Source organism: Georgenia halophila (genome assembly GCF_039541595.1).
On sequence record NZ_BAABGN010000002.1, the window covers coordinates 459,412 to 573,050 of the forward strand.

A 113,639-nucleotide genomic window follows, 5' to 3' on the forward strand; every position below is an offset into this window, starting at 1 on the left:
ACACCGAGCGGCTGCCCGAGGTGCTCGTAGAGCTCCTGGTGGCGCTGGCGGGCACCCGGCCGATCGTCGTCGTGCTCGAGGACCTGCACTGGTCGTGCGACGTCACCCGCACCACGGTGGCGCGGCTGGCGCGGGCCGCGACGGCGGCGCCTCTGCTCGCCGTCCTGACCTACCGCAGCGACGACGTCGGGCGCCGGCACCCGCTGCGCACCACGCTCGCGGAGCTCGAGCGCTCGCGCCTGGCGGTCCGGATCGACCTCGGGCGCCTCGGTCCCGACGAGGTCGTGCAGCTCGCCGGCGAGCTGCACGGGTCGGTCGAGCCGGGCGCCGCGGTCGACGGCCTCGAGGACCTCGTCGAGCGCAGCGGGGGCGTCCCCTTCTACGTCGAGGAGCTCGCCTCCTACGTCGGCGGCGAGATACCGGACTCGCTGCGTGACGTCCTGCTGCTGCGGTACTCGCAGCTGAGCCCCGCCGCCCAGGAGTTCTGTCGGGCCGTCGCCGCGGCGGGTCAGCACGCCTCGCACGACCTTCTGACGGCAGCGCTGGGCGAGGACCGGCTGGTCGTGGCCGAGTCGGCCGCGCGCGAGGCGGTCGAGGCTCTGGTGCTCATCCCTGACCCGGACGGCTACCGCTTCCGGCACGCGCTGATGCAGGAGGCCGTGGTCGCCGAGCTCCTTCCGGGTGAGCGCCGGCGCCTCCACGCGGCGTACGCGACCGCCCTCGAGGCCCGTCCACCGAGCGTGGCCCGCCTCGCCGAGATCGCCGACCACTGGTGGCGCGCCCGCGTCCCGGAGCGAGCGCTCGCCGCGGCCGTGGCCGGCCAGACCGCGGCCGAGTCCGACGCCGGCACGTCGACCGCGCTCGCCCTCGGTGAGCGCGCGATGGACCTGTGGGACCTCGTTCCCGACGCAGAGCGGGTCGCGGGCATCACGCACGCCGAGCTGCTCCGGCGGGTCGCGGCTGCGCTGCACAGCTCGACCCGGGTGGACCGGGCGCTCGCGCTCGCCAGGCAGTCACTCGAGGAGTGGCCGCCCGGCGACCCCTCCGGCCGAGCCCGGATGCTCGGCCAGGTCAGCTACTACATGCTGCGCGCCGGGGACGTCTCCGGACTGGCCCGCCTCGAGGAGGCCCTCGAGGTCGTGCCCGACGACGATCTCTCCGCCCGCGCATCGCTCCTGCTGATCAAGGCCCGCAACGCGATGCTCGCCGGCCGGCACGGGGAGGCGGTCGAGGCCTCCGACGCCGGCTACGAGACCGCCATGGCGACCGGCGACACCGCGACCGCCTCGGTGCTGGTCAACGTGGGCGCGCTGAGCCGGATCAACAGCGGAGACCTGACCGCGCGCGCCGACCTGGACCGCGCCCGCGAGCTCGCCGGCACCGACTGGTACGCGCTCAGCCGCTACTACACCAACGCCTCGGACACCCACCTCAAGCTCGGCGAGTACGAGCAGGCCCTCGACCTGGCGTCCGAGGGCGCCGCCCGGGCGCGCGAGCTCGGTGCCGGGTGGGGGCCGCGGGCCATGCTGGAGGGCAACGCCGCCGAGGCGCTGCTGGGCCTCGGCCGCTGGGACGAGGCCGACGCATGGTACGAGCGGTCCATGCCCCTCGTCGCACCGAGCACGTTCGCGGTCTACCTGCACGAGCGCTGGACCTGGTTGACCTTCTGGCGCGGGGAGGTGGATCGGGCGCAGGCGATGGCGCGGTCCCGAGGGGAGCGGTGGCTGCAGCACAGCCGCAACGAGATGCAGATCCGGTCACGGGCGTCGACCACCCTCGCCGAGCTCGCGCTGGCCCGCGGTGACGTCGACGACGCGCTCCGGACCGTGGCGGCGGCCACCGACCCGGCCGCCCTCTACGGCTACTACCGCCTGCCGGTCCTCGGCGTGGCCGGCAAGGCGCTCGGTCGGGCCCGCGAGGCCGGACGAGCAGTCGACGAGGGGCCGTACCGCGCCGCACTGGCGGCGTGCGCGTCCTGGCCGACCTACCCGGTGTGGGCGGCGCTCTTCGCCGCCGAGCTCGGTGAGGGCCCCTGGTCCGCCGTGACGGAGGCCGACGGGCCGGCGCACCTGCTTCCCTACGCCCTGTACCGCGACGGCGCTGCCCTGCTGGCGGCCGGCGACCGGGCTGGGGCCAGGGACCGGCTCACCGATGCCGTGGAGGCGGCCACCGCCATCGCCTCCGGCCTGGTCGCGAACGAGGCAGCGGCGCTCCTGGTGAGCGGAGCCCTGGGCCGGCCCGCCCGCGGCGGCACCGTTGCCGGCCGGGACGACGAGCGCCTCACCGACCGTGAGAGCCAGGTGCTCGAGCTCGTCGCCGAGGGACTGACCAACGGGCAGATCGCCGAGCGGCTGTTCATCAGCCGCAAGACGGCGTCGGTCCACGTCTCGGCGATCCTGCGCAAGCTGGGCGTGTCCAGCCGCACCGCGGCGGCCATGCTGGCGGGCTCCGAGCGGACGGCCTCCTGACGGGTCCACACAGCGGACGACGGCGGCCCGGCACCTCCTCGCGGAATTGCCGGGCCGCCGTCTTGCGGCTCTGTCGCCCTCAGGTCCGGCGGGACCTTGCCGAGGACCTCGCCGTCAGGACGCGGCCTCGGTGGTGAGGTTGCGAGTCTTGGTGGCGTCCAGCGGGATGCCGGGGCCCATCGTCGTGGTCAGCGTCGCCTTGGAGATGTAGCGACCCTTCGAGCTCGACGGCTTGAGGCGGAGGATCTCCTCCTGCGCCGCGGCGTAGTTCTCGACGAGCTTGTCGTCGTCGAAGCTGGCCTTGCCGATGACGAAGTGGAGGTTCGCGTGCTTGTCGACGCGGAACTCGATCCGGCCGCCCTTGATGTCGCTCACGGCCTTGGCCACGTCCATCGTCACGGTGCCGGTCTTCGGGTTCGGCATGAGGCCGCGGGGGCCGAGGACCCGGCCGAGGCGGCCGACCTTGCCCATGAGGTCCGGCGTGGCGACGGCGGAGTCGAAGTCCGTGTAACCGCCCGCGACCTTCTCGATGAGCTCGTCGCCGCCGACCTCGTCGGCGCCGGCCTCGATGGCCTGGGCCGCCCGGTCACCGACGGCGAACACGATCACGCGTGCCGTCTTGCCCGTGCCGTGCGGCAGGTTGACGGTGCCGCGGACCATCTGGTCCGCCTTGCGCGGGTCGACGCCGAGGCGGAACGCCACCTCGATGGTGGGGTCGAACTTGGTGCTGGCGCCCTCCTTGGCGAGGCGGACCGCCTCGAGGGGGCTGTACAGCTCGTCGGGCCGGATCTTCTCGGCCGCCTTGCGGTAGTTCTTGCTGCGCGTGCTCATCTGCTTCTCTTCTCTGCAGTCGTGGTGATGCGGGTCCGCGCGGACCCTGCCACTGGCGCGCCCTGGGGCGCATGTTCAACGGAGTCAGCCCGCTGTGTCAGTCGATGGTGATGCCCATGGAGCGGGCGGTGCCGGAGATGATCTTCTCCGCGGTGTCGATGTCGTTCGCGTTGAGGTCTTCCATCTTGGTGCGGGCGATCTCCTGCACCTGGTCACGGCTGATGGAGGCGACCTTGACGTTGTGCGGGGTGCCGGAGCCCTTGCTGACGCCGGCGGCCTTCTTGATGAGCTCGGCGGCCGGCGGGGTCTTGGTGATGAACGTGAACGAGCGGTCCTCGTACACCGTGATCTCGACCGGGATGACGTTCCCGCGCTGCGCCTCGGTGGCCGCGTTGTAGGCCTTGCAGAACTCCATGATGTTCACGCCGTGCTGACCGAGCGCGGGGCCGATCGGCGGCGCGGGGGTCGCAGCACCGGCCTGGATCTGGAGCTTGATCAGGCCTGAGACCTTCTTCTTGGGAGGCATGGTGCTTCTCTACTTTCTGTGTCGTGGGCCGACGCCGTGGGCGATGACCCGGTTGCAGTGCTGCCGGCTCTCGGGCGGTCCGGAGCTCCTTCTGGAGCTTCGCGGTCCGCCGCTCTTCGGGGACCCCGGGGGATCAGATCTTCGCGACCTGGGAGAACGACAGCTCGACCGGGGTCTCCCGGCCGAAGATGGTGACGAGCACCTTGAGCTTCTGGCTCTCGGGGCTGATCTCGGAGATGGTCGCCGGCAGGGTCTCGAACGGACCGTCGGTGACGGTGACGGACTCGCCGACCTCGAAGTCCACCGTGATCGGTGCGGCCGCAGGGCCGCCGCCGGCGGCCGCGGGCGTCTTGGCACCGGCGGCGGGCTGGGCGGGTGCCTGCAAGCTCGGGGCGAGCATGGAGAACACCTCGTCGTCGCTCAGTGGGACCGGCTGGTGGGTGTGGCCGACGAAGCCGGTGACTCCGGGAGTGTGCCGGACGGTGCCCCAAGACTCGTCGGTCAGGTCCATACGCACGAGCGTGTAGCCGGGGATCCGCACCCGGTTGACGATCTTGCGCTGGGCGTTCTTGATCTCGACGACCTCCTCCATGGGGACCTCTACCTGGTAGATGTAGTCCTCCATGTTGAGGCTCTGGATGCGGTTCTCCAGGTTGGCCTTGACGCGCTTCTCGTAGCCCGCGTAGGTGTGCACCACGTACCACTCCCCCGGCAGCATGCGCAGCTCGCGGCGGAACGCCTCGACGGGGTCCTCCTCCTCGGCGGGCGCCGCCTCGGCCTGCTCCTGCGCGGGAGCCGACTCGGCGGCCTCCTCGGCGGGCTCGGCCGTCTCCTCGTCGGCGGGCGTCGGCTCGGCCGTCTCCTCGGCGGCGTCCGCGGTCGCGTCCTCGGCCGGAGCGGCGTTGGCGGCGTCCTCGGACGCGGCGGCGGCGCCCGGCTGGGGCTCGAGCGACGTCTCGTCGACGTCTCGCGGCTCGAGAGTCTCCTCAGACACTTAGGACCTGCTTTCTCCGTGGTGCGGCTACTGGTTCTGGCTGTGCGGTCGGCGGTCGAGTGGTCAGCTGGCCGGTGCGTCTCAGCCGAAGATCCACAGCACGAGCCGACCGAAGGAGAGGTCGAGAAGCCCCACGAAGGCCATCACCGCGGCGACGAAGACGAGCACCACGACGAAGTAGGTCAGCAGCTCGCTGCGCGTCGGGCGCACGACCTTCTTGAGCTCGCCGATCACCTGACGGACGAACAGGACGATGCGCTCGAAGACGCCGGGCCTCTTCTTGTTCGTGGCCGCTCCGGAGCGCTCCGCGCGCTCGGGCCGCCCCGACGTCGCGCTCGCAGACTCGCTCACGGGAATTCCTTCGTCTCTGGCCGGTTCCGACCCGCCCGTACGGGCGAGTGCAGCTCCCCATGTGGCGGAGCCGACTTCAGGCCCTCAGCCGCTCGGCTGTGGTCCCGGCAGGGCAGGAGGGACTCGAACCCACAACCGCCGGTTTTGGAGACCGGTGCGCTACCAATTGCGCCACTGCCCTTCGACGGACGGACCGCCATGCTGCCCGTCCCACTCATGGGCAGGCCTCAGCATGGTGGAAAGTCCACCGCCGAAGAGTCTACGTGCTGAGAAGGTCAGGGTCGAACCCGCGCCCGAGGGACCCTCGTCACAGCCAGGGCCGCTCTCCCCCGCCGCCATCGGCTCACCGCGCGAGGCACGGCTTCGGTGACACCTGACAAGACAGCCGCCGACGGCGGAAGCTCACGTGACACGATAGGTGCCGTGAGTTCATCAGCGAAGCCCCGAGTCTCCGCCCGCCTGGCCGCCATCGCCGAGTCCGCGACGCTCGCCGTCGACGCCAAGGCCAAGGCCCTCAAGGCCGCCGGCCGCCCCGTCATCGGTTTCGGTGCCGGAGAGCCCGACTTCCCGACGCCCGAGTACGTCGTCGAGGCCGCCGTCGCGGCCGCGAAGGACCCCGCGAGCCACCACTACTCCCCGGCGAAAGGGCTGCCGGTGCTGCGCGAGGCCATCGCCGCGAAGACGCTCCGCGACTCCGGCTACGAGGTCTCTCCCGACAACGTCCTGGTGACCAACGGCGGCAAGCAGGCCGTTTACCAGTCGTTCGCGGCCGTGCTCGACCCCGGTGACGAGGTGCTCCTTCCCGCGCCCTACTGGACCACGTACCCGGAGGCGATCTCCCTGGCCGGGGGCCGCGCCGTCGAGGTCTTCGCCGGCGCCGACCAGGACTACCTCGTCACGGTCGAGCAGCTCGAGGCGGCCCGGACCGACAGGACCAAGGTGCTGCTGTTCAACTCGCCGTCCAACCCGACCGGGTCCGTCTACTCCCCCGAGCAGACCGAGGCCATCGGCCGGTGGGCGCTCGAGCACGGCATCTGGGTCATCACCGATGAGATCTACGAGCATCTCGTCTACGACGGCGCGACGTTCACCGCGATCCAGCGCGCGGTCCCCGAGCTGGCCGACACCACGATCGTCGTCAACGGCGTCGCCAAGACCTACGCGATGACCGGCTGGCGGGTGGGCTGGATGATCGGCCCGACCGACGTGATCAAGGCCGCGACGAACCTGCAGTCGCACCTGACCTCGAACGTCTCCAACGTCTCCCAGCACGCCGCGGTGGCTGCGCTGACCGGTGACCTCAGCGCGGTGGCGACCATGCGAGAGGCGTTCGACCGCCGTCGCCGCACGATGGTCGAGATGCTGGATGCCATCGACGGCATGACGGTCCCGACGCCGCGCGGCGCCTTCTACTGTTATCCGTCCGTCGAGGGTGTCCTGGGGCGCACGATCCGAGGCCGCACGCCGACCACCTCGGTGGAGCTCGCCGAGCTGATCCTGGAGGAGGCGGAAGTCGCCGTCGTTCCCGGCGAGGCGTTCGGCCCGAGCGGCTACCTGCGACTCAGCTATGCGCTGGGCGACGACGACCTCGCCGAGGGAGTCGGACGCATCCGGGAGCTGCTCGCCTGAGCCTGCCCGACCGGCATGGAGCCCTCGACCGCGCGGTCGGGGGCTCCTTGCTGTGGGTCGGCGACTTGCTGCCGGGCGGCGCCCGCCGCTCGCGTGTCAGCGCCGTCCGAGGGCGCCGATCCCGTCGAGCGTGGGCTCGTCCGGCTCGCTGAGCAGGGTCGGATCTTCCCGAAGGTAGGCGCGGGTCTCCCGCGTGACGAGTCCGGCGCAGATGATCAGGCCGATCAGGTTCGGCAGCGCCATCAGCCCGTTCATCACGCCGGAGAAGAGCCACACCACCGACAGCTCGGTGGTCGCACCCGCGAAGATCGCCAGGGTGAACACGACGCGGTACGGGGTCACGCCCTTGACCCCGACCAGGCGCTCGACGCACCGCTCGCCGTAGTAGGACCAGCCGAGCAGCGTCGAGAACGCGAAGAACACCACCGAGATCGTCACGATGTAGTGGCCCCAGTCACCGAGCCCCCGGTTGAAGGCCTCCGACGTCATCTCGACGCCCTCGAGGCCCGACGACCACGCACCCGTGGTGATGATGACGAGGCCCGTCATGGTCACGACGATGATGGTGTCGATGAAGGTTTGGGTCATCGACACCAGACCCTGGCGGACCGGGTGGCGCGTCTCGGCCGCCGCGGCGGCGATGGCCGCCGAGCCGAGGCCGGACTCGTTGGAGAAGATGCCGCGTGCCACGCCGTACTGGATGGCGAGGATGAGGCTGGACCCCGCGAACCCGCCGACCGCGGCCGTGCCGGTGAAGGCGTCGGTGAACACGATCGCCAGCGCGTCGGGGATGGCGCCGACGTTCAGGACGAGGACCACGAGCGCGGCGAGCACGTACAGCACGATCATCAGCGGCACGAAGCCGGCGGTGATCCGCCCGATCGTCCGGATCCCGCCGACGAGCACCAGACCGACGACGACGACCATGACCAGCCCGGTCAGCCAGGTCGGCACGTCGAAGGAGTCCTGCATCGCCAGGGCGACCGTGTTCGCCTGCGTCCCGTTGCCGATACCGAAGCTCGCGACGACGGCGAAGATCGCGAACAGGATGGACAGCACGACGCCGAACGTGTTCGGGATGGCGCGGGTGAGGTAGTACTGCGGGCCGCCCGAGACGTTGCCCTTGGCATCTTTGGTGCGGAACCGCACGCCCAGGAACGCCTCGGAGTACTTCGTCGCCATGCCGAGCAGCGCCGTGACCCACATCCAGAACAGGGCACCGGGGCCACCGAGGTACAAAGCCCCGGCCACGCCGGCGATGTTGCCGACGCCGACGGTCGCGGCTAGCGCCGTGGTGAGGGCCTGGTAGTGCGAGATGTCGCCGTCGGCGTTCGGATCCTTCCGGCGCAGGAGGGCGAGCCGCAGTGCGGGGCCCAGCTTGTGCAGCTGCATGCCGCCGAGCCGGATCGTCAGGTACAGGCCGGTGCCCAGCAGCAGCGGGATCAGCAGCCACGGTCCCCAGACGAAGGTGTCAGCGGCTTCCAACCACGATTCGATCGTCTCCATGGCGGACACCGTAGCGGTGACGCGCGACACACCGCGGAAGGCTGCCGTGCGGGTCGCGCGCCGTCAGTGCGGTTGCGTGCTCGTCAGCGCGGCCCTCGCTTCGCCAACAGCTCACGGCCGACCGCGAGCCAGGCCTCCGCGCGCGCCAGCCGTCCCTCGGCGTCGGCGCGCCAGTGCCCCCCGTCGGTTCGTCGGGCACCGGCGACCAGCGAGAGGACGACGCCGGCGCAGCGGGCGTGGAGGGCGACCGGGTCGACCAACCCGCTGCACGTCCGGGTCCACTCCTCCAGGACCGCCGGCACGTACGGGTAGGTCTGCGGCGCCAGGTGCGGCAGCACCGACACGTGCCCGAGGAGGCACGCCAGGTCGTCGACGCGATGCCCAGGCCCGACGGCGTCGACGTCGAGCAACGTCGAGACGGCGACGACGCCCGGCCGGGTGTCCATGAGGACGTTGGCCTCGTAGAAGTCACCGTGCGTGGGCACCAGCGGGCCTGGATCGGAGGCGGCCATCAGGTCGTTGACGCCGGCCGCGAGCGCCCGCGTCCGAGCGCTGTGCTCGGGCAGGACGGTGGCGGCGGCATGCGCGTAGTGGTCGGCGCGGTCGGACCAGGCGGGACGTGCCGGCAGGTTCAGCACCCGGGCGGGCAGCGCATCCAGCGTGCCGAGCAGGGCGGTCAGCAGGGCACCGCTGCGCTCCCCCGCACCTCGGGCGAGCATATTGGCCAGCGGGGTGCCACGTCCGGTCTCGAGCAGCACGAGGCCGTCCTCGTCCGCCCGCAGCACCACGGGCGCGGGCACGCCGGCCGCGGAGAGCATCCGGTGCCGGTCGACGAACGACGCGGCGACGGACGGACGGACCACCTTGAGGTAAGCCGTACCGCCGTCGGTGGTCCCGCCAGTCCCGCCGGCCGCGTCCGTCCGGGTCACGCGCAGCACCGCACGCCGGGTCGGCCGATAGGCGAGCAGCTCCACGGCGACCGGGGTGCCCAGGCGCTCCGACAGGCGTGCCGCGTCGCACGCCACTGTCAGGCCGGGGAGCTCGGGGTCGGCGGGGTGACGCCACAGGTGGACCGCCGAGCCGTCACCGGGCGGCCCGAGGTTCACCAGCCGGGAGGTGGCGGTGCGGGTGAGCCGCGCCGTCGTCGCGCACAGGTACTCCTCCGTGCGCACGGGCGTGCCGCCGGAGGTCGGGCGCTCCACCGTGGCGGTGTAGCCGACCGTGACCCCGGCGCCGGGACGGTGGTGCACGGTGTGGACCTGCCAGTCCAGGAGGCGCGTGCCGTCGGCCTCGAGGGCACCGGCGAGCATGCCGCCGGCCTCGTTGCCGGTCAGCATCGCGACGTCGGTCGGCTCGCGCTGGGCCGCCGCGGGCACGCTCATGGCTCCAGTCCACCACGCCCGCGGGTCCGTGGTGAGCCAGACACGAGATTTGTCCTCGCGGAACTCCTGGCAGACTGCCAGAGGTGCGAGATCTCGACACCCTCCCGAAGGCCCACCTGCACCTGCACTTCACCGGGTCCATGCGGGTGGCCACGCTGGTGGAGCTGGCCGAGGAGGCCGGGATCCGGGTGCCTGCGGCGCTGACGGACGCCGATCCGCTCCGGGTCCCGGCGTCCCAGCGCGGCTGGTTCCGCTTCCAGCGGGCCTACGACGCCGCGCGTGCGGTGGTTCGTTCGGAGCGTGCCATGCGCCGGATCGTGCGCGAGGCGGCGGAGGACGACGCCGCCGAGGGCTCGCGGCGACTGGAGATCCAGGTGGATCCGACGTCGTACGCGCCGTTCGTCGGAGGTCTCACCCCGGCGTTGGAGATCGTGCTCGACGAAGCTGCCGAGGCATCCGCGCGCACCGCCGTGGAGGTCGGCGTCATCGTGGCGGCCTCACGTACCCGGCACCCGCTCGATGCCCGCACTCTGGCCCGCCTGGCCGCCAAGTACGCCGGCGACGGCCCTGGCGGGGTGATCGGTTTCGGCCTCAGCAACGACGAGCGGCGCGGCACCACCTCCGACTTCGCTGCGGCTTTCCGCATCGCCCGGCGCGCCGGACTTGCGGGCGTGCCCCACGGCGGCGAGCTGGAGGGCCCGGAGCACGTGCGCGAGGTGATCGCTCACCTCAAGCCCACCCGCCTCGGCCACGGGGTCCGGGCGGCGGACGACCCGGATCTGCTCGCCCGCGTCGTCGACGCCGGCATCGTCCTGGAGGTCTGCCCCGCCTCGAACGTCTCCCTCGGCGTCTCCCAGGAGCCGGCTGACGTGCCGCTGCGCACGCTGCTCGACGCCGGCGCGCACGTCGCCCTCGGTGCCGACGACCCACTGCTGTTCCTCTCCCGCCTGACCGACCAGTACCGGATCGCACGCGAGGCGCACGGGCTCGACGACGACGCCCTCGCGGAACTGGCCCGCGCCTCCATCCGGGCCTCGCTGACCTCGGAGACCTCCAAGGCGACCATGCTGGCCGACGTCGACGCGTGGTTGGCGCCCGAGGCGTCATGAACAGCCAGGTACCGGACAGCACCACCGTCAAGCGCGAGGGCGGTAAATGGGTCCGGGTGCACCGGGTCCGGCAGACCGGCCGGCACGCGCGAGCGGAGCGCCCCTCGTTCATCCTCCTGCACGGCATCGGCGTCTCCTCCCGCTACTTCCTGCCTCTGACGACCGTCCTCGCCGAGCACGGCGACGTGCTCCTGCTCGACCTGCCCGGCTTCGCGGGTCTGCCTCGACCAGAACGCCCGTTGGGCATCGAGGACTTCGCGGCCGTGGTGGCGGACGTGCTGGACGCCGCCGGGGTCACTGAGGCGATACTGGTCGGCCAGTCCATGGGCACGCAGGTGGCGACCGAGCTGCTGGCGACCCGCCCGGACCTCGCTCGCGGTGCCGTGCTGGTCGGACCGACGACCGACGCGTCCGCGCGGCGGGTGCGCACGCAGCTCCTGCGGTTCGTCCGGACCGTTGTGCACGAGCCGCGGCGCATGCGCGCCATCGCGATCCGCGCGTATCTCGCGTGCGGCCCGCGCTGGTACCTGCAGGTGCTGCCCGCGATGATGTCCTACCCCACCGAGGACCGGCTCGGCCGGGTGAGCGCCCCCGTGGAGATCCTGCGCGGCGAGCACGATGAGGTCTCCCCCGCCCGCTGGACCCGCCTGCTCGCCTCCCGCGTCCCGGGCGGGCGCACCCGGACCGTGGCCGGGGCCGCGCACTCCGTGGTGCTCGACCACGCCGCGGAGGTGGCCGACGCCGCCCTCGACGTGCTGGCACGGGTACGTCGACGTTCACGCCCGCCGGCCGAGGAGGCGTGAGCATGCCGGACCTGCGCCTGGGGGTCCGGGCGCGCGACTACGTCTACGCGCTGCGCCATGAGGCGCGGGCCCTGCTCGGTCCGCGCACCGATCCGTCACGCCTGCTGCGCGGACGGGACGCACCGGACGCGGAGCCCGCCCGAGGTCCCGTGCTGCTGCTTCCCGGCATCTACGAGACCTGGCGTTTCCTGGAGCCGCTGGGGCACCACGTCGCGGAAGCGGGGCACCCCGTCCACGTCGTCCCCGCTCTCGGGGTCAACCGGCGCCGGGTCGACGACGCCGCACGCCGTGTCGCCCGGTACCTGGAGAATCACGACCTGACAGACGTGGTCCTGGTCGCGCACTCCAAGGGCGGGCTGATCGGCAAGACGGTGATGCTCGGGCCGAGCGGTGGCCGGGTCGCCGGGATGGTCGCCGTTGCCACGCCGTGGGAGGGCTCGGTCTACGCCGGCTACTTCCCACCCGGCTCGGCGGTACGCCACCTCGCTCCGAGTGACCGCCGACTCCGGAGACTCGCCCGCGAGCGCGCCGTGAACGCTCGGATCGTGGCGGTCGCGCCGGCGTGGGACCCCCACATCCCAGGCAGCGGCGCGCTGCCGGGTGCGCGTCGGACCGTACGGCTGGCGGGCTCCGGCCACTTCCGCGTCCTCGACGACGCGGACCTCCTCGAGACGGTTCGATCGTCGGTGCTCGAGCTGGGTGACCTTGGTGAGCCGCGGGACCCGCCGACACCGGCTTGACGACCGGCACGGCTCTCCGCGACGATCCATTGAATCAATGACTCAACACATTGGAGCCTCGTGTGTCGCTGATCCCGATCGTGGCCGCCGTCGTCCTCCTGGCTCCGCTGGCGCTCGTGGCGGCGGCGGTGGCGGCGCTCGCCGCGCACGGGCGCCGACACCGACCGGAGAACACCCCCGGCGCGACCCTGCTGGCGGCGCGGCGGCACGAGGACGTCACCTCGGTCATCGGGTTCCTCGGCGGGTTCGCCGTCTTCGTCGCCGTCGTGGTGCTCGGTCTGGGCCCGCGACTGCCAGGCCCGCCGGGGATCACTCTCGCCGTCGCGCCTGCCGCGTCCGCGCTGGTGCACCTGGCGGTCCATGCGGTGGGCGAGCGGACCTGGCCTCGCCCGGTGGGCGCGGTACGTAGCGCGGCGCTGCGCCGTCGTTCGGTCCGTGACCTGACGGGACGCCGCCTCGTTCTGCTGATCGTGACGGTCGCCGTCCTCGGCGTGGCGCTGCTCGTGTTCTCCCTGACGGCGGACCAGAGCGGCCGCGCCGTCGCGCACCTGATCACCTCGGAGGACGCCCGAGCGGGCTCCGGCGGTGGCGCGTCCGGGCCCTACCCAGGAGCGCCCTACGCCGTGCCGGTCGCCGTCGGCACGCTGATGGTGCTGCTGGCTGGGGCCTGGGTGCTGCACCTGGCGGCGCGGCGCCCGGCGGTGTCCGGCACCCGGGTGGTGGACGACCTGGTCCTGCGCCGCACCAGCGCCCGCCGGATCCTCGGCGGCACCCAGCTGGCCGTCGGGGCCACCGCCACGGGCGTGCTGCTCGTGGCCGGCGGGGCGCTGTCCAACGCGGGCTGGGCGCTGGGTGCCTGGGTCACGGTCGGGCTCGCCGCCGCGTGCGGGCTGGTGTCGATGGGCGCGGCGGCCAGCGCCGTGCCGTCCGCCCCCGCGGCAGAGCCGACCGGGCGATGACCATGCAGATCACGATCGACCTCGCCTCCGGCGTCCCGCCGTACGAGCAGATCCGCGGGCAGGTCACGGCCCTGGTCGCGGCCGGCACGCTCGTGGCCGGCGACCGCCTCCCCACGGTGCGTGACCTGGCGGCAGACCTCGGCGTCGCCGTGGGGACGGTACAACGCGCCTACCGTGAGCTCGAGGCGGCCGGCGTGGTCCTGTCCCGACGCCGTACCGGCACGGTCGTCGCACCCGTCGCCAACGACGGCCGCGCGGACGACGTCGCGGCGGCGCGGCAGGGCGCGCGGGCGTTCGTCCGACGGGCACGCGCCGCCGGCCTGACCGACGAACAGGTCCTCGACCTCGTCCGTGGCGCTCTCATGGCGGAGTGATCGTCTGCCTTCTGTGGTCAGATCTGCTCTGTCTCAGAGCCTCGCACCCACGAGCACCGGTTCCGGCTCGAGGGTGACGCCGAAGGTCTCGCGGACACCGTCGCGGACGGTGCGGGCGAGGGCGAGGAGGTCTTCCGCCGTCGCCCCGCCGCGGTTGGTCAGCGCGAGCACGTGCTTACCGGACAGGCCTGCGGCGCCGGCCACCTGGAAGCCCTTGTCGAACCCGGCACGGGAGATCAGCCACGCCGCGGAGGTCTTGACGAGGCCGTCCACCACGGGCGCAGCCCCGCCGATCTGCCCGATCCGCGTGTGGTCGGTGACCGGGAAGCGCGGCGCGTCCTCGGGCAGCAGCCGGTCCGCCTCCGCCGTCGGGAGGATCGGGTTGGTGAAGAAGGAGCCGGCCGACCAGGTGTCGTGGTCGGTCGCGTCGAGCACCATGCCCTTGCCGCGGCGCAGCTCGAGGACGGCCGCGCGTACCTCGGCCGCGGGTGCCCGGGAGTCCGGAGCGACGTCCAGCTTCCCGGCGAGCTCGGCGTAGCGCACGGGCGCGGAGAGGGTCGCCAGGCGCATCTGGAACGTCACCTCGAGGACGACGTAGCGGCCGCTGGGCTGCCAGGTCCGTCCCCCGCCGTCGGCCGGGTCGGTTCGGGAGCGCTTGAGGATGCTGGTGCGGTAGCCGAGGCCGAGCTCGCCGACGGCGAGCATGCGCGTGCGGCGCTCGAGCCGGTCGTACACCCGGACGGAGGACAGCGTCTCGGCGACCTCCTGGCCGTAGGCACCGACGTTCTGCACGGGTGTGGCGCCGGTGGATCCGGGGATGCCGGAGAGCGCCTCGACGCCCATCCAGCCCTCCTCGACGGCGGTGGCGACGACGTCGTCCCAGTCGTGCCCGGCGGGCACCACGACGTTCGCGCCGGAGCAGCTCGAGTCGGCGGTGGCGTCGATGCCGCGGCGCGCGTCCCGCACGACCACGCCCTCGAAGCCGTCGTCGGAGACGAGCAGGTTGGAGCCCCCGCCGAGGACGAGCAGCGGCTTCCCGGCGTCGTCGGCCGCGCGGACGGTGTCGACCAGCTCGGTCTCCGTCGTCGCCTCGACGAACGCGTCGACCGGGCCGCCGACGCGCAGCGTGGTCAGATCGGCAAGGCGGGTAGTGCCGGCCGGTGCGGCCGGGCCGTCAGCGGCGGCCGGCCGGTCGACGCGTGGCGAGCCGGTCACAAGGTGACGACCGCCTGGGCCTTGGCGAGGACGGTCACGCCGACGCAAGTCACGGTCAGGTCGACGCGCACCGACTCGGCGGCGAGATCGACCGCGCCGACCTTGCCGACCACCTCGATCTCGGCGCCGTCGGGGTCAGGCACCGCGACGGGGCGGGTGAAGCGCACGCCGTACTCGGTCACGGCGCCCGGGTCGCCGGCCCAGTCGACGACGGCGGACCCCGCCAGGCCCATCGTGAGCATGCCGTGCGCGATGACTCCCGGCAGGCCGGTTTCCTCGGCGACGCGGTCGTTGTAGTGGATGGGGTTGAAGTCGCCGCTGGCGCCCGCGTAGCGCACGAGGCGGTCGCGGTCGACGGCGTAGGCGCGGCGGAACAGCTCCTCGCCGGCCTCCAGGTCGGTCAGGACCGGCCGCGGCGCGTTCTCGGTCATCGCCCATCCCCTCGGACGGCGAGCGTCGAGGTGACGGTCGAGACGGGAACCTCGTCCGTGTCGGCGATCTCGGCGCGGGTGGTCACCAGGGTGATCCCGCCGCGCTCGACGATCTTGTCGACGTGCACGGTGGTGCGGAGGCGGTCGCCCGCGACGATCGGCCGGTGATGGTCGAAGCGCTCCTCGGCGTGCACCACGCGAGAGAAGTCGATTCCCGACTCCGGGCCGGCGACGTAGGCCTGCTCCGCGCGTTGGGCGAGGACGACGGCGAAGGTCGGCGGGGCGACGACGTCGGCGTATCCCAGATCGAACGCGGCGTCCGGGTCCGTGTGTGCGGGATGGGCGGCACCCGTGGCCAGTGCCATCTCCGCGATCTTGGCGCGGGAGACCACGTAGGTCTCCGTGGGGGCATAGCTACGCCCCACGAGCGTCTGGTCGACGCCGGTGGGGCGGTCGCGATCCTCGGTCATCAGCCCAGGTTACGGGGCATGACCTCAGCAGCTGGGCAGGTAGCCGTCAGCGGGTCTCGCGGTGCGTCGTCTTGGCGTTGCAGCGCGGGCAGAACTTCGCGAGCTCGAGCCGGTCGGGGTTGTTCCGCCGGTTCTTCTTGGTGATGTAGTTGCGCTCCTTGCACACCTCGCAGGCGAGGGTGATCTTGGGGCGGATGTCAGCGGTCTTGCTGGCCACGGTTCTTCCTCACGTTCGTCTTTTACCTGCGGCCGGTGGCCGCTGTCGCTACGGGTAGCGGGGGCGGGGCTCGAACCCGCGACCTCACGATTATGAGTCGTGCGCTCTTACCGACTGAGCTACCCCGCCGCGTCCTGTCCTCCCGACCATGGTATGACGGCGGGAAAGCAGACCAGAGCCCCGAAAGGGAATCGAACCCTTGACCTTCTCCTTACCATGGAGACGCTCTGCCGACTGAGCTATCGGGGCAGCGCGGACGAGCCTACCCGGCCCGGGGCCACCCGCGAAATCGCAGAGGGCACCGCCCAGGTGAGACCACTCACACCACCTGCCGGACCGGGACCGGGATGGTCCGGACCGACAACGGCGGCCCAGCGGCGGTCGTCACCGATGAGCCGTTCCGTGGCGGGTGCAGGATTCGAACCTGCGAAGCATCACGCGGCTGATTTACAGTCAGCTCCCTTTGGCCGCTCGGGCAACCCGCCGTACGCACGAAGCGCAGATGGAACGATAGCAAGGTGCCGGGCCCCCGTGTCACATCCGTCCGGGCGACGATCGTCACACCGGCCCGCGTGGCCCGACGGTGGTCGCCGAGCCGGCACCACACTGGTCACCACGCAAGAGACGTCCACCCGTAGACCACGAGACTTCACGAGGAGCAACCATGGCCGATTCGTCCTTCGACATCGTCAGCAAGGTGGACCGCCAGGAGGTCGACAACGCCGTCAACCAGGCCGCGAAGGAGATCAACCAGCGTTACGACTTCCGGAACGTCGGCGCCTCGGTGACGTTCAGCGGGGACGTCGTCACGCTGGCGGCGAACTCGGAGGAGCGCGTCCGGGCGGTGCTGGACGTGCTGCAGACGAGGCTGATCCGCCGCGGCGTCTCGCTCAAGGCGATCGACTTCGGCGACGGGGAGCCGAAGGCCTCGGGCAAGGAGTACCGCCTGGCCGGGTCGCTGAAGGAGGGACTGGACCAGGAGAACGCCAAGAAGATCACCAAGCTCATCCGCGACGAGGGGCCGAAGGGCGTCAAGGCCCAGGTCACGGGGGACGAGGTCCGGGTCAGCTCGAAGAAGCGCGACGACCTGCAGACCGTGATCGCGCTGCTCAAAGACGCGAAGGGCATCGATGCGGCGCTGCAATTCGTGAACTACCGGTAAGGGACACAGTCGCACCCCGGCGACGGTGCGCACCGGAGTCGACGTCGGCGGTTCGAGTCACCGAGAACCTGACTCGAACCGCGAAACCTGTCTCGAACCCGAGTAGTGGCCGAAGCGCCCTGACGGCTCGCCACGCCGTGCCACATGGTGCCCGCCCGGCCGGTCTGCTATGCATGAGTTATGCATAACGAGGCGAGGCTGGCCAATCTGCTCGGCGCCGCCGCACTGCACGTGTCGGAGACGATGCTGGCGCAGGTCAGGGCCGCGAGCGGCACGAGCACCAGCGGCGCCGCCGCCCTCGTGGTGCTGGCGCACCTCCGGCAGCTGAGCGTCACCGAGCTGGGCCGAGGCATCGGCCTGTCGCAACCTGCCGCGGCCCGCATGGTCGACTCCCTGGTCGCGTCCGGTCTCGTGCGCCGGCTGGCGGGCAGCGGTCGCACGGTGCCGGTCGAGCTCACGGACGCGGGCCGCGAGGTGGTCCGCGAGGTGCTCGACGTACGCGCCGCCGAGCTCTCCGCACTGATCGCCGATCTCGACGAGCCCGAGCGTCGCACGCTGTCCGCGCTGCTGGAGAAGCTGCTGACCGGCATGTACGACGAGGCCGGCAGCTCGACGTTCCTGTGCCGCCTCTGTGATCGGCACAGCTGCACGGAGTCCGACACCTGCCCCGTCGGTCAGGCCGAGCGCACACGGAGGGCCTGAACCATGGGCGTCGTCCTGGCCCTGCTCTCGGCGCTGAGCTACGGGGTCTCCGACGTCGTCGGTGGTCTTGCGGCCCGCCGGATGCTTCCGGTGCGGGTCGCCCTGGTGGGACAGATCGGCGGGCTGCTGACCGTGACCGTCGTCGTCGTCGGCGTGCCGCACCCACCTCCGGAGGTGGTCGACCTCGCCTGGGGCGCGCTGTCCGGGGTCGGCACCGGCGCCGGCATGGCGTTCCTCTTCCGTGGGATGAGCCGTGGCGCGATGTCGATCGTCGTCCCGCTCAGCGCGGTCGGTGGCGTCGCGCTGCCCGTTCTCGTCAGCGCCACCGTCCTCGGCGAACGACCTCCGGGGCTGACCTGGCTCGGCGTATCGTTGGCGCTGCCCGCCCTGTGGCTGATCACCCGGACGTCGACCGGCACGCCCGCCTCGCGCGCATCCCTGGTCGACGGGCTTGCCGCGGGCGTCGGCATCGCGATCCAGTACCTGTGCCTGGCGCAGGCCGGGGCCGGCTCGGGCCTGTGGCCGGTTCTCAGCGGCCGGGTCGCGGCGATCGTCACCGTGCTCGCGGCTGCCGCAACGATCATGCGGGGATCGGACGGAGCCTTGCGGCAGCGAGGTACGGCGAGCACCGGTGTGCTCGCCGCTGCGGCCGGGGCGGGCGTGCTGGCCGCGGCGGCACTCGCCGCCTACCTGTTCGCGCTCCGCACCGAGTTCGTCACCGCGACGGTCGTCCTGTCCTCGCTCTACCCGGTGGTGCCGGTCGTCGTCGGGCTCGTCCTGCTCCGGGAACGGCTCCGTCGCCGTCAGGTTACCGGCCTCGTCGCAGCCCTGGGCGCGACAGTCCTCATCGCGATCGCCTGAGCCGGCGACGCTGCGCGCCGATCACGAGCGCCTCCTGCCGCACCACCGCGGTGCGCCCGTCGCGGGCGCCGGCAGCTCAGAACCCGGCCAGCCGCTCCAGTCGCGCGATCCGCTCCTCCATCGGCGGGTGCGTGGAGAACAGGCGCGCCGCGCCGCCGCCCCGGAACGGGTTGGCGATCATCATGTGGCTGACGTTCTCCGTGCGCGTCGTCGGCTCCAGCGGCCGGGCGGTGGCACCCGCCTCGATCTTGCGCAGCGCCGACGCCAAGGCGAGCGGGTCACCCGTCAGCTGGGCACCGTCCTCGTCGGCATCGAACTCGCGAGTGCGGGAGATGGCCATGTTGATGAGTCCGGCGGCGATCGGTGCGAGCAGAGCCATCGCCAACAACGCAATGGGGTTGGCGCGGTCGCGGCCACCTCCGAAGAACAGGGCGAACTGGGCCACGGAGGTGATGACGCCGGCGACGGCTGCGGCGACCGCGGAGGTGAGGATGTCCCGGTTGTACACGTGCATGAGCTCGTGGCCGAGGACCGCCCGCAGCTCACGCCGGTCGAGCAGCCGCAGGATGCCCGCGGTGCAGCACACCGCGGCGTTGCGCGGATCCCGACCGGTGGCGAAGGCGTTCGGCTGGGCCGTGGGCGAGATGTACAGCCGCGGCATCGGCTGGCGCGCCGCCGTCGAGAGCTCGCGCACCATGGCGTACAGCCCCGGCGCCTCGGCCTCGCTGACCGGGCGCGCTCGCATCGCCCGGATGGCGATCTTGTCGGAGTTCCAGTAGCTGTAGAACGTCATCCCGACGCCGAACAGCGCGAAGAGCCAGATGAGCGCCGAGCTCCCGGTGCCCTTCGCGATGACCACGCCGACGGCCAGCAGGATGGCCCACATACCTCCGAGGAGCAGTGCGGTCTTCAGACCGTTGTGATGACGGCGGTTCATCGTGGTGCGGCTCCCCCTTCCTCCGGTGCGTCACCGAGGCTGGTCTCTCGGTGTCTGTCCTGGTCAACGCAACCGTCGCCCCGGTCGTTCCCACGAGGTGCGTGCCTCACCTGCTCAACTCGTTCTCTACTCTTGGTCCATGAGCACGGACGGGGGGCCTCGCGAGTCGTCGCAGCCGTATCGCGACCTCCTCGCGGCAGGTCCGCCCGCCACTCGGCCGTCCTCGGCGACGCCGGGCCATGCGGAGCCGGACGGTGAACCGGCACGGCCGGACCAGGAGAACACTCCGGACATCACCGTCGTCGTGCCCGGCGAGCTTTCCACGCGCCCGTACCCGGGCGTGCGACCCGCCACCTCGGTGCCCGGCCCGGCACCACGGCCGTCGGCGCCGCCGACGCCTCGCCCGCGACCGAGGTTCCGGCGCTACTACGGGTTGGCCGCGATGCTGGTGCTGGGAGCCGGGATCGCGGGCGCCGTACTCACTGTCGCGGCGGGCGAGGCCCGGACCGACTGGGACGTCGAGATCTCGATGCAGCAGCAGGTCACCATGGACCTCCCGCCGGCGGAGACCAGATGGATCTGGGCGCCGGAGAGCCACGTGGACGACGTCGCGTGCACAGCCACGGACAGCACCGGCGCCGACCTGCCGATGTCGGCCGCTCCGAGCCAGAGCCACGACGACTACGAGTCGGTGTTCCGCTTCCCCACCGGGAACGGCGCCGTGACGATGACCTGTGACGTGACGGCCGAGGCTGCGAGCGTGTGGCAGCCGGGGTCGACGACGCTGTGGGTCGGTGAGCCTGCTCCGTCCGAGCTCATGCCGTTCCTGCAGGCGGCTGTGCTGCTGCTGTTCGGTGGGCCCGCCGTCGGCGTCCTCGTGCTCGTCGTGACCGTGCTGGCACAGATCGGGCACGCCGTGGTCGGGACCGTGCGCTCGCGCACCGGCGAACGGCAGACGTCCCGCGCGGCACGCGGCGAGCCGGGTCGGCACCGAGAGGGGCGCTGACGGCTCGGGCGGCTCGGGCGGCTCAGTACAGGCGGCCGTCGTGCTCCTCGCCGCGTGAGATCGCCGTCATCGTGTTCCGGTCGACGACCTTGACGCGGTCACGCGGGCCGTCGGCGGCCTGGGCGCCGAGCTCGTGCTCGAACGCGTCGAGCAGCTCCCAGCCCTCCCACGTCGTGTACCGGACGCCGGCGCTCTCGAGCGCGGCGAGCATCGCGTCGTGACCGACCTGGTCGGCGTCATCGGTCCGCGCGCGCAGCAGGTCCGCCTCTGCGTCGGCGACGAGGTGTCCGATGGTCTGGCGGGCGTCAGACTTCGTCGACCCGATCAGCCCCACGGGACCGCGCTTGACCCAGCCGGTCGCGTAGAGGCCGGGCATCCACTCGCCGTCAGCGCCGAGGATCCGGCCCTCGATGTTCGGGATGACCCCGCGGACCTCGTCGAACGGCACGCCGGGGACCGGGGACGAGAAGTAGCCGACGGCGCGGTAGACGGCCTGCACCGGCGTCTCGACGTACTCCCCGGTGCCACGCACGTTGCCGTCTCCGGTCAGCTCGGTGCGCTCGGTGCGCAGGGCCTCGACCTGACCGTCACCGAGGATCTCGACCGGTCGGTGCAGGAAATGCAGGTGGATGCGGCGGGAGGCCGTCAGGTCCTCCTCCTCCTTCAGCGTCCAGTCGATGAGGGTCTTGACGACCTGCTTGGTCTGGTTGGAGGCGCGGATGGCCTCCTCCGAGCCCTCGTCGAAGTCGAAGTCCTCGTCGTAGACGATGACGTCGACGTCGGGCACCTGGCCGAGCTCACGGAGCTCCAGCGGGGTGAACTTCACCTGTGCGGGGCCGCGGCGTCCGAAGACGTGCACGTCGGTGACCTTGTTCGACCGCAGACCCTCGGCGACGTTGTCGGGGATCTCCGTGGGAAGCAGGTCCTCCGGGTGCTTGGTGAGCATCCGTGCCACGTCCAGCGCGACGTTGCCGACCCCGACCACGGCCACCTGCTCGGCGTCCAGGGGCCAGGTCCTTGGGACGTCGGGGTGACCGTCGTACCAGGAGACGAACTCCGAGCCGCCGTAGCTGCCTGGAAGGTCCACGCCGGGGATGTTCAGCGGGGCGTCCCGGTCAGAGCCGGTGGAGATGATGACGGCGTCGTAGTGCTTCTGCATCTCCTCGAGGGAGATGTCCTTGCCCACCTCGACGTTGCCCACGAGCCGGATGTCGCCACGCTGCAAAATCTTGTAGAGAGCGACGATGATCTGCTTGATCCGCGGATGGTCGGGCGCGACTCCGTAGCGGACGAGGCCGAAGGGAGCCGGCATGCGCTCGAAGAGATCGATGCTCACGTCCAGCCCGGACTTCGACAGGATGTCTGCGGCGTAGATACCGGCAGGGCCGGCACCCACGAGTGCCACGCTCAACGGGCGGGAGCTGGTCACAAGTACCTCTCGACGACGGGACCGCCCACCTGTTTCCACGCACCGTCGGGCGCGTCCAGGGGCGGGAACGACCGGCGTCCATTCTATGGGTCAGGCCCCTGGCCGGTCCGGCCCCGCGACACAGATCACACCGGAGGCGAGGGCGCCCGACACCGATGGCAGTGGCGCGGTGCCGATCCCGAGCCCTTGCGCTCGACGCGAACGGCGGGGCACGAACGGAGGGGCGGACGGAGCCGCGCACTGATCGCAGGGCGGACGACGGCGGGGGCGCACGGGCGACCTGTGCGACAGTTCCGGCGTGGTGGCCCGTGATGGTGAAGACAGCCCCTCGAACCGTCCCGGGATGGCCATGGGGCTCGGGGCATACGTCTTGTGGGGCGCCCTGCCCATCTACTTCCGCGCGTTGGAGCCGGCCGGCCCCGTCGAGATCGTGGCACAGCGCGCGGCCTGGTCGCTGGTGTTCTGCCTCGGCATCCTCGCGTTCACGGCGGGCCTGCGCACGCTCCGGCCGGTGCTGCGGGAGCCGCGCACCCTTGGTCTTGTCGCACTGGCCGGGACGTTCATCGTGGCCAACTGGCTCGTCTACATCTACGGCGTCGACACGGGCCGGACCATCGATGCGGCGCTCGGATACTTCATCAACCCCATCGCCACCGTCCTGCTGGCGGTAGTGGTCCTGCGCGAGCGGCTGCGCCCCGCCCAGTGGGTGGCGTGCGGCCTGGGCGTCGTGGCCGTCGCCGTCATCGCCGTCGGCTACGGGGAGCTGCCCTGGATCTCGCTGTGCCTGGCGGGCTGCTTCGGGCTGTACGGGCTGGTGAAGAATCGGATCGGCCGCACGGTCGACGCCCTGCCCGGCCTCGCGGCGGAGACCGCGGTGCTCTTCCCGGCCGCCGTCGGTTACCTGGTCTACCTGGAGGCGATGGGAGCGGGAACGTTCGGCGACGGCGCCCAGCACAGCCTGCTGCTCGTGCTCTCCGGACCGATCACCGCGAGCCCGCTGCTGCTCTTCAGCGCCGCGGCGCGCCGGCTCCCGCTCAGCGTCATCGGGATGCTGCAGTACGCCGCTCCCCTGCTGCAGCTGGCCGTCGGCGTGCTGCTGTTCCACGAACCGATGCCGCCGGAGCGGCTGGCCGGGTTCGTGATCGTGTGGGTGGCGATCGCGGTCCTGACGGTCGACGGGCTCCGCAACCGCCAACGCCTCGCCCGGCGCACCGCCTGATCGCCCATCTGGGGACGACCGCAGCAGCGCGTCGCGGGAGCGCCCTCGCCGGCAGGCTTTCACCGGCGCCCGGGCGGGCACGCGCATGACCAGTCGGCACGCGCATGACCAGTCGGCACGCGCATGACCGGTCGGTGCGCGAGTGACCAGTCGCGGGGGGCGTCGGTGTCCGGGGTCAGGCCAGGCGGTCGACCAGGAGCCGGGCGAAGGCCTCGAGCGCGTCCTTGACCGGCGAGGCCGGCAGCGGGGCGATCTCGGCGACGGCGTCGTGCGCCCACCGCTCAGCCAGCGCGCGGGCCTCGGCGACCACCTCGTGGGCACGTAGGTCGGCGACGACGGCACGCAGCTTCTCGTCGGAGGCGAGCTCCTCGACCCGGAGCCGGTCCAGCAGGTCCGCACCGGTGGCGTCCAGGGAACCGTTCTCGGCCCGCTGTCGCAGCAGCAGGACGGGCATCGTGTCGACGCCCTCACGCAGGTCGGTGCCCGGGGTCTTGCCGGTGGTCGCCGCGTCCGCGGAGAGGTCGATGACGTCGTCGGCGAGCTGGAAGGCCACACCGACCTTCTCGCCGTACCGGGCGAGCAGATCGGCCAGCTCCTGGCCGGCGCCGGAGAACGCCGCCCCATAGCGGGCGGAGGTGGCGATGAGGGAGCCGGTCTTGTCCGCGAGGACACGCAGATGGTGCTCCACCGGGTCCTGACCGTCGGTGGGCCCCATCGTCTCGTGCAGCTGGCCGAGGCACAGGCGCTCGAACGTCTCGGCGTGCACCCGCACCGCATCCGCGCCCAGGGACGCCACCAGCCGCGACGCCCGCGCGAACAGCAGGTCGCCGGTGAGGATCGCCACCGAGTTGCCCCACACCTCGTGCGCCGCCGGGGCTCCCCGGCGCAACGGCGCGGAGTCCATCACGTCGTCGTGGTAGAGCGTCGCCAGATGGGTCAGCTCGACCGCGACGGCCGCGGAGCGCACCCCGTCGTTCTGTCCGTCACCGAGCTCGGCCGTCAGCAGGGTCAGCAGGGGCCGCAGCCGCTTGCCGCCCGCCGACGCGAGGTGCGCGCTCGGCGGGTCCACGAGGGCGTCGGCCCCGACGACGGCCTCGCGCAGCCGTTCCTCGACCTCGTCGAGGTGTGGGTACAGGCGGGCCTCGAGCTCGGCGTCGCCCAGAGGCAGCATCGCTGTCGTCACAGGAGGAACGGTACTCATGGCAGGAAGGTGGCTGCCTGCCCGGCGAGCCCGAGCAAGGGCCCGGGCAGCACGCCGAGCAGAAGGGTGCCCACCGCGCAGACGGCGACCGCGACCGTGGTCAGGCCCTCCGACCGGACGACGGCGACCGTGTCGCCGTCGGGCTCGGTGAAGAACATCAGCACGACGAGCCGCACGTAGAAGAACGCGGTGGCCGCCGACGCCAGCACGGCAAGCACGACCAGGACGGTGTGGCCGCCCTCGATACCGGCGGCGAACACGGCGAACTTGCCGATGAACCCCGCCGTCAGCGGGATGCCCGCGAAGGACAGCAGGAACACCGTCATGGCGACCGCCACCACCGGGCTGCGCCGTCCGAGACCCGCCCACTGCGAGAGATGGTTCGCCTCGCCGGTGACGTTGCCCTCGGGGTCACGCTCACGCACCAGCGTCACCAGCGCGAAGGCGCCGACCGTGGCCAGGCCGTAGGCGAGCAGGTAGAACAGCACGCCCGGGATGGCCGACTGCTCCAGCGCCAGCACACCGATGAGCACGAAGCCGGCGTGCGCGACGGAGGAGTACGCGAGCATGCGTTTGACGTCACTCTGCACGATGCCGACCACGGTGCCGAGCACCATCGTCAGGACGATGACGACCCAGAAGAACGGCGTCAGGTCCCAGCTCATGTCGGGCAGCGCCACGTACACGAACCGCAGCAGGACGGCGAACGCGGCGAGCTTCGTCGCGGCGGCCATGAAACCCGTGACGGGCGTCGGGGCGCCGGTGTACACGTCGGGCGTCCAGGCATGGAACGGCACGGCGCCGATCTTGAACAGCAGGCCGGTGATGACCATCACCGAGCCGGCCAGCAGCAGTCCGTCCATGCCCACGGTGGCGGGCACGGCCTCGGACAGCCCGGCGAAGGTGATCGAGCCGGAGTACCCGTACAGCAGCGCGATGCCGAAGATCATGAACGCGGACGCGAACGCACCCAGCAGGAAGTACTTCAGCGACGCCTCCTGGGAGAGCAGCCGCCGTCGCCGCGCCAGGCCCGAGAGCACGTACAGCGGGAGCGAGAGCACCTCCAGGGCGATGAACACCGTCAGCAGGTCGTTCGCCTGCGCGAAGACGAACATGCCGGTCAGCGCGAACAGGGTCAGGGGGAAGACCTCGGTCTGGGCCATGCCGGCCCGCGTGGAGTCCGCCTCCTCCGCCGATCCGGGCCGGGCCGCCGCCTGCGCGACGAAGGCTCCCTCACCGGACTCGGTACGGTCGGCGATCACGAGCAGACCGACGAAGCCGAAGAGGGCCAGGATCGCCTGGGCTGCCAGCCCCGGCGTGTCTTCGACGACGGCGCTGCCGACGGCATGCTGCGGCCCGCCGGCGACGACCTCGGTCCAGCGCCAGACGACGGCGACGAGCGCGGCGGCGACCGCGGCGAGGCCCAGGATCAGCTGGACGGGCCGACGCGGACCGCGGGGCACGAACGCCTCGACGAGCACTCCGACGACGGCCGCACCGGCGATCAGGAGGGTGGGCAGGAGGGCGGCCCATGCGATGGACGGCGCTTCGAACGTGGTCACTTGGCGCTCCCTCCCTGGTCAGCGGGATCGGCGGTGTCGATCGAGACTGGCTGGTCGACGGCGATCCCGTCGGCCACCGGGGTGACGGCGTCGACCACCGGGCCCGGGTACAGGCCCAGGGCCAGCATCGCGACGACCAGCGGGGCCATCACCCACCGCTCACGCAGCCCGAGGTCGGGCAGGTCGGCCAGCCCGTCACGGGTGGGTCCGGTGAAGATCCGCTGATACGGCAGCAGCAGGTAGACGGCGGCGATGATGACGCCGAGCACGGCGACGACGCCGGCCACCACCGACACCCGGAAGGTGCCGAGGAGCACGAGGTACTCCGGCACGAACCCGCTCAGGCCGGGCAGGGCGATGGAGGCCAGACCGGAGACGAGGAACGTCCCGGCGAGCACCGGCACCGCCTTCTGGAGACCGCCGTAGGCCGGGATCTCCTGGGTGCCGCCGCGGCGGGTCAGGAACCCGGACACGAGGAACAGCGCCGCCGTGGAGACGCCGTGGGCGACCATGTAGACCATGGCGCCGGTCAGCGCGACCTGGTCACGGATGAAGATGCCCAGCACGATGAACCCGAAGTGGCTCACCGAGGTGAAGGCGATCAGCCGCATGATGTCGCGCTGACCGACGGCGAGCAGGCCGCCGTAGATGATCGAGACCAGCGCGAGACCGATGATCACCGGCGCTGCCCACTCCGAGGCCGCCGGGAAGAGCGGCAGGCACAGGGCGATCATCCCGAAGGTGCCCACCTTGTCGAGCACACCGACGAGCAGCACGGACGCCCCGGCCGGAGCCTGCTGGGCGGTGTCCGGCAGCCAGGTGTGCACCGGCCACATGGGCGCCTTGATCGCGAAGGCGATGAAGAACGCCAGGAACAGCAGGCGCTCGCCCATCACCGAGGTCTCCAGCGAACCGACCAGGTTGGAGATCAGGAAGCCCTGCTCACCGCCCGGGCCCACGATGTAGAGGGCGACGACTCCGACGAGCATGATGAGTCCGCCGGCGAGGGAGTACAGCAGGAACTTCAGCGCCGCGGTGCGCCGCCTCGGGCCGCCGTAGCCGCCGACGAGGAAGTACACCGGGACGAGCATCGCCTCGAACAGGACGTAGAAGAGGAAGACGTCGCGTGCGGCGAAGACACCGACCACGACGGCCTCGAGCGCCAGGACGAGGGCGACGAAGCCCATCTGGCGGCGCTCGACCCGCTGACCGTCCGGCACGACCTCCTGCTCGCGCCAGGCGGCGAGCAGCACGATCGGCACCAGGAAGACGGCGAGCAGAACCATCGCCAGGCCGAGGCCGTTGATGCCCAGGGCGTAAGAGACGCCCAGCTGCGGGATCCACGCCGCCATCTCGGTCAGCTGGATCTCGCCGGCCGCAGCCGTGTCGAACTGCGTGGTCATCACCACGGCGAGCGCCAGCTCGACGAGGGACACTGCGATGCCGTACGGCCGGGCCACCCGGTGCAGGGGCGGCACCAGCCACAGCAACGCCGCCGCTGCCAGCGGCACCACGATCAGCACGGTCAGCCAGGGCATGCCGGCCATCGCGTTCACTCCATTCATCGGTTCCTCCGCCTCTCCCTACACCCGTGAGGCGAGGACGACGACGAGGGCAAGCACGACGCCACCGAGCATGAGGGCGGCGTAGGACCGGACGTAACCGGTCTGGACCCGGCGCACCGCGGTGCCCAGGCCGGCCGTGGACCGGGCGATGCCGCGGACCACGCCGTCGACGACGGCGACGTCCGAGAAGACCAGCGCGCGGGTCAGGTACTGCGAGGGCCGCATGAACACGCCCTCGTTGACGGCGTCCTGATACAGGTCGTTGCGGGCCGCGCGGGTCAGCGCCGTGCCCTCCGGGGCATGGGCGGGCACCGGCCGCGCGCCGTAGCGCAGCCAGGCGATGACGGCGCCGAGAATCACGAGGCCGACGACCAAGACCTGGATTACCCGGACCGGCAGCACCGGCTCGTGGTGCTCGGGATGGCCGACGACCGGCTCCAGCCAGTGCACGAACACATCGCCCCAGGCGAGCAGCCCGCCGAGCGCGACGGACCCGATCGCGAGGACGATCATCGGGACGGTCATGAGCGCCGGGGACTCGTGCGGGTGCCGCACGGGGGTGCCCGGGCCGTCACCGGTCCCGGCGCCCTTCTCGGACCAACGGGCCTTGCCGTGGAAGGTCATGAAGAACAGCCGGGACATGTAGAACGCGGTGATGCCGGCGCCCAGGAGTGCCGCGATGCCGAACACCCAGGCCTGCCAGCCCTCGCCGGCGAACGCCGTCTCGATGATGGCGTCCTTGGACCAGAACCCGGAGAACGGGGGCACGCCGAGGATCGCGAGCCAGCCCATCATGAAGGTCAGCCAGGTGACCTTCATGAACTTCGAGAGGGCACCGAAGCCCCGCATGTTCACCGAGTCGTCCATGCCGTGCATGACCGACCCGGCGCCGAGGAACATGCCCGCCTTGAAGAAGCCGTGCGTGACCAGGTGGAAGATCGCGAAGGCGTAACCGACCGGTCCGAGCCCGGCCGCGAGCATCATGTAGCCGATCTGCGACATCGTCGAGGCGGCGAGGACCTTCTTGATGTCGTCCTTCGCGGACCCGACGATCGCACCGAACAGCAGCGTCACCGCACCGACGATCGCGACGACGAGGAGAGCCGTCGGTGATCCCGACAGCAGCGGCCCGGACCGCACCATGAGGTAGACGCCGGCGGTGACCATGGTCGCGGCGTGGATGAGCGCCGAGACCGGCGTCGGACCGGCCATCGCGTCGCCGAGCCATGCCTGCAGCGGAAACTGGGCCGACTTGCCGCAGGCCGCGAGGAGCAGCAGCAGGCCGGTGGCGGTGAGCACGGTCTCGTTCGCGTCGCCGGCGCCGCCGAGGACGGTGGCGAAGTCGACCGCGCCGAACGCCGTGAACATGACGGCCATCGCGAGGATGAGCCCGGCGTCGCCGACACGGTTCATGACGAACGCCTTCTTGGCGGCGACGGCGTAGTCCAGGTGGTGGTTCCAGAACCCGATGAGCAGGTAGGACGCCAGGCCCACGCCTTCCCAGCCCACGAACAGCAGCGCGTAGCTGTCGGCGAGGACGAGCAGCAGCATGGCCGCCACGAAGAGGTTGAGGTACGCGAAGAACCGCCGGCGGCCGGCGTCGTGCTCCATGTACGCGACCGAGTAGATGTGGATGAGGCTGCCGACGAAGGTCACGAGCATGACGAACGTCATCGACAGCGGGTCGACCCGCAGCCCGGCGTCGACGCTGAGGTCGCCCGCGGGGATCCACGTGAACAGGTGCACGTCCATGACCCGCTCCGCGGCGGGCATCGCGAACATCTGGACGAGGATCACGGCACCGACGACGAAGGCAGCCACGCTCGCCAGGACGCCGAGCCAGTGGCCCCAGCGGTCGGAACGGCGCCCGGCGACCAGCAGCAGGGCTGCCGACGCCGCCGGGATGGCGACGAGCAGCCAGGCGAGGTTTGATGTTGCAGAACCCACTCCGGCCCCCGTCAGTTCTTCAGCAGGTTGACGTCGTCGACCGACGCGGACCTGCGGGTTCGGAAGATGGACACGATGATGGCGAGGCCGACGACGACCTCCGCGGCGGCGACGACCATCACGAAGAAGGCGAGCACCTGCCCGGTCAGATCCCCGTGGATGCGGGCGAAGGTGACCAGGGCGAGGTTCGAGGCGTTCAGCATGAGCTCCACCCCGAGCAGCGCGATGATCGCGTTGCGTCGCAGCAGCACGGCGGTGGACCCGATGGCGAACAGGATGCCGGCCAGCACCAGGTAGTTCACGAGGCTCACTTGTCTGCCTCCTCGGTCGTGCCGCTCTCGGTCTCGGCGCTCTCGGTGTCGGGGCGCTGGATCAGCGGGCCCGCGCTCGCGGGGCGCTCGCCGCCCGTCAGCTCCGCGCTTCCGTCGGTGTCCTCACGGCCGGGCCACCACGGCTTCGGCGGGCCGTCACCGGGCATGGACGGCATCCGGGCCGTCGTCAGGGTGCGGGTGCCGTCCGCGCCGTGCGTGCCGGGGCCCTGCCCGGCCTTCGCCCGCGCCAGCGCCTCCGCCGTCTCCGGGCTGATCTCGGCGATGGTTCGCTCCTGCCCGCGGATGCGCAGGATGCGCGGCACCGAGACGTTGAGCGGCTCGCCCTCGGCGGACAGCGCCGGGAGATCCGCCGCGTTGGACCGGGCGTACACGCCCGGGGCGGGCAGCTGGGCGAGCCGGCCCTTGCCGGCCCGGTAGGCCGCCATCTTCGCGTCGGCGACCTCCTCCTGGGAGTACCTTCTGCCGATGCGCTCGCGGTGGGTGAAGGTGACCGCGCCGACGGCGGCGGTGATCAGCAAGGTTCCGGTCAGCTCCATGGCGAAGACGTGGTCGGAGAAGATCAGCCGGGCCACGCCCACCGGGTTGGTGTCGGCGTTCGCCGCCTCCAGACCGGCCGGTGCCGGCATCGTGACGCGCAGCACCACGGCCGCGAGCAGGGCGGCGAGGCCGAGTCCGGCGAGGCCGGCGACCCATCGCTGCCCCTTGATCGTCTCGTGGAGCGAGTCGGACGCGTCGACGCCGACGAGCATGATCACGAACAGGAACAGCATCATGATCGCGCCGGTGTAGACGACCACCTGGGCGACCCCGAGGAACGTGGCGCCCTGCGCGATGTACATGACCGCCAGGGAGATCATCACCAGGACGACGGCCATGGCGGCGTAGACCGAGCGCCTGGAGAACAGCAGTCCGAGGGCGCCGAGCACCATGATGGGGGCGAGCACCCAGAAGAGCACGGTCTCCCCGGTGGAGACCGTGACAGTCTGCGCGACGGCGGCCGGCATCGGGCCGGCGCCGATCAACGCCGTCCCCCGGTGGGCGTGACGTCCTGCGGCTGCGCCGTCTTCAGCGTCGGGTCGTCCGGACGGTGCTTGCGGACCCACTCCACCTGGCCCTCGGTGGGGCCGGTGACGTCACCGCGGTAGTAGTCGTCGTCGTCCGTGCCCTCGACCATGGGGTGCGGCGCGGCCAGCATGCCGTCGAGCATCGGGGCGAGCAGGTCCTGCTTCTCGTAGATGAGGCCCTCGCGCGTCGGACCCGAGAGCTCGAACTCGTTCGTCATCGACAGGGCACGGGTGGGGCACGCCTCGATGCACAGGCCGCAGAAGATGCAGCGCAGGTAGTTGATCTGGTACACGCGGCCGAACCGCTCCCCCGGCGAGTACTGCGCGTCCGCGGTGTTGTCCCCGCCCTCGACGAGGATCGCGTCGGCCGGGCAGGCCCAGGCGCACAGCTCGCAGCCGATGCACTTCTCGAGCCCGTCGGCGTACCGGTTCAGCTGGTGCCGGCCGTGGTAGCGCGGCTGTGTCGGCACCTTCTCGTACGGGTACTCCTCGGTCACGCTCGGCCGGAACATCGAGGAGATGGTCACACCGAACCCGGCGACCGGCGCGAACATGCGCGCCACCGGGCCCTTCTGGGCAGGCCCGAGCTCGGGTGGCAGGGAGCGCCGGCGCGAGACTTCCCGGCCTTCCCCTCCGCGCCGCTTGCTGCGGCCCACACTCCGGTCGTCAGCCATCGTCGCCCTCCTTCGGGGTGGTGCTCCTGGTGCTCGTGACCGCGCCGGCAGCGGCCTTGCGCTCGCGCTCCCGGCGCCGCTGCCGTGGCGACGGCGGCAGCTTCTGGCCCGGCAACGGTGGCACGGGGTAGCCGCCTTCGTACGGGTCGAAGGTCCTCTCGGCCGGGAGGACGTCGCCGGCGTCCTGCTCGCGGCGGGTCCGGGGCGTCGCCGCCGTGTCCCGCCTGTCCGGGCGGCCTCGCTGGCCGGGCTGCGTGGTCTGCTCGGCGTCGCCGTCCTTCTTCTCCGGCCACACGAGCAGGATCACCATGAGGACGGCGAACGTCCCGGCGATCCACATCAGCATCGTCTGCAGCCCGATGTCGGTGAACTGCCGCACGCCCTGGACGCCCGCGACGAGCACGACCCAGGCGAGGGCGCCGGGGATGAGGATCTTCCAGCCGAAGTTCATGAACTGGTCGTAGCGGAACCGCAGCAGGGTGGCGCGCAGCCAGAACATGAAGAACATGCAGGCCCAGACCTTGGCGATGAACCACAGCAGCGGCCACCAGCCCTCGTTCAGGGCGCCGTCGGCGATCGAGGACAGCGGCCACGGGGCGCGCCAGCCGCCGAGGAACAGGGTGGTCGCCACGGCCGAGACGTTGAACATGTTGATGTACTCGGCGAGGAAGAACCACGCGAACTTCATCGACGTGTACTCGACCATGTGCCCGGCGACGAGCTCACCCTCGGCCTCGGGGAGGTCGAAGGGCAGGCGGTTGACCTCGCCCACCATGGAACAGAGGAAGACGAGGAACGCCGGGGCGAGCGCGATCGCCCACCACAGCTCCGTCTGCGCGGAGACGATCTGCGAGGTGGACAGCGACCCGGAGACCAGGAACACGCTGACCAGGGCCAGTCCCATGCTGAGCTCGTAGGAGATGACCTGCGCCGAGGAACGCACGGAGCCGAGGAGCGGGTACGTCGAGTTCGACGCCCAGCCGCCCAGGACGATCCCGTACACGCCCATCGCCGTGATGGCGAGGATGTACAGCACCGCGACGGGCATGTCCGTCAGCTGCAGCGGGGTGACGACACCGAAGATCGACACCTCGGGGCCGAACGGGATGACCGCCATGACCAGCAGGGAGCTGGTGACGGCGATGAGTGGTGCGAGGACGTAGATGAGCTTGTCCGCGCCGCGGATGGAGAAGTCCTCCTTCAGGAGGAGCTTGATCGCGTCCGCCAGCGACTGCAGCAGACCGAACGGGCCGTGCACGTTCGGGCCCGTACGGGTCTGCATGCGGGCCAGGACCTTGCGTTCCGCCCAGATGGCGAGGAGCACGGAGACCAGCAGGAAGACGAGGATGGCGACGGCCTTGATGACCCAGATCCACCAGGTGTCGTTGCTGAAGTCCGCCGTGGGCGCGGCGACGGCGGCCATCACCTGGCCGTCGACCATGCCGCCGACGGCACCGGTCGTCGGGCCGTTCACTGGGCCACCTCCCCTGCGGAGAGCGTCACGACGGCGCCCGCGCCCGCGCCGAGCATCTCCGTGACTCGCGAGCCTGGTGAGTTCGCCGGCAACCACACGACGCGGTCCGGCATGGGCGTGACGGCCAGCGGCAGGCTGATCGAGCCGGCGGGACCGCCGACGGTGACGCGATCGCCGTCGACCACCCCGAGGGCGGCCGCGGTGTCCCGGTTGAGCCGGACGACCGGGCGGTGCGCGGTGCCGGCGAGGTGCGGTTCCCCGTCCTGACCGCGGCCGGCGTCGAGCTGCAGCTTCCACGTCGCGAGCACCGCCTGCCCGTCGCCGGCCGTCGGCGGCGGGGGCGGGGCGACGTCGAGCGCCGCGGCCCGGGCGGTGGCGCCGTTCTCGCCCAGCTCGGCCAGCTCGCGGTGAGCGTCCTGGAGGTCGTCGAGCCCGAGGTCGGTGCCGAGTTCCTCGGCGAGCGCCGCGAGGGCCTGCCGGTCGGACAGCGAGCGGGAGGCGAGCACCTGGCCGAAGGGACGCGGCCGGCCCTCCCAGCTGAGATAAGTGCCGGCCTTCTCCACCGGCGGGGCCACCGGGAGGACGACGTCGGCGTGCTCCGTGACCTCGGACCTGCGCACCTCGAGCTGCAGGACGAAACCCGCGGCGGCGAGCGCCTCTCGCGCCAGCACGACGTCCGGCAGGTCGACGAGCTCGGTGCCGCCGACGACGAGGCCGCCCAGCGCGCCGTCGCGCGCGGCGGTCAGGATGCCGGTGACGTCGCGGCCGGGCTCCGCCGGCAGGGACTCGACGCCCCAGACGGCCCCGGCGTCCACGCGGGCCTCGGCGTCGGTGAGGTCGCGGCCGCCGGGCAGCAGGCCCGGCAGCAGGCCGGCGTCGACGGCGCCGCGGTCACCGGCGCGGCGGGGCACCCAGGCCAACCGTGCACCGGTGCGCTCGGCGAGCGCGGCGACGGCGGTCAGGGTGCCGGGGATCTCGGCGGCCCGCTCACCGACGAGGATGACGGCGCCCGGCTCCGAGAGCCGGTCGGCGAGATCGGCCTGCTCTGCGCCGGTGCGCATGGCGGCGAGGGCGCTCGGCTCGGTGCCGGGAATCGCGTCGACGAGGTCGGCGCGCAGCTTGGCAGTGCCGCGGGTGGCCCAGGGAGCGATCGTCGCGACGGCCACCTTCCCGGCGAGCACGCCCTTGCGCAGCCGCAGGAAGATCGTGCCGCACTCCTCCTCGGGCTCCAGCCCGACCAGCAGGACCTGGCCCGCGTTCTCCAGGTCGCCGTAGGTGACCCCGAGGCCGCGAGCGGCCACATGCCGGGCGAGGAAGCTGGCCTCCTCGTCCGAGTGGAAGCGGGCGCGGTGGTCGATGTCGTTGGTGCCGAGGACCACGCGGGCGAACTTCGACCACGCGTAGGAGTCCTCGAGGGTCAGGTGCCCGCCCGGCAGGAGGCCGAGCCCGCCGGCCCCCTGGGCGCTCCGCAGACCAGTGGCGGCGACGTCGAGCGCGTCCGCCCAGCTGGTCGGCACGAGCTCGTCCGTGGTCTCGTCCCGGACCAGCGGCATGGTCAGGCGGTCCGGTGCCGCCTGCCACGTGAAGGCGAACCGGTCCTTGTCGGTGATCCACTCCTCGTTGACCTCGGCCTCCTCGCCGGAGAGCCGGCGCAGCACGACCCCGCGCCGGTGGTCGACGCGGATGGCGCTGCCGCTCGCGTCGTGCTCCGCGACGGACGGGGTGGAGACGAGGTCGAAGGGGCGCGAGCGGAACCGGTAGGACGCGGAAGTCAGGGCGCCCACGGGGCAGATCTGGATGGTGTTGCCGGAGAAGTAGGACGCGAACGGCCGGCCCGAGGTGTCGGCCTCGGCCACGCCGATCGGACCGACGGCGAGCCCGTCCGTCATGCCGGCCTCCCCCTTCGGTCCCACCATGTCGGTGGCGCGCACCATCGGCTCCGGGTCCCCGGAGGAGGTGAAGTGCAGGACGTGCTCGTCGAACGTGCCGATCTGCGAGCCGTTGACACCGTGGACCTCGTCGCCCGGCGCGCCCCCGCCGCGGCCCTGCAGCGCGATGAACGGGTCGCCGGCGATCTCGTCGGAGAACCGGGTGCACCGCTGGCACAGGATGCAGCGGTCGCGGTCGAGCAGGACCTCCGTGGAGACCTTGATCGGCTTGGGGAAGGTCCGCTTGACGCCGTCGAACCGGCTGATGGCGCGGCCGTTGCTCATCGCCTGGTTCTGCAGCGGGCACTCGCCGCCCTTGTCGCAGACCGGGCAGTCCAGCGGGTGGTTGATCAGGAGGAACTCCATGATCCCCTGCTGGGCCTTCTCGGCCACCTCGGAGGTGTGCTGGGTGGCGACGATCATCCCGGGGGTGGCCTCGAGCGTGCAGGAGGTCTGCGGCTTGGGCATCGGCCGGACGTTGCCCTCCCGGTCCGGGGCCGAGACGTCCACCAAGCACTGGCGACACGCACCGGCCGGCGCGAGCAGCGGGTGGTCGCAGAACCGCGGGATCTGGACCCCGGCCTGCTCGGCGGCCCGGATCACCAGGGTGCCCTTCGGCACCTGGACCTCGACACCGTCGATGGTGACGGTCAGCAGCTCGACCTCGGGCGCACCGGCGTCGGTCTTGTTGGTCGTGGCGGTCATCGGACACCTGCCTCGCTGAAGATGGCGGAGGCCTCGTAGGGGAACAGCTCCCAGGCCGGGGTGCTGGTTCCCGCCTCGAACTCGGAACGGAAGTGCTTGATCCCGCTCTGGATGGGTACGGCGGACGCGTCACCGAGGGCGCAGAACGAGCGCCCGGCGATGTTCCCGGCGACGTCCAGGAGGAGATCGATGTCGCTCTGCATGCCTTCGCCGGCCTCCAGACGGTGGAGCACCTGCTTCATCCAGTAGGTCCCCTCACGGCACGGGGTGCACTTCCCGCACGACTCGTGCGCGTAGAAGTCGGTCCACCGCGAGATGACCCGCACCACCGAGGTGGTGTCGTCGAAGACCATCAGAGCGCGGGTGGCGAGCATGGACCCGGCGGCCCCGACGGACTCGTAGTCGAGCGGGACGTCGAGCTCGGCCTCTGTGAGGATCGGTGTGGAGGAGCCGCCCGGCGTCCAGAACTTCAGCCGGTGACCCTCACGGACGCCGCCGGCCATCTCGATCAGCTCGCGCATGGTGATGCCGAGCGGGGCCTCGAACTGCCCGGGGTTCTGCACGTGCCCGGAGACCGAGAACAGGGCGTGGCCCGCGGACTTCTCGGTGCCCATCGCGGTGAACCAGTCGACGCCGTTGGCGATGATGCCCGGCACCGAGGCGATGGACTCGACGTTGTTCAGGACCGTCGGGCGCGCGTACAGGCCGGCGACGGCCGGGAACGGGGGCTTCAGGCGCGGCTGGCCGCGCAGTCCCTCGAGGGAGTCCAGCAGGGCCGTCTCCTCGCCACAAATGTAGGCGCCTGCGCCGGCGTGCACGGTGATCTCCAGGTCGAAGTCACGGTTCGGGCCCATGCCCTTGCCGACGAGTCCGGCCTCGCGGGCCTCCCGCACGGCGGCCATCAGCCGGCGATAGACGTGCACGGTCTCCCCGCGCAGGTAGATGAAGGCGTGGTGGCCCCCCATGGCGTACGACGTGATGGCGACGCCCTCCACGAGGCTGTGCGGGTTCGCCAGCATCAGGGGGATGTCCTTGCAGGTGCCCGGCTCGGACTCGTCGGCGTTGACCACGAGGTAGCGCGGCCCGCCGTCGGGCGCGGGCAGGAACGACCACTTCAGTCCCGCGGGGAAGCCGGCGCCGCCACGGCCGCGCAGGCCGGAGGCCTTGACCTCGCCGATCACGTCCTCCGGCGCCATGGTCAGGGCGCGCTCCAGGCCGGCGTAGCCGCCGTGGGCCCGGTAGGTGTCGAGCTTCCAGGGACGCTCGGCGTCCCAGATGTCGGAGAGGACCGGCGACAGCCGGTCGACCGTGAACTGACGGCTCATCGCTGGTCCTCCTTCGCGGCAGGGTCTTCGTCGTCGTCGGCGTCGCCGGAGCTCCCGGTGGCGGTGGTGCCGTCCTCGGGGGCGCCCGTCCCGGCCCTGCCCGGCCGCTCGGCCGAGGCCGGCTCGGCGGAGACATCCGCGCCACCGGTCGGGCGACGCTCGGCCGACGAGAGCTCGTCGGCCACCGGCTGCCGACCGGACGCCTCGGCGCCGGCGACGTCGACGCCGGGCTCGGTGGTCTCCTCGCCCGGTCCCTGCGGCGGTGCCTCCTCGGCCGGCCGCGGCGCGCGCCAGTCGTTGTCCCGGGCGATGCGCAGCCCGAGCAGCGTGGCCTCGCCGGCCGCGACGCCCTCGTCCGCGCGGCCGTCCTCGAAGCCGGCGAGCACGTGGGAGATCTCCTTGAACGTGGAGACCGTGTCGGCCCCGCGGGTGGGGTGCACCGGCCGGCCGGCGGTGATGGTGTCGACCAGCTCGACGGCGGAGGTCGGGTTCTGGTTGTCGAAGAACTCCCAGTTGACGACGATCACGGGTGCGTAGTCGCAGGCCGCGTTGCACTCGACCTGCTCGAGCGTGATCTTGCCGTCCGGCGTCGTCTCGTCGTGACCGACGCCGAGGTGCTCGCTGAGCCGGTCCCAGATGATGTCGCCACCCATGACGGCGCACAGCGCGTTGGTGCACACACCGACCGTGTACTCACCGTTGGGATGACGCTTGTACTGGGTGTAGAAGGTCGCGACGGCGCTGACCTCCGCACGCGTCAGGCCGAGGATGTCGGCGCACAGCGCGATGCCCCGAGGAGAGACGAACCCGTCCTCGGCCTGGACGAGGTGCAGCATCGGCAGCAGGGCCGAGCGGGACTGGGGGTAGCGGGAGATGATCTCGGCGGACTCGGTGCGCAGGCGCGCCTCGACCTCGGCGGCGAAGGTCTCGCGTGACGAGCCGGGCTGAGGGGACTGACCGGACGCTGTAGGCAAGGCACTCATCTAGCGGTCCACACCTCCGAGGACAGGGTCGATCGACGCGAGGGTGACCACGACGTCGGCGAGCTGGCCACCTTCGGTCATGATCGCCGTCGACTGCAGGTTCGAGTACGACGGGTCACGGAAGTGCGCCCGGTACGGGCGCGTGCCGCCGTCGGAGACCACGTGGACACCGAGAATGCCACGCGGGTGCTCGATGGCCTCGTGGGCCTGCCCGGCGGGTACGCGGAAGCCCTCGGTGACCAGCTTGAAGTGGTGGATGAGCGACTCCATGGAGGTCGACATGATCTCCCGGATGTGCTCGAGGCTGTTGCCCTGCCCGTCGGCGCCGACCGACAGCTGCGCGGGCCAGGCGATCTTCTTGTCGGCCACCATGACCGGTCCGGGTGTCTTGTCGATCCGTTCCAGAACCTGCAGGACGATCTTGATGGACTCGTAGCACTCGTCGAACCGCACCATGGTGCGGTTGTAGCTGTCTGAGTAGTCGCGGGTGGGCACGTCGAAGTCGTACGTCTCGTACCCGCAGTACGGCTGGCTCTTGCGCAGGTCCAGCGGCAGGCCGGCCGCGCGCACGGACGGGCCGGTCAGGCCGAGCGCCATGGCGGCGGAGAGCGAGACGTAGCCGATCTTCTCCTGGCGCAGCTTGAAGATCGGGTTCTCCTGCGCCAGGTCCTGCAGCTCCTTAACCGACAGCCGGATGTTGGGCAGCAGCTCGCGCACGTAGTCGGTGGTCCCGGGCGGCAGGTCCTGGGCGACGCCACCGGGCCGGACGTACGCGTGGTTCATCCGCAGACCGGTGATGCGCTCGAAGATCCGCAGGATGTCCTCGCGGCCCCGGAAAGCCACCGTCATCATCGTGGTCGCGCCGAGCTCGTTGCCGCCGGTGCCGATGGCGACGAGGTGGGAGGCGATCCGGTTGAGCTCCATCACCAGGACACGGATGAGGGTGGCGCGTTCGGGCACCTCGTCGGTGACGCCGAGCAGCTTCTCGACGGCGAGGCAGTAGGCGACCTCCTGGTAGAAGGGCGCGACGTAGTCCATGCGCGTGCAGAACGTCACGCCCTGGGTCCAGGTCCGGAACTCCATGTTCTTCTCGATGCCGGTGTGCAGATACCCGGTGCCGAGGCGCAGCTCGCGGACGGTCTCGCCGTCGAGCTCGAGGATCACGCGGAGCACCCCGTGGGTGGAGGGGTGCACCGGCCCCATGTTGACGACGATGCGCTCCTCGCCGAGGCGCTCGGCCTCGGCGGCGATCTCGGCCCAGTCGCCGCCGTCGGCGACGAACTCCGGGCCTTCGAAGGTGTCGGAGGCCGGGCCGGCCGCGGTCGGCCCGGTGGAGGCGGAAGTGTCTGTCGGCTGCACCATCAGTGGTACGACCTCCGGCTGTCGGGCGGCGGGACGACGGCACCCTTGTACTCCACGGGGATGCCGCCGAGCGGATAGTCCTTGCGCTGGGGGTGACCGACCCAGTCGTCGGGCATGAGGGAGCGGGCGAGATCCGGGTGGCCCTCGAAGACGATGCCGAACATGTCCCAGGTCTCACGTTCGTGCCAGTCGTTGCCCGGGTAGGTGTCGGAGACGCTGGGGATGCGGGCGTCGTCGTCGGGGCAGGTGACCTCGAGCCGCAGGTTGCGGTTGTGCGTGACGGACATCAGGTGGTAGACGGCGTGCAGCTCGCGACCGGCGTCGTGGGGGAAGTGGACGCCGGAGACGCCGAGGCACAGCTCGAAGCGCAGGTCCTGGTCGTCGCGCAGCGCGAGGCAGACCACCGGGAGGTGCTCGCGGGCGACGAAGATGGTCAGCTCGCGGCGGTCGACGACCACCTTCTCCAGGGCCTCGTCGGGATCGATGCCCTTCTCGCGCAGGATCTCGACGAGGATGTCGACGACCTCGTCGAACCAGCCGCCGTAGGGCCGTTCCGAGGCGGGCGGCATGGCGACGGTGGAGACCAGTCCGCCGAAGCCGGACGTGTCACCGCTGCCCTCGACCCCGAACATTCCCCGGCGGGTCTCGACGACCTCGAGGCGGGTGCGCGCCCCCGCCTCGGCGGGCATGTTCTGCGAGCCGGCCTCGAGCGCGGCCGCGGTGGCCTTCTGGCCGACGTCGGAGTCCGTGGCGCCCGGCTTGACCGTGCGAGCGGCGTCCTGCTCCTCGGCCTTCTTGTCGTCGGCCTTGTTCGCGCCGTCAGTCTCGCTCACGCCAGCAAGCCCTTCATCTGGTGCGTCGGGGTGGCGGCCAGCGCGGCCTCCTCGGCCTTGCGTGCGGCCTCCTCGCGGTTGACCCCGAGCGGTGCGTTCTTGATCTGCTCGTGCAGCTCGACGATCGAGTTGATGAGCATCTCCGGCCGCGGCGGGCAGCCGGGCAGGTAGATGTCCACGGGCACGACGTGGTCGACGCCCTGGACGATCGCGTAGTTGTTGAACATCCCGCCCGAGGATGCGCACACGCCCATCGAGATGACCCACTTCGGCTCGGGCATCTGGTCGTAGATGTTGCGCACGACGGGGGCCATCTTGTGGCTCACCCGGCCAGAGACGATCATCAGATCGGCGTGCCTCGGTGAGGCGCGAAAGACCTCCATGCCGTAGCGCGAGATGTCGAACCGGGGTGTGCCGACGGCCATCATCTCGATGGCGCAACAAGCCAGGCCCATGGTGACCGGCCACACGGAGCCCTTGCGGGCCAGGCCCACGATCTTCTCGACGGTGCCGAGCGCAAACCCGGCCGGCGCCTTCTCTTCGATACCCACTTAGGCTCCTCTCTGCCTGTGGTCGGGATTCCTCGCACTACGTTCGTTCCTCACTCGTGCTCGTTATCCCTGTGCTCGTGGTCGGGATTCCTCGCACTACGTTCGTTCCTCACTCGTGCTCGTTATCCCTCAGTCCCACTCGAGCCCGCCGCGGCGCCACTCGTACACGAACGGCACCGTGATGAGGGCGATGAAGCCGAGCATGGCCACGAGACCGAAGACGGCCAGCTCGGAGAACGCGACCGCCCACGGGTAGAGGAAGACGACCTCGATGTCGAAGATGATGAAGGTCATCGCGACGAGGTAGTACTTCACCGGGAACCGGCCGGCGTTCGGGGCGCGTGGCGTCGGGTCGACACCGCACTCGTAGTTCGCGACCTTGACGCGGTTGTAACGCTTCGGCCCGACGATGACGCTCGTGGCGATGCCGCCGAGCGCCATCACGGCGGCGACGGCCGCCATGATGAGCAGCGGGACGTACGGGTTCGTCATCGTTCCTCCGTCGATTCTGCACCGCGCCGGTCGTCGACAATCGTGACGACCGTCTTGGCGCCAGCGTACGACGTCAGCCGGGCGTGATTTGTCATGAGGCCGGCGCCAGCTTCGTCAGCGCGGTGATCGTGCGGTCCATCCAGTCGCCGTCGCGGCGGTCGAAGCCGTCGGAGAGCAGCTTCATCGTGAACCGCATGAGCGTGGGCCTGGGCAGGCCGTGCCGGACACACAGTCGCATGATCTCGGGCCGCTCGATGATGTGGGCGAACGCCTGCCCGAGCGAGTAGTAGCCGCCGAGCTCCTCGGCAAGGATCTTCGGGTACGTGCGCAGGGTCTTCTCCCGCTCGTAGCCCGAGGAGCGGGCGAGCGACTGGGAGACCACGTCCGCGGCGATGCGACCGGACTGCATCGCGTACGCGATGCCCTCGCCGTTGAACGGCGAGACCATCCCGCCGGAGTCGCCGACCAGCAGCAGCCCCTTGCGGTAGTGCGGCCTGCGGTTGAACGCCATGGGCAGCGCCGCGCTGCGCAGCTCGCCGATCTGGTTCTCGGGGGTGAGCTCCCACTCCTCGGGCGCGTTGCGCATCCAGGTGCGGAACATGGCCTTGTAGTCGAGGCCGGTCGGCTTGGCCGTCGAGGAGAGCGACCCGAGGCCGACGTTGACCGTCCCGTCCCCCAGCGCGAACAGCCAGCCGTATCCAGGCATGAGGTTCGACCTGCCGGGCTCGCCGTCCCAGAGCTCGAGGTGAGACTCCATCATCGGGTCGTCGTGGCGCGGCGACCTGAAGTAGGTGCGTACGGCCACGCCCATGGGCCGGTGGAAGTCCTTCTCGATGCCCATGGCGGTGGCCAGCCGGGCGGAGACCCCGCCGGCGTCGACGACGACCGGGGCCCGGAAGGCGACCTCCTCGCCGGTACGCCGACCTGCGTCGTCGACCGGTTTGGCGACCACGCCGAGGATGCGGCCGGAACGCTCGTGCAGGATCGGCCCGGTGACGGCCATGCCCTCGCGCAGAGTGGCACCTGAGGCGACGGCGTGCCGGGCGAGAGTCTCGTCGAGATTCGTCCGGGAGCGGGCAAGACCGTAGGACGGCATCTCGGCCAGCTCGGGCCAGGGCAGCTCGATGGTGTGGCCGGCGCCGTGGGTGCGCAGTCCCCAGTTGCGGATCCAGCCGTCCGACTCCTCGGTGGGCACGCCCATGCGAATGAGCTCGGCGACGGCGCGGGGGGTCAGGCCGTCTCCACAGACCTTGTCGCGCGGGAAGCGGCCCTTCTCCAGCAGCAGGACCTCGAGCCCGGTCTGGGCCAGGTAGTGCGCGGCGGCGGCCCCTGCGGGACCGGCCCCGACGACGATGACGTCGGCCTCACCCTCGGTGCGCCCGGATGTGCTCGGCGTGAGCGCGACGGGGTCAGGCGGCGTCTCAGCACGCGCAGCTGTACCCAACTTCATCGCTCCAGGGCTGGTGTGGGCCGGTCGGCCCTGACGCTGGAAGTCTACAAACGGCGGGCCCCAGAATCTTGTTAGGTACACCTAACCCGCCAGCGTGCGCGAGGGCCGGGTCAGGAGGCGGCGGGGGGAGGTTCCTGCCCCTGGCAGGCAGCGCCGGCGCCGACCCGCACGGTCTCCTGATCCTCGCCCTGGCGCACGGTGATCTCGACGCACGTCGGCTCGTCGACCCGGAAACCGCCCGCGAAGGCGAGCCAGCCGTTCCCGGGGCAGCCCTCGGTGGTGATCGACGGCCCGGGCTCGGCCGACCCCCAGGCGACGGACGCGGTGGCCGGCTCCTCGAGCTCGAGCGAGACAGCCGCGCCCGCGCGGATCAGCAGGCCGGTCTTGGCGAAGTAGCCGGTACCCGGGCCGTCTTCGCGCCGAGCCGCCTGCAGCGCCGTCGGCGCGCTCTCGGCTGTCGGCAGCGCGACGGCGCCGAGGATGGTCTGGTAGTCGCCGGCCGGCTCGGCGTCCTGATCGATGACGTCGCTGCACGCCAGCTCGCCTTCGCTGTCCTGGGAGGTCGACGGCCCAGCTTTCCCACCGGAGTCCGCTCCCCCACGGGACTCGTCACCGGTGCAGCCGCCCGCGACGAGGGCTCCAGCCAGGGTCAGGGCGACGAGGCCGCGGGACCTCACCTGCTCCGTGCCATCGGCCCGTACTCGTGCCATCAGTCCGGGCGGACCGCACGGTGGATTGCGACGATGCCACCGGAGAGGTTCCGGTAGGCGACGTCGTGCCAGCCCGCGCGACGGATGGTGCGTCCGAGCGCGACCTGGTCCGGCCAGCTGACGATGGACTCGGCCAGGTACGTGTACGCCTCGGTGTTCGACGCCACGAGCGAGGCCAGCGTCGGCAGCGCCGTACCGAGATAGAACTGGTAGGCCGCGCGCAACGGTGTCCAGCTGGGCCGCGAGAACTCGCAGACCACGAGCCGGCCGCCCGGCCGCGTCACGCGCATCATCTCGCGGAGCGCGCGATCGGTCTCCGCGACGTTGCGCAACCCGAACGAGATCGTCACGACGTCGAAGGTCTCGTCGGCGAACGGCAGCTGCATGGCGTCGCCGGCGACGAAGGAGAGGTCGGGCCGACGGCGCTTGCCGACGTCGAGCATGCCGGTGGAGAAGTCGCAGGGGACGACGTCGATCCCGGCGTCCGCGTACTCCTCGGACGAGGTGCCGGTGCCGGCGGCGAGATCGAGGACCTTGTCCCCGGACCGGGCACCACCCGCCTTGCGCGTCGCGACTCTCCAGATGCGGTCCTGGCCGAGGGAGAGGACGTCGTTCGTGACGTCGTACCGGCGCGCGACCCCGTCGAACATGCCCGCGACGTCGCGGGGGTCCTTCTCCAGGCTCGCTCGGTTCATGGTCGGCCTCCTCTGCAGCAGCGCTGCGGCGTCCCTCCGCGGGGGCTACTCGCACTCATGCGGTCATCATCCCAGGTCCGGTGTGTCTGGCCAGGCCCGCGGCAGTACCGTTACGGACGATGCCAGACTCGCCCAGCTCGTCCACCGGCGCCACGCCCCGATCGCGGGCCGCCGGACTGTCCGGCGTCCCGGCGCTCACCCCGGTCCCCACACCGGACACCGCGCCCGACCTGCACGTCCGGACCTTCCCGATCCCGGATCCCGGGGACCTGGTCGCGCTGCTTCCGCACCGAGAGGCGATCCGCACGTTCACCTGGGTCCGGCGCGGCGACGGCCTGGTCGGGTGGGGCGAGGCGCTGCGCATCGAGACGTCCGGGCCGGAACGCATTCGCGAGGCCGACACGGCGTGGGCGCGTGCGCTGGCCGGCATGGCCGTCGACGACGATGTCGACGTGCCGGGGACCGGTCCGGTGGCGTTCGGGTCGTTCGCGTTCTCGCCTGCCTCACCGTCCGGCGGCGTGCTCGTGGTCCCGGAGGTCGTCGTCGGGCGGCGTGACGGGCGGGCGTGGATGACGATCGTCTCCGCCTCGGAGAACACGCCCGACAACGACGCCGCAACCCCGCCGACGCTGCCCGAGCCCGAACCAGTCACGGCGCCCGGCTCGGTGACCTACACCGACGGCGCGCTCGACGCCGAAGACTGGGTGCGAGCGGTCGCGGCCGTGATCGACCGGATCGCGACCGGGGAGGTGTCGAAGGTCGTCATGGCCCGCGACGTCCTGGCCCGGACGGAGCACCAGGTGGACGTGCGTCACCTGCTGCGACGGCTGACCGCCGGCTACGAGTGGTGCTGGACCTTCAGCGTGGACGGCCTCGTCGGGTCGACCCCGGAGCTGCTGGTCCGCCGGGAGAAGGGCCTGGCGGCGAGCCGGGTGCTGGCCGGCACCATCCGGCGCACCGGGGACGACGCCGCCGACCTGCGCCACGCGGCCGAGCTGGCACGGTCGTCGAAGGACCTCGAAGAGCACGAGATCGCCGTCGCGTCCCTCGTGCGGGCGCTGCAGCCGTACTGCGCGTCGATCAACGTGCCGGAGGCGCCCTTCGTGCTTCACCTGCCGAACGTCATGCACCTCGCCACGGACATCACCGGCGTGGTCGACGGCGCCTTCGGTCATCCGAGCACGTTCCCGTCCCACTCCCCCGGCGGACTCGGGCCGTCCAGCCTCGCGCTGGCCGCCGCCCTGCACCCGACGGCCGCCGTGGGCGGGACCCCCACCCCGGCGGCGACGGCGATCCTGGCCGAGGCGGAGACGATGGACCGCGGGCGCTACGCCGGGCCGGTGGGATGGATCGGTGCCGACGGCGACGGCGAGTGGGGCATCGGTCTCCGCTCTGGGGAGGTCAGCCCCAGGGACGAGTCCTCGGTCCGGCTCTTCGCCGGCTGCGGGATCGTCGCCGCCTCGGACCCGAGGGCCGAGCTCGCCGAGGCGGACGCGAAGCTCGAGCCCATGCGGGAGGCACTGGGCGGTTAGCCCTTCTCGTCCTCGCGGGTGGCGAGCTGGGCGGTGACCTCCATCCGCTCACCGTCACGGACGACGTCCAGGGTCACCTCGTCCCCGCTGGAGTACTGGCGGACGAACCCGGTGAGGGACTCCGCGCCGGTGACGGTGTCGCCGTTGATGCCGATGATCACGTCACCCACCTGGAGGCCCGCCTCCTGGGCCGGGGTCCCGGGCTCGACCTGCTGGACCTGTGCACCGGTGCGGCGGGCGTCGTTGACCTCGGTGGCCCCGTCCGAGAGGTAAACCCCGAGGTAGGCGTGCTCGGCCACGCCGTTCGCGATCAGCTGGTCGGCGATCTGGGAGGCCAGGTCGACCGGGATGGCGAAACCGAGACCGATGCTGCCCTGCGAACTCGCGCCCGGCAGGCCGGCGATCGAGCTGGTGATGCCGATGACCCGGCCGGTGGCGTCGAACAGGGGTCCGCCGGAGTTGCCGGGGTTGATGGCGGCATCGACCTGGATGGCGTTGGTGGTCACGGTCGTCCCGTCCTGACCCGGCGCCTGCTGGCTCTGGTTGGTGGTCACGGGCCGGTCGACGGCCGAGACGATGCCGGTGGTGGCGGTGGAGCTGAGGCCGAGCGGGTTGCCGACCGCCATCACGGGGTCACCGACGACGATGTCCTCCGAGGAGCCGAGAGTCGCGGGCTCGAGGTTGTCCGGCGGGTCGCTCAGCGTGATGACGGCGAGGTCGGTCGCCGGGTCGAGGCCGGTGACGTCGGCCTCGTACTGCCGCCGGTCGGAGAGGGTGACGAGGATGTTCTCGGCGCTGCCGACCACGTGGTCGTTGGTCAGGATGTTGCCCTGGTCATCCAGGATCACTCCCGAGCCCTGGCCGCCGCCGTTGCCGGTCTGCACCTGGATGGCGACGACGGAGGGGCGGACGGCGTCCGCGACGTTCGCCCAGTCGGGATCGTCGGTGGTGGAGGTCACGACGGGACCTGCGGTGGAGCCGCTGCCACCCGGGTCGGCGACCTGCGCCTGACCGCCGGTGTCGTCGTCGAAGGCGCCGGTCAGGCCGGCGGTGCCCACGCTGGCGAGCAGCGCCGCCGCGGCCGCCATCGCGACGACCGCGCCCCAGCCGGGACGGCGCTTCCGGTCCTGCGGCCGCTGCTCCGGCGCTGCCGGACCGTATCCGGCCGCCTCGGCCGAGGTGGGCGCGGAGTGGCCGGAGCCGTACGAGTGCGAGCCGTAGCCATGGGGGCCGTACGGTCCCTGGCTGTACTGGTGCGCGGGGTTCGGATCCGGGCCGTAGCGGTTGCCGCCGTACTGGTCGGAGCCGTACTGGTCGGAGCCGTACTGGTCGGAGCCGTACTGGTCGGAGCCGTACTGCTGGGCGTAGTCGCCGCGGTTGGGGTCCTGGGCGCCGTGCTGGCCATGCTCGCTGCCCTGCCAGGACCTCGGAGAGGCAGGCGACGGCCAGGAGGCCGGGTACGGCTGGTTTCCGTCGTTCGGCCTGTTGGCGTCGTTCGGGGTGCTCATCGGAGTCTCCAAGATCGCGTCGTGGCTCACTGAATGACTCCATGAGACACCGGGCACCTGGGGTCCCGCTTGTCGAAACCTGGGAGTTCGCTGGGTCGAGCAGGCCGCCCGAGGGTCCGCTCGACCGAGCGAAGCGCGTCCTCGGCCGAGCACGATGTCGCGGCGCGGGAGACGTCAGCCGAGGACCGGGCGAACGGCGCGGGAGACGGCGGCGGCGAGCTCGCGGCGTCGCGCGCGGATGTTCGAGCGGTCGACCGCGACCTCGACGACGGACCGGCCTCGCAGCGGGGCCTGGAGCGTGGCGCGGAGGTCTCCCGCCGTCGTGACGCGGACGTAGCGCGCCCCGTATGCGGCGGCGAGGGCGGCGAGGTCGACGTCCTGCGGTGTGCCGAAGAGCCGTTCGTACGTGGCCGCCCGCTCCGGCGCGCCGTGCTCGAGGGTGGCGAAGATGCTCCCGCCGCCGTCGTTCGCCACGACGACCTGGAGGTCGACGTCGCACTCGAGGGCACCGCGGGCGAGGGAGCCGGCGTCGTGCAGGAAGGTCAGGTCGCCGACGAGGGCGCGCACCGGCAGGTCCAGGCCGAGCGCGACACCGGTCGCGGTGGCCAGAGTGCCGTCGATGCCGGCCAGCCCGCGGTTCGCGAGGACCGGTGGAGCGCCGTCGGCCGCCGGTGGGGCGATCAGGTCGAGGTCGCGGATCGGGTTGGAGGAACCGACGACGAGCGCTCCGACGCCGCGGGCGGCCCAGGTCTCACCCGCGACCTGGAGGCCGTCCAGACCTGGGCCCTCGGTGCCGGCGTCGAGAGAACGCTCGATCACGGTGGTGGCCGCCTCGGCGGCCCGCTGCCAGCTGGTGAGCCATTCCTGACCGGCCATTCGCCCCGGACCTGGGGCGACGTCCTGAAGATCGACGGCGCCGACCACGCGGCTCGCGGTGCCGGCCACGTCGGTCCACGCACCGTGGGGCGCGACGACGACGACCTCCACGTCCGCGCGCCCGAGAAGGCCACTGACCGGCCGGGAGAGCGTGGGATGGCCCAGGAGCACGACCCGCTCGACGGCACCCCCGAGCGCCGGCTCGGTGAGGAGGAGGCGGTACGGGCCGATCGCCGTCGGCCCGGAACGGGCACCCGAGGTCGGTTCGGCCAGGAGCGGCCAGGCGGCCTGCTCGGCGAGCGCTCGTGCCGCGGGGCCTGCGCCGTCGCCCGCGACGACGACGGTGCGCGGTCCGCGCGGCAGGGTTGCGGCGGCCGGGGCGGACGTCGGCGCGACGACGTCGCGGTGGGTCGGAGGCGCACCCGCGTTCCAGGGCGCCTCCGGTACCAGCGGGTCGCGCAGGCCGATGTTGAGATGCACCGGTCCCGGGTCGTTGGTGCGCAGGCCGCGGGCCGCGGCGAGGGCGCGGGTGACGATCTGCGCGAGGGACCCCGGGGCCGGGGCGGCCGGGAGGTCGACGGCGTGCCGGACGGCGGCGCCGAAGATGCCGACCTGGTCGGTGGTCTGGTTGGCGCCGGTGCCGCGCATCTCGTGGGGACGGTCGGCACTGAGCACGATCAGCGGCACGCCGGAGTGAGCGGCCTCGAGCACGGCGGGGTGGAGGTTGGCGACGGCCGTGCCGGAGGTGGTCACGACCGCGACCGGGCGGCCGCTCCCGCGGGCGATGCCGAGGGCGAGGAACCCGACGCCCCGCTCGTCGAGCCTGACGTGGAGGGTGAGCCAGCCGGCGCGTTCGGCGTCGTGGAGCGCGTAAGCCAGCGGGGCACTCCTGGAGCCGGGTGCGAGGACGACGTGCCGGACGCCGTGGGCCACCAGTGCGATGACCAGGGTGCGGGCGGTGGCGGTCGCGCTCGTGGCCTCGTTCGCGGAACCGGCGATCACCGGATGACCGCCAGGGACGCGGTCACGTCGGTGAGGCGGTCGTCCCAACGTGCCGTGACGCCGTCGTCGGCATTGACGGCGGCGAGGGTCTCGGTGGTGGGTGCCGGGCGGCGGACCTCGATGGCGCCACCGTCGGGAAGAAGCGGATCGGCGACGGCGTCGCGCTCGAGGAGGTGGACGGTGGCGAGCCCGCAGGCGTACGGCAGGTTCGGGAGGGCGGCGGCGAGAGCGAGGCCGGCGGCGATCCCGACCGAGGTCTCGAGGGCCGAGCTGACGACGACGGGCAGCGCGACCTCCTCGGCGAGGCGCAGGCAGGCGCGGACGCCGCCGAGGGGCTGGACCTTGAGGACGACGATGTCGGCCGCCTCGGCGCGACGCACGGCCTGGGGGTCCTCGGCCCGGCGTACGGACTCGTCGGCCGCGATGGGGACATGGGTGCGGCGGCGCAGGGCGGCAAGGTCATCGACGCTCGGGCAGGGCTGCTCGGCGTACTCGAGTCCGCCGGCAGCGCGGTCGAGTTGGGTCAGGCGATCGAGTGCCGTGTCCAGGTCCCAGGCCGCGTTGGCGTCGATACGGATATGTCCGTCTGGGCCGAGGGCGTCGCGGACGGCTTCGAGCCTGGCCTGCTCGTCGGCGAGGCTTTGGCCGGGTTCAGCGACCTTGACCTTCGCGGTGGCGCAGCCTCCGGAGGCGGTGACGATCCGGTGGGCCTGCTCCGGTCCGACGGCGGGGACGGTCACATTCACCGGGATGGAGGTGCGGACGGGGTCGGGCCACCCTTCGTCGGCGGCCTCGAGACCCGCGCGCAGCCAGGCGGCCGACTCTGCCGCGTCGTAGTCCCAGAAGGGTGAGAACTCGCCCCAGCCCGCCTCACCGCGAAGGAGGACGCCCTCGCGGACGGTGATCCCGCGGAAGCGGGTGCGGAGCGGGACCGCGTATGTGGCGCGGACCGCGGGCGGGGCTGCGGGCATGGTGGCCAGGATAGGCGGATGGTGGGGCCGGGCCTGCAGCCGGGTTGTTCGGGACCGGCAGGGAGACTGTTCGGCCGACCCTTCGCGAGGCGGGTCGCCTCCCCCGTCGAGATGTGACCATTCCTCCGTCGAGATGTGGCGAGCACGTCCGCCACGTCACGGGCGGCGAGTAAATCGACAGCCACTTCGTCGACAGTGTGCCACTCCCGTGATACAAAGTGTGTCACTCCATTGATACGGACCGCCCCGGGGGTCGTGAAGTGATGACGATTATGAATCTGTCGCTCTTGGACTCCTTCGGTCCGGCGCTGCTCGGCCTGCTCGCTGCGCTCGCGGTCTGGGCGGTGCGGGCTCGGTTTCGGTCTTCACGCCCGGTGGTTCCCGGCGGCGTCCGAGGGTGGACCCTTGCGGGCGTACTGCTCGGCGTCGGGATCGTGCTGCTGCAGCGGGCGTTGTACCTTCCGGGCGCACCCCTGATGCGCGCGGTGGCCGGACCGGTGGAGCACTGGTTTGTCATCTTCACCACACCGTTGGTCGCCGGGCTCGCCGCCGTCGCGCTACTGGCGCTTCCGGTCGTACGCCGTTCCGGTGCCGGGTCCGCCGACCTAGCGCGCAGAACCCTGACCAGTTTTGGAGCACGGTGGTGGTTCGTCACGCTCGCCGCACTGGTGGCCGTAATGACGCTGGTGACCGTCATGGCAGGGTCGGTGTCGAGCCCCGACGAGCAGGGCCGCTACACGCGGTACCTCGTCGACGTTGGCCCTGCCGGTATCTGGACCAGCATCTACGGCTGGCACTACTCGGTGCCGTGCCTCGTGCTCACGGCTCTTCTTGTGAGCACGGCACTGATCGGTATCCAATTGGCGGCGCGACCGCCGATGACACCCGACCGCGAGAACGACGTTGCGAACCGGCGCTGGCGCACGCGCAACATCATGGCCGTGACGAGCGGCGCCCTCCTGCTGCACCTGGCGGCCGTCCTGCGCTCACTCGCCGGTGCCGCGTTTACGCATGGCGGCGTGTCCACCGAGCAAGGATGGTTCAGGATCGGATCGACCTTCGCCGCACTCGAGCAGCCGCTATGGGTGGCAGAGACCATTGCGGAACTCGTCGGCTGGCTCCTGTGGTTCACCGTGCTACTTGCCGCCGTGACCGCACTTCGCTCGCAGACCGCTTCCCAATCTCGAACCCGCCCTCGGGCTTAGGGCCGATGCCATCATGGCGTTACAGATCGGCCTGACCGACGGCGCTTCACCTGCCGAGCAGATCCGCGACCAGATCCGCGGCCTCGTCGCGACCGATCGGATCGCTGCCGGCGATCGCCTCCCCTCGGTCCGCCAGCTCGCGAAAGACCTTGGCATCGCACCCGGGACCGTCGCCAAGGCCTATCGATCACTCGAGCAGGAAGGGCTGCTGCAAACTCGCGTCGGAGGAGGGACCCGCGTCAGCCCTGAGGCCAGCACCACACCACCGGCCGTCATCGAACGCGCGCATGCCCTCGCACGAGCCAGCACCGCGGCGAGTGTCAGCCTCCAGGACGCGATCCGGGTCCTGCGCGCCGTCTGGCCCGAGTCGGACACGCAGCCGACGACAAACCGCCCCCAGGGGGACGACTCGGCCACGCCACCGTGAGCACGGGCCCCGCTCGACCGGCCGGTTCGTGTACATGGTGGCCAGCTACGGCGGTGAGCTGGTTCTCCACAGTTCTCGGAGGGTCTGGACCCGATGTGGGTGGTCTCGTCTAGCGTTGTACGTATGTTCGAACCGGTGGAGGCGGGGCGTGAGGGTCCTGGGGAGCGGCCCGCGGCGGGTGTGGTCGGTCCGGGTGGGTGGAGTGTGCTGGAGCAGCTGATGTTCCGGGCGGTCAGGATCGTCGCCGCACCGGCCGGTGAGGTCACCGACCCGCACGTCGTTCTTGTTGACTTCACCAGGTCGACCGATGCCCGGCGAGGCGAGGGGTGGCGGGCGGCTTCCCGGCTCGCGCGGCACGTGAGCCGCGAGACCGGATCCGGGTCCGGGCCAGGTGAGAACGCATCTCCCGATGCTGCCGATGTCACCGACGCACCCGATGCCGGCAGTGCCACCGATGCCCCCGATGCCGCCAATGCCACCGATGCCGTCGACGACACCCCCGACGCCGACCGTGCCGACGGTGGCGGTGGTTGCGTTGGTGGGTCGGCTGCGGAGGTGGTCGCGGCTGCGGCGTCGGTCACGGGGGTGGACCTCGCGGTCCTGCTCGAGCGCCTGGATCTGAACACTCTGGATGAGGGGGACGCGGTCGATGCGGTCGTGGCCTGGGGACGGGTCATCTCCTACGCCCAAGCCAAGCAGGGCCAGGCCGCCGCCCGGCTGGAGCAGCGCCTGGGCGACCTGTACGGCCTGCCCGATGCCGACGCGACCCGTACCGGACGCCCCGGCACTGGTGTGCGCCGCTCCACGATGCCGCGGGCCGCGACCGAGGTCGCGATGTGCCTGGGCCTCACCCGCCAGGGCGCCGCCACGCTCGTGCGGACCGCGATGATGCTCAACGGGCCGCTGTTCGCCACCGGTGAGGCCCTGGAGACCGGGCGCATCGATGCCCGCAAGGCCGACCTGATCGCCGGGAACCTCGACGGCCTCCCCGTCGAGGTCACCACGGCCGTCGAGGACGAGGTCCTACCCACCGCCGCCGGTAGGACACCCCCGCAGCTGAGCAAGGACCTCACCGCCGCGATCGTCCGCGCCGACCCCGACGGGGCCGCCGAACGTCACCGGGCCGCGAGGGCCAAACGCCGCGTCAACCACCCCCGCGCCCTGCCCGACCAGATGGCCACCCTCACCGCCGTCCTACCGATCGAGGACGCCCTGTGCCTGGACCTCGCCCTGGACGGGGCCGCCAAGACCGCCCGCGCCGACGGCGACGCCCGCACCACCGACCAGCTCCGCGCCGACATCCTCACCAGCATCGGCGCCAACGCCCTACGCCACAGCTGGATCGGCCCCCTGCCCCCCGACCGGCTTCCCCTCACCGACAGCAGCACCCACAGCAGCAGCGGAGCCAGCAACAACAGCAGCAGCAGCCGTGACAGCGACGCCGGCAACAACGGCGAGGCCGACAACAGCGGAGACCACGACCCCAATGCCGGCGCCAGCACCGACCATACCGGCGAGACGAGCAGCGTCGCTGCTGACGATTCTGCCGGTGAAGCCGGCCGAGCCGGTGGTGGCTATCGGGTCGGCACGATCGGTGGTGCCCCGGTCCAGCTCCGCGTCACCGTCCCGCTATCGACCCTGCTCGGCGGCGACGAACCCGGCGACCTCGACGGCGCCGGACCCATCGACGCCCTCAAAGCCCGTGCCCTGGCCCTGCAAGCACCCACCTGGCAACGCCTGGTCACCGACCCCATGACCGGGACCGTCATCGACATCGGACGCACCCGCTACAAACCACCAGCCGACCTGGCCCGCCTCGTCCGAGAACGCGACCGCACCTGCGTACGACCCGGCTGCAACACCCGCGCCACCGCCTGCGACCTCGACCACACCACCCCCTTCGCCCACGGCGGAATCACCGCACTGATCAACCTCGAAGCCCTATGCATCCCCGATCACCGGCACAAGACCCTCGGCGACTACCGCGTCATCCAACACCCCGGCGGCGTCTTCGACTGGATCTCCAAAACCGGACACACCTACCGCCGAGAAGCCAACGGCACCACCACCCACCACGGACGCGCCACCCCACCACCACCGAAACCCCCAGCACAACACCAGCCCGAGCCGGCCAGCACCGACCCGACCGAACCCGCTGATCCCGCCGAGCCCGCTGATCCCAAGGACGACGAGCCGCCCTTCTGAGAACCGGCGGACCAGGGCCGGCTAGCGGTACAGAGGACTCATCCGTGCCCAACCTGCCGTGTGGACGACGTCCGGCCACGCAGACCCGGCCGGCCCAAGGCAAGCATGGCAGCAGCAGCCAGAGCCGTAAGGTGACCTCCGTGAGCAGGCTGCCCGATCCCGTGTCAGAGATCTTCGAGCCCAGCGCCTGGCGCGACGTGGAGGGGTTCGACTTCACAGACATCACCTACCACCGCGGCGTCGACCGCCGCGGAGATGGCGAGACGGACCGGCCGGTCGTGCGGATCGCATTCGACCGGCCCGAGGTCCGCAACGCTTTCCGGCCGCACACCGTCGACGAGCTCTACACGGCACTGGACCACGCGCGCATGACGCCGGACGTCGCAGCAATCATCCTCACGGGCAACGGCCCGAGCCCGAAGGACGGCGGCTGGGCGTTCTGCTCGGGCGGCGACCAGAGGATCCGCGGTCGCGACGGCTACCGCTACGAGACCGGCCGTCCTGGGGATGGCGATGACGGCGGCGCACCTGACGGATCGGCCGGATCGGCCGGCGCGACCGAGAGCCAGAAGGCACCGCGCGAGCGCATCGACGCAGCCCGTGCCGGCCGCCTGCACATACTCGAGGTGCAGCGCCTCATCCGCACCGTTCCCAAGGTCGTGATCGCCGCCGTCCCCGGATGGGCAGCGGGCGGCGGCCACAGCCTCAACGTCGTGTGCGACCTCTCGATCGCCAGCCGTCAGCACGCCAAATTCATGCAGACCGACGCGAACGTCGGCTCGTTCGACGCCGGCTACGGCTCCGCGCTGCTGGCCCGTCAGGTCGGCGACAAGCGCGCGCGGGAGATCTTCTTCCTCGCCCGCGAGTACGACGCCGAGACGGCGGTGCGCTGGGGAGTCGTCAACGAGGTGGCCGACCACAAAGAACTAGAACGGCTCGCTCTCGACTATGCACGGATTATCGCGACAAAGTCGCCGCAGGCCATCCGCATGCTCAAGTTCGCCTTCAACCTGCCGGACGACGGGCTTGCCGGACAGCAGGTCTTCGCCGGGGAGGCGACCCGTCTGGCGTACATGACGGACGAGGCCGTCGAGGGTCGGGACGCATTCCTTCAGCGGCGTGAGCCCGACTGGTCCCGCTTTCCCTACTACTACTGAACACGCCGCAACCACTGGCGACCCGGGCACCGCACGGGGCGCCGGCGTGCCAGGGACGGATCACACCCGAACCAGCCCGTTGCACAGGACCGCGACCAGGCGATCCGCCTCCGCGCCGGCGTCCACGGCGTCCTGCCCCGACATCCGTGCGAAGAACGCGCGCTGGAGGCATGCGCCGAGCAGCAGGGAGGCCGCAGAGTCCGCGTCGGCGTCCGGCGTCACGCGACCGAGCGACTGCTCTCGCCGCAGGTACTCGGCCACCCAGGTGTTGACCTGCTCGGGCCCCACGCCGAGCTCCGCCAAGCGGGCACGATGCGCATCCAGCAGCGCACGGTCGGAGAACAGCCCGGCCGCCATCGGGAAGGTCGCGAGGTAGAAGTCGAGGCCGCCGCGGACCACGTCGGTCAGGTTCTGCCGCACTGTCGCAGACCCGGCACGGTCGGGCAGGCCGGCCAGCACCTCGCCCAAGCCGGGCGCACGCTCCTGCAGGACGGCGACGAAGAGCTGTGACTTGTCGGCGAAGTTCTTGTAGAGCAGCGCCTCGGAACATCCGGCGACCCGAGCGATCTCCTTGGTCGTCGCGCGCGCAATCCCCTCCGCGCGCATGATCTCGGCCGCGGCGTCGAGGATCCGATCGCGTGCCCGCACGGCCAACCTCCTGCTCGCTTGACGGGTGAGTGTTCACTCACCATCCTAGGTGGTAAGTGAACACTCACCCACCGTCATGGCAGCCGATGCAGCTCCACGCATCGGGGCCCCCACAGACCTCAACACCACATCTCAGACCTACGCATCAAACCCACGCACAGAGAGAAGGCACTATGCGCATCGCACTCTTCGGAGCGAGCGGAGGGACGGGACGCCAGATTGCCGGTCAGGCACTGGAACGGGGCCATGCCGTCACGGCGATGGTTCGAGACGAGTCTTCCTTCGACGCGGCCTTCATCCGCACCAACGACAAGCTCGGGCTGGAGGTTCTCGACGTCATGGACCCGGCCGCAGTCGCCAAGAGCATCGCCGGGCACGATGCCGTCGCATCCGCCCTCGGCCCTCGCGAGAAGGGGCCGACCACGGTGCAGAGCGATGCGACCCGGGCGATCCTCGAGGCCATGACCGCGACGTCGGTCCGGCGACTCGTGGTGGTGAGCGCGGCCGGGTTCCACACCGAGGGCGACGATCCGTTCACCAAGTCGATCGCCAAGCCGATCATCGGACGGATCCTTCGCCACCAGTTCGCCGACATGCGCGCCATGGAGGCTCTCGTGACGGCCTCGCCGACCGACTGGACGATCATGCTCCCGCCCAAGCTGAACGACGGTCGGCTGATGGCCCAGTACCGGTCCGCCCGTGACAAGACGGTGCCCCGCGGTTTCAACATCTCCCGGGCGGACCTGGCCCACGCCGTGCTCGACGTACTCGAGGACCCGACGGCGATCCGGACCACCGTCGCCGTCGCACGCTGAGTCAGTCGACGAAGGCGCTCAATCCGGTGATGGAGCGCCCGACCACCAGCTGGTTCACCTCGTTCGTGCCCTCGAAGGTGTAGATCGACTCGGCATCGGCGAAGAACCGCGCGACGTCCGTGTCGAGCGTGATCCCGTTGCCCCCGCACACCTCGCGGGCGAGCGCCACCGTCTCGCGGGCGCGTCGCGCGATCCACGCCTTGGCCATCGCCGCGTCCGCGTCCGAGAACCCGCCCGAGTCGGCGAGCTGACTCAGGCGCACGGCCATGCCGAGGGACGCGGTGAGGTTACCGAGCATCGTGGCCAGCTTGTCCTGCACCAGCTGGAAACGGGCGACCGGCCGACCGAACTGCTGCCGCTCGCCGGTGTACCGCACCGCCGCGCGGAATGCGCCGGCCTGCGCGCCGGTCGCCATCCAGCTGACGTCGGTACGCATGGAGCGCAGGAGCCGGTTGACGTCCGCGAAGGAGTTGACGCGTTGGAGCCGGCGGCTCTCCGGCACGCGTGCGCCGTCGAACGTGACATGCCCGTTGTCCACGATCCGCAGCGACGCCTTGCGCCGGATCTTCTCGATGCGTACGCCCCCGTCGGCCCTGTCCACGAGGAAGGCCTTGACCTGGCCGTCCGCCTCGTCGCGCGCCATGACGGCGAGCATGTCCGCCTGGGCGGCACCACCGATCCAGCGCTTGGCGCCCGTCAGCACCCACTCGTCGCCCTCGCGCCGTGCCGTCGTCTCCAGACCCCGGGCGACGTCGCTGCCGTGGTCGGGCTCGGTCAGCGCGAACACGCCCGTGAGGGCGAAGGTGCGCATGTCGGCGTCGAGCTCGGCGACCTGCTCCGGCGAACCGCCGAGGAGCACGGTGTTGCGGAACAGCGTGACGTGGCCGCTGTAGACGACGGCGGTCGAGACGTCCGTCCGAGCGATCTCGAAGGTACGGAACCCCCGGAAGAGGGCCCGGGACTCCTCTGGAGGGGACACGCCGTCGACCGGATCTGGCTGGGCGGTGGCCGGCCCCGAGGAGCCGCCGTCGTGCCCGACCGGGTCCATGAGCCGCAGCGCGGCCAGCGGCTCGAGGATCGACGAGGAGTACTCGCCGCGATCCCACAGGTCGTTGACCAGCGGCTTGACGTCGCGATCGAGCACCGCCCGCAAACGGGCGAGCGCGGCACGTTCGGGGTCGGTGAGCAGCAGCTCATAGCAGTACGGGTCGACGTCGCCGTACAGCCGCGTCTCGTCCGGCGCCGTGGTCATGGCGATCTCCTCGTGCCGTTCTCAGCCGTAGAAGCGGAGCAGCGTCGTCGCTGCCACGGCCGGCTTGGTGCCGCCCTCCACCTCGATGACATTGTCCATCGCGATCTGGTACCCGCCGGACACTTCGGTGACCTCGCGGATCGTCGATCCCATCCGGACCCGCGACCCCACCGGCACGGGCGCCGGGAAGCGCACCTTGTCCAGTCCGTAGTTCACCTTCACCTGCACACCATCCACCTGGAGGAGCTCCTCCGAGAGCGGGATGACCAGCGCCAGTGACAGGTACCCGTGGGCGACCGGTGCACCGAACGGCCCGGACTTCGCGCGCTCGGGGTCGACGTGGATCCATTGGTGGTCGTCGGTGGCGTCCGCGAAGAGGTTGACCTGCTCCTGGGTGACGTCGCGGTAGTCCGAGAAACCCAGGTCGGTGCCGGCCAGGCTCGGCATGTCTGTGAAAGCGACGGTGGTCGTCATGCGTTCTCCTCCGTGGTCTCTCCGGCGGCCAGTCCGAGCAGCCGCACGGCGTTGTCCTTGATGATCTTCGGCCGCACCTCGGGCTTGATCTCGAGGTTCTCGAAGTCGCGCATCCACCGCTCGGGGGTCAGCAGCGGGAAGTCGGACCCGAACATCACCTTGTCCTTGAGCAGCGAGTTGGCCTGCTTGACCAGCTGGGGCGGGAAGTACTTCGGCGACCAGCCGGACAGGTCGATGTAGGCGTTTCCCTTGTGGGTGGCGACCGCGAGCTGCTCGTCCTGCCAGGGCACCGACGGGTGCGCCATGATCAGCGTCATGCCCGGAAAGCCCGCCGCGACCGCGTCGAGCAGCATCGGGTTCGACAGACCGAGCTTGATGCCGAATCCGCCCGGCGTGCGGGCGCCGATGCCGGTCTGCCCGGTGTGGAAGATCGCCGGCAGCCGGTAGGACTCGATGGCACCGTAGAGCGGGAAGTGCCGCTGGTCGGACGGGTCGAAGTCCTGCACCGAGGGGTGGAACTTGAACCCTCGGACCCCCAGCTCCTCGACCTGCCTGCGGGCCTGGTCGACAGCGTCGTCCGCCCACGGGTCGACCGACCCGAACGGGATGAGCACATCGTTGTTCCGAGCGGCTCCCGCAACGACGTCGGCGACGGAGTTCGGCGGGTGCCCGAGTCCGGAGGTGGCGTCCACGGTGAAGACGACGGCGGCCATGGACCGCTCGCGGTAGTACGCCGCCGTCGCGTCGACGTCCATGCGATCGGTCGGTGCGTTGAAGTACTTGGCCGCGGCGTCGACGAACTCGTTCGGCAGCGCGAGCCGTCCGCCGGTGTCCTTCTCGACGTGGACGTGCATGTCGATGGCGACGAGACCGGCCGGGTCGACGGCGCACTCGTACCTGACGGCATCCGTCACGACGACGCACCGCCAGACCTGGCAGCGCCGGACTTGTCCGTGCCCGACTTGTCCGTGCCCGACTCGTCGTCGGCGGTCGCCGGCGGCTCCGGCATCGGCTGCCCGACCTTCTGGAGGGAGCGGCCGAAGATGGAGTCGAAGTCCGCTGCGAGGTCCTCGGCGGACCAGCCGCCGTCCCGGAAGGCCGTGACGACCTCTTCGGGGTGAGACCACAGCGCCACGCGGTCGCCACCGATCCCGACGGCCTGGCCGGAGACCTCGGAGGCGGCGTCGGAGGCGAGGAAGGCGATCAGGCCCGAGACGTCCTCGGGTGTGCCGAAGCTCAGCACGCGGCGCGCGAACGGCACGGGCTCTCCGTTGGCGGCGGCGTCAGAGAACTGCTTGAAGAACGGAACCGTGTCCGTCATCGCCGTCGCGGCCACCGGGATGACGGCGTTGGCCGTGATGCCGGCGCGCGCCAGCTCCAACGCCCAGGTGCGCACCATGCCGACGATGCCGGCCTTGACGGCCGCATAGTTGGTCTGGCCGAAGTTGCCGCGTTGACCCGTCGGCGAGCCGATGCAGATGATGCGCCCGCCCTCGCCCTGGCCTCGCAGGTACGTGGCGGCCTCACGCACGCAGGTGAAGGTGCCCCGCAGGTGCACGTCGACGACCGTGTCGAAGTCGTCGTCGGACATCTTCCACAGGACGGTGTCGCGCAGGACGCCGGCGTTGGTGACCAGGACGTCGAGGCGGCCGAAGGTGTCCACGGCGGTCGAGACGAGTTTCTTCGCGGTCTCGGTAGGGCCGACCGGGGCGACGACGGCGACCGCCTTGCCGCCGTCGGTCTCGATCGCGGCCACCGCCTCGTCCGCGTGCTGGTGATCGACGTCGTTGACGACGACGCTCGCCCCCTGGCGGGCCAGCTCCCTGGCGTACGCGAGGCCGAGGCCCCGGCCACTGCCCGTGACGATGGCGACTTTTCCGGTCAGGTCCATACACTCCTCCGTGTCCGCGTCGACCGTCCTACGAGGGCTGGTCCTCGAGGCCCCGGTCAGTCTTTCGGTGGTTGATGGCCAGTGTCAATCATTGACCACCGCAACTGTCGCCCGTAGGCTCCCGGCATTCGACCCGAGGAGCGTGCATGACGACCCGCGAGAACATCGGCCTGCTGCTCTCGCTGGCCAGCGCCCGAGGCGTGGCCTCGGCGACAGCCGCCCTGCGGCCGGTCGACCTGAGCACGAGGTCGTACACGCTCCTGGAGCTCGTCATCGACTCCGGAGGCACCAGCCAGCGCGAGCTCGCGGACGCCCTGCGCCTGGACCCGAGCCAGATCGTCGCGCTCGTCGACGGTCTCGAGGAGCGCGGGCTGGCCCAGCGCCGCCCTAACCCCGAGGACCGCCGGCAAAAATCCGTCGTCGCCACCACCGAGGGCCGCAAGGTCTTCCGTCAGGCCCGGAAGCTCATCGACGCCTCCCTGGAGGAGTTCCTGGGCGACCTCGACGCCGACGAGCGCGACACTCTCCGCGCCCTCCTCACCCGGATCGTGCGTCCCAACCGGCACTCCCTGGTGAACGCCGGCTGAGACCAGCACCCGTGGGCCGCGGCCTCGGCCCGTCCATCCCACGAGGGACTGGGCGTGCGGCTACCCGAACAGCACGACAGCCTTCACGACCGTCTGGTAGATCCCGTACGCGAGCGGGACCGCGACGACGATCCACGCACCGACCACCAGCGGGGACTTCTTGACCGGGACGTCGTCGTCCGTGGTCGCGGCGCCGGCCTCCTTGTCGGCCGGCTCGTCAGCGCCCCGCTCGTGGAACTTCTCGGCCACGGGCTTGATGGCAAGGTTGCAGATGAAGCCGACCACGAGGACGCCGACCATCGTCAACAGGGCCGGCCGGTAGTCCGCAGCGACCAGCGCGCCCGGTTCTCCGCGGGCGTCGAGGAACCGGTTGATGATCAGCGGGCCGGCGATGCCGGCGGCCGACCACGCGGTGAGCAGACGGCCGTGGATGGCGCCCACCTGGAACGTGCCGAAGAGATCGCGCAGGTAGGCGGGCACCGTCGCGAAACCGCCGCCGTAGAAGCTGATGATGATGCCGGCGAACAGCACAAAGAGCACCACGGCGCTGGACCCCACGAGCGCGAGCAGCAGGTACAGCACGATGCCGAGGCCGAGGTACATCACGTAGATGTTCTTCCGGCCCGTGAAGTCCGACGTCGAGGACCAGACGAAGCGGCCGGCCATGTTGCACAGCGACAGCAGTCCCACGAACCCGGCGGCCGCTCCCGCGGCGATCATCGAAGACCCGTCCTCGCCGCGGAAGAAGTCACGGATCATCGGGGCGGCCTGCTCGAGGATGCCGATACCGGCCGTGACGTTGCAGAACAGCACGAGCCACAGGAACCAGAACTGCGGCGTCCTGATGGCGTTGTCCGCCGAGACGCTCTCCGTGGTGACGAGCGCCTTCTTCGTGACCTTGGAGGGGTCGAAGCCGTGGGGCTGCCAACCCTCGTGCGGCACGCGCACGATCGCCGCGCCGAAAAGCATGACGACTCCGTACACCAGTCCCAGGGTCACGAAGAGCTGTGCCACGGCGGAGCCGGACGCCACACCGGCGCCACCGGCTGCCGGGTCGTAGTTGGGGTCGTACACGCCGAGCAGCCAGGACGACAGCGGGCTGGCGATCATCGCGCCACCACCGAAGCCCATGATCGCCATGCCGGTGGCGAGGCCCGGCCGGTCGGGGAACCACTTGATGAGCGTCGATACCGGAGAGATGTAGCCGATGCCGAGTCCGATACCGCCGATGACGCCGTAGCCGAGGTAGACGAGCCAGAGCTGGTTGGTCGAGATGCCCAGCGAGCCGACGAGGAACCCCACCGACCAGCACAGCGCGGCGGCGACCATGGCCCGGCGCGGACCGCCGGAGTCCACCCAGGTGCCGAAGACTGCGGCGCTGACCCCGAGCATGACGATGGCGATCGAGAAGATGATCCCGATCGCCGTCAGGGAGGTGTCGAAGTGCTCCACCAGTGCGGTCTTGTACACGCTGGTGGCGTACACCTGGCCGATACACAGGTGCACCGCGAGCGCGGCGGGCGGAATGAGCCAGCGGTTGAAGCCTGGACGCGCAACGGTGCGCTCCCTCTCGAGCACGGCGAGTGTCATCGAACCCCCTCCTTGGATGGTGGCCACACCCTAGGGGTGCCGTCCCACCCCCACCACCGCAGGTGTTCCACCCCTCGGGACGTGCGAGCCGACGCGCCTACCTGCCGCCGCCGGCCGCAGGAGCAGCAGCGAGGGCTACTCCAAACACCCGTGGGCCACAGTTCTGCCTGTAGCCCGTGGTGTTCGGAGTAGCCCTCGCTCAGATACCTCAGTACGAGATCGACGAACCCGAGATCGGCAGCAGCTCGATCCAGGTGATCCCTGGCGCGAGCAGCACCGGGTCGCCGCCGCGGGTGATCCGGAGCGGCTCGGCCGCCTCGCCCTTGGCCCACGCGACATCCACGGCACGACCCCGGCTGAAGACCACGCCCTCACCCTCGCCCTGCAGGATCGTCTCCGGCACGGCCGCGCCGCTGACGTCCCGACGCCCGGTCATCTCGACCGGGACCCGCAGCACGACGACGTTGGTCGCCAGGACCGGGTCGCCGTCCTCCGAGGACTGCAGGGAACCGCTCTCGCTGCGTCGCCAGCAGCCCGGTCCCACACCACGTCCGGACCGTGCGTCCGGCTGCCACGTCCAGCCGGGATTGGCGGAAGGGAACGACAGATCGACCGATGGGGCGCGGTCCCCGTCGGTAGCGGCGGTGGCGTCGTCGGACTCCTCGGCGAAGTGGAGGAGGTCGTCCGGCGGGCCCGACGGCGAACCGGTCGCCTGGTCCAGGAACGCCTCGCCGGAGCCGTACAGGTTATGCGGTGCCCGGCGGTGGTCCGCCCGGTAGAAGCCCGAGCCTCCGCCGTCGTGCGAGATCACCTGCAGGCCGGCGTCTCGGGCCCGGTTGACGTACGGTGCCAGCCCTCCGGAGAAGACCAGCAGGCCGCCCACGGGCGCGGCGATGGCGGCATCCATGGGTCGGATCGAACGGATGGGCCCGAGCACCTCGGGGACCACGGAGTGGTAGACGGCGCTGAACCGGGTGATCCCGCCCTCGACCATCTCCTCCCAGACGATGTCGGCGTCCTCGAGTCCCGACTGCGGCCTGGCCTGCGCCGAGTTCTCGATCTTGACCGAGAGCGCCGGACGCCCAGGGAGATCGCCCTCCAGCGGTGCGCCGGTGAGCGGCCACCGAGGTTCCGGTGTCGGCGTCGGGGTCGGCGTCGGCGACGGGGTCGGTGAGGGTGTCGGCCGGGGAACGGGTGTGGACTCTCGGCCGGACGAGGTGCATCCGGCCAGGCCCAGCGCGACGGCGGAGGCCAGTGCCGTGGTGACGGCACGGCGAGGGAGGAGCGGGCCGCCTGCCGCCTCGAGGCCGTCGACGGGGCCGCCGTCGGTCATGTGCTGCTCACCGTCTGCGGGACCTCTTTCGCGCGCGTCGCTGATCATCCGGCACCTGTCCTTCCCAAGCTCGGGCCAGCCTAGACCCGCTCTAGGGTTGGCCCGTGACGTCCCAGCCAGAGCCGCAGAGTGCAGAGACCGAGCGAGTCTCGGATGCCGGGCGCTCGGCGACCGATCCCCGGTTCCTTCCACTCCGGGGCGGCATCGGGCAGGAAGATGTCGCCGCCCTGCTGGCGGCCCTGCGCCAGGTCCTCGGATCCGCCGCTGCGGCGCAGGCGGTGCTCCCGCATGCGCCGGAGCTGTCGGGCAGCGCCGCGGTGGACGACGTTCGTGCTCGGATGCGCGTGCCGGTCCCGGCCGGGACCGCCGTCGTGCTGCAGACGTCCGGGTCGACCACCGGGACCGGTCACCTCGTCGCGCTGACGGGTGACGCGCTCGTGGCGAGCGCCCGGGCGACCGAGCAGCGCCTCGCGGGGCCGGGCCGATGGTTGCTCGCCGTGCCCGCCCACCACGTCGCCGGGCTCCAGGTGCTGGTGCGGTCCGTCGTCGCCGGGACGGAGCCGATCGTGGTGGACACCGCGGCCGGGTTCGACCCGCACCGCCTTGCCGCGGCCGCCGCCCGGACGGACACGGCCACCCCCGGCTACCTCTCGCTGGTGCCCACCCAGCTGGTCCGGGTGCTGGCGGCCGGTGAGGAGGCGGTGGCCCCTCTGCGTCATCTCGCGGCGATCCTCGTCGGTGGGGCGGCGGCCTCGCCCCACGTGCTCGCCCAGGCGCGCGACGCCGGACTCGCGGTCCGCACCACCTACGGCATGACCGAGACCGGCGGCGGGTGCGTGTACGACGGCGTCCCGCTGCCCGGGGTCCGGCTGCGGATCGGCGACGGAGAACGCGTGGAGATCTCCGGACCGACCCTTGCACTCGGCTACCTCGACGATCCAGACTCCGGCGCCTTTGCCGAGGAGGCTGGCGTTCGGTGGCTGCGCACCCAGGACCGTGGCGAGCTCCTGACCGACGAGCACGCCGACGTCCGGCTCCGGGTGCTGGGGCGGGCGGACGAGGCCATCACCACCGGCGGCGTCACGGTCTCGCCCACGGCGGTCGAGCGTGTGGTGGTCGAGCACCCAGGAGTCGCCGAGGTGGCGGTGGTCGGCGTGGCGGACGCGGAGTGGGGTGAGCTGGTGACCGCCGTCGTCGTGCCGAGCGCTGCCCGGGCCGACCTCACCCTCACGCAGCTGCGCGCGCTGGTGACGGGGCGGCTCGGTGCGGCGCACGCCCCGCGGGCGCTCGTGCTGGTCCGGGAGCTTCCGCTGCGCGGACCGGGCAAGGTCGACCGACGGGGCGTCGCGCGGGTGGCGGCGAAGGCGCTGGAGGATCCTGCCTCCCATGATGGTGGAGCCGACCGCGGTGGCGGTGGCCGGGGCGTCGAACGTCACGCGACCGGCGCGTCCTGAACGGTCGCCGCCGTGAAATACCCTGGGGCGTCCCCCGCCTCGTGAACTGCCGGAGCAGCATGGCCACCGTGTCCGACTGGTTGGAAGGTGCGCGCCTGCGCACCCTGCCGGCCGCACTCTCACCGGTCCTCCTCGGCACCGGCGCCGCCCTCGGTGCCGGTGAGGCGTCCGCCGTGCGGGCCCTGCTCGCCGCGGGCGTGGCACTCGCCCTGCAGGTCGGAGTCAACTACGCGAACGACTACTCCGACGGCGTCCGGGGCACCGACGACGTGCGCACCGGGCCGCCGCGGCTCACCGGCGGTGGCATCGCCGAGCCGGCGGCGGTCAAGCGGGCCGCGTTCCTCGCCTTCGGTGTCGGTGCGGTGCTGGGCCTGGTGCTCGTGGCCCTGTCCGGGTCGTGGTGGCTGCTGTCTCTCGGCGCGCTGGCCGTCGCGGCCGCGTGGTTCTACACCGGCGGCAAGCACCCGTACGGCTACCTCGGGCTCGGCGAGGTCGGTGTCTTCGTCTTCTTCGGGCTCGTGGCGACGCTGGGCACGGTCTGGACGCAGGCGCACGCGCTGCCGTGGACCGTCTGGGTGGGGGCGAGCGGCCTCGGCCTGCTCACCTGCGCGGTCCTGATGGTCAACAACGTGCGGGACATCCCGACCGACGCACGGGCCGGCAAGCGCACCCTCGCCGTCCGGCTCGGTGACCGCCGCGCCCGGCTGACCTACGTGGGGATGCTGGTGGCGCCGCTGGTCCTGGGGGCCGCCTGCGCGGTCGTCAACCGGTGGTCGCTGCTGGTCCTGCTCCTGGTGCCCTGGGTGGTGCGCTTCTCACGGGTGGTCCTTCGCGGTGCCACGGGGCGGGAGCTCATCGTCGTCCTCCGGGACACGGGACTCCTCGGCCTCGGCTACGGAATCCTGCTCGGCGTCGGCCTCGCGACCTGAGCCGACCTGGGACTCTGCACCCGGCGCGGGCTGCGAGCCGCTCTCGTTCGAGCCGCTCTCGCGCGTGGAGCTCCGCGCTGCCGCGTCGACGGCAGCGTCCTCGTACGCGGCGTCGGCCTCGACCTCGTCGGAGAACACCGGGCGCTTCTCACGCAACGGGTCGTACTCGGCGAGCACCTCGGCCGCCCCAGCATGCTGGCGGCGCAGCACGAGGAAGGATACGAGCGCGCCGACGACGATGGCCGTCACCCACAGCAGCCAGGCACGCATGCCGAGCAGGTACAGCACACCGGCGCACGCCAGCACGATGGCGACGCGGAGGACCGTGTAGAAGAGCAGGCGCACGCCCCCAGCGTAGGCGTCCGAGCACGGCTCCCGGTCCGGTGACTCCACGTCGTGCCGGTCTTCGTCCCGCGCGGCGTTCTCCGGCGACATACCCTGAGGAGATGATCCGCCTCTTGCCCGTCATCCTGATATTCGCGATGGTCGTCTACGCGCTCATCGACTGCTCGCGGACACCGGACGACGAGATGCCCGCGGGACTACCGAAGGTCCTCTGGATCATCCTCATCGTCCTCGTCCCGGCCGTCGGTGCGCTCGCCTGGATCATCGTCAGCCGGGTGTCGCGGTCCAAAGCCCAGACCACCACCGACCGCCGGCCCGGCGTGTGGAGCGCCCCCACCGACCGGAAGCCGATACGCCGGAGCGGGCCGGTCGCCCCGGACGACGACCCGGAGTTCCTCAACCGCCTCGAGCGGGAACGGCGGCGGGCGGAGCGCGAGCGGCAGGCCCGCGAGCGTCGCGACGACGGGACGGACCCCGAGGCCTCCCAGGGCGGCACCGCCGCCGGCTGAGAGTCAGCCCAAGCCGCTGTAGGAGTGCAGGCCGTTGAACACCAGGTTCACCAGGAAGTAGTTCGCCAGCACGCACGCGAAGCCGAAGATCGACAGGTAGGCGGCGCGGCGGCCTTCCCACCCGCGGGTGGCGCGCGAGTGCAGGTACGCGGCATAGACCACCCACACGACGAACGACCAGGTCTCCTTCGGGTCCCAGCCCCAAGGGCGCCCCCAGGCGTGCTCCGCCCAGATCGCGCCGGCGACGACGGTGAACGTCCACAGCATGAAGCCGACGGCGTTGAGCCGGAACGCCAGGCGCTCGAGCTCCGCCGAGCTCGGCATCGACTCGACCAGCTTCGACATGCGGCGCGGCGCGGGAGGGCCCGACGACGGCGCCTGCTTCGCCGGCGCACCGGCGCCGACCAGTTCGGGCGCGCGCTCGGCCGCCCTCTCGGTCTCGTGCGCCGCCTCCCGCAGCTCGCCACGCTCCCGGACGAGCTGGAGGCTCGACAGGATCGCCGCGACCGTGAGGACACCCGTCGCGATGGTGGCGATCGAGACGTGGATGACGAGCCAGTAGCTGTCCAGGGCCGGCTGGACGCCGTCGGCGCGGACGAAGAGGACCGAGACGGCGACCCCGAGCAGCAGCAGCACCGGTCCGATGACGAAGGTGCCCAGGAACCGCAGGTCGCGGCCGCGCTGGAGGCCCAGGAAGACCCCGACCGCAATCAGCGTGGCGAGGATCGAGAACTCGTACATGTTCGCCCACGGCACCCGCTCGGCCGCGATGCCCCGTGTGACGACCCCGGCGAGGTGCAGCAGGATGCCGACCCGGGTGGTCGACATGGCGATCCCCACGGCCTTGCGCCGGCGTTCGACCGGACGGCGTTCGACCGGCCGACGGTCACGCAGGCCGGACAGGTCGACGGCGAACGCGACGAGCGCCACCATGTAGGCCGCCATGGCTCCGTAGACGAGGAGCGTGCTGAGCTGGCCGAAGTCGGTCATTGGGGGCTTCCTTCCTCCGCTCCCACCTCGTGGGCGTGCGTCGAACTATTGTGCACCGGGGTCCCGGCGGCCTCCACCACCCGCTCGAGATCACGGGCAAGTCCGGGATCGTCTCCGCGGGCGAGGGCGGCAGAGGTGAGCAGGGTGCCGCCACCTGCGTCCTGGTCGCGGGGTTCGAGCCGGACCCACAGCCGCCGCCGCGGCACGAACAGCGAGCCGAAGAGACCGAGCATCGCGGCCACGGCGGAGCCGAGCAGGTAGGGCAGCGACGGGTCGTAGCGCAGGTCGAGCGCCGCGAACCGCGGCAGCCCCTCCCACGTGACCGACCCGAGGCCCTCGGGCAGCTGGACCGTCTCCCCCGGCTCGATGAACAGGGTGACCGGCTGCTGGCCGTTCTCGGCCGACCCGGGCGAACCGTCGGCGGACTCCTCGTAGACCTGGCGCATGTCGTCGGTGTCGAGCACGTAGACGTTCTGCGGCACTCCGTCGTCGAGCCCGAGATCGCCGGCGTGCAGGGTGAGCACCAGCAGCGGGGCGTTCGGCTGGGGGTGGACCGAGCGGGCGCCGGAGCCGTCGGGCTCGACCACGGCCGTCGGGAGCAGTGCCCCGGTCAGGCCGAGCTGCTCCTGCCCGGCGGTGACGTCGGGGACCTTGACGACGCCGCGGGAGGTGTAGACCGAGTCCTCCGGCAGGAAGGGCACGGCGCCGGAGAAGGCCACCTCACCGGCGCCGTCGCGCACCGTCAGCCTGGGGGCGTACCCGTTGCCGGAGAGATAGACGTTCGCGCCCCCGGCGTTCATGGGGTGGTTGACCTCGATCCGCTCCTGGCGCGTGCCGCCGTCGGGTTCGGTGACCGTGACGTCGGCGGCGAACTCCCGAGCCTGGGCGTCGACCGTGAACTCGGAGCTGAAGTCCCCGAGGGTGAAGGTGAACGGCTCGAGGTCGGCCGGGTCGAAGAAGGTGCCCGGCTCGAACGAGTCGTACTCGAGCACGGAGTTCGCGAAGGACTCCCCCTCGACGACGACCGCCTGGCCGCGGTAGCTGTACAGCTGCCCGGCGGCCATCGCGAGCAGGATCCCGACCAGGGAGAGGTGGAAGACGATGTTGCCGGTCTCGCGCAGGTAGCCGCGTTCGGCCGTGATACCGCTCGGGGTGCTCGCGGCCCGGTAGCGGCCCTTCAGGCTCCGCAGGACGGCGTCCTCGACCGTCTCTGGGTCCTCCTCCAGTGTCCGCTCCGCGCGCACCGGGAAGCGGTCGAACCGGCTCGGCACCCGTGGTGGCCGGGCACGCATGGCACGCCAGTGCACCGCGACGCGCGGGACGATGCAGCCGATGAGCGAGGCGAACAGCAAGAGGTATATCGCCGCGAACCACGGAGAGCCGTAGACGTCGAAGAACCCGAGGCGCTCCAGCCACGGCGCCAGCGACGGGTGGTCCGCCCGGTACTCGGCGACGGCGGGGGGGTCGGTGGGGGCCTGCGGGAAGAACGAGCCGGGCAGGGCGGCGACGGCGAGCAGCAGGAGGAGCATGAGCGCGACCCGCATGCTGGTCAGCTGTCGCCACATCCACCGCAGCCAGCCGATCGCGCCGAGGCGCGGCTGGTTCGGGCGGGTCGGTGGGCCGCCCCGGACCGCTCCGCCGGCGGGCAGCCGTTCGGCCTGTCCCGCCTTGGAGCTGAGGTTCGTGGGGTCCGATCGGTCGGTCCGCTCCGACTGCACTCTGGACACGGATCACACCACCGTCTCGAAGCCGCTGATGAGTCCCTGCAGGTAGCGCGAGAACGTACCCCACAGGCCCGTCACGAGGGCCAGGCCGAGCAGGACCAGCAGGCCGCCGCCGAGCTTCTGGATGGCGCGCCGACGGCGACTCAGGAACGTGAGGACTCGCGTGGAGCGGGAGAACAACATGGCCAGCACCACGAACGGGACGCCGAGACCCAGACAGTAGGCGACGGCGAGCGCCACACCGCGGGCCGGGTCGGCGCCGCCGAAAGACAGGCTGAGGACGGCGGCGAGGGTGGGACCGATGCAGGGCGCCCAGCCCAGACCGAAGACCACACCGAGGAGCGGTGCGCCGAGCAGGCCGGCACGCGGGGCCAGGTGCGGCCGGCGCTCGGCCTGCAGGAACGGCACGTAGCCCACGAAGGCCAGGCCCAGCAGGATCACCACGACGCCGAGGACCGGCAGCACGACGTCCATCCACTGCTGCAGGGCCACGCCGGCGAGCGAGAAGGCGACGCCGAGCAGCACGAAGACGGCGGAGAAGCCGAGAACGAAGAGCAGCACGCCGGTCAGGAGCCGGCCGTTAGCGCGGCCGCGGCTGCCGGCGGCCGCAGCACCGGCGCCTGTCGTCCCGGAGGACCCGGCCATGCCGCCGAGGTAGCCGACATAGCCGGGCAGCAGCGGCAGCACGCACGGCGAGGCGAAGGAGACCAGTCCGGCGACCGCGGCCACGGGCAGGGCCGCGAGCATCGAGCCGTCCAGCACCGTGCGCTGGAAGGTCTCGGCGAGCTGGTCCCACACGGCGGGTCAGGCCTCCTCGGCGAGCACGTCGTCGATCAGGCCGCGCAGGACGGAGGGGTCGGCCTGGCCGAGGACGCGCGCGGCGACTCGTCCCTCGTCGTCGAGCACCACGGTCGAGGGCATCGCCTGCAGCGGCACCACGCCCTCCAGTGCAGCGACGGCCCGGGCGCCCTGGTCGTGCAGGGAGGGGTACGGGACCGAGAAGGTGCGCTCGAACGCCTGGGCGGTCCTGGCTTCGTCCCGCGGGTTGACGCCGAGCACGTGTACGCCCTCGCCCGTGTAGTCCTCGTGGATCTTCTTGAGGTCGGGAGCCTCCGCCCGGCACGGTGGGCAGGCGGCGTACCAGAAGTTGAGCACGACGACGTCCCCCCGCCAGTCCGCGAGGTTCACCTCGTCTCCGGCGTACGTGGTCCCGGTGTGCTCGACCGGCTCTCCGCGCTCGTCGGGCGCCCACGTCTTGAAGGACCCGTCACCGGCCTCGTACCCGGCATCGACGGCACCGCCGGCCTGCCCGCTCCCTCCCGGTGCGCACCCGGCCAGCACGGCGACGACGGTGAGCGCCGCCGCGGCGACCCGCACGGCGGCTCCTCTCACGCCGTCGTCCCGTCCTTCTCGGAGAGGTCTGGGGTGGCGGCCTCGGCGTCGTCCGCGACCGTGGAGGTCGCGGTCGCCGGAAGCTCTGCCGGAGAGGTGCCCGGCACCATGTCCCAGGCACCGACCAGCAGGTCGGCCGCCGGCTCCCAGTAGCGCACGTCGACGAGGCGGCGCCCGTCGAAGGTCAGCGAGGTCAGGGAGGCCAACGAGCACTCGCGTCGACGGGGGTCGTGGGCGAGCGGCTTGCCCTGGAGGTGGCGCCGGGTGACCCAGATGGGGAGCTGATGGCTGACGAGGACGGCCTCACCGCCGGCGACCTCGTCCAGGACCGCGACGACGGCATCCCTGAGGCGGCGCACCTGGGTTCGGTACGGCTCGCCCCAGCTCGGCCGCACCGGGTTGGTGTAGGCCAGCCAGTGACGGGGACGGGCGAGCTCCCAGCGGTTCACGTTCACCGCGGTGCCCTCGAAGTGGTTGTCCGCCTCGATCAGGCGTGGGTCGGTCCGCACGGCCAGCCCGTACGCTCGCGCCGTCGCCTCGGCGGTCTGCTGCGCGCGCTGCAGCGGCGAGGCGACGACCGCGCGCACGTCGTGCCCACCGTCGTGCAGGGTCTCGGCCACCCTGGACGCCATCTGGTGACCACGTTCCGAGAGCCGGTAGCCGGAGAGCCGTCCGTACAGGATGCCGTCGGGGTTGTGGACCTCGCCGTGGCGCATGAGGTGGACCGTGGTGCGGTGCATGGTCCCAGTGTCGCAAACCGCGGGTCCGCGCCGGTGCCGGGAGAAGGAGGATGTGAGACCGTTCACGCTCCGTCGGGCGGACCGACAAGATCCTCGTCGGCGATCGTGGCCATGATCTCGCCCAGCTGACGCAGCTGCTCGGGGCTCAGCCGGTCCACCAGACGCTCGCGCACCGATGCCACGTGCGTCGGCGCCGCGTCCTCCAGCCGGGCGAAGCCCTCGTCGGTCAGGATCGCGTTGATGCCCCGCCGGTCCTCAGCACACGGTCGGCGCGCGACCAGACCGGCCGTCTCCAGCCGGCGGACCAGGTGCGTGAGCCGCGAGCGTGAGTGCACCAGCTCCTCGGCGAGCACGGACATGCGCATCGTCCGGCTCTCCGCCTCGGAGAGGCGCACGAGGACCTCGTACTCGCTGAGGGAGAGACCCACGGCGGTCTCGAGGTCTCGGTTCAGGTGTTCCTGCAGGCTGGCGTTCCCGCGCAGGTAGTTGCGCCAGTCGCGCTGCTGGTCGGCGTCGAGCCACCGAACGCCCTGCTCATCCGCCTCGGTCGGCATGGTCCTCCTCCACTCGCGGGGTCGACACGACAGCGCCGCTGCCGATCACGAAAAACCTGCTGCCGATCATGCTCGCTCCTACGTGTCCCGGGTCACGATCCGGCCGACCTCTTGCACGGCACCGCTGACCGGGGGATATAGTTTAACCGTCAACTACTTCGCCCGCCGGTCCGGCGGGCACTCGTCAGGAGGTTTCCGTGGCCGACATTCCCCCAGGCACGTACGTCATCGACCCGGCGCACACCGAGATCGGCTTCTCGGTCCGTCACGCCGGCATCTCCAAGGTGCGCGGCAAGTTCGAGAAGTTCACCGGCACGCTCCAGGTGAACGACGACCTGGCCAGCTCCGCCGTGAACGTCACCATCGACGCGGCCTCCGTCAGCACCGGTGACCCGAACCGCGACGGCCACCTCCGCTCGGCCGACTTCTGGGACGCCGAGAACAAGCCGGAGTGGACGTTCGTCTCCACCGGCGTGACCGGCGACGGCGAGGAGCTCACCGTCGCCGGCGACCTGACCATCAACGGCGTCACCCGACCGGTCGAGCTGGCCGCCGAGTTCAACGGCGCAGCCGTGGACCCCTTCGGCTCCCGGCGGATCGGCTTCAGCGCCACCACGGTCGTCAACCGCAAGGACTTCGACCTGACCTGGAACGCCGCGCTGGAGACCGGCGGCATCCTGGTCGGCGAGAAGGTGACCATCAACCTCGAGATCGAGGCGACCCCGCAGGCCTCCGACGCGCGGGAGTCGGCCGAGGCCGAGGCCCACGCCTGACCCCAGGCCAGAGCAGCACCAACGCACAGCACGACGGCGGCACCAACCTGGTGCCGCCGTCGTGCTGTGCGTGGCGCTTGTCGCTTGCCTGCGGCGTTTCTCGCTCAGGGCGCCTCAACCGGTCAGGGCCGCTCGAACCCGGTCGCCCTCGATGCGCCAGTACCCCTGCTGCACGCCGTCGACGGTGACCACGGGCACGAGCTCGCCGTAACGCTCACGGAGGTCGTCGTCGGTGTCGACGTCGACCTCGACGTACCCCTCGCCCGTCTCCGCACTCACTCGCTCGAGGACGTCGCGCGCACGGGCGCACAGGTGGCACCCGTCACGTCCGTAGAGGACGACACGAGCCTCCGGCGGTGCGGCGGGATTCTCCATACGCCCGAGCCTACGCGCGACCTGGGCCGCGGGAAGCGCGACCGAGGTGCAGACCCCCGGCACGCGGCTGCTGAACTCCGCGCCCGGGCCGGGAGGTGGCCGGATACGACGAAGGCCCAGCGCACCGGCCGGGCCTGACGTCTGCGCGCCGCTAGGGCGCGACGCTCACTTCTTGTTGCGACGCTGGTGACGCGTCTTGCGAAGCAGCTTGCGATGCTTCTTCTTCGACATGCGCTTGCGGCGCTTCTTGATGACAGAGCCCACTGGGCACCTCGCTGGATCGACGGAACGAACACGAGCGCGCGACCAGCACGGCCGCGCGCGGAACTTCAGAAGTCTACCTGTCGGCCGCGGGGCGCACTAACGGGCCTCCGCACCCCACTCGTCGCCCAGGCCCTCGGAGATGAGTTTCTCCACGGCGGCCTCCGGCACGCGGAAGGACCTCCCCATGCGCACGGCCGGCAGGTCACCGGAGTGCACCATGCGGTACACCGTCATCTTCGAGACCCGCATCAGCTGGGCGACCTCGGCGACGGTGAGAAACCGCGGCGTTCCCAGCTGCTCAGCCATCTCCACCGTTCTCCTCGTTGCCGCTCATGCTCTGGCGGCCCGGACGCATGATGCAATATAGGGGTAAAGACGCACATTCCGAAATGGCTGACGCCGATCGACGGCCTCTGTCGCCCGCTCCGGGCACCGTACGTCAGTCTGGCATCGGGTCCAGACCGTGCCACGGGAAGACCGCCTGACGGGTCGCCATGATGGCCCGGTCCACCGGGTCGTCCGGGTTGTACCCGTCGGCGAACCGGGCGAACTCCGACGTTCCGCCGTCGGACATCGTGGCCGGCACATCGACGTTCGCGACCTCCAGCACCGCACGACGCCATGCCTCCGGAATCGGCGTCTCGGGGTCGATCGGATGGCCTGCCACGACGGCGGCCAGGTGGGTCCACACTCGTGGGACCACGCCGACGACATCGTAGCCGCCGCCGCCGGTGGCCAGCCAACGGCCGCCGGCGTGCGCGTCGGCGAGCTCGGACATCAGCAGGGCGGCACGGCGCTGGGCATCGATCGAGACCTCGAGCTCGGTGAGTGGGTCGTTGCCGTGGCAGTCGCAACCGTGCTGGGTGACGAGGACGTCGGGCCGGTGGTGCTCCACCAGAGGCGCGGCCACCGCCTCGACCGCACGCAGCCAGTCGGCGTCCGAGGTGCCGGCCGGTAGCGCCACGTTGACGGCACTTCCACGGGCAGAGCTGCCGCCGACGTCGTGGGGGTAACCCGTCCCCGGGAACAGCGTGCCGGGGTGCTGGTGGACCGACACCGTCAGCACCCGCGGGTCGTCCCAGAACGCGCGCTCGACACCGTCGCCGTGGTGAGCGTCGTGGTCCACATAGGCGATTCGGGCGGCCCCCGCCTCGAGCAGCCAGGCGATGGCGGCGGCCACGTCGTTGTACACGCAGAAGCCGGACGCCTTCGCCGCCATGGCGTGGTGCAGCCCGCCGGCCAGGCTGAACGCACGTCCGGGTGCCTCCTCCCAGACGGCTCGCGCGGCGGTGAGCGTCGAGCCGACGATCCGGGCGGAGGCGGTGTGCACCTCGGCGAACAGCGGGTTGTCCGGCGTCCCGAGCCCGATTTCCTCGGCCGCCACGCCGTCCTCCCCGGCGGCGCGCACGGCCTCGACGTAGTCGCTGGTGTGGACACGGTGCAGGTCCCGGTCCTCGGCCACCGGTGCGGGGCGGACCTCCACGTCCGGCAGGTCGAACACCCCCATGGCGCGCAGGAGCTCCACGGTCAGCATGAGTCGCACCGGAGCCATCGGGTGTCCGGCGCCGAAGTCGTAGCCGACGAGCTCGTCGGACCAGACGATCGAGGTGCGCACCATGCCGCCCAACAGTAGTGGCGACCCACCCCCTGGCCGTCCACCCGTCCGGCGGGCGCTGTGCCAGAGTGGGCACCGACCTGCGGGCCGTGAACGGCCGCGGGTCCACGACATCAGGAGGGGTGGTGGCTCAGGCACCGGCGACGCGGGTCCGCACCGGCACCTCCGGCGTGCTCCGGAGACTCCGGAACTGGATCGACGACGTCGCCCGCAGGTCCCCCGCGCGCCTCACGCTGCTCGTCTTCGCCGCCATCATCGCCGTCGTCACCGCTCTGCTCTCACTGCCGATCGCAACCGCCGCCAACGAGCGCGCCCCGTTCGCCGACGCGCTCTTCAACGCCGTCTCCGCGGTGTGCGTGACCGGACTCGTGACGGTGGACACCGCGACCTACTGGTCGTTCTTCGGCCAGGTGGTGCTCCTCGTCGCCATCAAGATCGGCGGCCTGGGCGTGATGACGCTCGCGTCGATCCTCGGCCTCGCCGTCTCGCGGCGCATCGGGCTGACGCAGAAAATGCTGGCGGCGTCCGAGACGAAGACCAGCGGGCTCGGCGAGGTGGGCACGCTGGTCCGCGCCGTCATCATCGCCTCGCTGTGCATCGAGGCCGTGCTCACCATCGTGCTGGTGCCGCGGTTCCTCGCGCTCGGCGAGTCGATCGGCGACGCGCTGTGGCACGGGATCTTCATGTCGTTGAGCATCTTCAACAACGCCGGCTTCGTGAACCTCGAGTACGGCCTCGGGCCGTTCGTCGGTGACTGGTGGTTCTGCCTGCCGCTCATCATCGGCACGGCGATCGGAGCGATCGGGTTCCCGATCATCCTGGATGTCGCCCGCAGCCTCCGGTCCCGGCGCCGGCGCCGGCCCTGGAGGGAGTGGACGCTGCACACCAAGCTCAGCATCAGCACCTACCTGATCCTTGCGGTCGGCACCGTGGCGATCTTTGCGGCCTTCGAGTGGTCGAACCCGGGCACACTCGGCCCGCTGGCGATCCACGAGCGTGTGTTGGCGAGCCTGGTCCAGGGGGTCAACCCGCGGTCCTCGGGCCTCGCCACGCTGGACGTGGGCGAGATGCGGGAGGGGACATGGTTCTTGAACGATGCGCTGATGTTCGTCGGCGGTGGGTCTGCCTCCACGGCCGGCGGCATCAAGGTCTCCACCTTCGCCATACTCGTGCTGGCCATCGTCGCCGAGGCGCGCGGCGACCGGGACATCGAGGCGTTCGGCCGACGCATCGGTTCGACGACCGTCCGCCTCGCCGTCTCGGTGGCCTTCCTCGGCGCGACGCTGGTCGGGATCGGCACGTTCCTGATGCTCGCCGTCACGCAGTTCAGCCTGAGCCAGGTGCTCTTCGAGGTCATCTCGGCGGCGGCGACGGTCGGGCTGAGCACCGGAATCACCCCGGACCTTCCCGATCCGGCGAAGTACATCCTGAGCGCGCTGATGTTCTTCGGACGCACCGGGTACATGGCGATCGCCGCTGCCCTGGCACTGCGGCAACGACGGCGAGTCATCCGTATGCCCAACGAGCGCCCCATCGTCGGCTAAGGCCGGGGCACCGACAAGGAGAGAGATGATGGACAGCCATGAGTGAGGACCGGATCTCCCGCGACACGGAGGTACTGGTCGTCGGCCTGGGCCGTTTCGGCTCCGCGCTCGCGGCGACGCTCGAGCGGCTGGGCCGGGAAGTGCTCGCCGTCGAAACTGACGAGTATCTGGTGCAGCAGTGGTCGCACCGGTTGCCGGTGATCGAGGCCGACGCCACCAACCCCGAGGCGCTCGAGCAGCTGGGCGCCGAGGACTTCCAGGTGGCGGTGGTCGGCGTCGGCACGTCGCTCGAGGCCTCGGTGCTGATCACGGCGAACCTCGTCGACCTCGAGGTCCCGCAGATCTGGGCCAAGGCGGTCAGCGCCGAGCACGGCCGCATCTTGCGCCGCATCGGCGCCCACCACGTCGTCTATCCGGAGTACGACGCCGGTGCCCGGGTCGCGCACATGGTCTCCGGCCGGATGCTGGACTACATCGAGATGGAGGACGGCTTCACCATCGTCAAGATGCGGCCGCCGCGCGAGACGCACGGCTTCACGCTCGGCGAGTCGAAGATCCGGGAGAAGTACGGCGTCGCGGTGATCGGCGTCAAGCCGCCCGGCGAGCCGTTCGAGTACGCGACCGACTCCACGCACATCGGTGCCGACGACCTGCTCATCGTCAGCGGGGACACGAACCTGCTGGAGGCGTTCGCGCACCGTCCCTGAGCCTCGGGCCGTCAGGCGCGCCCCGGCGGCGCCGTCGAGGCTCGCACCACGAGCGAGGTAGCCAGCTCGAAGTGGTGTGTCTCCGGGCGGTTGCCCTGCGCGAGCTCGAGAAGCGTCCGCATGGCGAGCCTGCCCATCTCGGTCATCGGCTGGCGCACCGTGGTCAGCTGCGGCGACGTCCACTCGGCGGAGTAGGTGTCGTCGAAACCGACGATGGAGAGGTCGTCGGGAAGCCGGAGCCCTCGCCGGCGTGCTGCCTCCATCACGCCGAGCGCCGAGGCGTCGCAGCCGGCGACGATCGCCGTCGGCGGCTCGGGCAGACGAAGCAGCTGGTCGGCCATCCGGATCCCGTCCTCGTAGGCGAAGCCCGTCCGGAGGACGAGCTCGTCCTGCCGCGGGACACCACGGCTGCCCAGGGCAGCGAGGTGGCCGTACTGGCGCTGCTCGGCCGGGCGGGACGCGGGCGGCCCGCCGGCGAAGCCGATGCGGCGGTGGCCGAGCTCGAGCAGATGCTCCGTCGCTTGCATGCCCCCCGACCAGTTGGTGCCGCTGACGCTGACCAGCTCGTCGGTGGTGGTCGGGTCGATGCTGACCGGGTCGATGGCGACGAGCCCGAGGCCTGCGTCGGCGCAGGAGCGGACCTGCTGCGGGGTCATCGCGGTCGTCACGACGATGAGTCCGCGATGCCCACGCGCGGCGAGCGAGCGGAACCACGCCGGGCTCAGCGCGCCCGGGCCGTTGCCGCTCGGCAGGTGGCTGACGACGGCATCCACACCCTGCTCGAGACCGGCCGTGACGACGCCGGCGAGGACCTGCGCGGAGTAGAGGTTGACGAAGGCGTCGAACAGGACTGTCACGGTCGGCGCCTGGGTCCGGCGGCCCGTCGTCGGCATGTATCCGAGCGCGGCGATGACCCCCTGGACACGCTCACGCGTCTGACCACCGACGTCGTCGCGACCGTTGACGACCTTGGAGACGGTCGCCTTCGAGACTCCTGCCTGCCGTGCGACGACCTCGAGGGTCGGTCTGGTGCTCATGCCTCACCCCTGGCGCCCTGAAAGGATTTCGCAATCTTCTCGTCAACGATGGCGGCATGCACCCCAAGACCGAACTCTTCGTGGCACCCTCGGTCCGCCCGGCCGGGACGACGACCTCCCGGACACCGGCGCCGGTGAACCGGCGGCATGGCGCTGCTGTCCGCGGTGCCGCTGCGGTTCGCGGCGCCCGCCGGCCTCAGGCCCGGTCGGCCACCAGGTGACGCCGGTCGGCGTACCGCCCCCGAACCTCGGGCGTGGGTTCGGCCTCGACGGTGCGGACCTCGGAGGTCTGCCACGTCGGCGGCTCGGGCTCACCCGAGAGCACCCACGCGGCCTGGCGCGCGCCGCCGTCGGCCACGTACTCCCCCGGCTCGGGGACCTGGATCTCTCGGCCGAGGATCGCGGGCGCGATCCGCTGGACCGCCGCCGACCGCGCGGCCCCGCCGATCAGCTGGATCCGCTCGACCGGCACGCCCAGCGACTCGACGGCCGCAAGCCCGTCCGCCTGACCGCAGAGCAGTCCCTCGACGGCGGCGCGGGCGAGGTTCTCCCGCGTCATCGAGGCCACCGACATGCCGAGCAGGGAACCGGTCGCGTTGGGCAGGTTCGGGGTGCGCTCGCCCTCGAGGTACGGCACGAGGGTCAACCCGCCGGCACCCGGATCGCCGGCCAGCGCGAGCTCGGCCAGCCCGGCGTGGTCGACGCCGAGGAGCTGCGCCGTCGCGTCCAGCACCCGCGACCCGTTGAGGGTCACGGCGAGCGGCAGGAACGCGCCGGTCGCGTCCGCGAACCCGTTGACGGTGCCGCTCGGGTCGTCCACCGGCTCCGGCGCGATGGCGGAGACGACGCCGGAGGTGCCGATGGAGATGGCCACGTCACCACGGCGCATGCCCAGACCCAGGGCGGCGGCCGCGTTGTCCCCGGCGCCGGGGCCGAGCACGAGGTGGGAGAGCCCGGCGGACGGGTCGCCGATGCCGGCCGTCTGGCTCGGTGCGAGCACCCGGGGGAGCACGATGCCGTCGGCGTCGCGCCGCAGCGCCATGCCCAGCAGATCCCGCCGGTAGCTGCCCCGGGCGGGGTCGAAGTAGCCCGTCCCGGAGGCGTCCGAGCGGTCCGTGGAGAGTGTCTCCAGAGACTGTGCCCCGGTCAGCTTCCAGGTGAGCCAGTCGTGCGGCAGCGCGACGGCGGCCACCCGGGCTGCGGCGTCGGGCTCGTTGTCGGCGAGCCACCGCAGCTTGGTGACGGTGAGCGAGGCGACCAGCACGGATCCCGTGGCTCGTGACCACTCGCCCGGACCGCCCAGCTCCGCGATGAGGTCCTCGGCCGCCCCTGCGCTGCGGGTGTCGTTCCAGAGCAGTGCCGGCCGGATGACCTCGCCGTCGGCGTCGAGGGCGACCATGCCGTGCTGCTGGCCGCCCACGGAGACCGCGGCGACATCGTCCAGACCGCCCGCGGCGGAGACGGCCGCCTGGAGCGCGTCCCACCAGGCGGCCGGCTCGACCTCGGTGCCGTCGGGGTGCGGCGCCTGGCCGAAGCGGCGCAGGGCGCCCGTCTCGGCGTCGCGGATCACGACCTTGCAGGATTGGGTCGAGGAGTCGATCCCCGCCACCAGAGTCGTCATTGCTCTCCTTGGATCGGGCCGAACCTGCAGAACTGGCTGTAGCCAGCGACCAATTCTGCAGGTTCGGTGCAGCGGATCGGGGCTCAGCCGGCCAGGTGCGCCATCGCGAGCTGGTTCAGACGCACGAACCCGTACTCCCGCTCGGCCGCGGCGTCGGCGTCGAAGTCCTCGAAGGCGCTGCGGTCCGCGAGCAGGTCCTCGACGGACTCGCCGCTGCCCAGGGTCGGCTGGGAGAGCTCCAGCACGCCGGCGCTCTCGAACGCGGCCTGCACCTCGGGGTCGGCGCGGTAGGCCTTGGCCTTCTCGGCGAGCAGGAGGTACATCTCCATGTTCGCCCTGGCGGAGTCCCACACGCCCTGCATGCCCTCGGTGCGCGACGGCTTGTAGTCGAAGTGGCGCGGGCCCTCGTACGTGGGTCCGCCGCCCGGGAAGCCGTTCTCGAGCAGGTCCACGGTGAAGAACGCCGAGAGCAGATCGCCGTGACCGAAGACCAGGTCCTGGTCGTACTTGATGGACCGCTGGCCGTTGAGGTCGATGTGGAAGAGCTTGCCCGACCACAGCGCCTGGGCGATGCCGTGCGTGTAGTTCAGGCCCGCCATCTGCTCGTGGCCGGTCTCGGGGTTGAGGCCGACGATGTCGCCGTGCTCGAGCTGGGCGATGAAGCCGAGGGCATGGCCGACGGTGGGCAGGAGGATGTCGCCGCGAGGTTCGTTGGGCTTGGGCTCGAGCCCGATCTTCAGGTCGTAGCCACGGTCCTTGATGTAGGCGGCGACGGTGTCGATGCCCTCGCGGTAGCGGTCGAGGGCGGCGTTGACGTCCTTGGCGCCGTCGTACTCGCTGCCCTCACGGCCGCCCCACATGACGAACGTGCTCGCGCCGACCTCGGCCGCGAGGTCGACGTTGCGCAGGAGCTTGCGGAGCCCGAAGCGGCGCACCGACCGGTCGTTGGAGGTGAGCGCACCGTCCTTGAACACCGGGTGGCTGAAGGTGTTGGTGGTGACCATCTCGATGACGAGGCCCGCGTCGTCGACGGCCTTGCGGAAGGTGCGGAGGATCTCCTCGCGCTTGGCGTCGTCCGAGCCGAAGGGCACGACGTCGTCGTCGTGGAAGGTCACGCCCCACGCGCCGGCCTCCGCCAGCTTGCCGACGTACTCCCACGGGTCGAGCTCGGGCCGGCTCGCATCGCCGAACTGGTCGCGGGCGGTCCAGCCCACGGTCCAGAGGCCGAACGAGAAGCGGTCTTCGGGGGAGGGCTTGCGCACCATGGGTGGGCTCCGTTCCTACATCTCTTCGTCGAGCAGACGTCCGACATTTGTTGTCCTGTGAAACTTACGGCCATGCGCGGAGTAGGGTCAAGCGCGTGAGCCGATCAGTGCGCCGGAGCGCCGGACCACCGCTCGAGCGCCGCGCCGACCGGGGCGCCGCGCGGCAGTCGTCGCTGCGCGAGCACAACCTCGCCGTGGTGTGCCGGACGGTCTTCGCGAGCCCGGTCCCGCTCTCCCGCGCCCGGCTCGCCGCGGAGACCGGCATGACCAGGTCCACCGTCTCCCGGCTCACCGAAGAGTTGGTTCGGGCCGGTCTGATCACCGAGCGCGACGCCGACGACAGCGGCCGTCCCGGGCGGCCCGCCGTACCGCTCGCCCCGGCATCCGGGTCCGTCGCCGGGCTCGGACTGCACGTCAACGTCGACTACATGGCGGGCCGGGTCACGGACCTGACCGGCGGGGTGATCGCGGAGGAGCACGTCACCGGGGACTTCGAGGAGTCGGATGCCGCCGAGGTGCTCGGTCGGGCCGGCGAGCTGGCCGCGCGGCTGGTACGGCGCTCGGAGCTGGCCGGCGCACGGGTGGCGCGCGCCTGCCTCGGGCTGCCCGGGCTGGTGGACGCCGACGCCGGGCGGCTCCTCCTCGCCCCGAACCTCGGCTGGCAGGACGTCGTGCCCCGTGCGCTCATGGGCGAGGACGCACTGCCTGCCGGGGTCGAGCTGGACGTGGACAACGACGCGCACATCGCCGCCTACGGGATCGCCCACGCCGCCCCGGGCCGGGTGGCCGAACGCAGCACCTTCGTCTATGTGGCCGGGGACATCGGCGTCGGTGCGGCGATCGTCAGCGCCGGCCGGGTGGTGGGCGGCCAGCACGGCTGGGCCGGTGAGATCGGGCACGTCAGCATCGAGCCGGGCGGCCCCTCCTGCCACTGCGGCGCACGGGGCTGCCTCGAGGCGTACGCGGGCAAGCACGCGGTCATGAGCGCCGCCGGGCTGCCGGCCACGGCGTCGTCCGCAGCTCTGCGGGCTGCCCTGGAGGGCGGCGAGCCGGCCGCACGTGCCGCCGTCGAGCGGGCCGCGTGGGCGCTGGGGATCGCGCTGGCCTCCACGGTGAACATCGTCGATGCCGACGAGATCGTCCTCGGCACCGGTTTCGTGCCCTTCGTCGACGAGCTCCGGCCCGCGATCGAGGAGCAGCTCGCCGTCCGCACGCTGGCGGGGCCGTGGTCCTCGGTGGCTCTCCGGGCGGCTCTCCCGGACCCGGCACCGGCCGCCACCGGCGGCGCCCTGCGCGCGCTCGAGGCCGTCATCGCCGACCCGGCGTCCTGGATCGGGAAGCCCGCATCGGCCACCGCAGCCGTCTGACGCCCGTGACCCCGGACGCCCTGCGGCACGCGCACTCGTAGCCGGCACTGATGGCCAAGCGTCGCTGGTGGACGTGCGTCAGACGCTCGAGCGGGGCAGGGCCGTCAACTCTCCTTCGGCGTGACCGGTCCGAGGAGCGCGTTCGCCCAGGCACCGTGCACGGACTCGTCGTCGCTCGGGTGGAACAGGCCGGCGAGGACGTCCCGATAGAGCCGTGAGAGCTCGTTGCTGTTGGAGTACATACCACCGCCGGAGACCCGCACCGCCTTGGTCACCACGTCGAGCGCGACCTCGGTGGCCCGCGACTTCACCGCCGAGAAGCGCGGCAGGGTGAAGGGGCCGACCTCGAATCCGGCGTCCACCTCGCGGGCACGCGCCACCAGCTGCGGACGCACCGAGTCGAGCTGGATCGCGGCGTCGGCGAGACGCCACCGGATGTCCGGGTCGTCGGAGTAGGGCGCACCGCCGTTCTTCAGGCTGGTCCGCTTCCGCACGGTCTCGGTGGCCAGCTCGATCGCGCGCTCGGCCACGCCGGTGTAGACGGCGGCGAGGAGCGTCTCGAACGCGGAGAAGATGCCGACGACGAACGGGTCCGCCGTCGGGCCCGGCGGGATGCGGCGCACCACCCGGTCGGCAGGGGCGTGGGCACCGTCGAGCTTGGTGCCCAAAGAGTGGGAGGCGCGCATGCCGAGGACGTCCCACTCGCCCACCTGCTCGGTGCCCTCGCGAGTCACGAAGCCCCAGACGTTGAGCGGGCCGTCTGCGCCCTCGGCGCCGGAGGCGTCCGTGCCGAACGTCCCGAGCCGGGTCCACACCGGCGCCAGGGACGTGAAGATCTTCAGTCCGTGGAAGGTGTAGCCGCCTACGCCGTCGGGCCGTGCCTCGCTCACCGAGGCGAAAAGCACGAGGTCGTTGCCCGGCTCGGAGACGCCGAAGGCGAAGATCTCACCGGCGGCCGCCTCGCGCAGGACGAAGTCGCACGAGTCGTCACCGGTCGCCCGGACGAAGTTCGCGACGGCGACCCACACGTGATGCATGTTGACCGCGAGCGCCGTGGCCGGAGCAGCCGCCGCGAGCCGCGCCTGCTCGCGGGTCATCTCCTCCAGCGTCAGACCGGCGCCGCCGAGCTCCGTGGGCACCATGGCGGCGAGGTAGCCGGCGGCGCGCAGGTCTTCGAGGTCCTCGTGCGGGAAGGTGTTCTCGGCGTCGTGGCGGGCGGCGCGGGAACGGATCGTGGCCAGCAGGTCATCGGTGAGCATGCCAGGCAGAACCGCGCACCTGCGTCGGCCATTCCCACGCGCAGAACGGCCCAGAGCGGACACAAGCGCCGAGGGCAGCCGTATGAACGACTGCTCTCGGCGCAGATGCCTGCTCTCGGCGGGTCAGCGGGTCGCCTGCGCCCGACGCTTGTTGTAGACGTCGAAGGCGACGGCGAGGACGAGCACCACGCCGCGGACCACGGCCTGTATCGACTGCGGAACCCCCATGATCTGCATGCCGTTGGCCATGACCGCCATGATGAGACCACCGACGATCGCGCCTGTGACCCGGCCGACACCTCCGGTGACGGCGGCGCCGCCGATGAAGGCCGCGGCGATCGCGTCGAGCTCGAACATCTCGCCCGCGCCTGGTTGCGCACCGTTGGAGCGCGACGAGTAGACGACGCCGGCTAGGGAGGCGAGCACGCCCATGTTGACGAAGAGGAAGAAGTTCACCCGCTTCGTGTTCACGCCGCTGAGCTGTGCGGCGGAGAGGTTGCCTCCGATGGCGTAGATGTGCCGCCCGAAGACACTCCTCCGGGTGACGGCACCGTAGATCAGCACCAGCGCGGCGAGAATGATCAGCACGATCGGCAGGCCGCGACTGAACGCCAGCTGCCGGGCGAACGCCATGACGACGGCCCCGACGAGGAGGATCTTCAGGGCGAACAGCAGCAGCGACTCGACCGGCTGGTTGTACTCGAGCTTGCGCGCACGCGAGCGCCAGGACTGCACCGCGTAGCCGGCGACGGCGAAGGCGCCGATGAAGAGGGTGAAGGCGTCGAAGCCCTGGCCACCCAGCAAGCCGTTGAGGAACCCGCCGGCGATCTGCTGGTAGGCGTCCGGGAACGGCGAGATGGAGATGTTGTCGAGGACCTCCAGCGTCAGGCCACGGAAGATCAGCATGCCGGCCAGCGTCACGATGAACGCCGGGATCCCGACGTAGGCGACCCAGAAGCCCTGCCAGACGCCGACCAGGACTCCGGTGCCGAGAGCCGCCAGGACGCCCACCCACCAGGGCAGCCCCTGCTGGATGACCAGGACCGCCGAGACGGCACCGCTGAGCGCGACGACGGAGCCGACGGAGAGGTCGATGTGGCCCCCGACGATCACCATCAGCATGCCGATGGCCAGGATCAGGATGTAGGAGTACTGGAGGATCAGGTTCGTCACGTTGTTCGGGGCGAGCAGGGTGCCGCCCGTGAGGACCGTGAAGAGGCCGACGATGACGACGAACGCGATGAAGATGCCGCTCTGACGCATGTTTCGCTTGAGGAGCTCGATGAGGTTCGAGGTGCCGGTCATGGCTTAGTCCTTCTCTTTGGTCATGAGTTCCATGAGGCGCTCCTGCGTCGCATCCTCGGCGTCCACCTCGCCGGTGATCCGACCGGCGGAGAGGGAGTAGATGCGGTCGCAGATCCCCAGAAGCTCGGGCAGCTCGGAGGAGATGATGAGGACGGCCTTGCCGGCGTCCGCCAGCTCGTTGATGATCGAGTAGATCTCGAACTTGGCCCCCACGTCGATGCCGCGGGTCGGCTCGTCGAGTATCAGCAGATCGGGCTCCGTGTAGAGCCACTTGCTGAGCACGACCTTCTGCTGGTTCCCGCCGGAGAGCTGGCCGACCACCGACAGGACCGACGGCGTCTTGATGTTCAGGTCCTGGCGATACTTCTCCGCGACGGCGATCTCGCGGTTGTCGTCGACCCAGCCGCCGCGGGACAGCTTGTGCAGGCCGGCCGAGGCGACGTTTCGCCGGACGTCCTCGATGAGGTTGAGGCCGTACTGCTTGCGGTCCTCGGTGGCGTAGGCGATGCCGTGTTCGATCGCCTCGGCGACCGAACGCGTCTTGACCTCCTTGCCGTGCATGAACACACGGCCCTTGATGTCGCGGCCGTAAGCCTGGCCGAAGATCGACATCGCCAGCTCGGTGCGGCCGGCACCCATGAGCCCGGCGATGCCGACGATCTCGCCGGCTCGGACGGACAGGTTGGCTCCCTCGACGACGACGCGTCCCGGCTGCGTGGGGTGCATGACCGTCCAGTCCTCGACCCGGAAGACCTCCTCCCCCGGCCGGGAGACGTGCTCCGGGTAGAGGTTGTCGATGTCCCGGCCCACCATGCCTCGAATCATGCGGGCGGTGTTCGCCTCGGGAGAGCTCATCTCGAGCGTCTCGATGGTGGCGCCGTCGCGAAGGATGGTGGTCGAGTCGGCGATCGAGGCGAGCTCCGCGAGCTTGTGCGAGATCATGATGCAGGTGACGCCGCGCTCACGGAGCTGACGGATCAGGCCGAGCAGATGCTCGGCGTCCTGGTCGTTCAGCGCCGCTGTCGGCTCGTCGAGGATGAGCAGGCGGACGTCCTTCGACAGGGCCTTGGCGATCTCGACCAGCTGCTGCTTGCCGACGCCGAGGGTCCCGACGTGCGTGGTCGGGTTCTCGTCGAGCCCGACCTGCTGCAGCAGGTCGCCCGCCCGGGCGTTCGTCTCGTGCCAGTCGATGAACCCGGACTTCGCCTGCTCGTTGCCGAGGAAGATGTTCTCGGCGATGGACAGGTGCGACACCAGCGCGAGCTCCTGGTGGATGATGACGATGCCGCGCGCCTCGGAGTCGTTGATCGAGCCGAACCTGACGGGCTCACCCTCGAACAGGATCTCGCCCTCGTACGTGCCCGCGGGGTACACGCCGGAGAGGACCTTCATGAGGGTCGACTTCCCGGCGCCGTTCTCGCCGCAGATGGCGTGGATCTCGCCGCGCCGGACGGTCAGCGAGACGTCCTGGAGCGCGGTGACTCCGGGAAACCTCTTGGTGATGGAACGCATCTCCAGGATGTGATCGCTCATGGGTCCTCCTCACGGACCGGTGCATGTGGGCGGGTCCTGCGCGCCCGCACGCACCTCGTGGGCCCGGCCCGGGCCGTGGCGGCCGGGGCCGGGCGTTCGAGGTGCGGCGAGTGGACAGGTCGGGCGCGACCTCGCTGCGGCGCCCGACCTACCGGGACGTCACAGCTGCCCGGACTCCACCTGCTCCTGGGTGTAGTAGCCGGTGTCGATGAGGACTTCTTGGATGTTGTCCTGGTAGACCGTCTCGATCGGCAGGAGGTACGACGGCACGACCTTCACGCCGTTGTCGTACGTCTCGGTGTCGTTCGCCTCGGGCTCGTTGCCCTCGAGGTACGCCGACGCCGCGTTGACGGCCTGCTCGGCGAGGAGGCGGGTGTCCTTGAAGATCGTCGAGAACTGCACACCCTCGTCGATGAGCTTGACGGAGTCGATCTCGGCGTCCTGGCCGGTGATGATGGGTAGGCCGTCCTCGATGGACTGACCTCGGCCGGCGTTGCGCAGAGCGTTGATGATGCCTCGGGACAGCGGGTCGGCGGGGGCGAGGACGCCGTCGAGCTGCTCGCCGCCGCTGTAGGTGGAGGTCAGCAGGTTCTCCATCCGCGTCTGCGCGGCCTCCTGCTCCCAGCGCTGCGTCGCGGCCTGCTCGATGCTCGTCTGGCCGGACGGCACGTTCAGCGTGCCGTCGTCGAGGTACGGCTGGAGCGTGTCGATGGCGCCGTCCCAGAAGAAGTGCGAGTTGTTGTCGTCGAGCGAGCCGGCGAAGAGCTCGACGTTGAACGGTCCCTCGGGCGCGTCGTCGGCCGGGTTGCCCTCCCGGTCGACCAGGCCGAGGCCGTGCAGCAGTGACGTCGCCTGGGCCACCCCCACCTGGTAGTTGTCGAAGGTGACGTAGAAATCGACATTCTCGCTGTCCCGCAGCAGGCGGTCGTAGGAGATCACCGGGATGTCGTTGGCCGCGGCGGCGTCCAGCTGCGCGGTGAGCGCGGTCCCGTCGATGGCGGCGATGACGAGCGCGTCCACACCTTGGGTGATCATCTGGTCGATCTGCTGGGTCTGGACCGGGATGTCGTCGTTGGCGTACTTGAGGCTGACCTCGTAACCGGCCTCCTTCAGGCCGTCCCGGACGTTCTGCCCGTCCCTGACCCAGCGCTCGTAGGTCTGCGTCGGCATGGCGACGCCGACGGTGGGAGTTTCCTCCTCACCGCCGCCCCCGCCGCCGTCACCACCGCCGTCACCGCTGCCGGCGCCGCCACCGGCGCAGGCGCCGAGCGTCAGAGCCATCGCCAGACCGGCGCCGAGCGCCGCGATTCTGCTGTTCCGCATGGTCATTCCTCCTAGATGTCGCCGGGTCGGCTGCCGCGCCTACGGTGGCTCGGCGACGTGCCGGCGGGTCGGATTGCCTCCCGCCAGGGTGGGGCGGGTGACCGGTTTGCGCCCGGGGCGCTAGAACCCCTGGGCCAGTCGGTGGTATGCGGCGTTCCACCGCAGCTCCTGCGCGAAGGAGCGGGTGGTGGTGCCGGCGTCGATCGTGGCGAGCTCGATCCCCGCGATCTCGGCGAGATCCTCGAAGGCGTCGAGCCCGAGCGCGGTGGTGAGCACGGTGTGGTGGGCCGCGCCGGCGGTCAGCCAGCACTCGGCGGACGTGGCCAGGTCGGGCTGCGGCTGCCACACGGCCCTGGCGACCGGGAGGTTGGGCAGCTCGGCGTCGGGCGGGACGACGTCGACGACGTTGGCGGTCAGCCGGAACCGCTCGCGCATGTCCGACATGGCCACGACGAGGCCGTCGCCGGGGTCGGTGTCGAAAACCAGCCGGACGGGGTCCTCCCGGTTGCCGATCCCGAGCGGGTGCACCTCGAGCCTCGGCCTCGAGCTCGTCAGCGACGGGCAGATCTCGAGCATGTGGGCACCGAGGATCTTCTCCTTCCCCGGCGTGAGCTCGTAGGTGTAGTCCTCCATCAGCGAGGCGCCCCCGGGAAGGCCGTGCCCCATGACCTTGGCGGCGCGCACCAGGACGGCGGTCTTCCAGTCACCCTCGGCGCCGAACCCGTACCCGTCCGCCATCAGCCGCTGGACCGCCAGGCCGGGCAGCTGGCGCAACCCGCCGAGGTCCTCGAAATTGGTCGTGAAGGCACTGAACCCGCCGTCGTCCAGGAAGGAGCGCATGCCGGCTTCCAGGCGTGCGCCGTACGCCAGGGACTCGCGCCGCTCGCCGCCGGCCCGCAGCTCGGGGGCCACGTCGTAGGTCTCGTCGTACTCGGCGAGCAGGGCCTCGACGGTGGCCACGGGCACGGCGTCGACGCGCTCCACGAGGTCGTTGACGCCCCAGGTGTTCACGCTGACGCCGAGCCGGATCTCGGCCTCTGTCTTGTCACCCTCGGTGACGGCGACGTTGCGCATGTTGTCGCCGAAGCGGGCCAGTCGGAGGTTGTGCAGCTCGTCCCAGCCGGCCGCCGCGCGGGCCCACGTGCCGACCTTGGCGCGCACGCGAGGGTCGGTGGCGTGGCCGACGACGGTCTTGCGGCGGTTGCCCATGCGCGTAGCCATGTAGGCGAACTCGCGGTCGCCGTGCGCCGCCTGGTTGAGGTTCATGAAGTCCATGTCGATCTCTGCCCACGGCAGCTCGACGTTGGCCTGGGTGTGCAGATGCAGCATGGGCTTCGTCAGGGCCTCGAGCCCGAGGATCCACATCTTCGCCGGGGAGAAGGTGTGCATCCAGACGATGACGCCGAGGCAGCTGTCGTCCGCGTTGGCGTCGAGCGCGGCACGGCGGATCGCGTCACGGTCCTTCAGGATCGGCTTCCACACCACCCGGACCGGCACGTCGGTGCTGTCGTCGCCGTCGTTCAGTGCCGCGGCGACCTGCTGCGACTGGTCCGCCACCTGGCGGAGCACGTCCTCGCCGTAGAGGTCCTGCGAACCGGTGAGAAACCAGATCTCCTTGCCCTGGAAAGGCGATGTCATGTGCGCTCCTCGGTCGATGCTGGCTTCTGTGCCGGCTTGTCAGCGTCCGCCGTCTCCGGGCCGTGCTGACCGTAGACGTTCTGGTACCGCTCGTACAGGGAGTCGATGTGCTCCTGGTCGATGCGGGCCGGATCACCGAGCTGGCGCGCGACATGCACGGTGCGGGCGACCTCCTCGCACATCACTGCGGCCTTGACTGCGGCGCGGGCGTCCTTGCCGACCGTGAACGGCCCGTGCTGCGCCATGAGCACCGCCTTCGAGCGTGTGGTCGAGAGGGTCTCGACGATGCCGCGGCCGATCGAGTCGTCGCCGATGAGCGCGAACGGGCCGACCGGGATGTCGCCGCCGAACTCGTCGGCCATCATCGTCAGCACGCACGGGATCGGTTCGGAGCGGGCGGCCCAGGCCGTGGCGTAGGTCGAGTGGGTGTGCACGACGCCGCCGATCTCGGGCATGTGCCGATACACGTAGGCATGCGCCGCGGTGTCCGAGGACGGCTGCAGGTGGGCGGGAGTTCCGTCGTCGACCTTGGCGCCGTCAAGGTCACAGACGACCATGCTGGCGGCATCGAGATCGTCGTAAGAGACGCCGGAGGGTTTGATGACGAACAGGCCGGGTCCGTCGGTGCCGGCGACCCGCTCGGAGACGTTGCCGGCCGTCCAGACCACGAGCTCGTTGCGGGGCAGCTCGGCGTGCAGGGCGGCGACCTTCTCCTTGGCGGCGTCGACGGCGGCGCGCAGCGCGTCGGGCAACCTGTGCGGATTCGTCGGCATCGGCGTTGTCCCGTTCCTCTCGCTCACCGGACGGCCTCGGTGGCCACCCGCTGGATCTGCAGCCCGGCGGAGTATCGCTTCAGCCAGGCGCCATAGCCTTCGACGTCGTCGGGGTCGGGCTCGACGACGTCCGTCTCGGCGTCGGCGAACACCCGGTCCGCAAGGTACTCCGCAAGGGGTCCCCTGGCACCGTCTCGCACGTACGCCGCCAGCACGGCGATGCCCCAGGCGCCGCCCTCTGCCGCAGTGTGCCCCACGGCCACGGGTGCGCCGATGGCCGCGGCCAGCAGCCGCTGCGCCACGCCGGCGGTCCTGAACAGGCCACCGTGAGCGAACATCGCGTCCAGGCCCACGCCCTCGCCCTCGAGGACGCGCATGCCGAGCGAGAGGGTGCCGAAGACGCCATAGACCTGTGTCCGTGCGAAATTGGCCAGCGTCAGGCGGCTCCCCGGGGTTCGGATCACCATCGGCCGGCCCTCCGCCAGACCGGTGATGGGCTCGCCGGACAAGTAGTTGTACGCGAGCAGGCCCCCGCCGTCGGCCTCGCCGTCCAGCGCGGCGCCGAGCAGGGCACCGTAGACGTCCCCGGGCTCGGCGGGGTGCCCCAGCGCGGCGGCGAACTCGCGGAACATGTCCGCCCAGGCGCCGAGCTCGCTGGCGCCGTTGTTACAGTGCACCATGGCGACGAGGTCACCGGCCGGCGTGGTGACCAGGTCGAGCTCGGGGTGGACCTCCTTCAGCGGCCTCTCCAGCACGACCATGGCGAAGATCGAGGTTCCGGCGCTCACGTTGCCCGTGCGCGGCGCGACCGCGCCGGTGGCGACCATGCCGGTGCCCGCGTCGCCCTCGGGCGGGCAGACCGGTGCGCCGGCCCGCAGGGTGCCGGTCGGGTCGAGCAGTGCGGCCCCCTCGGAGGTCAGTGTGCCGGCTTCCTCACCCGCCGTGAGCACGCGGGGCAGCAGTGCGTGCAAAGGCCGAGCAGGCGCGTTCTCGTGGCCGGTGACCAGCTCGTCGAAGGCGGTCAGCATCCGGCGGTCGTAGTCTCCCGACGCGGGGTCCAGCGGAAACATGCCCGAGGCGTCGCCTACCCCGAGCGCCTTCTGCCCGGTCAGGCGCCAGTGCACGTAGCCGGCGAGCGTGGTGAGGAAGTCGACCTGCGGGACATGCTCCTCGCCGTCGAGCACCGCTTGGTACAGGTGGGCCACGGACCAGCGCAGGGGGACGTTGTGACCGAACAGCGCAGTCAGCTCCGTGGCGGCGCTCTCGGTGGTGGTGTTGCGCCAGGTGCGGAAGGGCACCAACAGCTCGCCGTCGGCGCCGAAGGCCAGGTAGCCGTGCATCATCGCCGACACGCCCATCGCGCCGACGGTGGCGGGGCGTACGCCGTGGCGACGTTCGGCGTCGTCCAGCAGGTTGGCGACGGCCGCTTGGAGGCCGGACCAGACATCCTCCAGCGAGTAGGTCCACATCCGGTCGACGAACTGGTTCTCCCAGTCACTGCTGCCGCTGGCCAAGACCTCGTGGTCCGGACCGATCAGGCAGGCCTTGATGTTGGTGGACCCGAGCTCGACCCCCAGAGCCGTGGCGCCGGACCTGATCCGTTCTGACGAATCGTTCGTCTCGTGCTGCGGCGACATGTCATTGGCTCCTTCGCCTACTCGGTACGTCGGGTGATGTTAACGATCGGCTGCAGGACGACGCCCCGCGGTCGAGGGGCGCATGGGATGTTAACGATCACACCGGGAGACGTGTCAAACCCTCGGCGGCGGCCCCGAGGACTCTCGGACCACCAACTCCGGTGCGATCGTCTCGGCGTCGGACGGCTCCCCGCCGACGGCCTGCAAGAACGCATGGATCGCGGCACGCCCGACGTCGGAGAACGGCTGGCGCACCGTGGTCAGCGGCGGGCTGAAGTAACCGGTACCCTCGGCGTCGTCGAACCCGACGACGGAGACGTCGTCGGGGACGCGCAGACCGGCCTCGTGGAAGGCCCGGATCATCCCCAGAGCCATGAGGTCGTTGGCCGCGAACACCGCCGTCGGGACCCTTCGCTGGTCGATGAGGCGACACGCGACCCGATGGCCGTCCGCTGCGTCCCAGCCGCCCGTGACCGGCGCCGGAACCTCGACGCCCGCCGACTCGAGCGCACACCGCCAGCCGGCGATCCGGCTGCGGGCGTCGAACCAGTCGTCGGGGCCGGAGACGTGTAGCACCTGCCGGTGCCCGAGCTCGAGAAGGTGCCGGGTGGCCAGCGCGGCGCCGAGCTCCTGGTCGATCCCGACCACCCGCAAACCCGACGTGGGCCGCAGCCCGGCTGCGACGAGCACGACGGGCAGCTGACCGACGAGCTGGTTCGCCGCGGCGGCCACCGCCGTGACGGGGGCGATGACGATGATCCCGTCGACGCGGTGCTCGAGGAAGAACTCCAGCACGGTCTCGACGGTGGAGTCCTTCGCGTCCCGCACGACCGTCATCGTGGTGGCGTAGCCCGACTGCCGGGCGGCCTCCTCGATCGCCATGGTCATGTGGGCCGGCCCGAAGCGGGCCTCTCCGGAGTTGACGACGCCGATCAGGCCGGTCTGCCGGGTGCGCAGCGCGCGGGCCGCCGTGTTGCGGCGGTAGCCGAGCGCCCGGATGGCCTCCTCGACGCGCCGCCGAGTCTCCGGACGCACGACGTCCGGGTTGTTGAGCACCCGCGAGACCGTCTGGTGGGACACACCCGCCAGCCCCGCGACGTCCGCCATCGACGGCGCCGGAGGGCCGGACCGCGACCTCGACGTCCGCATCGATCCCACCTTTCCGAACGCGCGAAAGTCTAGACACGACGTGACACCGAGGCCCGTACCGTCCATCCCGGGAAGACGTCACGCACCCATGCCGGGCGTTGGCCGGCGTGCCGTCCACACGGGCCGGGATGTCGGCGTCGCGCCGTACCGTGTGCTGCATGAGCCCGACGGCCCCGCGGTCCCGCACCTCGACCACCTCCCGAGCCCGCCCGGGCTTCCGGTGCGCCGAGTGCGGATGGACCACGGCGAAGTGGGTGGGACGGTGCGGCGAGTGCCAGGCCTGGGGCACGGTCGAGGAGGCATCCGCCGCGGTCGCCGCACCGGCAGCCAGGGCCACCGTGCCCGACCGCCCGGCCCGCCGCGTCTCCGAGATCAGCGAGGCGGAGGTCGGCGGGCGCCTGCGCACCGGCATGCCGGAGCTCGACCGAGTACTCGGCGGCGGGCTCGTCACCGGCCAGGTGCTGCTCCTGTCCGGCGAGCCCGGAGCGGGCAAGTCGACGCTGCTGCTGATCGCCGCCGATGCCGTCGCCGCGTCTACGGGCCGCCCGGTGCTGTACGTCTCCGGGGAGGAGTCCGTCCACCAGATCGCGACCAGGGCTCGCCGCATCGGCGCCACCAGCGAGCACCTCTACCTCGCGGACAGCGGTGACCTTGGCCAGGCGATAGGGCACCTGGACGCCCTCGGCACCGACGTAGCGCTGGTCATCGTGGACTCGGTGCAGACCGTCTCCTCCGCCGAGGTCGAGGGCCGCGCGGGTGGCGTCGCGCAGGTCATGGCCGTCGCCACGACCCTGACCCGGCTCGCCAAGACCCGCGGGATCCCGCTCTGCCTCGTGGGACAGGTGACGAAAGAGTCCACGGTCGCCGGCCCACGGGCCCTCGAGCACGTCGTCGACACGACGCTGTCCATGGAGGGTGACCGGCAGACCACCCTGCGGTTGCTCCGCGCCGTCAAGAACCGCTTCGGGCCGGCCGACGAGGTCGCCTGCTTCGAGCAGACGGACACCGGCATGGTCGAGGTCGCCGATCCGAGCGAGCTGTTCCGCGGCGTCCGTGAGCTGCCGGTCGCCGGCACCTGCATCGCGGTCACCGTCGAGGGGCGCCGCCCCCTGCTCGCCGAGGTCCAGGCGCTGGTGTCGAAGAGCGGGGCGCCGAACCCGCGTCGCGGAGTCACCGGGCTGGACAGCTCGCGTGTGTCGATGCTCATCGCGGTCACGGAGCGGATCGCGGGGGTGCAGCTCTACGACAAGGACGTGTTCGCGGCGACGGTCGGTGGCATGCGGTCCAACGACCCGGGAAGCGACCTGGGCGTGTGCCTCGCGATCGCCTCCGCAGCGGCCGACCGACCGCTCCCGCTCGACGTCGCCGCCATCGGCGAGGTGTCGCTGTCCGGCGACATCCGCCGGGTGACCATGCTCAGTCAGCGCATCGCCGAGGCCGCGCGGCTCGGTCACCGGCGCATCCTCGTGCCGGCCGGGACCCGGGAGACCGTCCCGCTCGAGAAGATCCGGGCCACCGTGATCGAGGTCGGCACCATCCAGCAGGCGCTCAGCGCGCTGAGCAACATGGACACGGGAGAAGCTCGTCGCTGATCATCCCCGCTCCGCCAGACCTAGAATGACCGGAGCGGCCGTCCGGGCCGCCCGCGACGCCAACAGTGAGGTCACGTGCCCGAGGTCCCGAACGACCCCAAGCTGCGAACGATGCTCGAGGCCGTCGCGCCGGGGACCGAGCTCCGCGACGGCCTCGAGCGGATCTTGCGAGGCCGGACGGGTGCGATCGTCGTGCTGGGCTACGACGACGCCATCGAGGAGATGTGCTCCGGCGGCTTCCACCTCGACGTGGACTTCTCGGCGACGCGGCTGCGCGAGCTGGCCAAGATGGACGGGGCCGTCGTCGTCGACCGGCTGAACCGGCGCATCCGCCGGGCCAACGTCCAGCTCCTTCCGGACTCGAGCATCGAGACCTCGGAGTCGGGGATGCGCCACCGCACGGCCGAGCGCGTCGCCAAGCAGTCCGGTCACCCAGTCATCTCGGTCAGCCAGTCGATGCACACGGTGGCCCTGTATCTGGACGATCACCGGCACGTCCTCGAGGACTCCGACGTCATCCTCTCCCGCGCCAACCAGGCGCTGGCCACGCTCGAGCGGTACAAGGCTCGGCTGGACGAGGTCTCCGGCACGCTCGCCGCACTCGAGATCGAGGACCTCGCGACCGTGCGCGACGTCGTCACCGTCATCCAGCGCATGGAGATGGTGGCCCGGATCTCGGCCGAGGTGGACGGTTACGTCATCGAGCTCGGCACGGACGGACGGCTGCTCTCGCTCCAGCACGACGAGCTCGTCACGGGGCTGGACCAGGACCGCACCCTGATCATCCGCGACTATCTGTGGTCGGAGCGCTCCGACAGCCCGGCCGACGTGCTGGACGCGTTGTCGCGGCTCAGCTCCGCCGAGCTGATCGACATCCCGACCATCGCGCGGATCCTCGGTGTCGGCGGTCCCGAGGGCGACGCGGTCGACTCCTCCCTCACACCTCGCGGCTACCGCGTGCTGGCGCGGATCCCCCGGCTGCCGCTGCACGTCGCCGAGGCGATCGTGGCCACCTGCGGCACGCTGCAGGTACTGCTGTCCGCCACGGCCGAGGACCTGCAGGCGGTGGAGTGGGTCGGCCCGAACCGGGCACGGGCGATCCGTGAGGGTCTCTCCCGGCTTGCCGAGTCCTCCATCCTCGAACGCTTCAGCTGAGCCGGTCCTGAGCTGCCGGCCTCACACCTGCCTGACGGCGCCGCCGGCACGGGTGACGTCGTCGACGAGCTCGCTCTCCAGGGCGCCGCTGGTCAGGATCAGGTCCACCTCGCCCACCTGGCAGACCCGCACCGTGCCGTGCTCGACGAACTTCGAGGCGTCGGTCACCGCGACGCGGTACTTCGCCGATGCCAGCAGCCGCCGCTTGAGCTCGGCGTCGATCGGTGTCGCCGCCGAGATGCCGTCGACGTCGGATACGCCGTTGCAGCCGATGAACGCGACAGAGCCGATGACGCGCTCGAGGATGAGCTCGGAGTACGGCCCGCCGAGGGTGTGCGCCTTGGGGTACACGGTCCCGCCGGTGACGACGACCGTGATGCGCGACGCCGCCGCCTCGAGCGCCATCGCCGTGCTCAGGGCGGGGGTGTAGACCGTCACTCCCTCCAGCTGCGGGCTCGCCACCAGCGCTTTGGCCACGGCCAGGCAGGTGGTCCCGCCGTCCAGGACGACGGCGCTGCCCGGCTCCACGAGCCCGGCCGCCGCCGTCCCCACCGCGGCCTTCTCCTGGGCGTACGTGCCGAGCCGGACCTCGAAAGGCGGCTCCCGGTTCTCCTGCCGGGTGATGATCGCGCCGCCCCGGACCCGGCGCACGAGTCCAGCGCCGGCCAGGTGCATGACGTCCGCCCGGGCCGTGACGATCGAGACCCCGAGCCCCGCAGCGAGGTCGCTGACGCTGACGAACTCGCGGGCACGCACCATGTCGAGCGCGAGCTGGCGGCGGCTGACGGTCCCCAGCCGCGTCCGTGCCGGTCGGCGCCTGTCACTGCCGCTGCCTGGCAATTGGGTGCCTGCCGGCTACGTCGTGTAGCGGTTCTTGAGGCTGTCGATGGCGACGGCGAGCACGATGACGCAGCCCTGGACGATGAGCTGAGTGAAGAACGGGGTATTCAGCAGGATCATCCCGTTCGACAGGACACCCATGATCAGAGCGCCGACGAGCGTGCCGAAGATCCGCCCGCGCCCCCCGGCGAGCGACGTGCCGCCGAGCACGACGGCGGCGATCGCCTCGAGCTCATATCCCTGCCCGGCGTTGGGCTGGCCGGACTCGACCCTGGCGGAGAACATCACCCCCGCGAGCCCGGCGGTCAGCCCGGAGATCACGTAGACCGACGTCAGCACGCGGCGGACCTTGATGCCCGCCATGAGTGCGGCCTCCGGGTTGCCGCCGACGGCGTAGACGTGCCGCCCCCAGGTGGTGCGCTCCAGCAGGAACCACAGCACCGCGTAGGTGGCGAGCATCAGCCAGATCGGCACCGGGATGGCGATGAAGTTCCCGCCGCCGAGCATGTCGAAGCCGAGCTCGCCCTCGGCGATGAGCGGCCGGCCGCCGGTGAGCGCGTAGGCGGTGCCGCGCCACGCCGTGAGGCCGGCGAGCGTGACGATGAACGCCGCCAGCGACAGGTACGCCACCAGCGTGCCCTGAATCAGTCCGATCAGGGCACCGAGCAGGATCGGGATCAGCACGCACAGGACGATCGGCACGCCGGCGTTCCACAGCAGGATCGAGGTGACGCCGCTGACGGCGAGGACCGAGCCGACCGAGAGGTCGATGCCCGCCGTCAGGATCACGACCGTCACGCCCGCCGCCAGGATCGCGGTGATCGACGTCGCCCGCATGATGTTGAAGGCGTTGGAGAGGCTGACGAAGTTCGGTGCGATCAGGGCCATGAGCACGATCAGCAGGATGAGGACGAGGGCGATCCCCCAGGTCCCCCACAGGTCGAGCGCCCTGCGCACCGCGCGGTTCTGTCGCGACGTCGGCGGGACCGTGCCGGTGCCGGCCTGCCCGTCCGGTTCGTGCTGCTCGGTCATGAGGCCTCCTTCATGCCGGTGGCGTAGGACATCACGTCCTCCTCGGTTGCCCGGGCGCCGTCGAGCTCCTTGACCACCTGCCCGTCGCGGACCACGAGGAGGCGGTCACTGATCCCGAGGGCCTCCGGCAGGTCGGAGGACACGATGAGAACGGCCGTGCCGCGCTCCGCCTGCTCGTTGATGATGCGGTAGATCTCGTGCTTGGCCCCGACGTCGACGCCCCGGGTGGGCTCGTCGAGGATGAGGAGTCGTGGGTCGTTGGCCAGCCACCGGGCGAGCACGACCTTCTGCTGGTTGCCTCCGGAGAGCGTGCGCACCTCCTGGCGCGGGGAGCGCACCCGTATCGAGAGGTCGTCGATGAACTTCCGTGCGGCTGCGTCGACCCGGCCGAGGTTGAGCACTCCCCATCGCGAGTGCTGACGCAGTGAGGCGACCGTGATGTTGTCGCGGACGTCCATCCACGCGAAGAGCGCCTGCTCCTTGCGGCTCTCCGGCACCATGCCGATCCGGCTGGCGATGGCGTCGCTCGGGCCGGCGAGGCGGACCGGTTCGCCGTCGATCGTGATGCTGCCGGACACGAGTGGGTCTGCGCCGTAGATAGCGCGGGCGATCTCGGTTCGCCCGGCGCCGATGAGGCCGACGAGGCTGACCACCTCGCCGGCGCGGACGTCGAACGAGACGGGGCCGACGCCGTTCTGCCGGCCGACGACGTCCCGGACCTGGAGGACCGCGTCACCCGGGCGCCGGTGCTCGCGCACGTAGAGGGCGTCGACCTGGCGGCCGATCATATGGTTGACGACCTCGCCCTGACTGATCTCGCCGCGCGCCGTCGTGCTGACGTGCACGCCGTCGCGCAGCACGGTGATCCGGTCGGCGAGCCGCGACACCTCGTCGAGGCGGTGCGAGATGTAGAACAGGCCCATCCCGTCCGCCCGCATCCGCTCGAGGACCTCGAACAGGCGCTGGGCCTCCGTGTCGGACAGTGACGCCGTCGGCTCGTCCAGGATGAGCACCCGTGCGCGCTGGTCGATGGCGCGGGCGATCTCCACCATCTGCTGGCGGCCGACCGACAGGCGTCGCATGCGGGTGTCCGGGTCGATGCCGCCACCGATCGGCTCCAGCTTGCGCGCGGCCTCCGACCGCAGCCGGCGCCGGTCGAGGACGAACCCCGCGCGGGCCGGCTCGGCGCCGAGCGCCAGATTCTCGGCCACGCTCATCTCCGGGACCGTGCTGAGCTCCTGGTGGATCATCGCCACGCCGGCGGCGATGGCCTGTCCGGGCGAGGCGAACGACACCTGCTGGCCGTCGACCTCGATGACGCCGGCGTCCCGCTGGTGCACGCCACCGAGGATCTTCATCAACGTCGACTTGCCCGCGCCGTTCTCACCCATGAGGGCGTGGATCTCGCCCCGGCGGAGGTCGACGTCGACGTCGGACAGCACGCGGGTGCCCGTGAAGATCTTGGTGACCCCACGCATCCGCACGAGCGGCGGGTCGCCGCCCGCGTCCATCCGGGTCGTCACCAGCCCTCGTACTCGTCGAGGTTCTCGCGGGTGAGCATCTCGGTCGGCACGAGGACCATCTCCTCCTCGAGCTCCTCGCCGTTGAACAGGTCACGCGCCATCTGCAGGCCGATGGATCCCTGCGTGTTGGGGTCCTGCTTGGCCGAGCCCATGAACATCGTGTCCTGCTCCAGGGCGTCCACCGCCTCCGGCGAGGCGTCCACCCCGACGATGACGAGATCGTCGTAACCGGCCTGCTGGGCCGCCAGCATGGCGCCGAGCGCCGTCGGGTCGTTGATGCCGAAGATGCCGACGACGTCGGGATGCGCGGTCAGCAGGTCCGCTGTGATGCTCAGCGCCTCTGAACGGCCGTTGTCGCCGTTCTGGTGCCCGACCACCTCCACGTCCGGGTTCTCGTCCAGGACGCCCTGGCAGCCCTCGACCCGGTCCTGGACCGAGCTGATGGGTGTGCCGTCGATGAGCAGGATGTTGCCCGACCCGCCGACCTGCTCGACGAGGTACTCGCACGCCACCTCGCCGGCCTGGACATTGTCCAGGGTCACCGTGGCCATCGCATTCTCTGCCGTGACGTCGACCGCGACGACGACGATGCCGGCCTCGACCGCCCGTTCGACCGCCGGGCCGATGCCCTCGGAGTCGACGGCGTTGATGAGGATCGCGTCGACGCCCTGCTGGATGAACGTGTCGATCTGCTCGTTCTGCGCGTTCAGGTCCTGCCGACCGTCCTGGGTGTTGACCTCCACGCCCATGTTCTCCGCCTCGGCGACGATGCCCTCCTCCATCGCCTGGAAGAAAGGGTTGGACATGTCCTGCGCCATGAACCCGATCTGGTCGAACTCGCCGTCGCCCATGGCGCCGCCGCCGTCCTCTCCACCGCCTCCGCTGCCCGGATCACCTTCGCTGCACGCCGCGAGCGCGGTGAAGAGCGTCAGGCCCGCCGTAAGGCCGAGCACCTGCCTGGATCTGCTGTGTCGCATCGTCGCCTCGACTTCCCCGGCCGTCTCCGTCGGCGGCCGTCGTGCCGCAAGTTATGACCCCGTCGCGCGACTGTCAACAGGCACAGCACGCTTTCCGTTCCGAAAGTAGGCGGCGGCCCGCATATCGGCGGGCATTCCGCAGGAATTGCCTGCCACAGTCCGACCACTGCCGGTGCATCGGTGAGCGGCTCATGCGTCCGTACCGGCGTGTGTCCGCAAGCCCGTTCCTCATTGGGCAGGCGTCTCTAGTCGCGGCCCGTGCCGGCCGGAGTCAGCGTGAGGTGGAGACGGTAGGTCCGCACATCGGTTTGTTCCTGGACTGGTTGACGTGGACCGTCCGGAGGAGTGCTAGTCGCCGGCATGGCGTGCGGGGATGCGGGGATCCTCCGCGGTGACGGCTTCGACGTCGCTTGCGAAGGGGATGATGCCTTCGATCGCACCGCCCCAGGTTCCGCGAAGTACAGCAGTGGTCCCGGGCGCGATCTGCCACCTGACCTCGCCTTCGAGACCGCGCTCACCGGCGGTGGAGAACAATCCCGGTGTGCCGTCGACGTCGATCACCCGGTAGGTCGCTGTCCTGTCCGTGTATGGGTTGTGCAGTGTTCGCGTGCTTGCCCGGGCGGCCCACGGCAGCCGGCGGGTCTCATCCACCGTGAGCGTCATGTGGTCAGGCATCTCGGCGGGCCTGTCTGGGCCGCACCCGGCCGGACATCCAGGATCCTGGAATGAGAAGTCGCCGTAGGCAGCGATCCAACTGTGGCCGGTAGATGAATCCGCAGGCGGATCCGTCATGTCGACGAAGTCGGGCAAGACTTCTGGGAGGGTCGCGACGGCGTTCTGGGCAGCCACGGCTCGTGCGGCCGCTTCCACCTGCGCGGCGGCCATGTTGCTCGCGGTGATGACCCAGTCACCGGCTTCCCCGCTCCAGCTGAGGACGCTCACGTCCTCGAAGATGACACCAGCTCCGGCTTCGTAGGTGGTGATCGTCGCTGGGACTCCACCGAGGTCAACCGCTGTGGTCGATGCGGGGCCGTCAAGCCAAGGGATCGGGCTCACGGCGTCCGGCCCCCAGACCGTGATCGCGGCGCTGAGCGACTGGTCCTCATCGGTACGGACGAAGGACGCTGCGATCGGGGCAGCTTCGGCGCAGACTTCGTCAACTCGCGGTGTCACGAACACCGGGCGAAGGTCGCCGCCGAGGAGGTATCCGACGCCGCCAGCGACGGCCTCGCGGACAGGTACATCCCCAGAGCGTTCGGTGCAGGAAGCATCGGCGGAGGCGGCCGGCACGACGAAGCCGTCGGGACCGGCCGCGACGATCTCACCGAAGTCTCGCTCTCCCGAGACTGAGCCATCCTCGTGCATGACGCTCGCCACAACGAGACCTGCGGCGATCGCGGCAGCGGCTCCAGCGGGGAGCAGCGCGCGATGCTTCCTCCGCGATGGCGGCGGCTGAATTCCGCGTCGCTGAATCGGCCGGCCGCCGATCTCTTCTGCGATCATGCGGTCCAGATCGGCGCGAGCTCCCACCAGGGCGTCGTGGTCCACGGGCCGATCAGCCAGGGTGCGCAGCAGTCGCTCGGGATCCTGGATCGTGCTCATGAGGGCTCCTTCAACGATGTGGCGGGGAAGAGGTCCGTCACAGATGCGGTGGGGTCGTGCAGGTCGGCGCCGGGATCAGCCGCACGCCGGAGCCGCTGGCGCGCTCGGTGAAGTCGGACCTTGAACGTGCCGACCGTGCAACCGGCCACCGCAGCGGCTTGAATCATCGATAGCCCATCCCAGGCCACGAGCAGCAGCGCTTCTCGCTGCCTTCGCGGCAGGCTGCCAAGGGCACGCAGGAGCGCGTCACGCTCAGTAACGAGTACGTCGACGCCAGCCCTGTCATCGGTGAGGCTCGCCAACCTGGCGAGTTCGGACTCGACGGCCCGTTGCCGATAGCGAGACCGGTGATCGGCCAGGATCGTGTTCCGCGCGACAACCAACAACCACGGCAGGCCCTCGCCGGGAATGTCCGCCAGCCGCCGCCAGGCAACGAGAAAGGTCTCCGCGACGACCTCCTGTGCCTGATCGGCTCCGACATGACGCACCGCGTAGGCGTGGACACGTGGGGCATACAGGTCCCACAACGCGGTGAGGCGCTGTCCGGCACCCAGGTCGTCCTCCGGATCGCTCATACCCAGTAGTGCCCCCAATCGCGCGAAGGTTACATCCAGGCGCAGAACCGAACCGACGGAGTTCGCAACTCTGGCCTTGATGCCGCTGCCGGAGCGCCATAGCTGCTGAGGGCGGCTTCAGCTCCCGGCGCCTCCGCCCACGGCACGCGCCTGGACTTCCCCCATAGGGCAACAGCAGTGGAGCTGCAGGCTTAGTACCGGCCGACCTCATCTATGCGTACCCGCGAGGGCATGGCGGTCGCCAAGGCGAAGGGGCGGCTGCGTGGCAAGCAGCCCGAGCTCTCGAAGGCTCAGGAGGCGCACCTGGTGGTCCTGCACCGCGCGGGTGGCCACACCACCGCCGACATCGCCGAGCTGTTCGGTGTCGCACGCTCGACCGTCTACCGAGCTATCCAGCGGGCGGGCGCTACGGGCTGAGGCCCCCGGATTCCTCCCGCACTGACCGGTCCCGGTCGTCTTGCAGGTCCCTGCGACTGAGGCCGGTCAGAGCCGACGCGGTTTCCGTGCGGTGCGCCTTGCTGCTGTCAGGGTCAGTGCGGTTCCCAGGAGTAGCGCGAGCGCGGCCGTAGCAAGTGTGGTGAGGGTGTCGGCGCCGGTCTCTGGCAGCTGGGGGACGCTGGCGGGGGTGACCTCGACGGTGACGGTGTCGGTGAGTGTGTCGGTGGGCGTGTCGACGGTGGCGGTGATCCGGTGGGGGCTTGCCTCGGGGAAGGTGACGGTGAGGCCGTCGATGCTGTCGTCCGGGTGGTCGCTGGCGAGTTCGACGGCCTCGTCGCCGATTTCGACGGGGTTGCCGTAGGTGTCGGTCCCGTCCACGGTGAAGGTGAGCGATCCGCCTTGGTCTACGTTCAGTCCCTCGGGCGCACGCAGCTCGATCGCGGCCAACGGTGCGGCGGTGACGTCCACGGTCGCGGTGGTGGTGACCTCGGGGTCGGTGTCCAGGGCGGCGGTGACGGTGTGACTGCCCGTGGTGGTGAAGGTGACCGTGTCACCGTCGACCTCGGCTCCGGCGTCGGTGTCGGGGGTGTTGATGGTGGTGGTGTCGGTCAGGTCGCCGAGGTCGTTGCCGAACCGGTCGGCGCCGGTGACCGTGTAGGTCACCGACTCGCCCGCGACGACCTGCTCCGTCGATGGCGAGAGCTCGATGGTGGCTGCTGGTGCGGGGGTGACGTCCACGGTCGCGGTGGTGGTGACCTCGGGGTCGGTGTCCAGGGCGGCGGTGAAGGTGTGACTGCCCGTGGTGGTGAACGTGACCGTGTCACCGTCGACCTCGGCTCCGGCGTCGGTGTCGGGGGTGTTGATGGTGGTGGTGTCGGTCAGGTCGCCGAGGTCGTTGCCGAACCGGTCGGTCCCGGTGACCGTGTAGGTCACCGACTCGCCCGCGACGACGTCCTCCGACACCGGCGAGAGCTCGATGGTGGCTGCTGGTGCGGGGGTGATCTCGATGTCGCGGCGGGCCGGGGCGGGTGCGGCGAGGTAGGCGCCGTCGGTGGATCCGAGGTAGGTGGCGCTCACCTCGATGGTGGTGCCCGCGGTGGTGGGGAGTCCGTCGATCGTGGTGGTGGCCGCGCCGTCGTCGTCGACGGCGATGTCGATGGGGTCTTTGCCGTCGATGCTCAAGCGGACCGTGCCGGTGAACGCGACGTCGGGCTGGGTCTCACCGGCGGCGCCGACATCCGCGCTGACCTCGACCTCGCCGTCGGTGGCGGTGATCGAGTCAGGAGCCCGCAGGCTCACCTCGGTCTCCACAGCCGAACGCAACAGCACCGTACGCCAGCCGCCGGCCGCCACGTCGGTGTAGACCATCCCCTCCGGCGGCTCCGGTACGTTCGTCTGCCCGTCGTCGTTGTAGCCGAAGGCTTCGACCTTGCCGTCCGAGCGCAGCAGCACCGTATGGAAGGTGCCGGCGGCGACGTCGGTGTAGACCACGCCCGGCTCGAGGTCCGGCACGTCCGTCCGCCCGTCCCCGTCGTCGTCGCCGAAGGCCACTGCGTTGCCGTCCGAGCGCAGCAGCACCGTATGGTCCTGACCGGCGGCGACGTCGGTGTAGGTCATCCCGGCCGGCGGTTCTGGCACGTCCGTCCGCCCGGCCCGGTCGTAGCCGAAGGCCTTGACTGTCCCGTCCGAGCGCAGCAGCACCGTGTGGAAGGCGCCGGCGGCGACGTCGGTGTAGACCACGCCCGGCTCGAGGTCCGGCACGTCCGTCTGCCCGTCCCGGTTGTAGCCGAAGGCCACGACGTTCCCGTCCGAGCGCAGCAGCACCGTATGGTTCCAGCCGGCGGCGACGTCGGTGTAGGTCATCCCGGCCGGCGGTTCTGGCACGTCCGTCCGCCCGTCCCTGTCGTAGCCGAAGGCCTTGACTGTCCCGTCCGAGCGCAGCAGCACCGTGTGGTAGTCGCCGGCGGCGACGTCGGTGTAGGCCACGCCCGGCTCGAGGTCCGGCACGTCCGTCTGCCCCTCGTCGTAGTCACCGAAGGCCACGACGTTGCCGTCCGAGCGCAGCAGCACCGTATGCGCCCGACCGGCGGCGACGTCGGTGTAGGTCACCCCGGCCGGGAGGTCCGGCACCTCCGTCTCCCCGTACCTGTCGGCGCCGAAGGCGATCGCCGACCCGCCGCGGACGGCCGGCTCGTCGGCAGACGCGCGCGGGCCACCACCTAGGCCGGTCAGCACACCCGCGAGCACGGCCACCACGACAAGCTTGCGGACCCACACCATGAGCGGACATTAGCGGACGAACAGTCCGAAAGACAACGGTGTCAGGGACCCATCCGGTTGCGGTGCGCGAGTTGGGTCAGCTCCTCCACCGAGACGGGTGCCGCGGGCAGAGCCGGGCGCGGGGCGCCCTGCGGCCGCAGGGCATCAAGGACCAGCGCCCGCACCCGAGGGATCAGCACGGATCGTTGCGGGTCGCGGACCCACACCAGGTCCGCGAGCATCCCGGCCAGGGCCGCGACATCGGTGACATCGACGTCCTCGCGGATCTGGCCCGCTGCCTTGGCCGCCTCCACGGCGCCGGTGATCGCCGGTACCGACGCGCTGACCCGCACCTGTTCGGGAAAGACGCGCTGGACCCGGACCCCGACCGCCCGAGCGATCGGGACATCGAGAGAGAACTGGACCACCTGGTCGATGAACGCGACCACCCGCTCATACGGATCCGCAACGTCTGCGAGGGCTTCGCCCGCCTCGTCGACGCGTTCCTGGAACCGGTGATACAGGCCCAGCAGAAGATCTTCCCGCGTGGGGAAGTGCCGGTAGACCGTGCCGATCCCCATCGACAGATCCTCGGCAAGACGATGCAGACTCACCTCGAGCCCCTCGAGCGCGAACACCCGCTCCGCATACTCGAGAATCCGCTCACGATTCGCCAACGCATCCCGACGAGGACGACGCCGCCGAGCCGAGATAGTCATCTCCGGAAGTATGCCGCCACCGCGTCAATCGCGGCGAAGCCAGCACGGCGTGGCCCAGACCGCGGACGGCATGCCGTGTCACGAGTACGGCGACCCGTCCACCCACCCCTTGCGCCGCACGCGGCGCGCGGCATCGATGGCTAACCGCCACCAAAAGCTCACGCCCGTCCTCAGCGCAGGAACCGCGCCGGGCCACTTGACGACCAGCCACCGCCCACGGAGTGCGAGGCGGACAACCCGCTGCGCACGGAGGACCCGACGTCGGAGCCGCCGGCGCCACCGGAGCTTCCCGACACGGGTTGACGCGGGGCGTCCGTAGTGGTCCACGAGGGCATGGCTGTCGCCATCGGCTCGTCTTGTGCCTCCCCGCGCTCACACCTTGCCGTACCGCACCGGGGTGTGTGGGGTCGTCGGCCCGGCGCGGAACCATGTGCAGTCTTACCGTTGTTCCGACGCCCGGGTTGCGCGTCCAGAAGGGCGCCCTCGCTCACGTTCTGGGCGCCGCGATAGCGCTGGTCGCCGCTGTCGGCGTGGTCGTGCTCGGCCTCTTCGACGAGTCGGCGGACGGCGGCCCGGTCGGCGCCGGCCGCGTCGACGTCGATCCCGTATCTGGTTGAAGCGTCTGCGGGGACTCCAAGCCGGGCCGGCCTCTTGTTGGAACTAAGCCGCCCAGGCTGGTGCGCGGGGTGGCGCCAGGCAAGTGCCGGGTGCGTCAGGTGCGGTAGATCGGGAGAGCACCCGGCGCACACAGGTTGGAGAGATCGTGGCGACAAAGGAGCAACTCCAGCGGTCAACGCGGATGGTCGATGACGCTGTGGCAGTGCTCGGGCCCGCCCTCCTGCGGTCGAACCGTACACGCCACCCGCCCTGGCGCGCGCCGTGCAGGCCGAGCACAACCTCTACACCCGCATCGACGCCGAGTTCGGTCTCCTCAGCGCGGCCGAGGCCAGCCGGCGACTGGGTCGCAGTCAAGTATGCCCCGCAACCTCGCCACCAAGAAGCACCGGGCCGATCATCAAGAAGCACCGGGCCGATCATCTGGTCGCGGTCCGCCGCGGCCACGAGACCCTGTACCCGAGGTTCCAGTTCACCAACGACAGGCAGGCCCTTCCAGTGATCGCGGAGCTGTCCGTCTTGGCCGCCGAGCGTGGCTGTTCCGAGACCGGAGTGGTGCAGTGGATGTGCGGGCCGACCACCTACTTGGGTCGGAAGCGGCCGGTGGATCTGCTGGCCACTCATCCCGGCCGGGTGGTGCACGGCAGGGGTGGGGCGTCGATTGGTGGCCCTGGCGCCGCCGTCACCACTGGATCTAGGGGGATCGGTGCGAGGACGTGTTCACCGTGGACGTCAAGTTCGCTCGGGTCTTCGCCACGGGCGCGGACCTGAACTGGCTGATCGAGCTGGGTGCCCCGTTGGAAGTCGATGTCCTCCCGCCAGGGGTGTGACTCCCCGCGCCGGCGCGGGAGCCACGCCACACCGGCACGGTCCGGGGGTGAGGGCCCGGCCAGGTGACGGTTCAGTGATGGTCTTCGGCGGTTCTCGTCAAGACCGCAGACAGCGCCTGTGCCCGCTCCCTACGGTCCAGACATGACGGCGCCGACCCAAACAAGACCTCGACTCCGATCCGTCCTGCGCGCAGTGAGCGTCTTCATCGGCACACTCATCGGTGGCCTCGCCGCTCTCGCCTTGCTCGGCTGCTTGGCACTGCTCAGCTACCTCGGATGGTCATTCGACCACGACACTGCCCGAGCCGAAGACATCGGCGCCGAGGGAGCACGACTGGCCGAGACGCTGCCGGGCGTAGTCGCCGCCTCCTCGTCACCGGCGTCAACGGGAGACCTGATGACGGGAAGGTAGGTTTACGTCCACGTTGAGATCGGAACCTGGGACCCCGACCCTGTCGCTGCCGTCGCGAGCGAGATTGGTGCTTGGCGCGCAGAGCACGAAAACGTCCATCTCGGACTGAACACGGGCGTCGTCTCCGAGGAGGTATACATGGCGATCTCCGCACGACCATATGAGAACGAGTACCGCATCGGGATCGTCGAGGAGATGCTCATCCGGGACGGCGTCGCCGGCGTGACACTCGAGCCTTTGCGCTCCGAAGGCCCCGGCGACACCTCCAACGGCTCGCTGACGATGAAGCTGCACACCGCTCCCGGTGCCGACAAGCAACGCGTCGAGGCCGCTTGGGCGAGGAACCCACCGACAGTCCGCGTCCGTGACTACGCCCGCGAACGAGAGATCGACAACGACATGGGCGATCCACCTTCACCGCAGTACAGCGAGAGCCGCATCCCGACCGAGATCGTCTCGACAGAAGTGCTCCCGCCCGGCGAACGCCACAACGTCAGGCCAAGCTCCGAGCGGTACATCGATCCGGACGGCCTACTCGGGGAGGGTAGATGACCCCGAGCTGGAGGACATGCTCGAGTCTCTTCGGACGCATGCTGTGGCAGGCGGTTCTGCGGATGCGCCATCCGTTCCCTGGCGTGCGGGTGGCTGTCCCGTCCCAGCTGGGGAACGTCTCCGGACCGGCGCGGCTTGGAAAGTGAGCACGGCCCAGGGCTCGTTTAGCCGAAGAGGCAGCGTGGGCAGAGCTGGCTGCAGTGTCGGTCCTCTGCGATGTGGGGCGGACACGACGGCCAGGTGGCGAACACAAGCACGCTGGCCGTCTTGTTGATGATGGCGGCATAGCCTGCCTCGGGTGGCACGCCCGAAAGAACGCGGCGAATCACCGGGATGAGTCGGTCGTGCCCGCGGACCTGTGCCCAGGCGGCCGCGCTGGGCCACCGGATCGGGGCTCTCCTCGATGCCGAGAAGGATCGCGCCCGGCAGCCAGGCCGCCCGCAGATCGACGGTCCTGATGGACAGGCGCACACGATCGTTGCTCATGACGGGGTGGGGTTCCTGCCGCTGCTGCAACACCTGCTCAGCGCGGGAGAACTGCACCACGGTGACCGGCGGCATGCGACCACCGCCGCGCCCGGGCGCGTCAGAGCGTGAAGGAGGCCTCCGCCGTCGGGAGCCGCGCGCCGTCGAGCGTGGTGGCGACCCGATAGGTGCCGGGCTCCGCGGCCGGCTGCCCGCTCGGGCAACCGGGCTCCGACCGCTGGCCGCTCCACGTCACCGTGTGCTCGGTGGTGTCACCCCCGGCGAGGAGCAGCATGTGCTCCGCCGCGCCGGCCGAGCAGTCGCCGGTGGACCAGATGCGGTCGTCGCCGGAGTGGACCGTCAGCACGAGCGAGGCGGCCCCGGCGTCGACCAGGCAGGGTGTCTCGGAGTCGTTGACTATGGTCAGCGCGAAGTCCGTGGCGCCCGAGCCGGCTCGCGGCGCCATGGCCACGTCCAGGTCGCCGGGGGCGCACCGGTCCGGCCGCGGCGGGAGGGTCTCCTCGTCCTCGGCCGGCGGGCCCTTCCCCGGTTCCGCGTCGGCGAAGAGGTCACCGGCCCAGTTCGAGGCGACGGCGGCGAGCGCGGAGGCGCCCCAGACCGCGCCACCGAGCAGCCCGACCAGCAGGACGAGCGCCACGAGGCGCCGTCGTCGGACGACGGCTCGACCGGGTCGGCGCCGCGGACGAGGCTTGCCGGCCGGTGGCCGACCGCTCCCGCCTGGTGGGCGTCCGCCGCTCCCGCGGGGGGCGCGGCCGCCGAAGCCGGTCCCGGAGGGCCGGGACCTGCTGGTGTCGCGCGTCGTGACCACGCTGGGACGGTACGACGGCGGCGCGCACGCGGCGGGCAGCCCACGCCGTCACGGCTCGAACGAGGCCTCCGAAGTGGCCCCGCCGACCCGCGGGGTTCGGCTCCGCGGGCCGGGGCCGGGCAGACTGGCGGGGTGTCCACCGACGTCGTCACCGACCGAGCCGCGGACCGGCCCGCCGACCGCGGACCCGGACCGGCCGTGCCCATCGACCGCTCGGCGCTCACCGCCGTTCATCGCACGGTGCTCGACTGGTACCAGGCGAACGCCCGGGACCTGCCGTGGCGCCGGCCCGGCACGACGGCGTGGGCCGTGCTGGTCAGCGAGGTCATGCTCCAGCAGACGCCGGTCTCCCGGGTGGAGCCGGCGTGGCGCGCGTGGATGGACCGGTGGCCCGCTCCGGCGGATCTCGCGGCGGCTCCCGCCGCGGAGGTGCTGCGCGCCTGGGACAGGCTGGGGTATCCCCGCCGGGCGCTGCGCCTCCAGGAGTGCGCACGCGCCGTCGTCGACCGGCACGGCGGCGTGGTCCCGGACACCGAGGACGCGCTCCTCGCCCTGCCGGGCATCGGTGCCTACACGGCGGCCGCCGTCGCCGCGTTCACGTACGGGCGCCGCGCCGTGGTGCTCGACACCAACGTCCGCCGCGTCCTCGGCCGGGCGCTGGAGGGCCGTGCGCTGCCCGCGCCGGCGCTGGGCCGTGCCGAGCGCGAACGTGCCGCGGGCTACGTGCCCGAGGACCGCGAGACGTCGGTGCGCTGGAACGTCGGCGTCATGGAGCTCGGCGCCCTGGTGTGCACCGCCCGCTCCCCGCGCTGCGAGCGCTGTCCCCTGCAGACCCGCTGCGCATGGGTGCGTGCCGGACGGCCCGCCGACGCCCACGCCGCCACCCGGCGCAGGCAGGCGTGGCACGGCACCGACCGGCAGGTCCGTGGCCGGATCATGGCGGCGCTGCGAGATGCCCCGGACGGGTGGACCGCCGAGAGCGCGCTGCTGCAGGCGGGCGCCGACGGCGCAGATCCCGCGGCGCTGCCCGATCCTCGGCAGCCGGCCCGGGCGCTGGCCTCGCTGGTCGCCGACGGCCTCGCCGTGCGCGGCGACGACGGGCACCCTTCCCGGTACCGGCTGCCGTGAGCGAGCAGCACAGCGGCCGCGCCGTACGGGCCCTGCGCACCGCGCTGCTGGTCACCGCGGGGGCGTGCGTGGCGCTCGGGATCCTGGGCGCCTCGCTGGTCCTGCTCAGCGGCGCGACGGACCCCTGGCCGGGCCTGACGCTCCTGCTCACCGGGCAGGTGGTCGCGCTCGTGGCAGCCCTGGTAAGCGCCGTCGGGCTGCGGCGGGTGCTGCGCGGCGACGAGCGCGGTGCGGTCACCGCGCGGGTGCGTTCGGCCTACGGTGTGCTGGCGTCGGTGCTCGCGGCGCTGCTCATCGCCGGCGTCACCGGCTGGGTGCTGGTCCGGCCCGACGCCTGGCTCGCGGTGGTGGCGTGCGCGCTGCTGACGGCCCAGCTCGTGGCGGTCCTGCGCTACCTGCGGCGGTGAGCCTGCCCAGGTCGGTACGGCGATGACCAGTCGGCACGCGAATGACCAGTCGCAGGCGGTGGGCGGTGGTCAGAGCTCGAGGAGCATACGGGCGTTGCCGAGGGTGTTGGGCTTGACCCGGGCGAGGTCGAGGAACTCCGCGACGCCGTCGTCGTGCGAGCGCAGCATCTCGCCGTAGACGTCCGTGCCGACCGGGGTGCCGTCGATGACGTCGAACCCGTGGCGCCGGAAGAAGTCCACCTCAAAGGTCAGGCAGAACACCCGTCGCAGCCCGAGGCGGCGGGCACGCTCCAGCAGGGCCTCGAGAAGCTGGTGCCCGATCCCGCGCCCGGACATCTCGGGCGCGACGGCGAGGGTGCGGACCTCGGCGATGTCGTCCCACAGCACGTGCAGCGCGCCGCATCCCACGACCTCGCCGGCCCCGCGGTCCGAGACGTCCTCGCCGACGACGAACTCCTGGACGGACTCGAAATACTCGACCAGCTCCTTGGCGACGAGGATGCGGTGCTCGGCGTAGGGCCGCACCAGCTCGTAGATCGCCCGCACGTCCGCCGGCAGTGCCTGCCTGACGACGATCTCGCTCCCGGCCCGCGTTCCCATCCGGTGATCGTAGAACCCGCGGACCACGACGTTCACCTCCGCGCTCCGCGCCCGGACCGCCGGCGGCGCTCCCGCGAGCCGGCTCAGACGGCCCGGACCGCGTGCCGGTCCCGTCCCTGCGGTCCCCGCGCCGCGCCGTATGACGGCTCGGCAGCACGCTCGATCACGGCACGGGCCGTGGTCTCGTCGATGACGAGGTCCGTGACCGCGCCGGTGCGCAGCGCCCCCAGCAGGGGGCTCACCTTGGCGGTCCCCGCGACGACGCAGATCCGGCGCTCGATCCGCTTGAGCTCGGCCGGCGGCGGCCCGGTGGCCCGGTCGTTGAGGGCGATGTCCGTGTAGCTGCCGTCCTCCCGGAGCAGGACCGTGCACACGTCGCCGACGACGCCGGCCGAGCGCAGGCCGTCCACGTCCTCCGGGTCCAGGTAGCCGGCCGAGTACACGTGCGAGGCGAGCGGCCCGGCGAGCGCTCCGACGCCGAAGAGTGCGATGTCGGCGCGCTCCTGCACGGCACGAACCCGCTGGATCGACCGCTCGCGCCACATCGCGGCCTTCGTGGCCGCGTAGTCGAAGAACGCCGGGACCGGGAAGTGGTGCACGCGGGCGTCGAAAGCCTCGGCCGCCGCCGTCATGATCGAACCGGCGTACGGGATGCCGGACGTCACCGGGTTGGCGGCGCCGTTGAGCTGGACCACGGCACTGCCCGGCGCGCGTCTCGGCGTCAGATGCCCGACGACGGCGGAGACCGTGGTCCCCCACGCCAGGCCGAGCACGGTGCCGGGCTCCATCCAGGTCGAGACCAGCCGGCCGGCGACCTGGGAGACGAGGTCGAGACGGTGGACGTCGGCGGCGCCCTCGCGCACGGCGACCACGTGCGGCCGGACCCCGAAGGTCGCTCGCAGCTCGCGCGAGACGGCGTCCGCGCCGGCGGTGCGGGGCTCCAGCGAGATGTGGACCAGGCCGCTGGTGCGCGCCGACTTGATCAGTCGCGAGACCGTCGACCGGGAGACACCGAGCCGGCGGGCGATGGCGTCCATGGTCTCGTCCTGCAGGTAGTACATCTGTGCCGCGACGTATGCGGCCTCGTCACGTGTCCTCACGACCGCTCAGGTCACCTCCTCTTCTCCGCACGTTCGTGCAGCGCCATTGCGCGAGTGTGCGGGGAGCGCCAGCATAGGCCCAGGTCCCAGCCGGGCCAGGACGACGAGGGAGCGTGCGCCTGTGGGCACTCAGCTGAACGAGAATGGCCGCTCCGCGGCCCTGAAGGCCATGTCCGACGACGAGGGTGTCGACGTCCTCGTGATCGGTGGTGGAGTCACCGGCGCCGGGATCGCGCTCGACGCCGCGACGCGGGGCCTACGGACCGCCGTCGTCGAGATGCAGGACTGGGCGTCCGGCACGTCCTCGCGATCCTCCAAGCTCGTCCACGGCGGCCTGCGCTACCTCTACCAGCTGGACTTCGCCCTCGTGGCGGAGGCCCTGCGCGAGCGGGGCCGCCTGCTGCGCACCATGGCGCCGCACCTGGTGACCGCGCAGCCCTTCCTGTGGCCGTTGAAGACACCCGTGATCGAACGGGCCTACAGCGCCGTCGGCGTCGGCCTGTACGACGCCCTCGCCATC

At 71.2% G+C, this 113,639-nt stretch carries 106 protein-coding genes, 4 tRNA genes and 1 pseudogene (2 of these 111 only partly in view); 34 read left to right on the plus strand and 77 right to left on the minus strand.

What is annotated here, in order from left to right:
* On the plus strand, window positions 1-2,468 hold the 3' portion of the coding sequence (locus tag ABD907_RS03575) for an ATP-binding protein (RefSeq protein WP_345215107.1). 367 nt of this gene lie to the left of the window's left edge; the window shows 2,468 of its 2,835 coding nt (coding positions 368-2,835); the start codon falls outside the window, past its left edge; the stop codon is at window positions 2,466-2,468.
* A gap of 114 nt (window positions 2,469-2,582) precedes the next feature.
* Here ABD907_RS03575 and rplA read toward each other — a convergent pair whose 3' ends face one another.
* The 5 genes from rplA to ABD907_RS03600 form a co-directional block, all read right to left on the minus strand.
* Entirely contained in the window at window positions 2,583-3,299 is a 717-nt protein-coding gene (gene rplA / locus ABD907_RS03580; protein WP_345215108.1) for a 50S ribosomal protein L1, read from the minus strand.
* A gap of 97 nt (window positions 3,300-3,396) precedes the next feature.
* Window positions 3,397-3,825, minus strand: a complete 429-nt coding sequence (gene rplK / locus ABD907_RS03585; RefSeq protein ID WP_345215109.1) for a 50S ribosomal protein L11 — start codon at window positions 3,823-3,825, stop codon at window positions 3,397-3,399.
* A gap of 133 nt (window positions 3,826-3,958) precedes the next feature.
* The gene (nusG, locus tag ABD907_RS03590; RefSeq protein ID WP_345215110.1) at window positions 3,959-4,819 is read right to left on the minus strand and encodes a transcription termination/antitermination protein NusG; all 861 of its coding nucleotides are present in this window, start codon (window positions 4,817-4,819) and stop codon (window positions 3,959-3,961) included.
* 81 nt (window positions 4,820-4,900) lie between these two features.
* The gene (gene secE / locus ABD907_RS03595) at window positions 4,901-5,170 is read right to left on the minus strand and encodes a preprotein translocase subunit SecE (RefSeq protein ID WP_345215111.1); all 270 of its coding nucleotides are present in this window, start codon (window positions 5,168-5,170) and stop codon (window positions 4,901-4,903) included.
* A 108-nt stretch (window positions 5,171-5,278) separates the two neighbouring features.
* Window positions 5,279-5,351: transfer RNA gene (locus ABD907_RS03600), tRNA-Trp, on the minus strand.
* Between the two features lie 233 nt (window positions 5,352-5,584).
* Here ABD907_RS03600 and ABD907_RS03605 point away from each other — a divergent pair.
* Window positions 5,585-6,799, plus strand: a complete 1,215-nt coding sequence (locus tag ABD907_RS03605; protein WP_345215425.1) for a pyridoxal phosphate-dependent aminotransferase — start codon at window positions 5,585-5,587, stop codon at window positions 6,797-6,799.
* Between the two features lie 96 nt (window positions 6,800-6,895).
* Here ABD907_RS03605 and ABD907_RS03610 read toward each other — a convergent pair whose 3' ends face one another.
* A complete protein-coding gene (locus tag ABD907_RS03610) occupies window positions 6,896-8,305 on the minus strand; it encodes an alanine/glycine:cation symporter family protein (protein WP_345215112.1) in 1,410 nt (469 codons plus the stop codon).
* 83 nt (window positions 8,306-8,388) lie between these two features.
* Window positions 8,389-9,687, minus strand: a complete 1,299-nt coding sequence (locus ABD907_RS03615) for a phosphotransferase (RefSeq protein ID WP_345215113.1) — start codon at window positions 9,685-9,687, stop codon at window positions 8,389-8,391.
* A gap of 83 nt (window positions 9,688-9,770) precedes the next feature.
* Here ABD907_RS03615 and ABD907_RS03620 point away from each other — a divergent pair, with 83 nt between their 5' ends.
* The 5 genes from ABD907_RS03620 (at window position 9,771) to ABD907_RS03640 (ending at window position 13,672) form a co-directional block, all read left to right on the plus strand.
* Window positions 9,771-10,796, plus strand: a complete 1,026-nt coding sequence (locus tag ABD907_RS03620; RefSeq protein WP_345215114.1) for an adenosine deaminase — start codon at window positions 9,771-9,773, stop codon at window positions 10,794-10,796.
* Window positions 10,793-11,599 (plus strand): alpha/beta fold hydrolase, encoded by an 807-nt coding sequence (locus ABD907_RS03625; RefSeq protein ID WP_345215115.1) that lies wholly within the window; start codon window positions 10,793-10,795, stop codon window positions 11,597-11,599. Before ABD907_RS03620 ends, ABD907_RS03625 begins: the two co-directional genes overlap by 4 nt.
* A 2-nt stretch (window positions 11,600-11,601) precedes the next feature.
* A complete protein-coding gene (locus ABD907_RS03630; RefSeq protein WP_345215426.1) occupies window positions 11,602-12,339 on the plus strand; it encodes an esterase/lipase family protein in 738 nt (245 codons plus the stop codon).
* 62 nt (window positions 12,340-12,401) lie between these two features.
* A complete protein-coding gene (locus ABD907_RS03635) occupies window positions 12,402-13,298 on the plus strand; it encodes a hypothetical protein (protein ID WP_345215116.1) in 897 nt (298 codons plus the stop codon).
* A complete protein-coding gene (locus tag ABD907_RS03640) occupies window positions 13,295-13,672 on the plus strand; it encodes a GntR family transcriptional regulator (RefSeq protein ID WP_345215117.1) in 378 nt (125 codons plus the stop codon). The genes ABD907_RS03635 and ABD907_RS03640 overlap by 4 nt, the downstream gene beginning before the upstream one ends.
* Window positions 13,673-13,705: 33 nt before the next feature.
* On the opposite strand, the gene ABD907_RS03645 is transcribed toward ABD907_RS03640, so the two are convergent.
* The 7 genes from ABD907_RS03645 to ABD907_RS03675 form a co-directional block, all read right to left on the minus strand.
* Window positions 13,706-14,887, minus strand: a complete 1,182-nt coding sequence (locus ABD907_RS03645) for a UDP-N-acetylmuramate dehydrogenase (RefSeq protein WP_345215118.1) — start codon at window positions 14,885-14,887, stop codon at window positions 13,706-13,708.
* The gene (locus tag ABD907_RS03650; protein WP_345215119.1) at window positions 14,884-15,318 is read right to left on the minus strand and encodes a MaoC family dehydratase; all 435 of its coding nucleotides are present in this window, start codon (window positions 15,316-15,318) and stop codon (window positions 14,884-14,886) included. The genes ABD907_RS03645 and ABD907_RS03650 overlap by 4 nt, the downstream gene beginning before the upstream one ends.
* Complete coding sequence (locus ABD907_RS03655; RefSeq protein WP_345215120.1) at window positions 15,315-15,788, minus strand: FAS1-like dehydratase domain-containing protein; 474 nt, start codon at window positions 15,786-15,788, stop codon at window positions 15,315-15,317. Before ABD907_RS03655 ends, ABD907_RS03650 begins: the two co-directional genes overlap by 4 nt.
* Window positions 15,789-15,834: 46 nt before the next feature.
* A complete protein-coding gene (rpmG, locus tag ABD907_RS03660; RefSeq protein ID WP_345215121.1) occupies window positions 15,835-16,005 on the minus strand; it encodes a 50S ribosomal protein L33 in 171 nt (56 codons plus the stop codon).
* 55 nt (window positions 16,006-16,060) lie between these two features.
* Window positions 16,061-16,134: transfer RNA gene (locus ABD907_RS03665), tRNA-Met, on the minus strand.
* A gap of 47 nt (window positions 16,135-16,181) precedes the next feature.
* Window positions 16,182-16,254 (minus strand) — tRNA-Thr (locus ABD907_RS03670).
* Between the two features lie 154 nt (window positions 16,255-16,408).
* Window positions 16,409-16,490: transfer RNA gene (locus tag ABD907_RS03675), tRNA-Tyr, on the minus strand.
* Between the two features lie 179 nt (window positions 16,491-16,669).
* On the opposite strand from ABD907_RS03675, the gene ABD907_RS03680 reads away from it, so the two are divergent.
* The 3 genes from ABD907_RS03680 (at window position 16,670) to ABD907_RS03690 (ending at window position 18,730) form a co-directional block, all read left to right on the plus strand.
* Window positions 16,670-17,167 (plus strand): YajQ family cyclic di-GMP-binding protein, encoded by a 498-nt coding sequence (locus ABD907_RS03680; protein WP_345215122.1) that lies wholly within the window; start codon window positions 16,670-16,672, stop codon window positions 17,165-17,167.
* 180 nt (window positions 17,168-17,347) lie between these two features.
* On the plus strand, window positions 17,348-17,869 hold the full coding sequence (locus ABD907_RS03685) for a MarR family winged helix-turn-helix transcriptional regulator (RefSeq protein ID WP_345215123.1): 522 nt from the start codon (window positions 17,348-17,350) through the stop codon (window positions 17,867-17,869).
* Window positions 17,870-17,872: 3 nt separating this feature from the next.
* A complete protein-coding gene (locus ABD907_RS03690; RefSeq protein WP_345215124.1) occupies window positions 17,873-18,730 on the plus strand; it encodes an EamA family transporter in 858 nt (285 codons plus the stop codon).
* A gap of 76 nt (window positions 18,731-18,806) precedes the next feature.
* Here the strand turns inward: ABD907_RS03690 and htpX are convergent, their stop codons facing one another.
* Window positions 18,807-19,667, minus strand: a complete 861-nt coding sequence (gene htpX / locus ABD907_RS03695) for a zinc metalloprotease HtpX (RefSeq protein WP_345215125.1) — start codon at window positions 19,665-19,667, stop codon at window positions 18,807-18,809.
* A gap of 139 nt (window positions 19,668-19,806) precedes the next feature.
* Between htpX and ABD907_RS03700 the strand changes: the two genes are divergently transcribed.
* Window positions 19,807-20,673: a hypothetical protein gene (locus tag ABD907_RS03700; RefSeq protein WP_345215126.1), complete on the plus strand. Its 867-nt coding sequence runs from the start codon at window positions 19,807-19,809 to the stop codon at window positions 20,671-20,673.
* Window positions 20,674-20,695: 22 nt separating this feature from the next.
* Here the strand turns inward: ABD907_RS03700 and ABD907_RS03705 are convergent, their stop codons facing one another.
* A complete protein-coding gene (locus tag ABD907_RS03705; RefSeq protein WP_486334045.1) occupies window positions 20,696-22,102 on the minus strand; it encodes an FAD-dependent oxidoreductase in 1,407 nt (468 codons plus the stop codon).
* 298 nt (window positions 22,103-22,400) lie between these two features.
* Between ABD907_RS03705 and rarD the strand changes: the two genes are divergently transcribed.
* A complete protein-coding gene (rarD, locus tag ABD907_RS03710; RefSeq protein ID WP_345215127.1) occupies window positions 22,401-23,321 on the plus strand; it encodes an EamA family transporter RarD in 921 nt (306 codons plus the stop codon).
* A gap of 175 nt (window positions 23,322-23,496) precedes the next feature.
* Here the strand turns inward: rarD and ABD907_RS03715 are convergent, their stop codons facing one another.
* The 18 genes from ABD907_RS03715 to ABD907_RS03800 all read right to left on the minus strand — a co-directional run bounded on the left by ABD907_RS03715 (window position 23,497) and on the right by ABD907_RS03800 (window position 44,174).
* The gene (locus ABD907_RS03715) at window positions 23,497-24,504 is read right to left on the minus strand and encodes a polyprenyl synthetase family protein (protein ID WP_345215128.1); all 1,008 of its coding nucleotides are present in this window, start codon (window positions 24,502-24,504) and stop codon (window positions 23,497-23,499) included.
* A gap of 14 nt (window positions 24,505-24,518) precedes the next feature.
* Complete coding sequence (nuoN, locus tag ABD907_RS03720; protein ID WP_345215129.1) at window positions 24,519-26,084, minus strand: NADH-quinone oxidoreductase subunit NuoN; 1,566 nt, start codon at window positions 26,082-26,084, stop codon at window positions 24,519-24,521.
* Window positions 26,081-27,649 (minus strand): NADH-quinone oxidoreductase subunit M, encoded by a 1,569-nt coding sequence (locus ABD907_RS03725; RefSeq protein WP_345215130.1) that lies wholly within the window; start codon window positions 27,647-27,649, stop codon window positions 26,081-26,083. Before ABD907_RS03725 ends, nuoN begins: the two co-directional genes overlap by 4 nt.
* 18 nt (window positions 27,650-27,667) lie before the next feature.
* On the minus strand, window positions 27,668-29,596 hold the full coding sequence (gene nuoL, locus ABD907_RS03730; protein WP_345215131.1) for an NADH-quinone oxidoreductase subunit L: 1,929 nt from the start codon (window positions 29,594-29,596) through the stop codon (window positions 27,668-27,670).
* A gap of 11 nt (window positions 29,597-29,607) precedes the next feature.
* The gene (gene nuoK / locus ABD907_RS03735; protein ID WP_345215132.1) at window positions 29,608-29,907 is read right to left on the minus strand and encodes an NADH-quinone oxidoreductase subunit NuoK; all 300 of its coding nucleotides are present in this window, start codon (window positions 29,905-29,907) and stop codon (window positions 29,608-29,610) included.
* The gene (locus ABD907_RS03740) at window positions 29,904-30,950 is read right to left on the minus strand and encodes an NADH-quinone oxidoreductase subunit J (RefSeq protein WP_345215133.1); all 1,047 of its coding nucleotides are present in this window, start codon (window positions 30,948-30,950) and stop codon (window positions 29,904-29,906) included. Before ABD907_RS03740 ends, nuoK begins: the two co-directional genes overlap by 4 nt.
* Window positions 30,947-31,546 carry an NADH-quinone oxidoreductase subunit NuoI gene (nuoI, locus tag ABD907_RS03745; RefSeq protein ID WP_345215428.1) on the minus strand — a complete coding sequence of 200 codons (600 nt, stop codon included), beginning with the start codon at window positions 31,544-31,546 and terminating at the stop codon, window positions 30,947-30,949. Before nuoI ends, ABD907_RS03740 begins: the two co-directional genes overlap by 4 nt.
* Before the next feature lie 112 nt (window positions 31,547-31,658).
* Window positions 31,659-33,107: an NADH-quinone oxidoreductase subunit NuoH gene (nuoH, locus tag ABD907_RS03750; protein WP_425555699.1), complete on the minus strand. Its 1,449-nt coding sequence runs from the start codon at window positions 33,105-33,107 to the stop codon at window positions 31,659-31,661.
* Window positions 33,108-33,136: 29 nt separating this feature from the next.
* Window positions 33,137-35,773: an NADH-quinone oxidoreductase subunit G gene (locus tag ABD907_RS03755; protein WP_345215134.1), complete on the minus strand. Its 2,637-nt coding sequence runs from the start codon at window positions 35,771-35,773 to the stop codon at window positions 33,137-33,139.
* On the minus strand, window positions 35,770-37,098 hold the full coding sequence (nuoF, locus tag ABD907_RS03760) for an NADH-quinone oxidoreductase subunit NuoF (RefSeq protein WP_345215135.1): 1,329 nt from the start codon (window positions 37,096-37,098) through the stop codon (window positions 35,770-35,772). The genes ABD907_RS03755 and nuoF overlap by 4 nt, the downstream gene beginning before the upstream one ends.
* Complete coding sequence (gene nuoE / locus ABD907_RS03765) at window positions 37,095-38,081, minus strand: NADH-quinone oxidoreductase subunit NuoE (protein ID WP_345215136.1); 987 nt, start codon at window positions 38,079-38,081, stop codon at window positions 37,095-37,097. Before nuoE ends, nuoF begins: the two co-directional genes overlap by 4 nt.
* Window positions 38,082-39,443 (minus strand): NADH-quinone oxidoreductase subunit D, encoded by a 1,362-nt coding sequence (locus tag ABD907_RS03770; protein WP_345215137.1) that lies wholly within the window; start codon window positions 39,441-39,443, stop codon window positions 38,082-38,084.
* On the minus strand, window positions 39,443-40,276 hold the full coding sequence (locus tag ABD907_RS03775) for an NADH-quinone oxidoreductase subunit C (RefSeq protein WP_345215138.1): 834 nt from the start codon (window positions 40,274-40,276) through the stop codon (window positions 39,443-39,445). The genes ABD907_RS03770 and ABD907_RS03775 overlap by 1 nt, the downstream gene beginning before the upstream one ends.
* A complete protein-coding gene (locus tag ABD907_RS03780) occupies window positions 40,273-40,827 on the minus strand; it encodes an NADH-quinone oxidoreductase subunit B (RefSeq protein WP_345215139.1) in 555 nt (184 codons plus the stop codon). Before ABD907_RS03780 ends, ABD907_RS03775 begins: the two co-directional genes overlap by 4 nt.
* Before the next feature lie 129 nt (window positions 40,828-40,956).
* The gene (locus tag ABD907_RS03785; RefSeq protein ID WP_345215140.1) at window positions 40,957-41,319 is read right to left on the minus strand and encodes an NADH-quinone oxidoreductase subunit A; all 363 of its coding nucleotides are present in this window, start codon (window positions 41,317-41,319) and stop codon (window positions 40,957-40,959) included.
* Between the two features lie 91 nt (window positions 41,320-41,410).
* Window positions 41,411-42,769 (minus strand): geranylgeranyl reductase family protein, encoded by a 1,359-nt coding sequence (locus tag ABD907_RS03790; RefSeq protein WP_345215141.1) that lies wholly within the window; start codon window positions 42,767-42,769, stop codon window positions 41,411-41,413.
* A gap of 110 nt (window positions 42,770-42,879) precedes the next feature.
* Window positions 42,880-43,479 (minus strand): hypothetical protein, encoded by a 600-nt coding sequence (locus ABD907_RS03795; protein WP_345215142.1) that lies wholly within the window; start codon window positions 43,477-43,479, stop codon window positions 42,880-42,882.
* Entirely contained in the window at window positions 43,479-44,174 is a 696-nt protein-coding gene (locus tag ABD907_RS03800; RefSeq protein ID WP_345215143.1) for a demethylmenaquinone methyltransferase, read from the minus strand. The genes ABD907_RS03795 and ABD907_RS03800 overlap by 1 nt, the downstream gene beginning before the upstream one ends.
* A 119-nt stretch (window positions 44,175-44,293) precedes the next feature.
* Here ABD907_RS03800 and ABD907_RS03805 point away from each other — a divergent pair, with 119 nt between their 5' ends.
* Window positions 44,294-45,706, plus strand: coding sequence for an isochorismate synthase (locus ABD907_RS03805; protein ID WP_345215144.1), 1,413 nt, complete (start codon window positions 44,294-44,296; stop codon window positions 45,704-45,706).
* Here ABD907_RS03805 and ABD907_RS03810 read toward each other — a convergent pair.
* The 3 genes from ABD907_RS03810 to ABD907_RS03820 all read right to left on the minus strand — a co-directional run bounded on the left by ABD907_RS03810 (window position 45,703) and on the right by ABD907_RS03820 (window position 50,063).
* On the minus strand, window positions 45,703-47,214 hold the full coding sequence (locus ABD907_RS03810; RefSeq protein WP_345215145.1) for a trypsin-like peptidase domain-containing protein: 1,512 nt from the start codon (window positions 47,212-47,214) through the stop codon (window positions 45,703-45,705). The genes ABD907_RS03805 and ABD907_RS03810 overlap by 4 nt on opposite strands.
* Window positions 47,215-47,388: 174 nt before the next feature.
* The gene (menD, locus tag ABD907_RS03815) at window positions 47,389-49,092 is read right to left on the minus strand and encodes a 2-succinyl-5-enolpyruvyl-6-hydroxy-3-cyclohexene-1-carboxylic-acid synthase (RefSeq protein ID WP_345215146.1); all 1,704 of its coding nucleotides are present in this window, start codon (window positions 49,090-49,092) and stop codon (window positions 47,389-47,391) included.
* On the minus strand, window positions 49,089-50,063 hold the full coding sequence (locus tag ABD907_RS03820) for an o-succinylbenzoate synthase (RefSeq protein WP_345215147.1): 975 nt from the start codon (window positions 50,061-50,063) through the stop codon (window positions 49,089-49,091). Before ABD907_RS03820 ends, menD begins: the two co-directional genes overlap by 4 nt.
* A 272-nt stretch (window positions 50,064-50,335) precedes the next feature.
* On the opposite strand from ABD907_RS03820, the gene ABD907_RS03825 reads away from it, so the two are divergent.
* From ABD907_RS03825 to ABD907_RS03840, 4 genes are all read left to right on the plus strand, one after another.
* On the plus strand, window positions 50,336-51,268 hold the full coding sequence (locus ABD907_RS03825) for a hypothetical protein (protein WP_345215148.1): 933 nt from the start codon (window positions 50,336-50,338) through the stop codon (window positions 51,266-51,268).
* A 13-nt stretch (window positions 51,269-51,281) separates the two neighbouring features.
* Window positions 51,282-51,695 (plus strand): GntR family transcriptional regulator, encoded by a 414-nt coding sequence (locus tag ABD907_RS03830; RefSeq protein WP_345215149.1) that lies wholly within the window; start codon window positions 51,282-51,284, stop codon window positions 51,693-51,695.
* A 123-nt stretch (window positions 51,696-51,818) separates the two neighbouring features.
* Window positions 51,819-53,900, plus strand: coding sequence for an HNH endonuclease signature motif containing protein (locus ABD907_RS03835; protein WP_345215150.1), 2,082 nt, complete (start codon window positions 51,819-51,821; stop codon window positions 53,898-53,900).
* A gap of 140 nt (window positions 53,901-54,040) precedes the next feature.
* Window positions 54,041-55,057: a 1,4-dihydroxy-2-naphthoyl-CoA synthase gene (locus tag ABD907_RS03840; RefSeq protein ID WP_345215151.1), complete on the plus strand. Its 1,017-nt coding sequence runs from the start codon at window positions 54,041-54,043 to the stop codon at window positions 55,055-55,057.
* A gap of 60 nt (window positions 55,058-55,117) precedes the next feature.
* Here ABD907_RS03840 and ABD907_RS03845 read toward each other — a convergent pair whose 3' ends face one another.
* On the minus strand, window positions 55,118-55,705 hold the full coding sequence (locus tag ABD907_RS03845; RefSeq protein ID WP_345215152.1) for a TetR/AcrR family transcriptional regulator: 588 nt from the start codon (window positions 55,703-55,705) through the stop codon (window positions 55,118-55,120).
* A gap of 173 nt (window positions 55,706-55,878) precedes the next feature.
* Here ABD907_RS03845 and ABD907_RS03850 point away from each other — a divergent pair, with 173 nt between their 5' ends.
* Window positions 55,879-56,520 (plus strand): NAD(P)-dependent oxidoreductase, encoded by a 642-nt coding sequence (locus ABD907_RS03850; protein ID WP_345215153.1) that lies wholly within the window; start codon window positions 55,879-55,881, stop codon window positions 56,518-56,520.
* Between the two features lies 1 nt (window position 56,521).
* On the opposite strand, the gene ABD907_RS03855 is transcribed toward ABD907_RS03850, so the two are convergent.
* Genes ABD907_RS03855 through ABD907_RS03870 form a run of 4 tightly spaced genes read right to left on the minus strand, consistent with a single transcriptional unit; the run spans window position 56,522 to window position 60,137 of the window.
* The gene (locus ABD907_RS03855) at window positions 56,522-57,772 is read right to left on the minus strand and encodes an acyl-CoA dehydrogenase family protein (protein WP_345215154.1); all 1,251 of its coding nucleotides are present in this window, start codon (window positions 57,770-57,772) and stop codon (window positions 56,522-56,524) included.
* A gap of 21 nt (window positions 57,773-57,793) precedes the next feature.
* A complete protein-coding gene (locus tag ABD907_RS03860; RefSeq protein WP_345215155.1) occupies window positions 57,794-58,246 on the minus strand; it encodes a MaoC family dehydratase in 453 nt (150 codons plus the stop codon).
* Entirely contained in the window at window positions 58,243-59,100 is an 858-nt protein-coding gene (locus ABD907_RS03865) for an amidohydrolase family protein (protein ID WP_345215430.1), read from the minus strand. Before ABD907_RS03865 ends, ABD907_RS03860 begins: the two co-directional genes overlap by 4 nt.
* A gap of 56 nt (window positions 59,101-59,156) precedes the next feature.
* Window positions 59,157-60,137, minus strand: coding sequence for an SDR family NAD(P)-dependent oxidoreductase (locus ABD907_RS03870; protein ID WP_345215156.1), 981 nt, complete (start codon window positions 60,135-60,137; stop codon window positions 59,157-59,159).
* A gap of 146 nt (window positions 60,138-60,283) precedes the next feature.
* Between ABD907_RS03870 and ABD907_RS03875 the strand changes: the two genes are divergently transcribed.
* The gene (locus ABD907_RS03875; RefSeq protein ID WP_345215157.1) at window positions 60,284-60,724 is read left to right on the plus strand and encodes a MarR family winged helix-turn-helix transcriptional regulator; all 441 of its coding nucleotides are present in this window, start codon (window positions 60,284-60,286) and stop codon (window positions 60,722-60,724) included.
* A gap of 60 nt (window positions 60,725-60,784) precedes the next feature.
* Here ABD907_RS03875 and ABD907_RS03880 read toward each other — a convergent pair whose 3' ends face one another.
* Entirely contained in the window at window positions 60,785-62,314 is a 1,530-nt protein-coding gene (locus ABD907_RS03880; protein WP_345215158.1) for an OFA family MFS transporter, read from the minus strand.
* Window positions 62,315-62,522: 208 nt separating this feature from the next.
* Window positions 62,523-63,695: a DUF3048 domain-containing protein gene (locus tag ABD907_RS03885; protein ID WP_345215159.1), complete on the minus strand. Its 1,173-nt coding sequence runs from the start codon at window positions 63,693-63,695 to the stop codon at window positions 62,523-62,525.
* Between the two features lie 56 nt (window positions 63,696-63,751).
* Between ABD907_RS03885 and menE the strand changes: the two genes are divergently transcribed.
* The gene (menE, locus tag ABD907_RS03890; RefSeq protein ID WP_345215160.1) at window positions 63,752-65,101 is read left to right on the plus strand and encodes an o-succinylbenzoate--CoA ligase; all 1,350 of its coding nucleotides are present in this window, start codon (window positions 63,752-63,754) and stop codon (window positions 65,099-65,101) included.
* A 59-nt stretch (window positions 65,102-65,160) separates the two neighbouring features.
* A complete protein-coding gene (locus tag ABD907_RS03895) occupies window positions 65,161-66,030 on the plus strand; it encodes a 1,4-dihydroxy-2-naphthoate polyprenyltransferase (RefSeq protein WP_345215161.1) in 870 nt (289 codons plus the stop codon).
* Here ABD907_RS03895 and ABD907_RS03900 read toward each other — a convergent pair.
* Entirely contained in the window at window positions 65,917-66,465 is a 549-nt protein-coding gene (locus ABD907_RS03900) for a DUF4229 domain-containing protein (protein ID WP_345215162.1), read from the minus strand. The two genes, ABD907_RS03895 and ABD907_RS03900, sit on opposite strands and share 114 nt — an antisense overlap.
* An 11-nt stretch (window positions 66,466-66,476) precedes the next feature.
* On the opposite strand from ABD907_RS03900, the gene ABD907_RS03905 reads away from it, so the two are divergent.
* Window positions 66,477-66,884 (plus strand): PLD nuclease N-terminal domain-containing protein, encoded by a 408-nt coding sequence (locus tag ABD907_RS03905; RefSeq protein WP_345215163.1) that lies wholly within the window; start codon window positions 66,477-66,479, stop codon window positions 66,882-66,884.
* A gap of 3 nt (window positions 66,885-66,887) precedes the next feature.
* Here ABD907_RS03905 and ccsB read toward each other — a convergent pair whose 3' ends face one another.
* From ccsB to ABD907_RS03935, 6 genes are all read right to left on the minus strand, one after another.
* Complete coding sequence (gene ccsB / locus ABD907_RS03910) at window positions 66,888-67,874, minus strand: c-type cytochrome biogenesis protein CcsB (RefSeq protein WP_345215164.1); 987 nt, start codon at window positions 67,872-67,874, stop codon at window positions 66,888-66,890.
* Window positions 67,871-69,601 carry a cytochrome c biogenesis protein ResB gene (resB, locus tag ABD907_RS03915; RefSeq protein WP_345215165.1) on the minus strand — a complete coding sequence of 577 codons (1,731 nt, stop codon included), beginning with the start codon at window positions 69,599-69,601 and terminating at the stop codon, window positions 67,871-67,873. The genes ccsB and resB overlap by 4 nt, the downstream gene beginning before the upstream one ends.
* A gap of 3 nt (window positions 69,602-69,604) precedes the next feature.
* Window positions 69,605-70,396, minus strand: a complete 792-nt coding sequence (locus ABD907_RS03920) for a cytochrome c biogenesis CcdA family protein (RefSeq protein WP_486334046.1) — start codon at window positions 70,394-70,396, stop codon at window positions 69,605-69,607.
* A 6-nt stretch (window positions 70,397-70,402) separates the two neighbouring features.
* Window positions 70,403-70,975, minus strand: a complete 573-nt coding sequence (locus ABD907_RS03925) for a TlpA family protein disulfide reductase (protein ID WP_345215166.1) — start codon at window positions 70,973-70,975, stop codon at window positions 70,403-70,405.
* Between the two features lie 11 nt (window positions 70,976-70,986).
* On the minus strand, window positions 70,987-71,730 hold the full coding sequence (locus tag ABD907_RS03930) for a histidine phosphatase family protein (RefSeq protein WP_345215167.1): 744 nt from the start codon (window positions 71,728-71,730) through the stop codon (window positions 70,987-70,989).
* A gap of 62 nt (window positions 71,731-71,792) precedes the next feature.
* Complete coding sequence (locus ABD907_RS03935) at window positions 71,793-72,284, minus strand: MarR family winged helix-turn-helix transcriptional regulator (protein ID WP_345215168.1); 492 nt, start codon at window positions 72,282-72,284, stop codon at window positions 71,793-71,795.
* A gap of 197 nt (window positions 72,285-72,481) precedes the next feature.
* On the opposite strand from ABD907_RS03935, the gene ABD907_RS03940 reads away from it, so the two are divergent.
* Complete coding sequence (locus ABD907_RS03940) at window positions 72,482-73,057, plus strand: YceI family protein (RefSeq protein WP_345215169.1); 576 nt, start codon at window positions 72,482-72,484, stop codon at window positions 73,055-73,057.
* Window positions 73,058-73,171: 114 nt separating this feature from the next.
* On the opposite strand, the gene ABD907_RS03945 is transcribed toward ABD907_RS03940, so the two are convergent.
* The 4 genes from ABD907_RS03945 to ABD907_RS03960 form a co-directional block, all read right to left on the minus strand.
* The gene (locus ABD907_RS03945; protein WP_345215170.1) at window positions 73,172-73,432 is read right to left on the minus strand and encodes a glutaredoxin family protein; all 261 of its coding nucleotides are present in this window, start codon (window positions 73,430-73,432) and stop codon (window positions 73,172-73,174) included.
* Between the two features lie 165 nt (window positions 73,433-73,597).
* On the minus strand, window positions 73,598-73,696 hold the full coding sequence (locus ABD907_RS03950) for a 30S ribosomal protein bS22 (protein ID WP_005504750.1): 99 nt from the start codon (window positions 73,694-73,696) through the stop codon (window positions 73,598-73,600).
* A gap of 96 nt (window positions 73,697-73,792) precedes the next feature.
* Window positions 73,793-74,002 (minus strand): helix-turn-helix domain-containing protein, encoded by a 210-nt coding sequence (locus tag ABD907_RS03955; protein WP_345215171.1) that lies wholly within the window; start codon window positions 74,000-74,002, stop codon window positions 73,793-73,795.
* Window positions 74,003-74,135: 133 nt separating this feature from the next.
* Complete coding sequence (locus ABD907_RS03960) at window positions 74,136-75,314, minus strand: acetoin utilization protein AcuC (RefSeq protein ID WP_345215172.1); 1,179 nt, start codon at window positions 75,312-75,314, stop codon at window positions 74,136-74,138.
* A 122-nt stretch (window positions 75,315-75,436) separates the two neighbouring features.
* Here ABD907_RS03960 and ABD907_RS03965 point away from each other — a divergent pair, with 122 nt between their 5' ends.
* Both ABD907_RS03965 and ABD907_RS03970 read left to right on the plus strand, forming a co-directional pair.
* Window positions 75,437-76,855 carry a TrkH family potassium uptake protein gene (locus ABD907_RS03965; protein ID WP_345215173.1) on the plus strand — a complete coding sequence of 473 codons (1,419 nt, stop codon included), beginning with the start codon at window positions 75,437-75,439 and terminating at the stop codon, window positions 76,853-76,855.
* 38 nt (window positions 76,856-76,893) lie between these two features.
* A complete protein-coding gene (locus ABD907_RS03970; RefSeq protein ID WP_345215174.1) occupies window positions 76,894-77,562 on the plus strand; it encodes a potassium channel family protein in 669 nt (222 codons plus the stop codon).
* Between the two features lie 11 nt (window positions 77,563-77,573).
* On the opposite strand, the gene ABD907_RS03975 is transcribed toward ABD907_RS03970, so the two are convergent.
* The 3 genes from ABD907_RS03975 to xylA all read right to left on the minus strand — a co-directional run bounded on the left by ABD907_RS03975 (window position 77,574) and on the right by xylA (window position 81,485).
* Complete coding sequence (locus ABD907_RS03975; protein WP_345215175.1) at window positions 77,574-78,599, minus strand: LacI family DNA-binding transcriptional regulator; 1,026 nt, start codon at window positions 78,597-78,599, stop codon at window positions 77,574-77,576.
* Between the two features lie 196 nt (window positions 78,600-78,795).
* Window positions 78,796-80,220, minus strand: a complete 1,425-nt coding sequence (gene xylB / locus ABD907_RS03980) for a xylulokinase (protein WP_345215176.1) — start codon at window positions 80,218-80,220, stop codon at window positions 78,796-78,798.
* Between the two features lie 83 nt (window positions 80,221-80,303).
* A complete protein-coding gene (gene xylA, locus ABD907_RS03985) occupies window positions 80,304-81,485 on the minus strand; it encodes a xylose isomerase (protein WP_345215177.1) in 1,182 nt (393 codons plus the stop codon).
* 95 nt (window positions 81,486-81,580) lie between these two features.
* Between xylA and ABD907_RS03990 the strand changes: the two genes are divergently transcribed.
* A complete protein-coding gene (locus tag ABD907_RS03990) occupies window positions 81,581-82,852 on the plus strand; it encodes an ROK family transcriptional regulator (RefSeq protein WP_345215178.1) in 1,272 nt (423 codons plus the stop codon).
* Between the two features lie 104 nt (window positions 82,853-82,956).
* On the opposite strand, the gene ABD907_RS03995 is transcribed toward ABD907_RS03990, so the two are convergent.
* The 8 genes from ABD907_RS03995 to ABD907_RS04030 form a co-directional block, all read right to left on the minus strand.
* Window positions 82,957-84,111: an acyl-CoA dehydrogenase family protein gene (locus tag ABD907_RS03995; protein WP_345215179.1), complete on the minus strand. Its 1,155-nt coding sequence runs from the start codon at window positions 84,109-84,111 to the stop codon at window positions 82,957-82,959.
* A 123-nt stretch (window positions 84,112-84,234) separates the two neighbouring features.
* Window positions 84,235-85,416 (minus strand): multiple monosaccharide ABC transporter permease, encoded by a 1,182-nt coding sequence (gene mmsB / locus ABD907_RS04000; protein ID WP_345215180.1) that lies wholly within the window; start codon window positions 85,414-85,416, stop codon window positions 84,235-84,237.
* A gap of 3 nt (window positions 85,417-85,419) precedes the next feature.
* On the minus strand, window positions 85,420-86,949 hold the full coding sequence (mmsA, locus tag ABD907_RS04005; RefSeq protein ID WP_345215181.1) for a multiple monosaccharide ABC transporter ATP-binding protein: 1,530 nt from the start codon (window positions 86,947-86,949) through the stop codon (window positions 85,420-85,422).
* Window positions 86,950-87,108: 159 nt separating this feature from the next.
* Window positions 87,109-88,272, minus strand: coding sequence for a multiple monosaccharide ABC transporter substrate-binding protein (gene chvE / locus ABD907_RS04010; protein ID WP_345215182.1), 1,164 nt, complete (start codon window positions 88,270-88,272; stop codon window positions 87,109-87,111).
* A gap of 120 nt (window positions 88,273-88,392) precedes the next feature.
* The gene (araA, locus tag ABD907_RS04015) at window positions 88,393-89,910 is read right to left on the minus strand and encodes an L-arabinose isomerase (RefSeq protein WP_345215183.1); all 1,518 of its coding nucleotides are present in this window, start codon (window positions 89,908-89,910) and stop codon (window positions 88,393-88,395) included.
* Window positions 89,907-90,683, minus strand: a complete 777-nt coding sequence (locus ABD907_RS04020; protein ID WP_345215184.1) for an L-ribulose-5-phosphate 4-epimerase — start codon at window positions 90,681-90,683, stop codon at window positions 89,907-89,909. Before ABD907_RS04020 ends, araA begins: the two co-directional genes overlap by 4 nt.
* A gap of 23 nt (window positions 90,684-90,706) precedes the next feature.
* A complete protein-coding gene (locus ABD907_RS04025) occupies window positions 90,707-92,320 on the minus strand; it encodes a xylulokinase (RefSeq protein ID WP_345215185.1) in 1,614 nt (537 codons plus the stop codon).
* Window positions 92,321-92,434: 114 nt separating this feature from the next.
* Window positions 92,435-93,469, minus strand: a complete 1,035-nt coding sequence (locus tag ABD907_RS04030) for a LacI family DNA-binding transcriptional regulator (protein ID WP_345215186.1) — start codon at window positions 93,467-93,469, stop codon at window positions 92,435-92,437.
* 158 nt (window positions 93,470-93,627) lie between these two features.
* Here ABD907_RS04030 and radA point away from each other — a divergent pair, with 158 nt between their 5' ends.
* Together radA and disA are read left to right on the plus strand one after the other, a co-directional pair.
* A complete protein-coding gene (gene radA, locus ABD907_RS04035) occupies window positions 93,628-95,061 on the plus strand; it encodes a DNA repair protein RadA (RefSeq protein ID WP_345215187.1) in 1,434 nt (477 codons plus the stop codon).
* 75 nt (window positions 95,062-95,136) lie between these two features.
* Window positions 95,137-96,216 carry a DNA integrity scanning diadenylate cyclase DisA gene (disA, locus tag ABD907_RS04040; RefSeq protein ID WP_345215188.1) on the plus strand — a complete coding sequence of 360 codons (1,080 nt, stop codon included), beginning with the start codon at window positions 95,137-95,139 and terminating at the stop codon, window positions 96,214-96,216.
* Between the two features lie 21 nt (window positions 96,217-96,237).
* Here the strand turns inward: disA and ABD907_RS04045 are convergent, their stop codons facing one another.
* The 6 genes from ABD907_RS04045 to ABD907_RS04070 all read right to left on the minus strand — a co-directional run bounded on the left by ABD907_RS04045 (window position 96,238) and on the right by ABD907_RS04070 (window position 102,765).
* The gene (locus ABD907_RS04045) at window positions 96,238-97,056 is read right to left on the minus strand and encodes a DeoR/GlpR family DNA-binding transcription regulator (RefSeq protein WP_345215189.1); all 819 of its coding nucleotides are present in this window, start codon (window positions 97,054-97,056) and stop codon (window positions 96,238-96,240) included.
* A gap of 15 nt (window positions 97,057-97,071) precedes the next feature.
* Entirely contained in the window at window positions 97,072-98,088 is a 1,017-nt protein-coding gene (locus ABD907_RS04050) for an ABC transporter permease (protein WP_345215190.1), read from the minus strand.
* Window positions 98,085-99,611, minus strand: a complete 1,527-nt coding sequence (locus ABD907_RS04055; RefSeq protein WP_345215191.1) for a sugar ABC transporter ATP-binding protein — start codon at window positions 99,609-99,611, stop codon at window positions 98,085-98,087. The genes ABD907_RS04050 and ABD907_RS04055 overlap by 4 nt, the downstream gene beginning before the upstream one ends.
* Window positions 99,608-100,588, minus strand: coding sequence for an ABC transporter substrate-binding protein (locus ABD907_RS04060; protein ID WP_345215192.1), 981 nt, complete (start codon window positions 100,586-100,588; stop codon window positions 99,608-99,610). Before ABD907_RS04060 ends, ABD907_RS04055 begins: the two co-directional genes overlap by 4 nt.
* 348 nt (window positions 100,589-100,936) lie before the next feature.
* The gene (locus ABD907_RS04065; protein WP_345215193.1) at window positions 100,937-102,136 is read right to left on the minus strand and encodes a hypothetical protein; all 1,200 of its coding nucleotides are present in this window, start codon (window positions 102,134-102,136) and stop codon (window positions 100,937-100,939) included.
* A 50-nt stretch (window positions 102,137-102,186) separates the two neighbouring features.
* Complete coding sequence (locus ABD907_RS04070; protein ID WP_345215194.1) at window positions 102,187-102,765, minus strand: RNA polymerase sigma factor; 579 nt, start codon at window positions 102,763-102,765, stop codon at window positions 102,187-102,189.
* Between the two features lie 216 nt (window positions 102,766-102,981).
* Between ABD907_RS04070 and ABD907_RS04075 the strand changes: the two are divergent.
* Window positions 102,982-103,182: pseudogene (locus tag ABD907_RS04075) on the plus strand (helix-turn-helix domain-containing protein); the annotation flags it as partial.
* 66 nt (window positions 103,183-103,248) lie between these two features.
* Here the strand turns inward: ABD907_RS04075 and ABD907_RS04080 are convergent.
* Window positions 103,249-105,483, minus strand: a complete 2,235-nt coding sequence (locus ABD907_RS04080) for a hypothetical protein (protein ID WP_345215195.1) — start codon at window positions 105,481-105,483, stop codon at window positions 103,249-103,251.
* 41 nt (window positions 105,484-105,524) lie between these two features.
* On the minus strand, window positions 105,525-106,139 hold the full coding sequence (locus ABD907_RS04085) for a TetR/AcrR family transcriptional regulator (protein ID WP_345215196.1): 615 nt from the start codon (window positions 106,137-106,139) through the stop codon (window positions 105,525-105,527).
* 503 nt (window positions 106,140-106,642) lie between these two features.
* Here ABD907_RS04085 and ABD907_RS04090 point away from each other — a divergent pair.
* Entirely contained in the window at window positions 106,643-106,798 is a 156-nt protein-coding gene (locus ABD907_RS04090; protein WP_345215197.1) for a hypothetical protein, read from the plus strand.
* A 1,378-nt stretch (window positions 106,799-108,176) separates the two neighbouring features.
* Window positions 108,177-108,590: a hypothetical protein gene (locus tag ABD907_RS04095; RefSeq protein WP_345215198.1), complete on the plus strand. Its 414-nt coding sequence runs from the start codon at window positions 108,177-108,179 to the stop codon at window positions 108,588-108,590.
* A gap of 586 nt (window positions 108,591-109,176) precedes the next feature.
* Here ABD907_RS04095 and ABD907_RS04100 read toward each other — a convergent pair.
* Complete coding sequence (locus ABD907_RS04100) at window positions 109,177-109,713, minus strand: hypothetical protein (protein ID WP_345215199.1); 537 nt, start codon at window positions 109,711-109,713, stop codon at window positions 109,177-109,179.
* Window positions 109,714-110,016: 303 nt separating this feature from the next.
* Here ABD907_RS04100 and ABD907_RS04105 point away from each other — a divergent pair, with 303 nt between their 5' ends.
* Window positions 110,017-111,012, plus strand: a complete 996-nt coding sequence (locus tag ABD907_RS04105; RefSeq protein ID WP_425555678.1) for an HhH-GPD family protein — start codon at window positions 110,017-110,019, stop codon at window positions 111,010-111,012.
* The gene (locus ABD907_RS04110) at window positions 111,009-111,419 is read left to right on the plus strand and encodes a hypothetical protein (protein ID WP_345215200.1); all 411 of its coding nucleotides are present in this window, start codon (window positions 111,009-111,011) and stop codon (window positions 111,417-111,419) included. Before ABD907_RS04105 ends, ABD907_RS04110 begins: the two co-directional genes overlap by 4 nt.
* A 69-nt stretch (window positions 111,420-111,488) precedes the next feature.
* On the opposite strand, the gene ABD907_RS04115 is transcribed toward ABD907_RS04110, so the two are convergent.
* Entirely contained in the window at window positions 111,489-112,019 is a 531-nt protein-coding gene (locus ABD907_RS04115) for an amino-acid N-acetyltransferase (protein ID WP_345215201.1), read from the minus strand.
* Window positions 112,020-112,102: 83 nt separating this feature from the next.
* Window positions 112,103-113,119, minus strand: coding sequence for a sugar-binding transcriptional regulator (locus ABD907_RS04120; RefSeq protein WP_345215202.1), 1,017 nt, complete (start codon window positions 113,117-113,119; stop codon window positions 112,103-112,105).
* Between the two features lie 169 nt (window positions 113,120-113,288).
* On the opposite strand from ABD907_RS04120, the gene ABD907_RS04125 reads away from it, so the two are divergent.
* Window positions 113,289-113,639 carry the 5' portion of a glycerol-3-phosphate dehydrogenase/oxidase gene (locus ABD907_RS04125; RefSeq protein ID WP_345215433.1) on the plus strand. It continues 1,347 nt past the right edge of the window, so 351 of the gene's 1,698 nt are visible here — the first part of the coding sequence; its start codon is at window positions 113,289-113,291; its stop codon lies off the right edge, out of view.

Coding starts and splice junctions, on each gene's coding strand:
- rplA (WP_345215108.1), bottom strand. CDS start 3,299: ATGAGCACGCGCAGCAAGAACTACCGCAAGGCGGCCGAGAAGATCCGG.
- rplK (WP_345215109.1), bottom strand. CDS start 3,825: ATGCCTCCCAAGAAGAAGGTCTCAGGCCTGATCAAGCTCCAGATCCAG.
- ABD907_RS03610 (WP_345215112.1), bottom strand. CDS start 8,305: ATGGAGACGATCGAATCGTGGTTGGAAGCCGCTGACACCTTCGTCTGG.
- ABD907_RS03615 (WP_345215113.1), bottom strand. CDS start 9,687: ATGAGCGTGCCCGCGGCGGCCCAGCGCGAGCCGACCGACGTCGCGATG.
- ABD907_RS03625 (WP_345215115.1), top strand. CDS start 10,793: ATGAACAGCCAGGTACCGGACAGCACCACCGTCAAGCGCGAGGGCGGT.
- ABD907_RS03630 (WP_345215426.1), top strand. CDS start 11,602: ATGCCGGACCTGCGCCTGGGGGTCCGGGCGCGCGACTACGTCTACGCG.
- ABD907_RS03640 (WP_345215117.1), top strand. CDS start 13,295: ATGACCATGCAGATCACGATCGACCTCGCCTCCGGCGTCCCGCCGTAC.
- ABD907_RS03650 (WP_345215119.1), bottom strand. CDS start 15,318: ATGACCGAGAACGCGCCGCGGCCGGTCCTGACCGACCTGGAGGCCGGC.
- ABD907_RS03655 (WP_345215120.1), bottom strand. CDS start 15,788: ATGACCGAGGATCGCGACCGCCCCACCGGCGTCGACCAGACGCTCGTG.
- ABD907_RS03680 (WP_345215122.1), top strand. CDS start 16,670: ATGGCCGATTCGTCCTTCGACATCGTCAGCAAGGTGGACCGCCAGGAG.
- ABD907_RS03685 (WP_345215123.1), top strand. CDS start 17,348: ATGCATAACGAGGCGAGGCTGGCCAATCTGCTCGGCGCCGCCGCACTG.
- ABD907_RS03690 (WP_345215124.1), top strand. CDS start 17,873: ATGGGCGTCGTCCTGGCCCTGCTCTCGGCGCTGAGCTACGGGGTCTCC.
- htpX (WP_345215125.1), bottom strand. CDS start 19,667: ATGAACCGCCGTCATCACAACGGTCTGAAGACCGCACTGCTCCTCGGA.
- ABD907_RS03700 (WP_345215126.1), top strand. CDS start 19,807: ATGAGCACGGACGGGGGGCCTCGCGAGTCGTCGCAGCCGTATCGCGAC.
- ABD907_RS03725 (WP_345215130.1), bottom strand. CDS start 27,649: ATGAATGGAGTGAACGCGATGGCCGGCATGCCCTGGCTGACCGTGCTG.
- nuoI (WP_345215428.1), bottom strand. CDS start 31,546: ATGTTCGCGCCGGTCGCCGGGTTCGGTGTGACCATCTCCTCGATGTTC.
- nuoH (WP_425555699.1), bottom strand. CDS start 33,107: ATGGTCGACGGCCAGGTGATGGCCGCCGTCGCCGCGCCCACGGCGGAC.
- ABD907_RS03755 (WP_345215134.1), bottom strand. CDS start 35,773: ATGACCGCCACGACCAACAAGACCGACGCCGGTGCGCCCGAGGTCGAG.
- nuoF (WP_345215135.1), bottom strand. CDS start 37,098: ATGAGCCGTCAGTTCACGGTCGACCGGCTGTCGCCGGTCCTCTCCGAC.
- nuoE (WP_345215136.1), bottom strand. CDS start 38,081: ATGAGTGCCTTGCCTACAGCGTCCGGTCAGTCCCCTCAGCCCGGCTCG.
- ABD907_RS03770 (WP_345215137.1), bottom strand. CDS start 39,443: ATGGTGCAGCCGACAGACACTTCCGCCTCCACCGGGCCGACCGCGGCC.
- ABD907_RS03785 (WP_345215140.1), bottom strand. CDS start 41,319: ATGACGAACCCGTACGTCCCGCTGCTCATCATGGCGGCCGTCGCCGCC.
- ABD907_RS03790 (WP_345215141.1), bottom strand. CDS start 42,769: ATGAAGTTGGGTACAGCTGCGCGTGCTGAGACGCCGCCTGACCCCGTC.
- ABD907_RS03795 (WP_345215142.1), bottom strand. CDS start 43,479: ATGGCACGAGTACGGGCCGATGGCACGGAGCAGGTGAGGTCCCGCGGC.
- ABD907_RS03800 (WP_345215143.1), bottom strand. CDS start 44,174: ATGAACCGAGCGAGCCTGGAGAAGGACCCCCGCGACGTCGCGGGCATG.
- ABD907_RS03805 (WP_345215144.1), top strand. CDS start 44,294: ATGCCAGACTCGCCCAGCTCGTCCACCGGCGCCACGCCCCGATCGCGG.
- ABD907_RS03810 (WP_345215145.1), bottom strand. CDS start 47,214: ATGAGCACCCCGAACGACGCCAACAGGCCGAACGACGGAAACCAGCCG.
- ABD907_RS03820 (WP_345215147.1), bottom strand. CDS start 50,063: ATGCCCGCAGCCCCGCCCGCGGTCCGCGCCACATACGCGGTCCCGCTC.
- ABD907_RS03825 (WP_345215148.1), top strand. CDS start 50,336: ATGAATCTGTCGCTCTTGGACTCCTTCGGTCCGGCGCTGCTCGGCCTG.
- ABD907_RS03830 (WP_345215149.1), top strand. CDS start 51,282: ATGGCGTTACAGATCGGCCTGACCGACGGCGCTTCACCTGCCGAGCAG.
- ABD907_RS03835 (WP_345215150.1), top strand. CDS start 51,819: ATGTTCGAACCGGTGGAGGCGGGGCGTGAGGGTCCTGGGGAGCGGCCC.
- ABD907_RS03850 (WP_345215153.1), top strand. CDS start 55,879: ATGCGCATCGCACTCTTCGGAGCGAGCGGAGGGACGGGACGCCAGATT.
- ABD907_RS03855 (WP_345215154.1), bottom strand. CDS start 57,772: ATGACCACGGCGCCGGACGAGACGCGGCTGTACGGCGACGTCGACCCG.
- ABD907_RS03860 (WP_345215155.1), bottom strand. CDS start 58,246: ATGACGACCACCGTCGCTTTCACAGACATGCCGAGCCTGGCCGGCACC.
- ABD907_RS03865 (WP_345215430.1), bottom strand. CDS start 59,100: ATGCACGTCCACGTCGAGAAGGACACCGGCGGACGGCTCGCGCTGCCG.
- ABD907_RS03870 (WP_345215156.1), bottom strand. CDS start 60,137: ATGGACCTGACCGGAAAAGTCGCCATCGTCACGGGCAGTGGCCGGGGC.
- ABD907_RS03875 (WP_345215157.1), top strand. CDS start 60,284: ATGACGACCCGCGAGAACATCGGCCTGCTGCTCTCGCTGGCCAGCGCC.
- ABD907_RS03880 (WP_345215158.1), bottom strand. CDS start 62,314: ATGACACTCGCCGTGCTCGAGAGGGAGCGCACCGTTGCGCGTCCAGGC.
- ABD907_RS03885 (WP_345215159.1), bottom strand. CDS start 63,695: ATGATCAGCGACGCGCGCGAAAGAGGTCCCGCAGACGGTGAGCAGCAC.
- ABD907_RS03895 (WP_345215161.1), top strand. CDS start 65,161: ATGGCCACCGTGTCCGACTGGTTGGAAGGTGCGCGCCTGCGCACCCTG.
- ABD907_RS03900 (WP_345215162.1), bottom strand. CDS start 66,465: ATGTCGCCGGAGAACGCCGCGCGGGACGAAGACCGGCACGACGTGGAG.
- ABD907_RS03905 (WP_345215163.1), top strand. CDS start 66,477: ATGATCCGCCTCTTGCCCGTCATCCTGATATTCGCGATGGTCGTCTAC.
- ccsB (WP_345215164.1), bottom strand. CDS start 67,874: ATGACCGACTTCGGCCAGCTCAGCACGCTCCTCGTCTACGGAGCCATG.
- ABD907_RS03930 (WP_345215167.1), bottom strand. CDS start 71,730: ATGCACCGCACCACGGTCCACCTCATGCGCCACGGCGAGGTCCACAAC.
- ABD907_RS03935 (WP_345215168.1), bottom strand. CDS start 72,284: ATGCCGACCGAGGCGGATGAGCAGGGCGTTCGGTGGCTCGACGCCGAC.
- ABD907_RS03945 (WP_345215170.1), bottom strand. CDS start 73,432: ATGGAGAATCCCGCCGCACCGCCGGAGGCTCGTGTCGTCCTCTACGGA.
- ABD907_RS03955 (WP_345215171.1), bottom strand. CDS start 74,002: ATGGCTGAGCAGCTGGGAACGCCGCGGTTTCTCACCGTCGCCGAGGTC.
- ABD907_RS03960 (WP_345215172.1), bottom strand. CDS start 75,314: ATGGTGCGCACCTCGATCGTCTGGTCCGACGAGCTCGTCGGCTACGAC.
- ABD907_RS03970 (WP_345215174.1), top strand. CDS start 76,894: ATGAGTGAGGACCGGATCTCCCGCGACACGGAGGTACTGGTCGTCGGC.
- ABD907_RS03975 (WP_345215175.1), bottom strand. CDS start 78,599: ATGAGCACCAGACCGACCCTCGAGGTCGTCGCACGGCAGGCAGGAGTC.
- xylB (WP_345215176.1), bottom strand. CDS start 80,220: ATGACGACTCTGGTGGCGGGGATCGACTCCTCGACCCAATCCTGCAAG.
- xylA (WP_345215177.1), bottom strand. CDS start 81,485: ATGGTGCGCAAGCCCTCCCCCGAAGACCGCTTCTCGTTCGGCCTCTGG.
- ABD907_RS03995 (WP_345215179.1), bottom strand. CDS start 84,111: ATGCTCACCGATGACCTGCTGGCCACGATCCGTTCCCGCGCCGCCCGC.
- mmsB (WP_345215180.1), bottom strand. CDS start 85,416: ATGACCGGCACCTCGAACCTCATCGAGCTCCTCAAGCGAAACATGCGT.
- mmsA (WP_345215181.1), bottom strand. CDS start 86,949: ATGAGCGATCACATCCTGGAGATGCGTTCCATCACCAAGAGGTTTCCC.
- chvE (WP_345215182.1), bottom strand. CDS start 88,272: ATGCGGAACAGCAGAATCGCGGCGCTCGGCGCCGGTCTGGCGATGGCT.
- araA (WP_345215183.1), bottom strand. CDS start 89,910: ATGACATCGCCTTTCCAGGGCAAGGAGATCTGGTTTCTCACCGGTTCG.
- ABD907_RS04020 (WP_345215184.1), bottom strand. CDS start 90,683: ATGCCGACGAATCCGCACAGGTTGCCCGACGCGCTGCGCGCCGCCGTC.
- ABD907_RS04025 (WP_345215185.1), bottom strand. CDS start 92,320: ATGTCGCCGCAGCACGAGACGAACGATTCGTCAGAACGGATCAGGTCC.
- ABD907_RS04030 (WP_345215186.1), bottom strand. CDS start 93,469: ATGCGGACGTCGAGGTCGCGGTCCGGCCCTCCGGCGCCGTCGATGGCG.
- radA (WP_345215187.1), top strand. CDS start 93,628: ATGAGCCCGACGGCCCCGCGGTCCCGCACCTCGACCACCTCCCGAGCC.
- ABD907_RS04050 (WP_345215190.1), bottom strand. CDS start 98,088: ATGACCGAGCAGCACGAACCGGACGGGCAGGCCGGCACCGGCACGGTC.
- ABD907_RS04060 (WP_345215192.1), bottom strand. CDS start 100,588: ATGCGACACAGCAGATCCAGGCAGGTGCTCGGCCTTACGGCGGGCCTG.
- ABD907_RS04070 (WP_345215194.1), bottom strand. CDS start 102,765: ATGAGCGATCCGGAGGACGACCTGGGTGCCGGACAGCGCCTCACCGCG.
- ABD907_RS04080 (WP_345215195.1), bottom strand. CDS start 105,483: ATGGTGTGGGTCCGCAAGCTTGTCGTGGTGGCCGTGCTCGCGGGTGTG.
- ABD907_RS04095 (WP_345215198.1), top strand. CDS start 108,177: ATGGCGATCTCCGCACGACCATATGAGAACGAGTACCGCATCGGGATC.
- ABD907_RS04115 (WP_345215201.1), bottom strand. CDS start 112,019: ATGGGAACGCGGGCCGGGAGCGAGATCGTCGTCAGGCAGGCACTGCCG.